Consider the following 115,343-nt stretch of genomic DNA (forward strand, 5'->3'; position numbering starts at 1 on the left):
GCGCTCTCATCGGCAGCTAAGAATTCTTGGACAGACGCGTCAGCTATAGCTTTTATATTCATGTGTTTGGATATACCCGTGCACTGTTCTCGGCAAATCCGTGCGCGTGATCATGGTCAAGTCTGGATGCGGAAGGCGACGGGACGCGTTGGTTGGCGCCGGGCCGGCCAGGGAGCACCGTTGTAGTAAAGCGGCTATTTCGACCCTCGAGAACGACGAGGACATGATCGTCGTCGGGGAGGCCGACGACGGCGCCGCGGCCACCGACCTGGCCGTGCGGACCGCGCCCGACGTGATCCTGATGGACATCCGGATGCCCGAGGTCGACGGTCTGGAAGCCACCCGCCGTATCCGCGCGGCCCTTCCGGACGGGCCCCGCATCCTCGTCCTCACCACCTTCGATCTTGATGAGTACGTCTATGCCGCGCTCCGCGCCGGGGCCGGTGGTTTCCTGCTCAAGGACACCCTGGCCGCCGACCTGTTGTCGGGGATCCGGGCGGTGGCCCGGGGCGACGCGATCGTCGCGCCGTCGGTCACCCGGCGGCTGATCGAACGCCACATCGGCGCCGCCGGTGACCCGCTGCCGCGCACCGAGGCCGAGCTGCGTGTGCTCACCGAGCGGGAGCGCGAGGTGCTCGAGCTGATCGCCTGGGGGTTGTCCAACGCGGAGATCGCCGGCCGGCTGTTCCTCACCGAGGGGACGGTCAAGGGTCACGTCAGTCGCGTCCTGGCCAAGCTCGGGCTGCGCGACCGCGTACAGGCGGTGATCTTCTCTTATGAATGTGGCCTGGTCAGAGCAGGTGCCTAAGCCGGGCCGCCGAGCTGGTCGATCGCGCGCAGCGCGTCGATCACGCTCGCGATGTGCTCGCGCATCGCTTCCTCGGCCACCTTGGGGTCGCGGTCGCGGATCGCCGCGATGATCCGCTCGTGCTGGGGCAGCGACGTCTGCGGCCGGCCCGGAAGCAGCGACAGCACGAACTGGTGGCGCACCAGCTGGCCGCGCAGCGTGCCGACGATGCGGTCGGCCGTGCGGTGGCCGGCGATCTGCCGGATCAGCGCGTGCAGCCGGGAGTTGAGATCGCTGTAACGACGGTATTCGCCCGCCTCGACCGCGCGCCGCATCAGCAGGCCGATCTCGTCGAGCTCGGAGGCCTGGTCGGGCTCGACCCGGTCGGCCGCCCGCGCCGCGATCAGGCCCTCGACCACCATGCGCACCTCGGTGATCTCGACCGCCTCGTCGAGCGACACCTTGCGGACCTGGGCGCCGCGGTTGCGCTGCACCTCGACCAGGCCCTCGGCGGACAGGTCGGTCAGCGCGGCCCGCACGTTGAACCGGCTCGCCGCGAACCGGGTCATCAGCTGTGCCTCGACCAGGCGTTCGCCGGGCAGGAACTCACCCCGCAGGATCGCCTCGCGGAGCGCGTCGCTCACGTGCCGGCGATCCCCGTCGCGCTCAGCCACCATCGGTATTCGTCGTCCCTGCGCTCGGCGTCGCGCCCAGGATACTCAACCGTGTCTCGGCAGTGGCACGCCACCGTGTCATGACACCGTGTCTTGGCGGTGGCACGCCACCGTGTCATAGCAGCGGTGCGGCACCGTGTCTTGGCAGCGGCACGACGAGGGGTGTTCCGGTGGCCGGGTCGGGCACCACCAGAGCGGAGAGGCCGAACACGTCGGCGAGCAGTTCGACGGTGAAGACCTCGGCCGGTGGCCCCTGCGCGACGATCTTCCCGTCCCGCATCGCGACGACGTGATCGGCGTAGCGGGCGGCCAGGTTGAGGTCGTGCAGCACCATCACGATCGTGCGGCCGCGTTCGAGGTGCAGCTTCCGCACCAGGTCGAGCACGTCGATCTGGTGGGCCAGGTCGAGGTAGGTGGTCGGCTCGTCGAGCAGCAGCACCTCGGTGCCCTGGGCGAGCGCCATCGAGATCCAGGCGCGCTGCCGCTGACCGCCGGAGAGCGCCTCGACCGGCCGGTCGGCGAGGTCGCGCATGTCGGTCCACTCGAGGGCCTCGGTGACGATCCGCTGGTCGGCCGGCGACCACTGCCGGAACCAGGTCTGATGCGGGTGCCGGCCACGCATCACCAGGTCGGCGACGGTGAGGCCGTCCGGCGCGACCGGCGACTGCGGCAGCATCCCGATGATCCGGGCAACCTCCCGGGTCGGCATCCGGTCGATCCGCGAGCCGTCGAGCAGCACCTCACCGGCGCGCGGTTTGAGCAGCCGGCCGAGCGCCCGCAGCAGAGTCGACTTGCCGCAGCCGTTGGGCCCGACGACGGCGGTCACCACGCCGTGCGGAATGTCCAGGTCGAGCCCGTCGACGACGATGTTCTCGCCATAGCCGAGCTGCAGCCCACGCGCCTGCAGCCGGCTGGCGGGCTCGCCTCGCTCCGCAGCGGCGGTCTCGGCCGTTTCGGCGGCGGAGCCTCGCGCGCTGGCGGCGTGGGCCTGCGTGCCGGCGGCTTGCGCGGTTGGGGCGGCTGCTGCGACGTCGGCCGGCTCGGCCGGGAAGGGTGGCTGCGTGCGGGTCATGTGGTTCTCCGGTTGGTGCGGACCAGGAGCCAGAGCAGGTAGGGGGCGCCGACGATCGCGGTGACCAGGCCGACCGGCAGCTCGCGGGCGGGCAGGGCGACGCGGGCGACCAGGTCGGCGCCGGAGACGAGCAGGGCGCCGAGCACGGCCGAGACGATCAGCGGCGGCCGGGAGCCGCCGCACAGGCGGAGAGCGATCTGCGGGACGACGAACGCGACGAACTCGATCGGGCCGGCGGCGGAGACCGCCGCGGCCGCGAGGGCGACTGCGACCAGCACGACGGCGGCTTGCGCCAATTGCAGCCGTACGCCGAGAGCCCGCGCCACGTCGTCGTCGAACTGCAGCGCCTGCAGGGTGAACGCGGTGGCCACTGCCAGGGGCAGCAGCACCGCGAGGGCGATCGACAGTGGCCGGACCTGTTCCCACCCGGCGCCGGCGACCGAGCCGTTGAGCCAGATGGTGGCCCGGGTCGCGTCGAGGATCTCGGCCCGCACCAGGAACCAGGAGACCCCGCCGGAGACGATCTCGCCGACCCCGATGCCGATCAGGACGAGCCGGTAACCGTCCACCCCGCGCCGCCAGGCGAGCAGGTAGACGATCGTGGCGGTGACCAGGCCACCGGCGAGGGCGGCGAGCGGCACCCCGATGACCGAGGTGCCGCCGAGCACGATGACTGCGACCGCGCCGAGCGACGCGCCGTTGGTCACGCCGAGCACGTCGGGGCTGGCGAGGGGGTTGCGGGCGAAGGTCTGGGTGAGCGCGCCGGAGACCGCGAGGGCCGCCCCGACGAGCAGGGCGGTGAGGATCCGGGGCAGGCGCAGGTCGAGCACGATGAGTTTCTGTGCCGCGGTGCCGCCGCCGAGCAGCGTGTCGACGACGTCGCCGGGCGCGATGGTGAAGCTGCCGTGGCTGATGCTGAACACGACGATCGCGGCCGTCGCGGCCAGCCCGGCGAGCCCGACCGCGATGGATCGCACCGAGACGGTCCCGCCGACCGGCCCGGCCGAGACCGGCCGGCGACCCGGGGGCCGGACAAGGGTCGCGGTCACAGCTTCACCACCCCGGCGCGGCGGCGGACCAGGATGATGAAGAACGGGGCGCCGACCGCGGCCAGGACGATGCCGGTCTGCAGCTCCGCCGGGCGCAGCACGAGGCGGCCGATGACGTCGGCGACCAGCAGCGTCGCCGCGCCGGCCAGGGCCGAGCAGGGGATCAGCCAGCGGTGGTCGGGGCCGGTCAGGGCGCGGGCCGCGTGCGGGACGATCAGGCCGAGGAAGGCGATCGGGCCGCAGGCCGCGGTGGCGGCGCCGGCCAGCAGCACGACGGCGGTCACACCGAGCGTGCGGGCGAGCGCCACCCGCTGGCCGAGCGCGCGGGCCACGTCCTCGCCGAGGCCGAGGGCGTTGAGGGCGGGGGCGTTGGCCAGGGCCAGGAGCAGGCCGGCCGCGATGAACGGGGCGACCTGGACGGCCACGTCGGTGCCGCGGCCGGAGAGCGAGCCGACCACCCAGAAGCGGAAGACGTTGAGGCTGGAGTCGTCGGAGATCAGCATCGACTGGGTGAACGAGCTGAGCAGGGCGCTGATCGCCATCCCGGCCAGGGCGAGGGTGACCGGCGTGGGCCCGCCCCGGCCGCCGGCCGCGATGCCGAAGACGGCGAGACTGGCGAGCAGGGCGCCGGCGAACGCGAACCAGATGTAGCCGGTCAGCGCGGTCACCCCGAACTGGATGCCGATCACCACCGCGAACGAGGCGCCGGCCGAGATGCCGAGCAGTCCGGGGTCGGCGAGCGGGTTGCGGGTGTGCCCCTGCATGAGGGCGCCGGCCGCACCGAGCGCGAGTCCGACCAGGACGCCGAGGATGGTCCGGGGGAGACGAAGATCTCGGACGATCGCGGTCGCCGGCGAGGCCGGGTCGGGCGCGACGACGGCGTGCCAAATTTCGGCCGGGCTCAATGTCTGAGCGCCCAGCGCGAGACTCAGCACGACGGCCAGGAGAACCGCCACCACCAGGGCAATCAAGGCCGACAACCGGCTACGGGTGACCGGTGCGCGCCGGGCGAACCCCGTACTGGCCACCATCTTTTTCCTTCCGTTTCATTGCCCGAATCCTATGGAAGGTTAGCCTTACCAAAACACGGACCCCGCCTTGCCTTCGAATCACGGCGTCGCTTAGCTTAGCCTAACCTAACTTTGCGATCGTGAGGTCCTATATGTTGTTTCCCTCGTCCGCCACCCGCCGTGTCCTGGCGGCCGGACTCGCCCTCACCGCCGGGCTCGCTGCCCTCAGCGGCTGTGGCGGCGACGCCGACGACACCGCGTCGCCGGGCGCCTCGACGGCGGCCGCGGCCAGCTTCCCGGTCACCCTGACGCACAAGCTCGGCACCGCCGAGGTCAAGGCCGCCCCGCAGCGGATCGTGGCGCTCTCCGACGCCGACCTCGACGCCCTGCTGGTGCTCGGCGTGCAGCCGGTCGGCGTGGCCGAGTCCTCCGGCGACGGTGGCGTCACCGACTGGGCCAAGCCGCTGCTGACCAGCAAGCCGACCGTGCTCACCGCGGGCGACACCGGGTTCGACGTGGAGAAGATCGCGGCGCTCGCGCCCGACCTGATCCTGGCCGGCGGCGATTACTACATCGACGACGAGTACGCCAAGTTGTCGAAGCTCGCGCCGACCACGGCGTACGAGACGACTGGCGCCTTTGAAGATCCTTGGCAGTCGACGCTGAAGCAGGTCGCCAAGGCGGTCGGCCAGGACGCCAAGGCCACCCAGGTCACCGCGGACATCGAGGCCAAGGTCGCGAAGGCCAAGGCCGACAACCCGGCGCTGGTCGGCAAGGAGTTCACGCTCAGCCAGATGTGGGAGGCCGGCTCGATCGGCGTGCTGCGCTCCGACAAGGACGCCGGCGTGAAGATGCTCAACGACTTCGGCATGAAGCTGGCGCCGCCCGTGGCAGCGCTCAAGGGCGACGAGTTCGCCGTGCAGCTGAGCCTGGAGAAGGTCGGCGTGCTCGACTCCAACGTCACGCTGATCTACTACGCCGAGCCGTCGCTGCAGCCCACGCTCGAGGGAAACGCGCTGTTCAAGGGGCTCGCCTCGGTCAAGCGCGGCTCGTACAAGGCGTTGAGCGCGACGCAGTTCTCGGCGCTGCGCACCCCGACGCCGCTGTCGGTGCAGTACCTCATCGACAACGTGATCCCGGACATCTCCACCGCGGCCAAGGCAGCCGTCTGAGTGTCCACGCGTGAGGTGACGGCGGGTCTCGCCGCGGCGGTGGTCGCGGCGGGGCCTCCGCCTGTGCCCGTCCTTTCGCCGCCGTGGTCGCTGCGGGTGGCGTCCGGGGCCGATGCGCCGCTGATCAGCGAGTGGATGAACGAGCCGCATGTCGCGCTGTTCTGGGAGCAGGCGTGGCCGCCGTCGCGCTGGTCCGCCGTTCTGGAAGAACAGCTGGCGGGGGACTTCTCACGGCCGTGCGTCGTCTCTTTCGAGCGAAAGCCGATGGCGTACGTCGAGATCTACCGCACGCCTCGAGACGTGGTCGGCCGTCAATACCGGGCCGACCCGTACGACCTGGGGATCCACCTGGCGATCGGGGAGCTGGGCCGGACCGGTCAAGGACTCGGCCGTCGGCTGGTGCGCGCGGTCGCTGATGGGCTGGCGGTCGCGGATCCGCGCGTACGCAAGGTGTTTGCCGATCCGGATGAGCGGCACCAGATCGCCCGCCGCATGTTCTGCGGCGCCGGTTTTCAGTTCCTCGGCATACGCGATCTTGGTCACAAGCACGCTGCCCTGCTCTTTTACGAAATTTCCCCCGGCGGGTGAGAAGACGTCTTTACTCACGCGAAATCGTAAGGTAAGCCTTACCTAACACGAGCGACCTAAGGAATGCCGACACATGACCGCACCCCTGAGCCTCGAACGTCTCCGCAGTGACGTCGCCGAGGTGCTGGCCGAGGAGCCGGGCAGCTTCGCCGACGACGACAACCTGATCGATCTCGGACTCGACTCGATCCGGCTGATGAGCCTCGCCACCCGGTGGCGGGAGGCCGGCTTCGAGGCCGGTTACCTCGACCTGGCCCAGGACCCGACGGTCGCCGCCTGGTTCCACCTGCTGGAGGGGAAGCGTTGAGCGCCAACATCGAGAATGTCGACGTCGTCGTGGTCGGCGGCGGCCCGGGTGGGTCCACCGCGGCCACCCTGCTCGCCAAGCGCGGGCACCGGGTCGTGCTGCTGGAGAAGGAGACCTTCCCGCGGTACCAGATCGGTGAGTCGCTGCTGCCGTCCACGGTGCACGGCATCGGGCGGATGCTCGGCGTCACTGCGCAGCTCGAGGAAGCGTCGTTCATGGTGAAGCGGGGCGGCAGCTTCCGCTGGGGCACCAACCCGGTCCCGTGGAACTTCCTCTTCGCGGTCGCTCCGGAGCTCTCCGGCCCGACCTCGTACGCCTACCAGGTCGAGCGGATGAAGTTCGACGAGATCCTGTTGCGCAACGCCGCGGCCTGCGGGGTAGATGTTCGCGAGAACAGTTCTGTCACTGAGGTCATCGGCGATGACGAACGGGTGCGGGGCGTGCGCTACACCTCCGCCGATGGCGTTCTCCATGAGATCCAGGCGACCTTCGTGGTCGACGCGTCCGGCAACCGCAGCCGCATCCACCAGGGTGTCGGCGGTTCGCGGATCTACTCGGACTTCTTCCAGAACATCGCGCTGTTCGGCTACTTCGAGGGCGGCAAGCGGCTGCCGGCGCCGGACTCCGGCAACATCCTCTGCGCCGCCTTCGACGAGGGCTGGATGTGGTACATCCCGCTGTCCGACACGCTGACCAGCGTCGGCGCCGTCATCTCCCGGGAGCACGCGGCCAAGCTGCAGGGCGACCAGGAGCAGGCGCTGCTCGGCTTCGTCGACCGGTGCGAGATCGTCAAGGGCTTCCTGTCCGACGCGACCCGGGTCACCGAGGGCACCTACGGCGAGATCCGCACCCGCAAGGACTACTCGTACACCAACTCGACGTTCCACCGGCCCGGCATGGTGCTGGTCGGCGACGCCGCCTGCTTCATCGACCCGGTCTTCTCCACCGGCGTGCACCTCGCGACGTACGCCGGTCTGCTCGCCGCCCGGTCGATCAACAGCGTGCTCGACGGCTCCCTCCCCGAGGACCGCGTGTTCGAGGAGTTCGAGGGGCGTTACCGCCGGGAGTACCGGGTCTTCTACGAGTTCCTCTCCGCGTTCTACGACATGCAGAGCAACGAGGAGTCGTACTTCTGGAAGGCCCGCAAGGTCACCAACTTCAACGCCACCGACCTGGAGGCGTTCGTCAGCCTCGTCGGCGGCGTGCACTCCGGCGAGCAGGCGTTCACCAACGCCGACCAGCTGGTCGGCGAGTTCCGGGAGTCGTCCGGCGCGCTCGCCGACGCGGTCGAGCGCACCGGCAGCATGCAGACCGAATCCGGCGAGCGGATGCACCACCTGTTCGGCACGCCGGTGGTGCGGGAGGTCATGCAGGAGATGAACAACATCCAGGTGCGCGGGGTGCAGGGCGCGTCCGCTCGGGAGCTGCCGCTCCTCGAGGGCGGCCTGGTTCCCGCCGGTGACGGCCTGTCCTGGGTCGCGGCAGAGGAGGCGAAATGACCAACCCGTTCGAGGACGAGGAGGGCCGGTACTTCGTGCTGGTCAACGACGAGGGACAGCACTCGCTGTGGCCGGCCTTCGCCGACGTGCCGGCGGGCTGGACGGTGGCGTTCGGTGAGGACGGCCGGGCCGCCTGCCTCGACTACGTCGAGAAGAGCTGGACCGACATGCGGCCCAAGTCGCTGATCGCCCAGATGGACGCTTCCGCCGGCTGATCGCCGACCCTCGTGCTCCACCGCCGCGCCGATGTGACGCGGCGGTGGACCACCCTGCACAAAACGGAGTACGACAGTGCCGCTTGAACTCACCGCAGCCCAGGCCGGGGTCTGGTTCGCCCAGCAACTCGACCCGGGACCGGCGTTCAGCACGGCCGCCTGCGTCGACATCGACGGCGAGATCGACCCGGCGGTTTTCGAGCGGGCACTGCGCCACACCCTCGGCGACGCCGAGGCCCTGCGAGCCCGATTCCGCGGTACGGCGGACGCTCCCTCGCAGGAAATCGTGGCCGCTCCGGCGTGGTCGCTGCAGGTCCTGTCGCTCGACGACGACGCGGCCGCCAGCTTCATCGCCGCTGACCTGGCCTCGCCGATCTCCCTCGCGGACGGTCCCGTCTTCGCCGAGGCGCTGATCCGGCGTAGGCCGGGGCAGTGGACCTGGTATCAGCGGTGCCACCACATCGTCATGGACGCCTACACGTCGGCGCTGGTCGCCTCGCGTCTCGCCGTCGTCTACAGCGCCATGGTGTCGGGCGCTGCGGTGCCGCCGAGCCCGTTCGGCCGGCTCGCCGACGTGGTCGCCGAGGACGCCGTCTACCGCGCCTCGGGCAAGCACGCGGGCGACCGGGCGTTCTGGAAGTCGCATCTGTCCGATGTAGAAGTGCCGGACATCAGTTCTGGACCCAGCCGGCCGAGTTCTAGTTTTCTGCGCCGCCGGGTCGCCCTGCCGGCCTCGGTGGGGGAGGGTCTCGCCGCGGTCGGCAAGGCGGCCCGGGCCACCCGGGTCGAGGCGGTGCTGGCCGCGGTCGGGCTCTACGTGCACCGGCTCACCGGCGCTACCGAAGCCGTGCTCGGGCTGCCGATGATGGGCCGGCTCGGCTCGGTGGCCGCTCGGGTGCCGGTTACCGCGGTCAACGTGCTTCCGTTGCGGATCCGGGTCACTCCGGGGGACACCGTGGCGGAGCTGATCGGCCGGGTCGCCTCCGAGGTCAAGGCGATCCGGCCGCATCAGCGCTATCGCGGCGAGGACATCCGGCGCGATCTCGGGCTGGTCGGCGGCTCGCGGCGGCTGGTCGGGCCGTGGGTGAACATCAAGCCGTTCGGCACCACCCTCGACTTCGGCGGTCATCGGGGCACGCCGCGCTACGTGTCGCCGGGGCCGGTGGACGACCTCTCGATCACCCTCGACGACCGCGGCGGGGACGTCCTCGAATTGGCCATCGACGCCAATCCGGCCCGCTACACCTCCGCCGACCTCGATGGGCACACGGCCCGGCTGGCTGCGCTGCTGGCCGCGTTCGCCTCGACCGACGCGTCGACGCCGACCGGCCGTCTCGGGCTGGTGGACGCGCCCGCCGCCGACGACACCGTGCGGGAACTGCCGGCCGCCGGGGTGATCGACCTGTGGCGGGCGCAGGTACGGCGTACACCATCGGCAGTTGCCTTGATCGAACCGGACGGCGCGGCGCTCAGCTATGCCGACCTCCATGGCCGCGTCGAAGCGCTGGCCGCGGTGCTCGCCGCGCGCGGCGCCGCACCCGGCCGGATCGTCGCATGCTGCCTGCCCCGAACCGCCGACCTGTTGATCACGCTCCTCGCCATCCAGCGAACCGGGGCGGCTTACCTGCCGCTCGACCCGGACTTCCCGCCGGACCGCCTGTCCTGGATGCTCACCGACAGCGCCCCCGCCCTGCTGGTCACGGCCGCGGGCGTCCGCCCCACCGACGATCTTGGCCGCGATCCCGCTTCCGCGCCGTATGGCGGCGCTTCGGTGCCTCCAGTCGCCGGCCCTGTTGAGGTGCCGACGCTTTGGCTCGAGTTGCCGCTTCCGGACGCTGCGCCGCTCGGCGACATCGACTATGTGGCGGACGACGCGGCCTATGTGCTTTACACCTCGGGGTCGACCGGACGGCCCAAGGGCGTCGTGATCACCCGGGAGAACCTGGTCAACTTCCTGCTCGCGATGCGGGACGAGGTGCCGCTGGGCGGGGACGACCGGCTGCTCGCGGTGACCACGGTCAGTTTCGACATCTCCGGGCTGGAGCTCTACCTGCCGCTGCTGTGCGGGGCGGCCGTCGTCCTCGCGCCCAAGGAGGCTGTGCAGGACCCAGCGGTACTCGCGCCGCTGGTGCGGCGCACCGGGGCGACCGTCGTGCAGGCCACACCGACATTGTGGCGGGCGCTGGTCGACGTGCCGGGCGGAGCGCAGGCCCTCGCCGGGCTACGGGTGCTGGCTGGCGGCGAGGCGTTGCCGCCGGAGCTCGCGGCCGCGCTGCGCACGCATGCGGCCGAGGTGACCAACCTCTACGGGCCGACCGAGACCACGATCTGGTCCACGGCATATCGGTTGCTCTGCGATGCGGTAACTGTGGGCCATCCGATCTGGAACACTCGCGCCTACGTTCTAGACGTCGCCCTGCGGCCGGTCCCCGACGGTTTCGCGGGCGAGCTATATCTCGGCGGCGCCGGTGTGGCCCGCGGCTACCTCGGCCGTCCCGAACTCACCGCGTCGCGGTTCGTGGCCGACCCGTGGGCACCGGGGCAGCGCATGTACCGCACCGGCGACCTCGCCCGGCGCCTGCCGGACGGCACGTTCGACGTCCTCGGCCGGGTCGACCAGCAGGTGAAGCTGCGCGGTTTCCGAATCGAGCTCGGCGAGATCGAGACGGTCCTCGAGTCGGACCCGGCGGTGGTCCGGGCCGTAGCCGTCATCCGCGAGGACCGCCCCGGCGACCGGCGCCTGGTCGCCTACGTCGTGGGCGCCGCCCCCACAGCGCGTGGCGGCGCGGTCCCGACGGCGGCGGTCCCGACGGCGGCCGTCCCGACGGCGGCGGTCCCGACGGCGGCGGTCCCGACGGTGGCGGTCCCCACGGCGCGTGGCGGCGCGGTCGCCATGGTGCCTGGCGGCGCTGTCCCTGACCTGGCCGCGCTGCGTCGCCGGGCCGCCGAGGCGCTGCCCGACTACATGGTCCCGTCGGCGATCGTCGTGCTTGACGCATTGCCCGCGACGCCGAACGGCAAGCTGGATCGCAATGCGCTGCCCGCGCCGGACTACGCCGCCGTCGCGCCGGAGACCGCCCGCATCCCGCAGGAGGAGTTGCTGGCCGGCGTCTTCGCCGACGTGCTCGGGGTGCCGGCGGTGGGGGTGCGGGACGACTTCTTCGCGCTCGGCGGGCACTCGCTGCTCGCCGCCCGGGTCGCGGCCCGGGTTCGCGCTCTCCTCGGCGCCGACCTCGCCCTCCGCGACGTCTTCGACGCGCCGACCGTGGCCGGCCTCGCCGCCCGCCTGGAGTCCGCCGCCCGCCTGGAGTCCGCCGCCGGCCTGACGGGGCGGCCGCCGCTGATCGCCGGCGCCCCGGCCGGCACGATGTCGGCCGCCCAGCGCCGGATGTGGTTCCTGTCGGAGCTGGACGGCCCTAACCCGACCTACAACCTGCCGCTCGCGCTCGACGTTGACGGCGACCTCGACCTGGAAGTTCTAGAAGAGGCCCTGAACGATCTGGTACGCCGCCACGAACCGTTGCGGACCGTCTTCGCCTCGCGTGATGGATCGCCGTTCCCGATAGTTCTAGAACCCCAGGTCCGGCTGGTCACCTCCGCGGGCGACGTCGACGAAACGGTCCGCGAACCGTTCGACATCACCACCGAGCCGCCGCTGCGCGTGCACTGGTTCCCGGCCAACCACGTCCTGCTGCTGGTCGTGCACCACATCGCCGGCGACGAGTGGTCGCTGACCCCGATGCTCGACGACCTGGCCACCGCGTACGCGGCCCGGCTGGCCGGCGACGAACCCGGCTGGCCGCCGCTGCCGGTGCGCTACCCCGACTACGCGGCCTGGCAGGACGCGCTGCCGATCGAGCCGCACCTGGAGTTCTGGCGGGAAAATCTGGCCGGCGCGCCCGACGTCCCGCGCCTGCCCACCGACCGCCCGCGCCCGGCCCAAGCCGCCGCGGCCGGCGGGATGATCCACTTCCCGATCGATCCCGCGCTCGAGGCCGAGCTGCGCCGGCTCGCCCGCGAGCACGGCGTGACCCTGTTCATGACCGTGCAGGCCGCGGTGGCCGCCCTGCTCGGCCGCCTCGGCGCGGGCGACGACATCCCGCTCGGCACCCCGGTGGCCGGCCGGCCCGACGACGCCCTCGAACGCCTCGTCGGCTTCTTCGTCAACACCGTCGTCCTGCGCACCGACATCTCCGGCGACCCCAGCTTCGCCGAGCTCCTGCAGCGGGTGCGCGCCGCCGACCTGGCCGCCCTCGCCCACCAGGACCTGCCGTTCGAACGCCTCGTCGAGGACCTCAACCCGCGGCGATCCCTCGCCCACCACCCGCTGTTCTCGGTCATGGTGTCCTACCAGGCCGCGCTGCCCGCGATCGCCGGTTTCCCCGGCGCCCAGGTGACACCGCGCCTGGTCGCGACCGGCACCGCGAAGTTCGACCTCACGTTCGACGTGGCCGAGCGGCCGGCCGGCCTGGACGGCAGCATCGAATACCGCGCCGACCTGTTCGACGAGGCGACGATCTCGGCCATGGCGGACCGCCTGCTGCGCCTGTTGCGCGCCGTCGTGGCAAACCCCGACCACGCGATCTCCGCGGCCGATCTGCTGAGCGATGCCGAGCGGACCGCGTCCGGTTCCGCCTGGCAGGGAGTACGCGGCGAGGTCGCACCCCGTACATTAGGGCAGCTCTTTGCCTCGCGGGTAGCCGCAGCGCCGTCGTCCGTCGCCGTCGAGGACGACGACCGGCTCATGACATACGCCGAGCTGGACAAGCGCGCCAACCAGCTGGCGCACCGCCTGATCGCCGCCGGGGCCGCCCCCGAGCGCGTGGTGGCGGTCCTGCTGCCCCGCTCGGCCGACCTGCTGGTGGCCCTGCTGGCCGTGGCGAAGTCGGGCGCCGCCTACCTTCCGCTGGACCCTTACCACCCGGCCGACCGCCACCGCCTGCAGATCGCCGACGCCGCCGCGGCCCTGCTGGTGACCTCGGCACCGTCGGAGTTGGACATCCCGCAGGTCCTGGTTACCGAACTCGCCGAGGACACCTCTGATCCAGGTGTCGTGGTACTTCCAGAACACCCCGCCTACGTCATCTACACCTCCGGCTCGACCGGCCGCCCGAAGGGCGTCGTGGTTCCGCACACCGGCCTGGCCGGTCTGGTCGCCGCGGTGCGAGCCGTCTTCGGCGCCGGCCCGGACTCGCGGGTCGCGCAGTTCGTCTCGACCGGCGTGGACGTGGCCTTCAGCGAACTGGCCGCCTCCATCCTCTCCGGCGGAACCCTCGTCATCGTGCCCGAGGACGCGCGGCTGGGCGCCGGCCTGGGCGACTTCGTGGCCGCTCGCCGGCTCACCCACGTCGACCTGCCGCCGGCGCTGCTGGCCGCGCTACCGACCTCGGCCATCCCGGCCGGCGTGACCATCACGATCGGCGGCGAGGCGATGGCCGCCGACGAGGTGCGCCGCTGGCAGGCAGACCACCGCCTGATCAACGCCTACGGCCCGACCGAGACAACCGTGACCGCGACTTCCTGGGTGGCACCGGCCGACTTCGACACGGTCCTGATCGGCCGCCCCGACCTGAACCGCACCGCCCACGTCCTGGACGCTCACCTGCGCCCCGTCCCGCCGGGTGTGCCGGGAGAGCTGTACCTGGGCGGCGCCGGCCTGGCCCGCGGCTACCTCGGCCGCCCGTCCCTGACCGCGTCCCGTTTCGTGGCCGACCCGTTCGGCGCCCCCAGCGCACGGCTGTACCGCACCGGCGACCTGGTGCGCCGCACCGCCGCCGGCGACCTGGAGTTCCTCGGCCGCACCGACGACCAGATCCAGATCCGCGGCTTCCGCGTGGAGCCCGGCGAGGTGGAAGCGGTCCTGGCCGCCCACCCGGCGATCGCCCAGGCCGCGGTCGTCGCCAAGGCCGGCCGCCTGATCGCTTACGCCGTCCCGCTCGGAGCCGGCACCGCACAGAAGATCGGTGGCGGCACCGACATCGGGGAGCCGCGTGGCGCATTCGGCGTCGATGAGTTGCGCGACTATCTGGCCGGCCGGCTGCCGGCGGCGCTGGTGCCGTCCGCGGTGATGCTGCTCGACGCGCTGCCGCTGACCGCGAGCGGCAAGGTGGACAAGGGCGCGCTGCCCGAGCCGGCCGTCACCGCGACCGGGGAAAGCCCGGCCACCACCGACGAGCGGGTGCTCGCCGGACTCTTCGCCACACTGCTCGGCCTGGACGAGGAGGCGGTGGGACGCGACGACGGCTTCTTCGCCCTCGGCGGCGACAGCATCCTCTCGATCCAGCTCGTGTCCCGGGCTCGGGCGGCCGGCCTGCACATCGCTCCGCGCCAGGTCTTCGAACACCAGACCGTCGCCGAACTGGCCCGGGTCGCGACCCCGGTCGCCGAGGCCGCAAGCCTTACCGAGTCGGGTGTCGGCACCGTGCCGGAAACCCCGATCATCGCCTGGCTGCGCGGCCTCGACGCGCCGATCAACCGCTACTCGCAGGCCTTGCTGCTGCGCACGCCAGCCGGCGCAACGGCTGCCGACATCCGGACCGTGGTACGCACCGCCTTGGCGCCGCACGATCTGTTGCGTGCCCGGCTGGTGGCGGGCAGCGGCGAAAGGACGCCGGCGAATCTCCATCCAGGACCGGGCGTCGCGGTCGACTCTGGGCTCGCCGACGGTGGCCCGAGTTTCGTCACGCCTCAGCGCCCGACTCCGGCCGAATCCGGCCCGTTGGCCCAAGTGGGAGCACCGGTCCACGTCGGCGCAACGAGCGAAGTCGCCGACGGCCGATGGACGCTGGTGGTCCCGGCGGGCGAGCTTGTGCTGGACCTGCGGGTGGTCGCCGTCGGTGTGCAGAATCTCGCCGACCTGGTCGCGTCCGAGCGGGAATCCGCCGCGGACCGGCTCGACCCGGCCGCGGGCGTGATGGTGCAGACGGTCTGGTTCGACCGGGGCGCCCTGCCGGGACGGCTGCTGCTCGTCGCCCATCACCTTGTCGTGGACGGGGTTTCGTGGCGCATCCTCGCCGAGGACATCGCCACTGCCGCCAACGGCGAGAAGCCGGCGCCGGGTGGCACCTCGTTTCGTGGATGGGCGCTCGGCCTGCACGCGGCGCTGCCTGCACGCGAGGCCGAACGTCGCCTCTGGACGCAGATCGTGGGCGACCCCGGCGGTGTAACTGGTGAGCCCTCGCGGAGTGCCGCCGGGTCTCCGGTCGAGCCTTCCCGGCTTGTCGCCGAGTCTCCGGTCGAGCCTTCCCGGCTTGCCGCCGGGTCTCCGGTCGAGCCTTCGCGGAGTGCCGCCGGCTCAACGGTCGATGCTTCGCCGGGTGCCGACGGATCGAATGAGCTCACGGGAGGCTCTGCCGGGACGTGGCCCAAGCCCACGCGCGGCGCGGCCGGGACCCGGCTCGACCCGGCCCGGGACACCGCTGCCACGCTGCGGCGGGTGACGGTCACGGTGGATTCCGCGGTGACCGGGCCGCTGCTCACCAGCGTGCCCGAGACGTTCCGGGCCGGGGTGCAGGACGTGCTGCTCGCGGGGCTCGCGCTGGCGCTCGCGCGGCGGCACGGCAGTCACGCGGAGCCGCTGATCGGGCTCGAAGGGCACGGCCGCGAGGAACAGGTCGTGCCGGGGGCCGACCTGGTGCGTACCGTCGGATGGTTCACCAGCGAATTTCCGATTCGGCTGCCGGCCGCGTCCGGAGGCGCGGCCGCCGTCGTCCGCGGCGTCAAGGAGCGGCTGCGGCAGGTGCCGGATGGCGGTGTCGGCTACGGGCTGCTGCACCAGTTCGGTGATCTGCGCGGCGCGCGGCCGGAGGTGCTGTTCAATTACCTCGGCCGGTTCGGCGGGACGGCCACGGCGGCGGACTGGGCGATCGCGGACGAGCTGCCGGCCGCGCACGCCACCGCCGACCCGCGGATGCCGGTGAGCCACCGGCTGGCCGTCAATGCGTCCACGATGGACGGACCGGATGGGCCGGTACTGCGGGCGGAGTTCAGCTATCCGGCCGAGGCGATCGGGGACGCCGAGGTGCGCCGGATCGCCGACGACTGGCTGGCCGCCCTGATCGCACTGCTGGCCGCGGCGAACGAGCCGGGCGCCGGCGCGCTCACCCCCTCGGACGTGCCACTCTCCGGTCTCGGCCGCGACGATCTGGCCGCGCTCACCGCGCGCCGGCCGGACCTCGCCGACGTGCTGCCGCTGTCACCCCTGCAGGAGGGTCTGTTCTACCTGGCCGGCCGGGACGAGAACACCGACGTCTACACCGTGCAGCAGGTCTTCACGCTGACCGGTCATGTCGACGCCGCCCGGCTACGCGCGGCCGCGAACGCGCTCCTCGACCGCTACCCGAACCTGCGCGGCGGTTTCGTGCGCACCGACTCCGGCGCCGCCGTGCAGGTGATCCCGGCGTCGGCGGACATCCCGTTCGACGAGGTAACCGTCTCTCCCGAGGACCTCGGCGCGCTGATCGAGGCCGAGCGCCACCGCCGCTTCGACCTCGACGCGCCACCGCTGCTGCGATTCGTCCTGGCCCGGGTCCGCCCCGGCGACCACCGCCTGGTGCTGACCCAGCATCACCTGCTCATGGACGGCTGGTCCGGCCCACTGGCAATTCAAGATCTATTTGCCGCGTACGCCGGTGCCGAGAACCCGGCCCCGCGCCCCTTCACCGACTACCTGGCGTGGCTGGCCGCCCAGGACGACGCGGTGTCCGAGGCCGCGTGGCGGGCCGCACTGTCCGGAGTGGACGAGCCGACCCTGGTCGCGTCGGACGCGCCCGCCGTCGCCGCCCTGCCACAGGTCGCCGAGATCGTACTGTCCCCAGCCGACACCGACCGCCTGACCACCGCCGCCCGTGGCCACGGCCTCACCCTCAACACCGTCGTGCAGGGCGCCTGGGCACTGCTCGTATCCGCCCTGACCGGCCGCGACGACGTCGTGTTCGGCGCCACCGTATCCGGCCGCCCGGCCGGCCTGGCCGGCGTCGAGGACATGGTCGGCCTGTTCATCAACACCGTCCCGGTCCGGGTGCGGCTGCACCCCGCCGAGACCTGGGTCGACCTGCTGCGCCGCATCCAGACCGAACAGGCGGCCCTGCTCGACCACCAGCACCTGGGCCTGGCCGCGATCCAGCGCCTGACCGGCGTCGGCGACCTGTTCGACACGCTGACCGTCTTCGAGAGCTACCCGGCCACCGCGGGCCTCCCGCCGATCGAGGGCCTGGAGATCAGCGGCGGCATCCCGGTCGACGCCACCCACTACCCACTGAGCCTGGTGGTGGTCCCGCACGCCTCCCTGCGACTGCGCCTGGAACACCGCCCCGACCTGTACGACCTCCAGGCCGCCACCGAACTCCTCACCCAGTTCCGCGACCTCCTGAGCGAGTTCGTGGCCGCCCCCGACGCGCTGATGTCGAAGGTCCGTCCCGCCGGCCAACTCGTTCCCGACGAGTCGGCCATGGACGTGCCGCCCGGCACGCTCCTGGACGCCTTCGACGACACCGTCCGCCGAATGCCCGACGCCGTCGCGTTGCGCTTAGGCGAGGACTCCTTGACCTACGCCGAGCTGGCCGCCCGCGTGGACCGCCTGGCGCGCGCCCTGCTGACCGCCGGCGCAGGCCCGGAGCGCGTGGTCGCGGTCCTGCTGCCGCGCACCACCGACGCGATGGTGGCGTGGCTGGCCGCCCTGCGCGCAGGCAGCATCTACCTGCCGATAGACACCGACTACCCAGCCGACCGCATCGCCTACCTCCTCGACGACGCCCGCCCCGCGGTCGTCCTCACCCCAGACCTGCTCCGCAGCCTGGAGACCCATCCCACCACTTCCGCCTCCTTGTCTGCCGCTTCCGCTTCCGCGGACGCGCCTGCTGCCTCCGCGTCCGTTGCCGGGCCGGGACTGGCGGCCGCGCCTGCCCCTGCTCCTGACCTGCCGGCGGTCCTGCCCGCTTCGGGGGCGTACCTGATCTACACCTCGGGTTCGACGGGGCGGCCGAAGGGTGTCGTGGTCGAGCACGGCAGTTTGCTGAATCTCTTTCAGCACCACCGGGAGCGGATCGTCGTGCCGCTTACGGGGGAGCGGCGGATTCGGGCCGCGCTGTCGGCGGCCCTGGTTTTCGACACCTCCTGGGAAGGGATGCTCTGGCTGGTCGCCGGGCATGAGCTGTATCTGCTCGACGACGAGACGCGGCGGGACCCGGAGCTGTTCGTCCGCTACGTCGGCCGGCACGAGATCGACTTCCTCGACGTCACTCCGTCGCTGGCCGGGCCGCTTGTCGACGCCGGGCTGCTCGACGGCGCGCATCGGCCGGCGGTGGTTGCCCTCGGGGGTGAGGCCGCGGATCCGCGGATCTGGCAGTCTTTGCGGGACGCCGACGGGGTCACCGGGATCAACCTCTACGGTCCGACCGAGTGCACGGTGGACACGTTGATGGCGTGGGTGGGGGACAGTACTTCTCCATCTGTGGGGCGGCCGATCGGGAACACCCGGGCCTACGTTCTAGATGGCTGGCTGCGGCCAGTTAAGAATGGTGTCGCGGGCGAGCTATATCTTTCCGGCGCACAGTTGGGACGCGGCTATCTCGGGCGTCCAGCACTCACCGCCGGGCGTTTCGTAGCGGATCCGTTCCGTGTTGGGGAGCGGATGTATCGCACCGGCGACGTTGCCCGGTGGACCGCGGACGGGACGCTTGAGTTCGTCGGGCGTGCCGATGACCAGGTGAAGATTCGTGGGTTCCGGGTCGAGCCGGGTGAGGTTGCTGCGCTGCTGGCGGAACACCCGGATGTGCGTCAGGTTGCGGTGGTGGCCCGCGAGGGGCGGCTCATCGCGTACGTCATCGGAGAAACTGACCTGCGTGAGTGGGCCGCTCAGCGGCTTCCCGACCACCTCGTCCCGGCGGTTTTCGTCGGTCTCGACGCGTTTCCGATGACGGTTGCCGGGAAGCTGGACCGGCGTGCGCTGCCGGCGCCGGATTTCGCCGGCAGCGCCGGGGGAACGGCGCCGCGGACCGCGACCGAGGAAATTCTGTGCGGGCTCTTCGGCGAGGTGCTCGGGCTGCCCGACGTGGGTGCGGGTGACGACTTCTTCGTGCTGGGCGGGCATTCGCTGACCGCTACCGCCCTGGCCGCGCGGGTTCGGGCGGTGTTCGGGGCCACGCTGCCGATCCGGGTCGTGTTCGATTCGCCGACGCCGGCGGCGCTCGGTGGCTACCTCGATCGGGCGGGCGACAGCTCGGAAACGCCGGAACTGGTCGTGGCCGTGCGGCCCGATCCGCTGCCGGTGGCGCCCGCGCAGCACCGGCTGTGGCTGCATCATGAGCTCAACGGGCCGGGGCCGACCTACAACGTGGCGTTCGCGCTGCGGCTGGACGGGGCGCTCGACGAGGCGGCGCTCGAAGCGGCGCTCGACGACGTGGTGCAGCGGCACGAGAGTCTGCGCACCGTCTTCCCGACCGTCGGCGGCCGGCCGGTGCAGCGCATCCTCGACCGGCCGGCGATCGCCTGGCACCGCGGTGAATACGACGACGAGGCGCTCGCTTCGGCGGCCCGCTACGGCTTCGACATCGGGGCCGAGCTGCTGCTGCGGCCGCACCTGTTCGCCGACGGGCCGGACCGGCACGTGCTGCTGCTTCTGCTGCACCACCTCGTCACCGACGAGTGGTCGGAGGGGCGGCTCATCGCGGACCTCGGCGTCGCCTATGCGGCGCGGACCGAGGGTTCTGCTCCGGACTGGGCACCGCTTGCCGTGCAGTACGCCGACTATGCGATCTGGCAGCGGGAAGTTCTGGAAGGCGTACAAGAGGAGCAGTTGAACTTCTGGCGTGCCGCTCTGCAAGGCATTCCGGCCGAGCTTGCGTTGCCCGCCGACCGGAGCCGGCCGGCGACGCCGTCGCACCGTGGCGGCATCGTGCCGTTCGCGATCGGCGCGGCCACCCACCAGCGGGTGCGGGAGCTGGCGCGGCGGACCGGCAGCACCGCGTTCATGGTGGTGCAGGCGGGGCTGTCGGCGTTGCTCGGGCGACTCGGGGGCGGCACCGACATTCCGCTCGGCAGCCCGGTCGCCGGGCGGGGCGATCAGCGTCTCGACGCGCTCGCCGGGTTCTTCGTCAACACGCTCGTGCTGCGCGCCGACCTGAGCGGGGATCCCTCGTTCGGCGAGCTCGTCGGCCGGGTGCGGCGAACCGACCTGGCCGCGTTCGGCCACGCCGACGTGCCGTTCGACCGGGTCGTCGAGGCGGTCAACCCGGAGCGGGCGTTCGGGCGGAACCCGCTGTTCCAGGTGATGGTGGCGTTCCAGCACGTGCCGGCCGCGACGCCGGGGCTGCCCGGCCTGGACACCTCGCCGGTGCCGATCGACACCGGGGTCGCGCAGTTCGACCTGGGCGTCGTCGTCACCGAGCAGGAGGGCGTCGACGGGATGCGCGGCGTCATCGAGTACAGCGCCGACCGGTTCGACCTCCCGACGGTGGTGGCTCTCGCCGACCGTTTCGTCCGGCTGGTCGAGTCGGCCGTCGCCGTCCCGGACCGCCGGCTGTCCGAGCTGGAGATCCTGTCCGTTGCCGAACGGCGGGCGTTCGACTCCGACTGGCAGGGACGGCAGTTCTGCAACGAGCCACGCACACTTCCAGAACTCTTCGCCGCGCATGCCACATCGGACGCGGTCGCGATCCAGGACGGACCGAACCGGCTGAGCTTCGCGGAGCTGGACAGGCGGACCAACCAGCTCGCCCGGCGGCTCATCCGCGCCGGCGTCGGCCCGGACCGCCTCGTCCTGGTGCTGCTGCCCCGCTCCGCCGATCTGTTCGCCGCCGAACTGGCGGTCAGCAAGGCCGGTGGCGCCTACCTGCCGGTCGACCCGTCCTACCCGGCCGAGCGGGTCGCCACCCTGGCCGCCGACGCCCTCCCGGTCCTGATCGTCGCCCACCCCGGCGCGGCCAACCTGCCACCCGGAGTTCCGGTCATTTCGCCGGCCGATCTGCAAGGCGAGGACGACAGTTCCATCACCGACGGCGATCGGCTCGCGCCCCTGCGCCCCGACCACGCTGCCTATGTCATCTACACCTCCGGATCCACCGGCAAGCCCAAGGGCGTCGTCGTGCCGCACGCCGGCCTCGCCGACCTGGCCGGCACGTTCGCCGAGACCTGGTGGGTCGGGCCGGGCGACCGGATCGCGCAGTTCGCCTCGCCCAGCTTCGATGTCACCGTCGCCGAGTTCGCGGTGAGCGTGCTGCGCGGCGCCACCATGGTGATCGCGCCCGAGGAGCAGCGGCTCGGCGACGCGTTCGCCGCGTTCGTGCGCGACGAGGCGATCACCCACTTCGCGCTGCCGCCGGCCGCGCTCAGCGCCCTGCCGGCCGGCGTCATCCCGGCCGGCGTGACCGTGGTCGTCGGCGCCGACCGCTGCCCACCCGAGCTGGTCGAGCGCTGGACCGCCACCAACCGGATGCTCAACGCCTACGGGCCGACCGAGGCGACGGTCAACTCGACGTTCTGGGAGTGCGTCAGCGGCGGCCCCGTGCTCATCGGCAAACCTGATCAGAACAAGACGGCGTACGTGCTGGATGGGTCCTTGAATCTGGTTCCGCCGGGCGTTCCCGGCGAGCTGTATCTCGCCGGGGCCGGGCTGGCCCGCGGTTATCTGGGCCAGTCGGCGCTGACCGCCGCGCGCTTCGTGGCCGATCCGTTCCAGGCCGGCCGGCGCATGTACCGGACCGGCGACCTGGTCCGCTGGACCCGCGACGGGGAGCTCGAATTCCTCGGCCGCGCCGACGACCAGGTGAAGATCCGCGGTTTCCGGATCGAGCCGGGCGAGGTCGCCGCCGCTCTGTGCGAACACCCGGCCGTGACGCATGCCTACGTGCTGGCGCGCGAGGGCCGCCTCATCGGCTACGCCGAGGGCGCCGCCGACCCGGCCGAGGTGCGCGCCTGGGTCGCCCAGGGGCTGCCCGACTACCTGGTGCCGGCTGCGATCGTGATGCTTGACGCGCTGCCTCGTACGGCCGGTGGCAAGGTCGACCGCAACGCCCTGCCCGAGCCGGTGGTCGAGCGCGATGTAGAACGGCCCGGCACCGTTCTGCAAGAGCTGCTCGCCACCCTGTTCGCCGAGGTGCTCGGCCTCGACGAGGTCGGCGTCGACGAGGGATTCTTCGCCCTCGGCGGCGACAGCATCGTCGCCCTTCAGCTGGTGTCCCGGGCCCGCGCGGCCGGTCTCGATCTCGGCGCCCGCCAGGTGTTCGAGCATCAGACCGTGGCCGCCCTTGCGCAGGTCGCGCTGCCGGCCGGCGGTGTGGTCCGCGAACCGGCCGGCGCCGGGATCGGTGAGGTGCCGCTGACCCCGATCCAGGGGTGGCTGCGCGACCAGAATGCCCCGATCGACACGTTCGCCCAGTCCCTGCTGTTGCGCGTCCCGGCTGCGCTCACCGCGGAGCGCCTCGCCGGACTGCTGCAGGCGGTGCTGGACCGGCACGACGCGTTGCGCGCCCGCTGGACGCCGGCCGGTCTGGTCGTCCCGCCGCCGGGCGCGGTCGCCGCGGCCTCGCTCATCACGGCCGGCGCGGACCTGCACGCCGATCACCTCGCGGCCGTGCGGCGGCTCGCGCCCGCCGAGGGCCGGATGCTGCAGGCGGTGCTGTTCGGTGACGGGCGGCTGTTGCTGGTCGGCCATCACCTCGCGGTCGACGGCGTGTCCTGGCGGATCATCGCCGGTGACCTGGCCGCCGCCTGGCAGGGCCGGGAGCTGCCTCCGGTCGGCACGTCGCTGCGCACCTGGGCGCGGGGCCTAGCCGCGACGGCCGCGGACCGGTCCGCCGAGCTGCCGTTCTGGCAGTCGGTCCTGAACGTCGCGGACGCCGCCTCGGATTCCGGTCCCGTTGGCCATGGCACGGCCGTAGCGGACGCCGTCTCGGACTTTGGGCCGGTCGGCCATGGCGTGGCCATCTCGGCTGCCGCCTCGGATTCCGGGACCGTCGGCCACGGCGCGGCCGTGCCGGGCGCCGCTTCCGGCTTCGGGCCTGCGGGTCATGGCGCGGCTGGCCTGGGCGCTCGGCCGGTCCACCATGACACGGTCGCGGACCAGCGGGAGTACACCCTCCGGCTCACGGCCGAGGAGACCCAGCCGCTGCTTACCGCGGTGCCCGAGGCGTTTCATTCCGGCGTACAGGATGTGCTTCTTGCTGGTCTTGCCCTTGCGGTCCGGGCCTGGCGGCCGGCCGCGGCCGAGGGTGGGCTGCTGCTTCGGCTGGAGGGGCATGGGCGCGAGGAACATCTTGTGCCCGGCAGCGACCTGACTCGCACCGTCGGCTGGTTCACCACCGAATTCCCGGTGCGGATCGACCCCGGTGGCGACGATCCGGCGGCGGCGCTCAAGCGGGTCAAGGAGCAGTTGCGGGCGGTGCCGGATGCGGGCGCCGGGTATGGCCTTTTGCGCTACCTCAACCCGGTGGCCGCGCCTGTCCTGGCTGCCGCGCCGCAGCCGGAGATCCTCTTCAACTACCTGGGCCGGCTGGCTTCCGCCTCGGCCTCGGACGACGGAGACGGGGACTGGGTCGCCGCGGCCGGGAACGACACGCTCGGCGACGGGCTCGACCCGGACTTCCCGGTCGCCCATGCCCTGGAGATCAACGCGGCCACCGCAGATCTGCCCACCGGGCCGGAGCTGGACATCCGGCTCTCCTATGTGGACGGCGTGCTCACCGCCGCCGACGTGGCTGCGCTCGCGGGCCGCTGGGCCGAGGCCCTCGGCCGGCTGCGTGACGCGGCCTCCGGCGGGGGCGGCCACACCCCATCCGACCTTCTGGTGACCCTCAGCCAGGACGAGATCGACGAGTTCGAAGACGAATGGAGACTCTTGTGACCACGCCGGGCGGACTGCAGGACATCCTGCCCCTGTCGCCGCTGCAGGAGGGTCTCTACTTCCTGTCCGCGTACTCCGGCGACGGCCCGGACGTCTACGTGGTGCAGCAGATCCTCACCCTGGACGGTGACCTCGACGCGGACCGGCTGCGCGCCGCCGCCCAGTCGCTGCTGGACCGGCATGCCAACCTGCGGGCCGCGTTCCGGCCGCGTAAGGCGGGGCAGCCGGTGCAGCTCATCCCGGCGTCGGTGCCGGTCGACTGGACCTCTGTCGACCTGACCGACCGGCCGCAGAATGCCGACGCGGTCGCCGAGGAGGCCGGCCGCAAGCCGTTCGACCTGGCCCGGCCGCCGCTGCTGCGCTGGACCCTGATCCGGCTCGGCGCCACCCGGCACCGTCTGGTGCTGACCAGCCACCACATCCTTCTGGACGGCTGGTCGGCGCCGCTGCTCGTCCGGGATCTGCTGTTGGCCTACGCGGGCCGGCCCGCTCCGAAAGTGCGGCCCTACAAGGACTATCTCGCCTGGGTGGCGCGACAGGATCGGGACGCGAGCGAGAACGCCTGGCGGACCGCGCTGTGGGGGATCGAAGAGCCGACCCTTCTAGCAGACAACGACCAGGCTTCTGCAACTCCGGAAACCATTGAGCACAGCTTTGATGCGGCAGTTCTAGCTGAGGCGGCCCGTGCGAAGGGGATCACCCTCAACACCGTTGTGCAAGGCTGCTGGGCGCTTGTGCTCGGCGAGCTGACCGGCCGCGACGACATCGTCTTCGGCAGCACCGTCTCCGGCCGGCCCGCGACCCTGCCGGGCGCCGAGGACATGGTCGGCCTTTTCATCAACACCGTGCCGGTACGGGTTCGGCCGCGGCCCGCCGACACCTGGGCCGGCTACCTCACCCGGTTGCAGGCCGAACAGGCCGCGCTCCTTGACCACCAGCACGTCGGCCTGGCCACCGTCCAGCGGCTCGGCGGCATCGGCCCGCTCTTCGACACGCTGCTCGTCTTCGAGAGCTACCCCCTCGACGCCGACGGACTGCGCGCCCTCGAGGACGCGGCCGGCCTGCGCCTGGCCGAGGTCACCGGCCGCGACGCCACCCACTACCCACTCACGCTCACCGTCGTGCCCGGCGAAAAGCTGGCGCTGGGCGCCGAGTACCGCGCCGACGTCATCTCCCGCACCCGCGCGGAGAGCATCCTGAACCGCCTCGAGAAGCTGCTCGAAGCGTTCGCCACCAACCCGGACGGCCGTCTCGCGGCACTCCCGCCGGCCGGCTCCCTGCGGGACCCCGGCACGTCGGTAACGGTTCCTGGCGGCACCATCCTCGAGGAATTCGACGCAACCGTGCGGCGCATCCCGCAGGTGGTCGCGGTGCGCTTCAATGCCAAATTCCTGACGTACGCCGAACTGGCCGCCCGCGTCGACCGGCTCGCACGGGTCCTGCGCGCCCACGGCGCCGGCCCGGAGAAGGTGGTAGCGGTCCTGCTGCCCCGGACCGAGGACGCCATCGTGGCGTGGCTGGCCGCCCTGCGTTCCGGCGGCATCTACCTGCCCATCGACCCCGATTACCCGGCCGACCGCATCGACTACCTGCTGGCCGACGCCGCCCCCACCGTCATCGTGACCCCCGAGCTGCTGGCCGCAGCCGATCCGGTCGAGGCCGCACCAGTCCGAGCGGGCGCCGCTGTTTCGGGGGCTGACCTGTCCGACTCACCGGCCGATCCGATTCGGGTCGTTCTCGGCGAGGGAACCGGCGAGGTGGCCGGGCTGGTCGATCCGGAGCCTGCGCACGGCGCCTACTTGATCTACACGTCCGGGTCTACGGGGCGGCCCAAGGGCGTCGTTGTCGAGCATGGCAGTTTGATGAACCTCTTCCATCACCACCGGGAGCGGCTCGTCGTGCCGACCGCGGCTGGGCGGCGGGTCAAGGTGGCGCTGTCTGCGGCGCTGGTCTTCGACACTTCCTGGGAAGGGATGCTCTGGCTCGTCGCCGGGCATGAGTTGCATCTGCTCGACGACGAGACCCGGCGGGACGCCGATCTGTTCGTCGCGTATGTGGCTGCGCACGGGATCGACGCGCTCGACGTGGCGCCCTCGCTCGGGCAGGAGCTCGTCCACGCTGGGCTGCTCGACAGCGCACCCGCCTTGGTCATGCTGGGCGGGGAGGCGGCCGGGCCGGCGCTGTGGACCGCCCTGCGGGACGCTGCCGGGGTCACCGGGGTGAACCTCTACGGTCCGACCGAGTGCACGGTGGACACTTTGATGGCGTGGGTGGGGGACAGCAGTTCTCCATCTGTGGGGCGGCCGATCGGGAACACGCGGGCCTATGTTCTGGATGGTTGGCTGCGGCCGGTTCAGAACGGTGTCGCGGGCGAGCTGTATCTTTCCGGCGCACAGTTGGGGCGCGGTTATCTCGGGCGTGCGGCCCTTACGGCGGGGCGTTTTGTAGCGGATCCGTTCCGTGTTGGGGAGCGGATGTATCGCACCGGCGACGTGGTGCGGTGGGCTGAGGACGATTCGCTTGAGTTCGTCGGGCGTGCTGACGACCAGGTGAAGATTCGTGGGTTCCGGGTCGAGCCGGGTGAGGTTGCTGCGCTGTTGGCGGAGCATCCGGATGTGCGTCAGGTGGCGGTGGTGGCCCGCGAGGGGCGGCTGGTCGCGTACGTGATCGGCGAAGCTGACGACCTGCGTGAGTGGGCCGCTCAGCGGCTTCCCGACCACCTTGTCCCGGCGGCCGTCGTCGCCCTCGACCGGCTGCCGGTGACGGTGGCCGGGAAGATCGACCGGCGGGCTCTTCCGGCGCCCGACTTCGGAGTCCTGGCCGGTGACGCCGCGCCACGCACCCCGATGGAGGAGACGCTGGCGGGGCTGTTCGCCGAGGTCCTGGGCCTGCCGGCGGTCGGTGTCGACGACGGTTTCTTCACGCTCGGCGGCGACAGCATCGTGTCGTTGCAGCTGGTGGCCCGAGCCCGCGCGGCCGGACTGCGGATCACGCCGCGGCAGATCTTCGAACTGCGCACGGTGGCCGCGCTCGCCGCCGTCGCTGTGCCTGCCACCGAGACCCGGGTCGCGCCGGCCGGGGCGGCGTTCGGCGAGGTGCCGCTCACCCCGGCTCTGACCTGGCTGCGCGATGCCGGACCGGCGTCCGCCTACAGCCAGAGCATGGTGTTGCGCGCGCCGGCCGGCCTGACGCTCGACCAGTTGCACACCTTGGTGCAGGCCCTGCTCGATCGACACGACCTGCTGCGCGCCCGCTGGACCGGCACAAGCCTCACCGTGTCGCCGCCGGGTTCGCTGGCAGCCAAAGACGTCGTGTTCCAGGCGGCTTCCCCGGCCCAAGATCCCGCCGACTCCCTTGAAATCGGGGCCTCGAACGCGGCGCAGGCCGCGATTTCCAGGATCCCGGATTCAAGTCGTGCGGATGAGCCCCCGGTTTCCGGGGTGTCGGGCGCGGCGCGGGCGGAGGCCGCGGTTTCGGGGATTTTGGGCTCGGATCCCGCGGTTCAGGCGCCGATTTCCGGGAGCTCGGGGGCGGGGGCTGCGCGGCAGTCAGGTCCGGGCGCCGACGTTCGGCTGCGGGCGGCGGACGGGATGCCGATCCGTGTCGTCTGGTACGACACGGGTGAGGTTGTCTTTGTCGTGCACCACAGCGTCGTGGACGGGGTGTCGTGGCGGATCCTGTTGTCGGACCTTGCTGCGGCCTGGGGCGACGTGGTTGCTGGGCGGGCGCCGGCGCTGCCGGCGGTCGGCACTTCGTTCCGGGAGTGGGCCACGGGTCTGGTGTCCGCGGCGTCGGACACCTCGCAGGCTCCCTATTGGACCGAGCTGCTCGGTGAGGCGGCTGCACCGCCGCTCGGTGCCCGGTATGTGGATCCGGGCCGGGACACGGTGGCTACCGCTCGGACGGTGACCCTCACGCTCGGCGCGGCGCGGACCGCTCCGCTGATCGGTGAGGTTCCGGCTGCCTTCCACGCGGCGGTGCCGGATGTTCTGCTCACCGGGCTGGCGCTGGCCGTCACCGCGCGGACCGGCCAGGACAGTCTCCTCATCGAGCTGGAAGGGCACGGGCGGGAGGAATCGCTCGTGCCGGGGGTCGACCTCTCGCGGACCGTCGGCTGGTTCACCACCGAATATCCGGTGCGGCTCACGCCTGGCGGCGGAGCGCCGGGTGCCGGATCGCCTGACCGCGGCGTGCCAAGTGCCGTTTCGCCGGGTGACGGCGTGCCGGGCGGTGGCGTGCTGGGTGGCGGGCTGCCGGGTGACGGTGGAGCGGCCGGTGGCGAGGGGGTGGCGGCTGCGCTCAAGCGGATCAAGGAGCAGCTGCGGGGGGTGCCGGAGAACGGTGCTCGCTTTGGGCTGTTGCGTCACCTCAACCCGGAGACGTCCGCGTTGCTCGGCGCGCTGCCCACGCCGGAGATTGTCCTCAACTACCTTGGCCGGTTCGATTCGGGCGAGGAGAGCGGCGAGGACTGGGCCTCGGTCGGTGGGCTTGGTGGTGATGCTGATCGGGACATGCCGCTCAGCCGGGCGTTGGAGATCAACGCCTCGGTGCTGGATGGCTCGCTCTCCGTTTCGCTGACCTATCCGGAGGGGGTGCTCAACGGGGCCGAGGTTGAGGCGCTCGCTGCGGACTGGTTCGCCGCGCTTGACCGGCTGGTCGGCGTCGTGGGCGGGCATACGCCGTCGGACCTGCTGCTTCCCGGTGTGGCGCAGGGTGAGATCGACTCGCTGGAGAGCCGGCCCGGTGGGCTCGATGACGTGTGGCCGCTGGCGCCGCTGCAGGAAGGGCTGGTCTTCCTGGCTGCGCTTGCTGACGACGTCGACCCGTACGTCGTGCAGCAAGTTCTTGATCTTGAAGGTCCGTTGGATCCGGGCCGGCTGCGCGCTGCCGGTCAAGCTCTGCTCGACCGGCATCCGGCCCTACGCGTCAGTTTTCCGGCGGGGCCGGGTGGTGTGCTGCGGCAGGTCGTCTCGGCGCACGTGGAGGTGCCCTGGTCGGAGACCGGCGGTGACTTCGAGGCGATCGCTGCCGCCGATCGGCACACGCCGTTCGACCTGACTGCGGCGCCGCTGCTGCGGCTCACGCTGGTGCGGGTCGGACCCGAGCGGCACCGGCTGATCCTCACCAACCATCACATCCTGCTCGACGGCTGGTCGACGCCGCTGGCTGTACGGGAGATGTTCGACCTCTACAACTCGCGCCCGATGCCGGCGCCTCGGCCGTACACCGATTACCTGCGCTGGCTTCAGCGCGCCGACCGGGACGCCGCGGTGCGCTCCTGGCGGGAGAACCTGGCCGGTCTGGACCAGCCGACGCTCGTCGCGCCGAACGCCGGGGCCGTCCTCGACGCGCGGCCCGGCAAGCTGGAGAGCGAGCTGCCGCGCGAGGTCAGCGAGCGGCTCACCGCGCTGGCCCGGCAGCGGCAGGTCACCCTCAACACCGTCGTCCAGGCCGCCTGGGCGGTGCTGTTGTCGCACCTCACCGGCCGTACCGACGTCGTCTTCGGCACCACCGTCAGTGGCCGCCCGGCGCAGGTCTCCGGGGTCGCGGACATGATCGGGTTCTTCATCAACACCGTGCCGGTACGGGTGTCGCTCGACCCGGCGCAGAGTTGGACAGCGCTACTCGAGAAATTGCACAACGGTCAGGCCGCACTTCTGGAACACCAGCACCTGCCGTTGTCAGACGTGCAGCGGATCGCCGGGATCGGCGAGCTGTTCGACACGCTAACCATCTTCGAGAGCTACCCGATCGACACCGACGCGCTGCACTCGGCGACCGGGGCGGCCGGCCTGCGGATGACCGACGTGACCGGCGACGACGCCCCGCACTACCCGCTGACCCTGGCGGTGGCGCCGGGGGAGCGGCTGCGGCTCGGGCTCGCCTACCGCACCGACGTGTTCGCCCCGGACGTGGCGGGCGAGGTCCTGGACCGCTTCGGTGCGCTGCTCGCCGAGCTGGCGGCCGCACCGGACCGGCCGATCGGCCGTGCGCTGCCCGCGCCCGCCGCCCCGGCTGACACCTTCCGCGCGGTGGCCGAGACGACATTGCCGCAGCTCTTCGCGGCCGCCGCACGCCGTACGCCGGATGCTGTCGCCCTGGTTTTCGAGGGTGTCGAGCTGACCTACGCCGAGCTGGACGACCGGGTCGCCCGGCTGGCCGGCTCGCTGCGGGAGCGCGGCGTCGGTCCCGGCAGCGTCGTGGCCGTCGCCATCCCGCGCTCGATCGACCTGGTCGTTGCCCTGCACGCGGTGCAGCGGGCCGGCGCCGCCTACCTGCCGATCGACCCGTCGCACCCCCGCGAGCGCAACGACTACCTGCTCGCCGACTCCGGCGCGGCCGTGCTGCTCACGTCGGCCGCCACCGACGCCGAGCCGGTCGCGCCGGTCGACATCCCGGCCGACGCCGCGGCCTACGTGATCTACACGTCCGGCTCGACCGGCCGCCCCAAGGGCGCTGTCGTCTCGCACCGCTCGATCGTCAACCGGCTGCTCTGGATGCAGCACGAATACGTTCTGGAACTCGGCGAGCGGGTGTTGCAGAAGACTCCGGCCGGATTCGACGTTTCGGTGTGGGAGTTCTTCTGGCCGCTCATCACCGGCGCGACGCTCGTGGTGGCCCGGCCCGACGGGCACCGCGATCCGGGCTACCTGGCTTCGGTAATCGTTGCCGAGCGGGTCGGGACGGTCCACTTCGTACCGTCCATGCTCCGTGCCTTCCTTGCCGATCCGGCGGCGGCCACCAGCGGCGCCACTCTGCGGAGGGTCATCTGCAGCGGCGAGGCCCTGCCGGGCGACCTCGCCCAGCGTTTCGGCACGGTGCTGCCGGGCGTCGAGCTGCACAATTTGTACGGGCCGACCGAGGCGGCCGTGGATGTCACCTACCACCCGGTGTCCGTCGGCGACGTGACTTCGGTACCGATCGGCCGGCCGGTCTGGAACACCCAGACGTACGTTCTGGATCCCTGGTTGCGCCCGATTCCGGCCGGCTTCGTCGGCGAGCTCTACCTGGGCGGCGTACAGCTGGCTCGGGGTTATCTGAACCGCCCCGCCCTGACCGCCACCCGCTTCGTCGCGGATCCGTTCGGCGCTCCCGGCGCCCGGCTCTACCGCACCGGCGACCTGGCGCGCCTGCGCCCGGACGGCGTCCTCGAATATGCCGGCCGCACCGACGACCAGGTGAAGATCCGCGGCCAGCGGATCGAGCCGGGCGAGATCGAGGCCGCGCTGCTCGCCGTCCCCGGCGTCGACGCCGCCGCGGTGGTCGCCCGCGCCGACGGCCCCGCCGTCCGCCTCGTCGCCTACGTGGTCGGCGCCGGGTATGCCGACCTGGCCACCGCGCTGGCCGCCACGCTGCCCGAACACCTGGTGCCCGCGGCATTCGTCCAGTTGGACTTGTTGCCGCTGAGCCCCAACGGAAAGCTTGACCGCCGACGGCTACCGGCTCCGGACTTCGCTGCCCGGGCCGGCGCTGACGACCCCCGCACGCCGGTCGAGGAGTTCTTCGCCCGCGCGGTTGCCGACGTCCTGGGCCTTCCCCGGGCCGGCGTGCGGGACAGCTTCTTCGCCCTCGGCGGCGACAGCATCCTGGCCCTGCAACTGACCGCCCGAGCCCGGGCCGCGGGCTGGCAACTGACCGCGCGTGACGTGTTCGCCCACCCGACGGTGGAGGGCCTGGCGGTCGCCGCCGCCCGCCCCGCGGTCGTTGCCGAGGACACCACCGAGGCCTGGGGCGACATCCCGGCGACGCCGATCATGCGCGACCTGGCCGTGGCCGACCCGAACCTGACCCAGTCGATGCTGTTGACCGCCCCGGCCGGCCTGACGGAGGCCGGCCTGGCCGACCGTCTGCAGTACCTCCTGGACCGGCACGACGTGCTGCGCGCCCGCTGGACCGGCGACGGCCTGCACGTGCCGGCGCCCGGTTCGGTCCGCGCGACCGACCTGATCGGCGCGGCGCTGGACCCGGCCGCGGGCCGCATGCTGCGCGCCGAACTGCGTGGCGCCCAGCTTCTCCTGGAGATCCACCACCTGGCCGTGGACGCTGTTTCCTGGCCGATCCTGCTGAGCGACCTCGCGGCCGGCGGCGGCGACATCAGTGCGCAGCGCGGCACCTCGTTCCGGGCCTGGGCGGTGGCCCTGCCGCGCGCTGCGCGTGAGCGGGCCGGTGAGCTTGAGCATTGGGAAGAAGTGCTCGGCGGGCCGGCCGGATATCTCGGCGACGTCGCTCTCGACCGGGAAACCGACACCCTCGGCACGCTCGACCACGTCACGGTCAGGCTGGAGGAAGCCCGGACCGCACCGTTGATCGGCGAGATCCCGGCCGCCTATCGGGCGAACGCTCAGGACGTGCTGCTCTCCGCGCTGGCCGCCGCGGTCGGCGGCGACGACCTGGTCGTCGAGCTGGAGGGCCACGGCCGCGAGGAACAGTTGCGACCCGGCGCCGACCTGTCCCGCACCGTCGGCTGGTTTACCACCGTCCACCCCGTGCGTCTCGCCACCGGCCGGGAGACAGATCCGTCCACCCTGCTCAAGCAGGTCAAGGAGACGCTCCGCGCCGTCCCGGACAACGGCATCGGCTACGGCCTTCTGCGTCACCTGAACCCGGATACCGCCGGGCGGCTCGCCGCGTTCGCCCCGCCGCCGGTGCTCTTCAACTACCTCGGACGCATCGGATCGGCAAGCGACGACGAACTGGCGCCCGAGGTGTGGACCCCGGCTCGCGGCGAAGGGCTTCGCGGGGACGCCGGAGACTCCACTCCCGCGAAGCATGTGCTGAACCTCGAGGCGACCGTTCTAGAAGGCGAACTGGTGCTTTCCGCCTCGTACCCGCGAAGGGTTCTAGAAGAAAGCGCCGTGCGGGATCTTCTCGGGCGATGGACCGATGCTCTCGCCGCCCTGGCGGCGGAGCCAGGGGCCGGTGGGCTCACTCCGTCGGACGTGCTCGCTGCGGTGGGGCAGGACGACCTCGATGAGCTGGGCGGACGCTACCCGGGCTTCGTCGACGTGCTTCCGCTGACTCCGCTGCAGGAAGGGCTCTTCTACCTGCATGCGCTGGACGGGACCGATGTCTACACCGTTCAGCAGCAGCTCGAGCTCGAAGGTGAGGTCGATCCGGGCCGGCTGCGGGCGGCCGCCGCCACGCTGCTGCGGCGGCACCCCAACCTGCGGGCGGCCTTCACCACGACCGCCGGTGGGACTCCGGTGCAGGTTGTTCCGGGCGAGGTCGAGGTCGACTGGGGCTACCGCGAGGTGTCCAAGGACGACGCCGACCGGCTCGCTGACGAGGAACGTGCCCGGCCCTTCGACCTGGAACGGCCGCCCCTGCTGCGATTCCTGCTGCTCCGGCTGGCCGGCGCGCATTACCGGCTCGTGCTCACCCAGCACCATCTGCTCGTCGACGGATGGTCCGGGCCGTTGGTCGCCCGGGAGCTTTTCACCGCGTACGCCGGGAAAGCACCCACGCCGAGCCTCGCCTACCGTGACTATCTCGCCTGGCTGGGCGACGCCGACGCCGATGCGGCACGCGAGGCCTGGCAGCAGGCGCTGGACGGGCTCGCCGAGCCGACCCTGGTCGCGCCGGGCGGGAAGCCGGGGCTGCCGGCCGAGGTGACCGGGCAGCTTCCGCCGGCCGCCGCCGAACTGGCGCGCCGTCTCGGCGTCACGCCGAACACGCTGGTCCGGGCGCTGTGGGCGGTGCTGCTCGGGCGGCTCACCGGGCGCGACGACGTGGTGTTCGGCGCCACCGTCGCCGGGCGGCCGGCCGAGCTGGCCGGGGTCGAGGAGACGATCGGGCTGTTCATCAACACACTGCCGGTGCGGGTGCGGCTGCTGCCGGGGGAGAGCTGGCGGGCGTTCCTCGCCCGGGTGCAGGACGAGCAGGCCGCGCTGCTGGCTCATCAGCATCTCGGGCTGGCCGCGATCCAGCAGATGGCCGGGCTGGGGGAGCTGTTCGACACGCTCGTCGTCTTCGAGAGCTATCCGGTCGATGCGGATCGACTCGACGACAGCCAGCGGGCCGCCGGGGTCAAGCTGGCCGGGGTCGAGAGTCGGGACGCCACGCACTACCCGCTGACGCTGGTCGCGGCCGAGGACGATGGGTTGCACCTCGCTCTGGAGTACCAGCCGTCCCGGTTCGACAACGCCACGGCCAGACTTCTGCTGGACCGGTTGATCGCGCTTGCCAACGAAGTGGCGAGCGATCCAGAACGCTCGGTCGAGAGTTCTGATGCGCTCACCGCCGAGGAGAAGCGGCGGATGCTCGTCGACTGGAACGCCGGTGACCTTGCGGTCACCCCGGCGACCCTGCCGGGTCTGGTGCGAAGCTGGGCTCAGCGCACCCCGGACGCGACGGCTCTGGTGGTGGGCAAGACCCGATGGACGTACGCCGAACTGGTCGCCGATGCCGAAACCCTGGCCGCCACCGTCGTCGCGACGGGCGGCGGGCCCGGCCGGATCGTGGCCCTGTTGCTGCCGCGCGGCGCTCACATCGTCCCGGCGATCCTGGCGGCGATGATGTCCGGCGCCGCCTACTTGCCGATCGACCCGGAGTATCCGCCGGCCCGCATCGCCGCGATGATCGACGACGCCAAGCCGGTCGTCACGCTGGCCGTCTCGTCGACGACCGGCCTGCTGCCCCCGGACGCGCCGCGCCTCGTGCTCGACCGGCTGGCGGCGGGAGGCGATCGGCCGGCGCCGGCCGATCGGGAAGAGGCTGCCGGGTTGGCCGCAGCCGGCGGAGAGGCTGCCGGGTTGGCCGCAGCCGGCGGAGAGGCTGCCGGGTTGGCCGCAGCCGGCGGAGAGGCTGCCGGGTTGACGCCGGCGCGCGGAGACGCCGTCGGGCTGACGGCGGCGGGCGGGGAAGCCGTCGGGCTGCCCGCGATCACGCCGGACTATCCGGCCTACGTGATCTACACGTCCGGGTCGACCGGTAAGCCCAAGGGCGTTCTCGTGCCGCACCGCACCGTGGTCAACCTGTTCGCCAGCCATCACGACCGCATCCTCGGGCCGGCTGCGACGCGGCTCGGCCGGCCGTTGCGGGTCGCGCACAACTGGTCGTTCGCGTTCGACGCGTCCTGGCAGCCGCTCCTGGCGCTGCTCGGCGGCGACGAGCTGCACCTGGTCACCGACGAACCCCGCCGCGACCCCGGCCTGCTGGCCGCCCTGCTGCGGGACAACGGCATCGACATGATCGAGGTCGCACCGTCGCACCTGGACCAACTGGTCGCGTCCGGCTTCGACGCCGCCGGTCTCGCGGTGCTGGGTGTCGGCGGCGAGGCGGTCCCCGACCAGCTCTGGACCGCCATGGCCGAACTCCCGCACACCGAGTCCTACAACTTCTACGGGCCGACCGAGTGCACGGTCGACGCGGTGGTGCAGCGGGTCAAGGAGGTGCCGCGGGCCATCATCGGCCGGCCGGTGGCCAACACCAGCCTCTACGTCCTGGACCGCCGGCTGCGCCCGGTTCCGCCCGGCGTGGCCGGAGAGCTCTACATCGGTGGCGCCGGAGTTGCACTCGGCTACCTCAACCGTCCAGAACTCTCCGCGCAGCGTTTTATAGCGGACCCGTGGGCGCGGGGTCAGCGGATGTACCGCACCGGCGACGTCGTCCGCTGGACCGCCGAGGGCCGCATCGACTACCTGGGCCGCGCCGACGACCAGGTGAAGATCCGCGGCCACCGGGTCGAGCTGGGCGAGGTGGCCGCGGTCCTCAGCGAGCACCCGGAGGTCGGGCCGGCCGTGGTCATCGCAGACAACGGGCGGCTCGTCGCCTACGCGGTAACCGGGCTCGACCCCACCGCGCTGCGGAACTGGGCCGCGGAACGACTCCCGGCCTATCTGGTGCCGGCCGCCGTCGTCCCGCTGGACGCGCTGCCGCTGACGGTCAACGGCAAGCTCGACCGGGCCGCCCTGCCGAAGCCGTCCTTCACCACCACCGGCCGCAAACCGGCGGGCGCCGCCGAGGAACGCCTGGCCGCCCTCTTCGCCGAGGTGCTCGGCCTGACCGAGGAAGGCGCCGAGATCGGGGCCGAGGACAGCTTCTTCGACCTGGGCGGCGACAGCATCGCCGCGATGCGGCTGACCAGCCGCGCCCGCGCCACCGGCATCGACCTGCGCCTCCGCGACCTGGTCACACTGCGCACCATCGCCGCCCTCGCGGAAGCCGGCACCGAACGGCCCGTGGCCGTACCGAACAAGGAGGGTGCAGCATGACCCGCGGCGAACTGCTTCGCTGGTCGGTCCGGGATTCGCGGGCCGGGCTGGCCGCCTCCTGGATCGGTGGCCTCGGCTACCAGGCCGGCCTCATCGCGCTGCCCTGGTGCCTGGGCCGCGCCCTCGACCAGGGCATCACCGGCGGCAACCGCAGCGACCTCATCCGCTGGGCCGTCGCCACCCTCGCCGTCTCGGTTGCGCTGACCGCGGCCGAATGGGCGATGCGCTGGTGGGCCACGCTCGCCGGCGTCCGCACCGGCAACGCGCTGCTCATGCGCCTGGCCGGCCGGGTGCTCGGCTGGGACGCCGCCACCGCGAACCGGTTCACCGCCGGCGACCTGGTCGTCCGCGGCACCCGCGACGTCGAGCAGATCACCATCTGGCTGTCCACCGTGCCGTCGCTGGCCAGCGGCGTCATCGGCCTGATCGCGGTGCTGATCGTGGTGGCCACCCTGGACCCGCTGCTCGCGCTGATCGGGCTGGCCACGCTGCCGCTGCTCATCCTGGTCAACCTCTGGTACCCGCGCCGCTACGACCGGGCCAATGAGGCATTGTCGGCCGCGCACGGCGCCCGCGCCGACGCGGTCGAGGACCTTCTCTCGGCCAGTACGGCGGTGCGCGGGCTCGGCGGCGAGACGGTGCTGGTCGAGCGGCATCATGAGGCATCCCGCACCGTACGCGATCGGACTCTTGCCCTGGCCCGGGTTGCGGCCGGCTGGTCGGCGCATGCGCCGTTCGTCCCATGGCTGGCCACCGCGGCCGGGGTGGCAGTGGGCGGCCTCGCCGTGCTGGACGGCCGGTTCTCGGTCGGTGGCCTGGTGGCGTTCGCGAGCTGGATGGCGCTGCTCGGCCGCCAGGTGATGATGCTGACGCTGCGCTTCAACCAGCTCGGCGACGCGTGGACCGCGGCCGGCCGGATCGGCGTGGTCCTCGACGCGGCACCCACGCTGGCCGACCCGGCGGAACCGCTGCCCATCGCCGGCGGCCCGCTGCGGACGAACGCGGTAACCGTGCACCCGCCCGGCCGGGAACCGCTGACCCTCCCGGACGTCACGGTCGAGCCGGGCGAGTTCGTGGCGATCACCGGCGCGGTCGGCACCGGCAAGTCCACCCTGCTGCGCCTGTTCGCGCGCTTGGCCGACCCCGCGACGGGCCAGGTCACGCTGGGCGCAAACGACCTTCACAAGCATGCGATCGATGACGTACGGGCGGAGATCACGCTCGTCGGCCAGCGTCCCCTGCTGCTGTCCGGGACGATCGCCGAGAACCTGCGCCTGGGCCGGGACGGCGTCACCGACGAGCAGATGCGTGACGCCTGCCGCCGGGCCGCGATCCTGGGTCACATCGAGTCGCTGCCCGACGGGTTCGGCACCGAGCTCGGCGAACGCGGCTCCACCGTCTCCGGCGGCCAGGCGCAACGCCTCGCGCTCGCCCGCGGCCTGCTCCGGGGCAGCCGGATCCTGCTGCTCGACGACGTGACGTCGGCCGTGGACGCGGCCACCGAGCAGCACCTCCTGGACGGCCTGCGGGAGTCCGGCACCACGATCGTCTTCGCCACCTCACGCCCGGCCGTGGCCGCGCGCGCCGACCGGGTCGTCGACCTCGGCGTACACGATGGAGAGCTGGTCCATGGCTGACGTACGCCTTCTTGCCGAAGAGCCCGACCAGCGGCACGTGCTCCGGCGCGCCTGGCCCCACCTGCGCCGGCACCGGGCCGCGATGGCCGCCGCCGTGACCGTCAATCTCCTGGCGACCCTGGCGCTGACCCTGGTCCCGGTGGTGATCGGCCGGGCGGTCGACGAGCTGATCGACGGCGACCGCCACGGCCTGCTGGTCGCCGCCGCGGTCGTCTTCGCCCTGGTGATCGCCCGCACGCTGCTGCTGCGCTGGTCGGAGCTGCTGCTCATCCGCACCGGCGAGAAGGTCGTGCACGACCTGCGCGACCTGGTCGTGGAGCGCCTGGGCCGCACCCCGCTGCGGTTCCTGGAGGCCCATCGCGGCGGCGACCTGCTGCAGCGCGCCACGGTAGAGATCAGTGAGCTGGCCGCGTTCGTCCGCGGCCAGTTGCCCGACCTGATCTCGCTGGCCGGCTATGTCGTGTTCGCCACGGTCGTGCTGATCACCTCGTCGTGGCAGCTGTTCACCCTGCTGCTGGTCGTGTTCGCACCGCCGATGTGGCTGCTGACCCGGATCGTCCGCCGCACCGCCGAACGCTCCTACCCGGCCGAGGCCGCCGCCCGGTCGACGCTGACCGCCACCTTCGCGGAGAGCCTGCTGGCCCGCGAGCAGTTGCAGATCGACGGCGCCACCAGTACTTGGCTGGCGCGCCTGCGCGGCGACACCGGCGACTACTACCGCAAGGCCCGCACCGCCCAGCGCGCCGCCACCTGGATCGACGGCACCTGGATCGTCCAGGGCATAACCAGCGCGGCCCTGCTGATATCCGGCGGCATCATGGCCGCGAACGGCTCCATCTCGGTCGGCGTGGTCGTCACGTTCATGCTCTCCAGCCGCGACCTGTTCAGCTCAGTCGACGACCTCACCCTGGTGGTCGGCGACCTCTTGGAAACGCGCGTCGGCCTGGCCCGCCTGCTCGACCTGCTGGACGCGACCAGGCCGGCTCCATCGCAACGATCGGCCACCGAGGTGACGCCCGCCCGGGGCCTCACCGCCGAGGCCGTCACCTACAGCTACCGGGCCGGGGAGCAGGTGCTGCACGGCATCAGCGTGCACTTCGGGCCGGGTGAGCACGCCGGCATCGTCGGCGAGACCGGGTCCGGGAAGACGACCCTCGCGAAGCTGTTGTGCGGGCTCTATCGGCCCGACTCCGGGGCCGTCCGGCTAGGGGGCGCGGACCTGTCCGCCCTGGACGCCGTCGAGCTGCGCCGGCGGCTCGTGCTCATTCCGCAGCAGGTCCACATGATCGCCGGCAGCCTCGCCGACAACCTCGCTCTCGCCCCGGGCAAGAAGAGCCGGGCCGACTTCGCCGCCGCCGCCGAGGCCCTCGGCCTGACCGCGTGGGTCGGTTCGCTGCCGGACGGCTTCGACACCGATCTCGGCCGGCGCGGAGAGCGTTTCTCGGCCGGTGAGCGGCAGCTCGTCGGGCTCGTCCGGGCCGCGCTGACCGACCCCGAGGTGCTGATCCTCGACGAGGCCACCGCCGACCTCGACCCGGACACCGCCCGGCGCATCGAGGAGGCCCTGACCCGGCTCCGCCACGGCCGCACCGTGCTGGTCATCGCCCACCGCCCGACCACCATCGACCGCCTGCCCCGCATCGTCCGCCTGCACGACGGCCACGTCGCGGCAGAGCACGCGGCAGAGCACGACGGCCGCGTCCCGAAAGAGGAGGAGTCATGCCCCTGATCGACGTCGGCGGTGTCCGGCTCAACTACGAGGACCGCGGGGCGGGGCCTGGCGTTCTGCTGCTGGCCGGCACCGGGGCCCGCGGCCGCACCTGGCATCTGCACCAGGTGCCGGCGCTGGTCGCGAGCGGTTTCCGGGTGGTCACGTTCGACACCCGGGGCTTGCCGCCGTCCGACACGCCGCCGCTGGTGACGATGTCTGACCTGGTCGCCGACGCGGCCGGGCTGATCGAGCGGCTCGGCCTCGGACCGTGCCGGATCGCCGGCTCGTCGATGGGCGCACGGGTCGCCGCCGAGTTGTGCCTCCGCCGGCCGGAGCTGGTCGATCGGGCCGTGCTGATGGCCACGTTCGGCCGACCCAGCGCCTTCCTCGATGCCATCTCCAAAGGGGAGCGGGCGCTGCAGGAAGCCGGCACCAAGGTCCCGGAGGAGTACCGGGCGGCGGTGCGGGCCGCGCTCAACCTGTCGCCGCGCACGCTGTCCGACGATCGCGCTGCACAGGACTGGCTGGACATCTTCCAGATCCCGCTGCCGGGAGATTTAGATGGTTCGGCGAGCCGGCTGGAAGCCGACGAAAACGTCAACCGCTTCCCGGCGTACGCCGAAATCGGTGTGCCCTGCCTTGTCGTCGGCTTCGCCGATGACCTGATCGCCTCGGCAAAAGGGTGCCGTGAGGTGGCGGCGTCGATTCCGGGCGCTCGCTACGCGGAGATCCCGGACGCCGGTCACTACGGCTACCTGGAGCAGCCGGCCCAGGTCAACGCGGAACTCGTCCAGTTCCTGACAGAGGAGAAATCATGATCACCGCGCGCGAGGCCGAACTCGTCTGGCACGACCTCACCCCGAGGCTGCTCGAAGTGCGCCGGGTGGAGCGGCTCACCCCGCGGATGGTTCGCGTGACCTTCGGCGGTGAGCAGCTCGACGGATTCTGCTACGGCGCGCCCGACGACCATGTGAAGGTCTTCTTCCCGGAAGGTGGTGCGGAGCTGCCGGTCATGCCGACGCTGGGGGAGGAGGGGCTGGAACCCCCGCCGCCGGGCGCGCCGCTGCCGATCTTCCGCGACTACACGGTCCGATACGTCCGGCCGGCCGAACGTGAGCTCGACATCGACTTCGCCCTGCACGGTCACGGCCCGGGCGGGTCCTGGGCGGCCCAGGCGACGGTGGGCCAGAAGCTCGGCATCCTCGGCCCGCGCGGCTCCACCGTGGTGCCGCTGACCTTCGACTGGTACCTGCTCGGCGCCGACGAGACCGCCCTGCCGGCCCTCGCCGCGTGGCTGGAGCAGTTGCCCGCGGACGCCCGCGTGATCGCGTTCGCCGAGGTCGCCGACGAGCAGGAGGAGCAGCCGCTGGCCCGGGAGATCCGCTGGCTGCACCGCAGCCGGGGCGAATCGCTGACGACAGCGATCCTGGAAACCGCGCCACCGGAGGGCGACGGCTACGTCTGGGTGGCGGGCGAGGCCACCGGCCTCAAACCGATCCGCCGGTACGTCCGGGGCACCGGCCACAACCGCAACTGGGCGGAGATCGACGGCTACTGGAAGCGCGGCGTGGTGAACCTGGATCACCACGAGGACGACAATGAGTAGCCCACTGCCGGGTCTGGACGCGCACGTCCTGCTGGTCTTCCTGCTGCAGGTCGCGCTGCTGCTCGGGCTGGCGCTCACCCTCGGCCGCCTGGCGGTGCGGATCGGGCTGCCCGCCCTGGTCGGCGAGCTGCTCACCGGCGTCCTCATCGGACCGTCGCTGCTCGGCGAGTTCGCCCCCGGCCTGCTGAAGTTCGTGCTGCCCGCCGACGCCGGCCAGCTGCACCTGATCGACGCGGTCGGCCAGATCGGCGTGCTGCTGCTGGTCGGGGTGACCGGCATCCAGCTCGACACGACGATGCTGCGCAGCCGCGGCTCGGCCGGGGTGAAGGTCAGTCTTTCCGGCCTGCTTCTGCCGCTGGCTCTCGGCATCGGCGCCGGTTTTCTGGTGCCGGCCGCGCTGCTCACCGACGGCACCGATCGTGGGGTGTTCGCCCTGTTCCTGGGCGTCGCCATGTGCGTGACGGCGATCCCGGTGATCGCCAAGATCCTCGCCGACATGAACCTGCTGCACCGCGACATCGGCCAGCTCACCCTGGCCGCCGGCACGGTGGACGACGCGGTCGGCTGGTTCCTGCTGTCGGTGGTCTCGGCGGCCGCGACCACCGGCGTACGCGCCGGATCGGTCTCTCTGTCCTTGATCTATCTGGTGGGTTTCCTGCTCGTCGCGTTCCTGATCGGCCGGCCGGTCGTGGACCGGTTGATGCGGCGAGCACCAAGCGGCCCCCGGGTGACGATCACGGTCGTCGTGATCATCCTGGGCGCGTCGGTCACCCAGGCGCTGAAGATGGAGGCCATGTTCGGCGCCTTCATCGCCGGCATCCTCATCGGCCGGGTCCGCCGGCACGACGACCAGCTGTGGAAGGACCTGACCCCGCTGCGCACCGTGGTGCTCAGCGTGTTCGCGCCGATCTTCCTGGCCACCGCCGGCCTGCGGATGGACCTGACCGCGCTCGCCGATCCCAAGGTGCTGCTGGCCGCGATTGCGCTGCTGGTGGTGGCGATCGCCGGCAAGTTCGCCGGGGCCTATCTCGGCGCCCGGATGGCCCGGCTCGGCCATTGGGAGGGCATCGCGCTCGGCGCCGGCATGAATGCCCGCGGAGTTGTAGAAGTCGTTGTCGTCACGACCGGTTTGCGCCTCGGGGTGTTGTCGATCGCGACCTACACAGTTGTCGTTCTGATCGCGGTCGTGACCTCGGTGATGGGCCCGCCGATCCTGCGCTGGGCGATGTCCAGGGTGGAACAGACCCCGGCCGAATCGGAGCGCGAGTTGGTGCTTGCCGGCGGCCCTAGTTAGGTTAGGCTCGCCTTACAAATGAAGGAGGACCATTGACCGGGATTGCGCTCGTCACCGGCGCCGGCCAAGGCATCGGCCGCGCCGTGGCGGTCGGTTTCGCCGCCGAGGGCTACCGGGTGGCCGCCGTCGACCGCGACGCCAAGGGGGTCGAGCGGCTCGCCGCCGAGCACGACGACATCACGGCCTATGTGGCCGATGTCGCGGACTCCGCGGCGGTCGAGGCCACCGTCGCCGCCGTCGAACGCGATCTCGGCCCGATCGAGGTGCTGGCCAACGTGGCCGGCATTCTCCGCACCGGAAACATCGTCGATCTGTCCGATCAGGACTGGCAGGACACGTTCGCGGTCAACGCCGGCGGCGTGTTTCACGCCAGCCGGTCGGTCGCCCAGCGGATGACCGCCCGCCACCGCGGCGTCATCGTCACGGTCTCGTCCAACGCCGCCGGCATCCCGCGCGGCGGCATGGCCGCGTACGCCGCGAGCAAGGCCGCCGCCACCCTGTTCACCAAGAGCCTCGGCCTGGAGCTGGCGCCCTACGGCATCCGCTGCAACGTGGTCGCCCCCGGCTCCACCGACACCCCGATGCAGCGGCAGCTGTGGGCCGGCGACGGGCCGGCCGGAGTCATCGCCGGCGACCCGCACGCCTTCCGCACCGGCATCCCGCTGGGCCGCATCGCCGAGCCGGAGGACATCGCCGACGCCGTCCTCTTCCTGGCCTCGGATCGGGCCCGGCACATCACCATGCACGACCTGTACGTCGACGGCGGCGCCACGCTCCGCGCCTGAGCACGTCCGAGCAAGGGAGAACCACCCGTGACCACCGTCTCCGCCACCAGCACCGGTGCCGAGCTGATCGCCGGTTACCGGCCGGGCGAGTCGTCGCTGTTCGCGTCACCACGCGGCACGCTTCTCGCCGAAGGCACGTACTTCGCCGTCCCGCCGTCGTCCCGCCCCGACGCCCAGGCCGACCTGGCCCGCCGGGTCGAGGCCGTGCTCGGTGTCGCCGAGGCGGCCGGCCACGAGGTCCGCGCCGTCGTCGGCGCGGTCCCGTTCGCCCCCGGCGCCCACGCCCGCCTGGTCGTCCCGATGCGGCTGAGCCGGGGCAGCGCGCCGGCTGCTTTCGTGAATCGGGCAATCCCGGTCGGCATCCGCTCGGTTCGTCCGGTGCCCACACCGGACGGTTACCGCGATGCCGTGGCCCGCGCCGTCAAGCAGATCCAGGACGGCCGCTACACCAAGGTGGTGCTGTCGCGCTCGCTGCGCGTCGAGGCGAACGGCTTCGACCCGGCCCCGGCGGTGCGCGCGCTGGCCGGCCGCGACCCGGGCGGCTACACCTTCGCCGTCGACCTCGGCGCCGGCCGCACCCTCTTCGGCGCCAGCCCCGAGCTGCTGGTCTCCCGGCACGGCCGCACCGTCACCGCCAACCCCCTCGCCGGTTCGGCCGCCCGCAGCGCCGACCCGGCGCAGGACGCCCGCCGCGCCGCCGCCCTGCTCGCCTCGGAGAAGGACCGGCACGAGCACGCCGTGGTCAGCGAGCAGGTGGCTGACGTGCTGCGGGAGTACTGCAAGGACCTGATCGTCCCGGAGGAGCCGTCGGTCGTCGGCACCGCCCGGATGTGGCACCTGTCCACGCTGATCACCGGTGAGATCGCCGACGAGTCGGTGTCCGCGCTGGAGCTGGCCACCGCCCTGCACCCGACCCCGGCGGTCTGCGGCACCCCGACCGAGGCGGCCCGCGCCGCGATCGCCGAGCTGGAACCCTTCGACCGGGAGTTCTACACCGGCATGGTCGGCTGGGTGGACGCGAACGGCGACGGCGAGTGGGCCGTCACCATCCGTTGTGCAACGGCCGACTCCGAAGGTCTGGAACTCTTCGCCGGGGCAGGTGTGGTCGCCGACTCGGATCCGGCGGCCGAACTGGCCGAGACCACCGCCAAGCTCGGCACCCTGCTCACCGCGCTGGGCCTGGACGGCGACGATGTGGCCTGACGACTTCGCCGCCCGCTACCGCGAACGCGGCTACTGGACCGGCCAGACCCTGTTCTCGCTCGTTTCCTCGAATCAAGATCGGGTCGCCGTCGTCGACGGCGACCGCGAGGTCACCTATGAACAGCTCCGGGACCGCGCCCTGCGCCTGGCGGCGGGCTTCCACCACCTGGGCGTACGCCGTGGCGACCGGGTCGTGGTGCAACTGCCGAACGTCGCCGAGTACTTCGAGGTGATCTTCGCGCTGTTCCGGCTCGGCGCTCTCCCGGTCTTCGCCCTGCCCGCCCACCGCGCCGCCGAGATCGGCTACTTCTGCGAGCACACCGAGGCCGTCGCCTTCGTCACGACCGACGTGCACGAGGGCTTCGACCACCGCACGCTGGCTTCCGCGGCGGGAAAGGCGACGACGATCGTCGCGGGCGACCCGGGCCCGCATGTCGCACTTTCTTCGCTGTACCGAGACCCGGCCGGGCTCGAAGACGGCCCGGAGTCGCACGAGGTCGCGTTCCTTCAGCTCTCCGGCGGCAGCACCGGCCTGCCCAAGCTGATCCCGCGCACCCACGACGACTACCTCTACAGCGTGCGCGCCAGCGCCGACATCTGCGGCCTGACCGCCGACAGCGTCTATCTGGCCGTCCTGCCGGTGGCGCACAACTTCACGATGTCCTCGCCCGGCGTCCTCGGCGCCATGCACGCCGGCGCCCGCATCGTGCTGGCCCGCCGCCCCGACCCGGCCACCGTGCTGCCACTCATCGCGGTCGAACGCGTGACCATCACCGCCGTCGTCCCGCCCCTGGCCCACCTGTGGCTGGACGCGGTTGCCGGGATGACCCCGAAGCCCGACCTCTCCAGCCTGCGGGTGCTCCAGGTCGGCGGCGCCAAACTGGCCGACACGGTCGCCGAACGGGTCGAGCCCGTTCTCGGCTGCCGGCTCCAGCAGGTCTTCGGCATGGCCGAGGGGCTGGTCAACTACACCCGGCTCGACGACCCCGACGAGATCGTGCTGCACACCCAGGGCCGGCCCATCTCACCCGACGACGAGGTCAGAATCGTCGACGACGCGGACCAGCCGGTCGCGGCCGGCGCCGTGGGGCATCTGCTGACCCGTGGCCCGTACACGATCCGCGGTTATTGGCGGGCCGACGAGCACAACCGGGAAGCGTTCACCGCCGACGGTTTCTACCGCACCGGCGACCTGGTGCGCAGCGACGAAAACGGCTACCTCGTGGTCGAGGGCCGGGCCAAGGACCAGATCAACCGCGGCGGCGAGAAGATCGCCGCCGAGGAGGTGGAGAACCACCTGCTCACCCACCCGGCCGTGCACGACGCCGCGGTGGTCGCCGTCCCCGACCCCTACCTCGGCGAACGCACCTGCGCGTTCGTGGTCGCCCGGTCCGGGGAGCCGGCGCCCACCCTGCCGGCGCTGCGCGCCTATCTGCGGGAACGCGGCCTCGCCGCCTACAAGATCCCCGACAGGGTGCGGATGCTCGACGCGTTCCCGATCACCGGAGTCGGCAAGGTCAGCCGCCGGGAGCTTCGTGCGGCCCTGCGCGACAAAGCCACCGAGAAAGGCTGATCCGATGCTGCCACGCATCACGGCGTACTCCATCCCCACCGGTTTCGGCCTCGCCCAGGCCAAGGTCGGCTGGCGTCCCGACCCGAGCCGCGCCGCCCTGCTCGTGCACGACATGCAGAACTACTTCCTGGCCCCGTTCGGCACCGCCGACCAGGCGCTGATGGCCCGGGTCGTGGACAACATCGCCGCGCTGCGCAAGCACGCCCACAACGCCGGGATGCCGGTGATCTTCTCGGCTCAACCCGGCGGCCAGTCGCTGACCGAACGCGGCCTGCTGCAGGACTTCTGGGGCGACGGCCCGCCGCCGGACGAGCACGCCCTCGCCATCCACGACGCGCTGACTCCCGGCGACGGCGACGTGCGGATCACCAAGCGCCGCTACAGCGCGTTCGTCGGCACTTCGCTCCCGGAACTCCTGGAAGGCCGGGACCAGCTGATCATCACCGGCGTCTACGCGCACATCGGCGTGCTCGCCACCGCCCTCGACGCGTTCATGCGCGACATCCAGCCGTTCGTGGTCGCCGACGCGGTCGCCGACTTCAGCCCGGCCCACCACCGCGACGCGCTACGACACGTGGCCGAACGCTGCGGCGCGGTCGCCACCACCGCCGAGATCGCCGATTCCCTGTGAAAGGCAAATTCATGCAGGACAACGAGGTGTACGACGTGGTCGGCATCGGATTCGGCCCGTCCAACCTGGCCCTCGCCATCGCCGTCGAGGAACACAACGCCCGCTGCGCGTCCGATGCGGATCAGATTCGCGCGGTGTTCCTGGAGAAGCAGGACGACTTCGGCTGGCACCGCGGCATGCTGTTCGAGGACGCGACGATGCAGGTGTCCTTCCTCAAGGACCTGGTGACGATGCGGAACCCGGCCAGCGACTACAGCTTCGTGTCGTACCTGCATGCCCACGACCGCCTGGCCGACTTCATCAACTACAAGAGCGTGTACCCGCTGCGCGTCGAGTACCACGACTACATGGCGTGGGCGGCCGGCCGGATGAAAGACTACGTCCGTTACGGCCACACCGTCACCGGCGTGACCCCGGCCGCCGGCGGCACCCTGCTCGACGTGACCGCCGAGGGCCGCACCTTCCGGGCCCGCAACATCTCGGTCGCGGTCGGCCTCGAATCCAGCCTCCCGCCGGACATCCAGCCCGCCGAGCGGGTCTGGCACAACCTCGACATCCTGCACCGGGCGGCGACGTTCGACGTCCCCGAGCCGCAGCGTTTCATCGTCGTCGGCGCCGGCCAGAGCGCCGCCGAGTCGGTGTCGTTCCTGCACGAGCGTTACCCGACCGCCGAGGTCTGCTCGGTCTTCTTCCGCTACGGCTACAGCCCCGCCGACGACAGCAATTTCGCCAACGGCATCTTCGACCCGGACGTGGTGGACCTCTACTTCGACGCCCCCGAGGACGTGAAGCGGATGCTGTTCGACTACCACCGCAACACCAACTACTCGGTCGTCGACGGCGAACTGATCACCGACCTCTACCGCCGCGCCTACCGCGAGAAGGTCCTCGGCCGCCCCCGCCTGCGCATGCTGAACGCCTCCCGGGTGACGGATCTGGCGGCCCGCCCCGACGGCGTCAGCGTCGTCGTCGAGCACCTGCCCTCCGGCGAGCGCCAGCACCTGGACGCCGACGCCATCGTCTACGCCACCGGTTACCGCCCGGTCGACGTGACCCGCATGCTCGGCACGGCCGGCTCCCTGTGCCACCGCGACGACGAAAACCTCCTGCGTGTACGCCGCGACTACCGGGTCGTCACCGACGACAGCCTGCGCGCCGGAATCTACCTGCAGGGCGGCACGGAGCACGCGCACGGAATAACGTCCACACTGCTCTCCGCGGTGGCCGTCCGCTCGGGCGAGATCGTCACCTCGATCGCGGCCGGCGAGCGCGCTCCGGTGCCGGACCCGCTTTCCCGGCCACTGGCGATGATCGGTGACCGGTGACCCGCCGCCGACGTCGGTAATTGCCTCCTCGTCGGGGGACCGTGGCGATAGCGTACGGATACCGGCCCCCCGCCCTGACTACGGTGCGCCAGCCACTGGAGGAGATGGGTCGCCGGGCCGCCCGGACCGTCCTGACCCTGGCCCGCCGCCGGTCACCGGACTCCCGGCGAGTGGAACTGAGCACCGAGCTGATGGTGCGCGCCAGCACCGCCCCGGTGCCTTCCCGCTCCGGTCACCTGCGCACCTGATAGCGAAGGTGAAGCACCCGGTTGCCCTGGATCACCACGTCCGGATCCGCCAGCAGGTGCTGCGCGTCGACCGACCCGAAGTAGCGTTTGCCCGACCCGAACACGACGGGTACGACGTCCATCCGAACCTCGTCGACCAGGCCCGCGGCAAGCACCTGGCCACCGACCTCGCCGGCAGCGACCTCGACCAGGCGGTCACCCGCAAGCTCCTGCGCCTTGGCCACGGCTGCCTCGACACCGTCGACGAAGTGGAACGGCGCCTCGGGGTCCCAGCCCTCGGGCGCCGGCCGGTGCGTCACGACGACCACGTGGTCGATCCCGGACGGAGGCTTCCCGTCCCAGCCGTCCGTCATGTCGAAGACGTGGCGGCCGACGACCGTCACCCCGATCTGGTCCCAGTACGGCCGGATGTAGCCGTAGGACGTCTGCGACACCTTCACGTAGCCGCTCTCGTCCAACGGGACGTCACCGCCGGTCAGCCAGTCGAACAGCGGTCCGGGCTGGTCATTCTCGTCCGCGACGAAGCCGTCCACCGACACCGAGCTGTACATGACGACCTTGCCCACGGGGCTCTCCTCTGCTGGGGGATGCCCCAAATTAGCGTGTCGTGAGCCGGCGCTCTTGTAAGAAATCAATCGGCCGGCAGCGGCCAGCCGTCCATCACGTGGCCGGGATGTTCGCGCCGGAACCGCCGCCGGACCTCGATGTACCGGGTCGGCGTGAGCCCGGTGAACGCCCGGAAATCGTGGCCGAAGTGGGCCTGGTCGAAGTAGCCGGCGCTACCGGCGAGGTCGCCCCAGTCGATCGGTCCGGCGGGGTCGATCGAGAACACCGTGGCGGTGAAGCGGTGGGTGCGGGCCAGCCGCTTCGGCGTGACCCCGACGAGCTCCTTGAACCGCTGTGCCAGATGAGTGCTGCTGACACCGGCTGCGACCGTCAGGTCGCCGATCGCCACCGCCCCGCCGGCTGCCGCGATGACGCTGCTCGCACGGCGGACCAGCCCCAACCCAGCGGTCTCGGACAGCCGCCGGCTCAGCTCCTCCTCGAGCAGCGTCAGCATCGCGCCCGGTCCGCCCGCCAGGGCCAGCCGGTCCCGCAGCTCAGCCACGGCAGGCCGGCCCCACACCTGCTCCACCGTCACCGGCCGGTCACACAGCTCGGCCGCGGGCATCGGCAGGAACGGCGCCAGCCCCCACGGCTTGAAGTGCACGCCGACGGACCGGGTCCGCGGCGGGTAGCTGAACTCCCACGCCCGCGTGGCCATCGTGACCACGCAGCCGTCGGCATACTCAGCCGTCTCGATGCCGGCACCGCCGCGGATCCGGAACGGCGCCCCCAGGTTGACGATGAGCAGCGCCGTCGGCGCCGGCGGCAGCGTCAGCCGGTCATACGGCGGCGCACCCTCGAGGTAGTAGAGGTCGTCGATCAGCCCGTCCAGCGGCGGCCGCGGCACTCTGGACACGTACTCCACACCCACAGCATCGCCCACGCCCCGCCACTGTCGCGCGCCGGGACGGGCGTAAGAAAGCCGGGCCCAGCTCAGCGATCGGAGGGACCGGACGATAGGACGATCGTGCCGGAACAGCTTCTTCTGCTCGGCAACCTGGTCATCATGGTCGCCTACGCCGCGATCATGGTGGCCATAGTCGTGCCCGTGAGCCGAGCGGGACAACTGCGCAGCAATAAACTGGCCGTCGCGACGGCGATGATCTTCTTCAGCTGCGCCGTCGGGCACGGGCTGCACGCGCTGACGATCTACCGGAGCATCGTCGACCACGGTGGCGCCCACCTGGGGCACGCCATGAGCGAGGCCTGGCCCCCCGCTGTCTGGGACCTGTTCACCGCCGCCGTCGGCATCTACTACTGGACCCTGCGCCGTGGCTACGGGGTACTGCTGGGGCGGGGCGCCATCTACGTGTCGCCCGGGGAGCAGCGCCGGATCGACGAGGCCGATGCCCGCGAGCGGGCGGCCCGCGACGTTGCCGAGAGCCACCTGGTGACGCTGACCGCCGTGGTCGAGCACACCGACGCCGCGATCATCGGGATCGGCCTGGACGGCATCGTGACCGCGTGGAACACCGGGGCCGAGCAGATGTTCGGCTGGACGGCCGCGGAGATGATCGGGCAGTCGATCGGGCTGCTCACCGACGAGTCCGGCTCTGTTCAGCAGGACGTGGTCCAGCGGCGGGTGCACGCGGGCGAGCAGCACCTGGCCTACGAGGCGCGCCGGCTGCGTAAGGATGGTTCGCCGATCGAATTGTCGATCAGTCTGGCTGCGATCCGGGACGCGTCCGGGGCGGTCACCGGGACCTCGGTGGTGGCCCGGGACATCAGCGCCGCCAAGGAGGCCGCCGACCGGCAGCGCGCGCTCGAGGAGCGCACCCACCAGCAGCAGCGGATGGAGAGTCTGGGCAAGCTGGCCGGTGGCATCGCGCACGACTTCAACAACATTCTCGCGATCATCGTGAACTACACCGAGTTCGCGGCCGAGGCGGCGGAGGGCAACGAGCCGGTGCGGGCCGACCTGGAGCATGTGCGCACGGCCGCGGACCGGGCGATGAACCTGACCCGGCAGCTGCTCACGTTCACCCGGGGCGACACGATCCAGCCGCAGGACGTCGACCTGCGGGATGCCATCACCGAGGTGCGGGCGATGCTGGACCGCACGATCGGGGAGGACATCGCCCTGTTCGCGCGGCCGCCGGCGGAGCCGCTGATCGTGCACGGCGATCCGGGTCAGCTCCAGCAGGTGCTGTTGAACCTGGCGATCAACGCGCGGGACGCGATGCCGGACGGCGGCACGCTGGTGATCGAGGCCGGGCCGGCCGAGCTGGACGGGCAGGAGATCAACATGCAGCCGGCGGTGGCCGCCGGGTCGTACGCGCGGTTGCAGGTCAGCGACACCGGCGAGGGGATGTCGGCCGAGGTGGCGACGCACATCTTCGAGCCGTTCTACACCACCAAACCCCGCGGCAAGGGTACGGGTCTGGGCCTGGCCACCGTCTACGGGATCGTCGCCGAGGCGGGCGGCAGCATCAACATGTTCTCCGAGCCGGGGGTCGGCACCACGTTCCGGATCTATCTGCCGCTGGCCACCGAGTCGGCCGGTCCGTCGACCACCGGCACCCGGCTGATGGCGCCGCCGAAGGGGCATGGCCAGCGGGTCCTGGTGGTGGAGGACGAGGCGCCGCTGGCCCGGGTCGTGCACCGGATCCTGACCGGAAACGGCTATCGGGTCCTGGCCGCCGCGACCGGCGCCGAGGGTTATCAGATCTTTCTGGCCCGGGGCTGCGACGCGCTGCTCACCGACGTGATCATGCCGGAGATGTCGGGGCCGCGGCTGGCCGAGCTGGTGCACGCGCAGCAGCCGGGGCTGCCGGTCGTCTACATGTCGGGCTACAGCAACGGGCTGCTCGGCAGCGCGCGGGTGCTCGACCCGGACATCCCGTTCCTGGAAAAGCCGTTCACGTCGAACGATCTTTTGCACAAGCTCGCCGAGGCTCTCAGTCGCGCACCATCTGATCTTCCGCGGACAGGTGCTCCACGGTGACGCCGGTCTCGGTGAACGTGCGGGTCACGACGCCGGAGGTGTAGACCCAGAGGATCCGCAGTGGCTCGTCGCCGACGTTGCGGAACAGGTGGGGGATCGGCGACGGGATATACGTGGTGTCATGGCGCTCGAGCCGCGTCACCACCCCGTCGACCAGCACCTCGGCGCGGCCGTCGAGGATCGTCACGTGCTCGTCGCAGTTGTGCGAGTGCATCGGGGCGCCGGTGCCGGGCGGGTAGACGCTGATCCCGCTGGTGATCCGGTTCTCGCCGGCCGCCGAGGTGGTGGTGATCAGCGGGGTGGTGGCGACCGCGCCGCCACGGTCGAGCACCTTGACGTCTGCGGACTTGATGATCACGGTCATGGGTTCGAGGCTATGCCCGCGCGACCGGTGATCAGCGATACGAGAAGTGCAGCCTTACGTTGCAGTCGACGACCTGTGAAGGCCTACCACCCCGTTGTTACGGTCCTGCGAAACACACATTCCGAGTGTGCGGGATCACAAGGCAGGGGTTGGTCGTCGATGAGACTTCCCGTCATCAAGCCGGACGCGATGACCGAACGGCAGCAGGAGATCAGCGCGCGAATCGCCGGGCGGCGGGGTGCCGTTCGGGGTCCTTTCCAGGTCTGGATCCAGAGCCCCGAATTGTGCGAGAAGGTCGAGGCGCTCGGCGCGTTCTGCCGTTTCGAGTCGAGCCTGCCGCTGCGGTTGCGCGAGTTGTCCCTGCTGATCGCCGCCCGGCACGCCGACGCGCAGTACTCGTGGAACGCGCACGTCGCCAAGGCGATCGAGGAGGGGATCCCGGTCGCCGCGATCGAGGCGATCGCCGAGCGCCGCGAGCCGTCGTTCGACAACCCGGCGGACGACGCTTTCTATCAGTTCTGCCAGGAATTGCTGGCCGACAATTTCGTGAGCGACGAGACTTTCGAGCGGGCCCGCCAGTATTTCGGGCCGCAGGGATTGGTCGACACGGTCGGCGCGCTCGGCAATTTCACCATGCTCGGCATGCTGCTCAACGCTTTCCAGGTGGATCTGCAGGCCGGCGCGGAGCCGCCGTTCCCGGACATCCGCGGCTACGAGCGGGTCAGCGATGGCCACTGAGGACCCCGTCGTCCGGGTCCGCGGCGTCTCGAAGAGCTTCGGCGGGGCGGTCGCGCTGCGCGAGGTCTCCCTCGACCTGTACCCCGGCGAGGTCCACGCGCTGATGGGGATGAACGGGGCCGGCAAGTCGACGCTGGTGCGCATCCTCTCCGGCGCGCAGAACGCGGACGGCGGCGTGCTGGAGATCGGCGGGAGCACCGCCGGGCAGCTCACCGCGCGCAAGGCCCGCCGGCTCGGCATCGCCACCGTCCCGCAGCGCCGCGAGCTGGTCATGACGCTCACCGTGGCCGAGAACATCATGCTCGGCGACCTCCCCACCCGTACGTCATTGGTGCGCTGGAATTCGGTCCGGCAGTTGGCCCGGCAGGCGTTGCGGGACCTCGGCATCAGCGTCGACGTGGACGCGCTCGCCGGCGACCTGACCGTGGCCGAGCAGACCATGGTCGAGGTGGCCCGCGAGGTGCGCCGGGGCGGCCGGGTGCTGATCCTCGACGAGCCGACCGCGTGCCTCGGCGCCGAGGCGGCCGCGCAGATCCACGCCCTGGTGCGGCGGCTGTGCGACACCGGCGTCGCGGTCGTGTTCATCTCGCACCACATCGCCGAGGTGCTGGCGCTGGCCGACCGGGTGACCGTGCTGCGCGACGGCCGGGTGGTCTGGGGCGGCCTGGCCAAGGAGACCGACGAGGCCGGCCTGGTGCACAGCATGGTCGGCCGGGACGTGGTCTCCACCCGGCCGGCCCGCAGGATCGGCAAGAAAGACAACGGCCTGCAGGTGTACGGCGTAAGCGACGGCCGCTTCATCGAGGACTTTTCGGTGGAGGTGCGGCGAGGCGAGGTCGTGGCCGTGCTCGGGCCGGCCGGCGACGCCCAGTCCCGGCTGTTCGACCTGCTCTCCGGCCGCCGCCGCCCGCAGCGGGGCCGGCTCGAGGTCGACGGCAAGAACGTCCCGTTCGGCAAGGTCGGCCGGTCGTTGCGCAGCGGGCTGCGCTGTGTCACCGGCGACCGCCGCCGGCTCGGCCTGATCCCCGAGCTGACCGTGGATGAGAACCTCCTGCTCGCGCAGGACCGGCTCGATCGCCGCCGGCTGCACCGCCGCGCCGGGCTGGCCCGCCGGGCCGCCCCGCTGCGCGACGACTACCGGGTCGTCACCCTCACCCCGAACCCGCCGGTCGGGCTGCTCTCCGGCGGCAACCAGCAGAAGGTCCTGCTGGCCAAGTGGCTCGGCACCGCGCCGGTCGCCTGCCTGCTGGAAGACCCGACCAACGGCGTCGACATCGCCGCCATGGCCGACATCCACACCCTCGTCGACGCGCTCGCCGCGGCCGGCGTCGCGGTGCTGCTCGCCTCCAGCGACGCCGACGAGGTGATGCGGCTGGCCGACCGGGTCGTCGTGGTCCGCGACGGCCGCCCGATCGCCGAGTACGCCATCGACGGCATCAGCCGCGACGAGCTCGTCGCCGTCGCCCTGGGAGGAACGATCTCGTGACCACCACTCTGCCGGCGCCGGCGGCGACCCGCCGCCGCCTCGTTCCCCGCGGCTTCACCCACGCCGGCCTGCTGCTCGTGCTCGTCGCGATCATCGTGTTCGCGAGCCTGCGCACCGACTCCTTCCTGTCCACCAACAACCTCCTCAACGTGCTGCGCCAGGTCAGCGTCGTCGCGGTCATCGCCGCCGGGCTGACCCTGCTGATGACCGCCGGCGGCATGGACTTCTCGATGGGCGGCAACGTCGCGGTCACCACCGCCGTCGCCGCGCAGCTGATCGCGCACGGCAACGCGCTGTGGCTGACGGTCGTCCTGTCGATCCTGCTCGCCGTCGTGATCGGCCTGGTCAACGGGGCGGTCGTCACGTTCACCGGGGTCGCGCCGTTCGTCGCCACGCTGGCCACCGCCACCCTGCTCGACGGCGTCGCCCTGCTGGTCATCAACGGTCTGAGCGTCTCGATCGACGACCAACTGACCTGGCTCGGCAACGGCAAGACGGCCGGGCTGCCCCACCTGCTGCTGGTCGCGATCGCGGTCCTGATCGTCACCGCGTTCGTCATGCGTTACACCACGTTCGGCCGGGACGCCTTCGCGATCGGCGGCAACGAGGACGTGGCCCGGCTCTCCGGGATCAACGTCAACCGCGACAAGCTTCTGTTGTACGGGCTGGCCGGCGCGCTGTCCGGGCTGGCCGGCCTGATGCTGCTCGCCCGGCTCGGCGCCAGCAGCCCGGGCACCGGTGGGCTGCAGTTGCAGCTGACCGCGGTCGCCGCGGTGGTCATCGGCGGCACCTCCCTCGCGGGTGGGCGGGGCACCGTCTTCGGCACGGTTCTCGGCGTGCTCCTGCTCGGCGTCGTCGCCAACGTGCTCAACCTGTTGCAGATCTCCAGCTATTACCAGCAGATCTCGGTCGGCGCCGTGCTGCTGATCGCGGCGATCGCGAACCTCCTGCAACGCCGCCGTCACTGAATTCCTCCTTCATTTGAAAGGCAATGACGCCATGCCCAAGAAGGCTCTCCGTGCCGTTTCCGCATTATTGTTCGCGGCCGTTTCGATAAGCGCCTGTGGTGACGATTCCGCAGCCGGAAGCTCCGATAAAACCGTCACACTCGGCTTCGTCAACGGCGCCAATACCGAATTCCACACCTGTCTGCAGAAGGCGATCGAGGCCGAGGCGAGCACTGAGGGCGCGAAGGTCGTCGCGGCCAACTCGAAGCAGGACCCGGCGACCGAGCTGTCGAACATCGAGGACATGATCTCGCGCAACGTCAGCGCGCTGATCGTGCAGACGGTGAACGTGGACGCGCTCAAGAACGACATCCAGAAGGCCAAGAGCGCGAACATCCCGATCTTCCTGACCTCGGTGATCACCGACGACACGTCCGGCATTCTCGGCGCGGTGGTGGTCGACCTGAACGGGGTCGGCAAGCTGGACGCCGGCTGGGTGGCCAAGGACGCCGATTCCGCCGACGTCGAGGCCGGGGTCATCGCCGGAGCGCCGGGCGCCGCCTCGGACCTGCTCGTCAAGGGCTTCACCAGCGCTCTGCCGGCCAACGTCAAGGTGGTCGCCAACCAGCCCGGCATGTTCAACCGGGCCAAGGCCCAGGACGTCGCGGACAACATGATCCAGGCCCACCCCAACCTGAAGTACGCCTTCGTCGCGAACGAGGACATGGCGTTCGGCGCCCTGCAGGCGTTCCAGGCGGCCGGCAAGGACGTCAAGATCGTGACGGTCAACGGGACCGACGACGGGCTGGCCGCGGTGAAGGACGGCAGGTTCGCCGCGACCGTGGCGAACTCGGCCACCACCACCGGGCAACTGGCCGTCAAGAACACGATCACGCTGCTCAACAAAGGCCAGGCCGACAAGATCGCGAACACCCCGATCAGCCTGATCACCAAGGACAATCTCAGCGAGGCGCCGAAGTATTGCCTGTCGTAACCCCTTGTCAGCGAGATTGTTGACAATTAGGTTTCCGACGCGGGTCCGCGCGGCTACGAAAGCCGCGCGGCCTGACGGCAGGAGGTTCCATGGACCGCATCCTCGTCATGCGCAGCTTCGTCACGGTGGCGAAGGTCGGCAGCTTCTCCGGGGCGGCCAAACAGCTGGGCACATCCGGTTCACTCATCTCCCGGCACGTCGCCGACCTGGAGAAACAGCTGGGCGTACGCCTGGTCAACCGCACCGCACGCTCGGTCAGCCTGACCGAACCGGGCCTGCGCTACAGCGAGTTCGCCAACCGGATCCTCGACGAGATCGACGCCGAGGACGACAAGATCGCCCAGCTGCACGACCGGCCCGAGGGCCCGCTGTCGATCATCTGCCCGAAATGGATCGGCAGCCTCGACCTCGGCGATGCTATCGCCGCCTTCTCGGTGGCCCATCCGAAGATCGCCGTGCGGTTCGAGCTGGGCGGGATGTCCGACCGCACGTACGACTTCCTCGACTCCGGCTTCGACATCGCGTTCCACACCCGCGACCTGCGCGACTCCAGCGTCCGGTTGAAGAAGATCGCGTCGCTGCCGTTCGTTCTGGTCGCCTCCGAGACCTACATCAAGGAGCGGGGGTTGCTGACCAACCCCAACGACCTGAACAACCACGACTGCCTGGTGCACTCGAACGACCCGGTCTGGCGGATCGGGCACGGCCACGAGAGCACCCTGCACAAGATCCGGAACGTGGCGTTCAGCTCGAACTCGTACATCGCGTTGCAGAAGGCCTGCGTGCACGGGCGCGGCATCGCCCTGCTGCCGAGCCGGCCCGCCTACGACGAGCTGACCAGCGGCACCCTCAAGGTGCTGCTGCCCGAGCTGCAGGTGCCGGCCCGCTCGTTGTACGCGATCTACGGCCCGGCCCAGCAGGCGCCGCGCAAGGTCGAGGTCTTTCTCAGCTTCCTCACCGAATGGTTCACCGCGAATCCCATTCCGGCATTCGAGTAGCGCAATCAAGGCTTGCGTCATCGGAATGCCGATGGCGCGCCTGCCGCCCATAGGATCGGTATCAGCGCTTTCATGGAATTCGTGGAGGCGGGAAGGTGGCGTCGCCAAATGGGAATTCAACGGATCGAATCCGTCGTCTACACGGTCGACGACCTCGGCACGTGCGTGCGCTTCTTCGCCGATTTCGGGCTCGACCTGGTGTCGCTGTCCTCGCTCAGCGCGGTATTCGAGACGAAGATCGGCCAGACGCTGCACCTGCGCACCGACCCGGGCGGGCTGCCGGCCGCGGTGGAGAGCGGCAACACGCTGCGCGAGGTGGTGTGGGGCGCCGCCGACGAGGACGAGCTGGCGGAATTCGTGCGTGCGGCCGGCGCCGACCGGGAGGTCACCCGGGACGCCGAGGGCGTGTTCCACACCGTCGACGAGACCGGCTTCGGCGTCGGGCTCACGGTGGCGGGCCGGTCGAAGCACGAGCCGGCCGACCCGCGCCGGGCCAACGTGACCGGTTTCGTCAACCGGGTCAACGAGGCGCTCGGCAGCGTCGGGCAGGTGCGGCCGCTGCGCATGTGCCACGTCGCGCTGAACATCCCCAAACCCGGGCGGGAGGAGGCGGTCGCGTTCTACGTCGACCGGCTCGGGTTCATCCCGACCGACGTGGTCAAGCCGATGGGCACGTTCATGCGCGTGCCCGGCGACGCCGACCAGCACAACTTCCTGCTCTGCCATCGGCCCGACAAGGCCGGCGTCAACCACGTCTCGTTCGAGGTCCCCGGCTTCGACGACGTGATCGAGGGCGGCAACCACATGATCGAGCGGGGCTGGCAGGAGGCGCGGCGGCTCGGCCGGCACACGGTCGGCTCCAACGTCTTCCGCTTCGTGCACGCCCCCTGCGGCGGCCGGGTCGAGCTGGCCGCCGACATGGACCGCGTCGACGACACGTACGGCACCAGGGTGCACGACGAGACCCCGCCCCACCACATCTGGACCCTGCGCACCAACCGGGAGCAGTCATGACTTCCTATACCGACCTCGGGCTGTTCATCGACGGGGAGTGGAGCGGGGGCGGGTCGACCGTTCCGGTCCTCAACCCGGCCACCGAGGAGATTCTTGGTCACCTGCCGCTCGCCACCACCGCCGATCTGGACCGGGCGGTCGCGGCCGCGGTTGCCGGGTTCGCGGTGTGGCGGGCCGTCCCGATCTCCGATCGCGTGGCCATCCTGCACAAAGCCGCCGACCTGCTGACCGCGCGTGCCTCCCACGTGGGGCGGATCATGACGCTGGAGCAGGGCAAACCGTTCAAGGAGGCGCGGGGTGAGGTGCTGCGGGTCGCGGGCACGCTGCGCTGGGACGCCGACGATGCGCGCCGCGCCTACGGCCGGATCATTCCCTCGGCCGACGACACCGTGCTGTCGGTGCGGCATGAGCCGATCGGGCCGGTGGCCGCGTTCACGCCGTGGAACTTCCCGGCCGGCGGGCCGATGCGCAAGATCGCGGCGGCGCTGTCGGCCGGTTGCTCGATCGTCATCAAGGCGTCCGAGGAGACTCCCGGCACCGCCTGCGAGCTGGTCCGCTGCTTCGTCGAGGCGGGCGTGCCCCGCGGCGTACTCAATCTGGTCTTCGGGGAGCCGGCCGAGGTCTCCCGGCACCTGATCGCCAAGCCGGAGATCCGCCTGGTCGCCTTTACCGGGTCGATCCCGGTCGGCAAGCTGCTGGCCGCCCAGGCCGGCAGCGAGATGAAGCCCTGTCTGATGGAGCTGGGCGGGCACGCGCCGGTGATCGTGTGCGCCGACGCCGAGCCGGTGGTGGCGGCGCGCAAGGCCGCGTTCGCCAAGTTCGTCAACGCCGGGCAGGTGTGCACGTCGCCCAGCCGATTCCTGGTCCACGAGGACGTCTACGACGAGTTCGTCACCGAGTTCACCGCGGCGGCCGGCCGGGTCGTCGTCGGTGACGGCATCGAGGACGGCGTGACCATGGGGCCGATGGCCAATCCGCGCCGGCTCAAGGCGATGGAGGAGCTGGTCGCCGACGCGGTCAGTCGGGGCGCCACCCTTCTCCGGGGCGGGGAGCGGCTCGACCGGGCCGGGTTCTTCTTCGCGCCGACCGTGCTCACCGACGTGCCGGCCGACGCTCTCGTGATGACCGAGGAGCCGTTCGGGCCGATCGCCCCGATCGTGCCGTTCCGCGATCTCGACGCGGCCCTGGAGATCGCGAACTCGCTGCCCTACGGGCTGGCCGCCTACGGCTTCACCCGGTCGTCGGCCACCGCCGAGAAACTGATCCGCGGCTTCGAGGCGGGCATTCTCTCGATCAACCACTGCGGTGGCTCGGTGAGCGAGGCGCCGTCCGGCGGGGTGAAGCAATCGGGGTACGGCAAGGAAGGCGGTCCCGAGGGTCTCGAGGGCTACCTCGTCACCAAGCGCGTCTCGCACCTGCTGGCGGGCTGAGGTGCGCTATTGCCGGATTCTTGTCGACGGCCGGTCGGTCTTCGGTCTCGTCGAGGACGACGTGATCCGCCTGCTCGACGGATCTCCGTTGGCGGGTGGGCGGCCCGACGGCCGAGTCGTTCCGGCCGGCGTCGCCGTGTGGTTGCCGCCGATCGTGCCGCCGGTTTTCTATGCGGTCGGACTCAATTACCGCAGCCACATCTCCCACGCTCTGGCTCACGGTTACGCCGCCGCGCAACTGCCGGAGCGGCCCGAGGTGGGCTATCGCGCGAACAACGCGCTCGTCGGGCACCTGTCGCCGATCGTCCGGCCCGCTGAGATCGAGAACCGCTTCGAGGCCGAACCTGAGGTGGTGGCAGTGGTGGGCCGTACGCTCAAAAAGGCCTCGCGGGCCGAAGCGCAGGAAAGCGTCTTCGGCTGGACCATCGGCAATGATGTTTCCGCTCGTGATTGGCAGAATGCCGATCGCACGTTCTGGCGCAGCAAGAACAGCGACACGTTCAAGCCGATGGGCCCGTGGATCGAGACCTCGGTGGATCCGATGGCGCAGACCACCACGGTGCGGGTCGACGGCTCGGTCCGCGCGAAGTTCGCCACCGGCGCCATGGTCTTCGACCCGTTCGACTTCATCGTCGAGACCACGAAATACATCACCATGCACCCCGGCGACGTGCTGTGGATGGGGGCCGACGCCACCGTCCAGCTGGAACCGGGAAACGTCGTCGACATCGAGATCAGCGGTATCGGCGTGCTCAGCAATCCCGTCCTTTCCGGAAAGGCGCCCTGATGAGTAACAAACCTCGCTACATCCACCACGTGAACTTTCCGACGACCGATCCCGAGCGCACCAAGGAGTGGTACACGAAGGTGTTCGGGCTCAAGGCGATCCAGCCGAAGAGCAACACCAAGGTCGTGCTGATGACCCGCGGCAACTTCGATCTGCACTTCACCCCGGTCGAGGAGATGGACCGGATGGCGCCCTATCACTTCGCCATCGAGGTGGACGACTGGGACGGATTCCTCGCCCATCTCGCCGAGCTCGGGATCCGGCACACCCGGCCGGTCGAGCGGCCGGAGAACAAATCGAAGTTCTGCTACATCCACGACCCCGACCACACCATGATCGAGCTCGTCTATCACGGCAACCGTCCGGCTTAAGGAGGCGACATGGGCATCGCCACATCGGATGGGGTTTCCATCTACTACGAACGGCACGGCGCCGGGCCGGCCATCCTGTTCGTGCACGGCTCCGGCGGGCACCACGCCGCCTGGTGGCAGCAGGTCGCCGCGCTGCGCGGCACATTCACCGTCGTCACCGTCGATCTGCGCGGCTTCGGGAACTCGGATTCGTCCATGCCGGAGTTCGACGGGCAGGACTTCCCGGGCGACATCCTCGCGGTGCTCGACCAGGAGGACCTCACCGACGTGCTGCTGGTCGGGCAGTCGATCGGCGCGGTCGCGGCGCTGCGCGCCGGCCTCGCCCGCCCCTCCCGCGTCTCCGGGGTCGCGCTCGCGCACTCGCTCGGCGGGATCGCCGACCCGGCGCTCTCGTCACTCGTCGCGGCCGACCGAGCCGAAGCCGTGAAACTTCCCGTTCTGGACCGCCTGTTGTCGGCCTCCTTTCAGCGCGCGGAGCCGGCCTTGACGTTCCTGTTCCAGCAGATGGGCACGTTCAACGTCGCCAAGATGGCGGACCTGCGCAACCTCTCCACCGGCGGGCCGTCCATCGACGAGGTCGCCGGCTCCGGCCTGAAGATCACCTTCCTGGCCGGCGAGAACGACGCGGTGCTCAGCGCGGCGACCGTCCGGCGGGCGCACGAGCTGGTCAAGGGCTCGGCGCTGGAACTGATCCCGGACGCGCCGCACTCCATGTACTGGGAGGCGCCGGCGTTGTTCAACGCCGCCGTGACCCGCATCCGCGAGGCGATCATCCCCCTCACCCGAAATGCGGAGGTCGACTGATGCCCAAGCTCACCCTGGCCGATGCCGACGAGATCGTCGAGGCCTGCCAGAAAGCCGGCACCGGCCTCGGCAAGGCGCTCAGCATCGCGGTCGTCGACGCCGGCGGATTCCTGCTGTGCGTCAAACGCTCCGACGGGGCGCGGCCGCTCACCCCGAACATCGCGATCGCCAAGGCCTACAGCTCGGCGGTGATGGAACGGCCGACCCGGATGCTCAAGGCGTGGGCGGAGAGCAACCCCGGCTTCTTCGCGTCGCTGTCGACGATGGGCGCGCAGCCGATCGTGGCCACCGAGGGCGGCGTGACGATCAAACGGGACGGCGAGGTCATCGGCGGCCTCGGCATCTCCGGCGGCACCGGCGAGGAGGACCAGCAGGTCTGCGACGAGGTTCTCGGTGCGCTCGGCTACGAACTGCAGTTCCAGGCGTGGGGAGGGCCCCGCAATGGCTGACACCCACAAATTCCGGATCGATCATCATGGCAGCCTGGTGCGGCCGGCCGAGCTGATCGCCGCCCGGCAACGCCGCGCCGCCGGCGAGATCTCGGCGGACGAGTTGCGGTCCGCCGAGGACCAGGCAATTGCCGAGGCCGTACGCATGCAGCGCAAGCTCAGCCTGAGCGCGGTCACCGACGGCGAGTTCCGGCGCTCGTCACTCGGCTCGGCCGTTTTCGACGCGATGAGCGGCTTCCGGCGCGCCGACGGTGGCGGCTGGGTTGCGGTCGACGAGCTGAAGCCGCACGCGTCTCTCGTCGCTGACGATGCGGCGGCCGTGGCGGCGCAGACCGTGATTCCCGCCAAGGCGACTCTGCCGTCGCCGGCTTTCCTGGCGGCTCAGTGCTTCGACCCCGCGGCCGGATCGCCGTTCGGCAGCGCGCGGGAACTCGGTGAGGCGCTCGCCTTTCTGGTTCGCGACGAGATCGAGGCGATCCTGGCGCGTGGGGTCCGATACATCCAGCTGGACAACCACCTCTACGCGGCGGCGCTGAACGGCGGGTCGTTCCCCGGGCTGTCGCTGGCGGACGCGATCGCGATCGACTCGCTCGCCATCCCAGCCGCCAAGCCCGACGATGTGCGAATCGGCCTGTGCCCGGCGGTCCGCACCCCCGACTCGGTCGCCGCGGCCGTAGCGTCGCAGCTGTTCGCGTCGGTCCCGGTAGATCGGTGGCTGCTGCCGTACTACAACGGTGCCGCCGCCGAAGTAGAACTCTTGCGGGCCGTGCCTAGCTCGAAGGACGTCTGCCTGGGGATCGTCGACCCGACAGTGGTAGAACTCGAAGACATCGACGCCATCATGGACCGGATGGACGTCGCGTTCGGGATCCGCGACCTGGAAGACATCGCGGTCAGCCCGGCGGCCGGTTTCGCACCGACGGCCGACGGCCCATCGATCGGCATCGAGGAGCAGAAACGGAAGCTGATCCACGTCGAGACGATCGCCCGCATGTGCTGGGGCAACGAACTGTAGCCTCACCTCACAGCGTCTCGGCGAACAGGACGGTGCGGTCGGTCAGGCGCGGGCGCACCGTTCCCAGAATGTATTCCGCGAAGTGTTCCGAGGCGGTGTGCGCGTCGAATGCGGCGCGGTCGGTGTACTGCTCGTAGAGAATGAACGCCGGCGGCTCGGCGCCTTCCTCGGCGTGCACCTCGTAGGCCAGGTTGCCGGGCTCCGCACGGGTGTGCTCCCGCATCGTGAGCAGGGCGTCCCGGATGAGCGCGGCCTCCTGCGCCGAGCACCGGTAGTGGGCGATCACCGCGTACGGCATGAGATCCTCCAAGGGTCTTTTCGCCCTGGAATTCCATCAGATTTCGGCCGCCGGGTTCAGTGCGCGCGATGCAAGCAATGCATGCCGCCGACCGCATTGTTGACCACCATTCGCGTTCCTAGAATTCGGCGTAATGCGATCCGAGGAGTGGTGATGTTCGTGCGAACCATGGAGACACTGGCCGGCGGCGAGTGGACCGGGTCCGGGACGTGGGTGGACGTTTTCGACCCGGTGGACGTGCGGCAGCCGGTGGTCCGGGTTCCGGCGCTCACCGCGGCCCAGGTCACCGGGATCTACGCCGCCGCCGCGGCCGGTTTCGCCACGTGGCGGCGCACGCCGGCGCTGGCCCGGGCAAAGATCCTGGCCCGCGCCGCGTCGCTGCTGCGGGTGCGGTCGGCCGAGATCGCCCTCGGCGTGGTCACCGAGAACGGCAAGACCCTCGGCGAGGCGCGTGTCGAGGTGGAGAAGGCCGCCGATTTCTTCGACTACTACGCGGGGCAGGCCCGGGAGGCGTACGGGTCGCTGGTCCACGACGTCCGCCCGGACACCCGCACCTCGTTCCAGCGCGAGCCGATCGGCGTGGTCCTGGCCATCACACCGTGGAACGACCCGCTGATCACCCCGGCCCGCAAGCTGGCGCCGGCGCTGGCCGCGGGCAACGCCGTAGTTCTCAAGCCCGCCTCCGAGACGCCGACCTCGGCGCTCTACCTGGCGCACGCGCTGCACGACGCCGGGCTGCCGGCCGGTGTGCTCAGCGTGGTCACCGGGCGCACCGCGGAGATCTCCGACGCGTTGCTCGACGATCCGCGGATCGCGGCGCTCACCTTCACCGGCAGCAACGAGGTGGGGGAGGGGCTGCGGGCCCGGGTCGCGCCGCGCAACGTCCGTTTCCAGGCCGAGCTGGGCGGGAAGAATGCTTCCGTGGTGCTCGCCGGAGCCGACCTGGCCGCCGCCGCGACCGCCGTGGTGGCCGCGGCGTTCGGGCAGGCGGGGCAGCGCTGCACGGCCACCAGCCGGGTGCTGGTCGACCGGTCCGTGCACGATGCGTTCCTCGACCTGCTGCGCTCGCGTGTCTCCGCGTTGCGGCTCGGGCCGGGGCAGGATGCCGCCACCAACGTCGGACCGCTGGTCAGCCGCAACCAGCAGGACGGCGTGCTCCAGCACATCGTGGCCGCTGTCAAACAGGGCGCGCAGGTCGAGCTCGGCGGCGACGTCCCGGCCGGCGAGCTCGCCAACGGCTGTTACGTCAACCCGACCATCCTGGCCGGTGTCACCGGCGAGATGGACATCTGGCGCGACGAGGTGTTCGGGCCGGTCCTCGCGGTCCGCGCCTGCGACGGCCTCGACGAGGCGATCGCGCTGGTCAACGACTCCGACTACGGCTTGGCGGCGGCGGTGTTCACCGACAGTCTCGAGGCCGCCTACCGGTTCGCCGACGAGGTCGACTGCGGGCAGATCGCGGTCAACACCACGACCTCGGGCTGGGACGTGCACCACCCGTTCGGTGGCTTCCGGAACTCCGGGTCGGCCTTCAAGGAGCAGGGGACCGAGGCGCTGCACTTCTACACCCGGGTCAAATCCGTCGCCGTCCACTTCGGGCGGTGAGCGAGCGTGGCGGACCGGACCATCGGGATCGTCGGCGCCGGCATCGTCGGGCTGGCGATCGGTAGAGAACTCATCCGGCGGCGTTCTGGAACTCGCGTGGTCGTGATGGAGAAGGAGGACCGGGTCGCGGTCCATCAGACTGGCCACAATTCCGGAGTCGTCCACGCCGGGATCTACTACCAACCCGGAAGCCTCAAAGCACTTATGTGTACGCGTGGCGGCGCGATGCTCCGGGAGTACTGCAACGATCGCAAGCTGCCGTACGACGAGTGCGGCAAGCTGGTCGTCGCGGTCACGCCGGACGACGTGACCCGGCTCGACGCCCTCGCCGCCCGGGCCGGGATCAACCTGGTGCCGGGGCTGCGACGGGTCGGGGCGGACGAGATCCGTGACCTCGAGCCGCACGCGACCGGCCTGGCCGCGCTCTATTCGCCGAAGACCGCGATCACCGACTACGTCCGGATCGCCGAATCCTTTGCCGGCGACATCACGGCGGCCGGGGGAGAGGTGCGATTCAATTTCCCGGTCACCGGCGTCGCGCGCTCGCTCGGCGGGCTCACTGTCACGTCGCCGGCCGGCATCGTCCCGGTCGACGAGCTGATCGTCTGCGCCGGCATTCAGAGCGACCTGGTCGCCCGGTTCGCCGGGGATGCCGCCGAGCCACGGATCATTCCGTTCCGCGGCGAATACATGCGAGTCGTGCCGGCGAAAACACACCTGATTCGCGGGCTCATTTATCCCGTACCCGATCCGCGTTATCCGTTTTTGGGGGTTCATTTCACCCGGCGGGTCGACGGATCGGTCGAGGTGGGCCCGAACGCGGTCCTGGCCACCGCCCGCGAGGGTTATCGGCTGCGCGATTTCTCGCCGCGCGACGTCGCCGGGATCGCCGGCTGGCCGGGGTCGTGGCGGATGGCTGGGCGGCATTGGCGCACCGGGATCCGCGAGTTGTACGGCTCGTTCTCGAAGAATGCTTACATGCGGGCGGCCCGCCGCTATGTGCCGGAGATCGGGCCGGCCGACGTCGTGCGGGCCGGCGCCGGCGTACGTGCTCAAGCTCTTGATCGTGACGGCAGCCTGGTCGACGACTTCCGCATCCACCGGCTCGGGGCGGTCACCGCCGTACGCAATGCGCCGTCGCCGGCCGCCACGTCGAGCATGGCCATTGCCGAACACGTCGTGAACGTTCTCGACGGCCGCTGACCGTCATTTCGTGCAAGAACCGCTTGCACGCCACGGACTCCGCACGAGCCGTTCTCCCATTTAGCGTCGAAATACGCCCCGGCCGAAAGGCCGGCACAGGAAGGAAGAAGCCCATGTTCGTCGTCGACTCCCAGGTGCACATCTGGAAGGAGGAGACCCCGGATCGCCCGTGGGTCCCCGGCGCCCGCGAGCGGATCCGCCTCAACGGCCACCGCGAGGACCCGTTCAGCTACGAGGAATGCCTCCAGCTGATGGACGACGCCGGCGTCAACCGGGCGCTGATCCTTCCCCCGTCGTGGGAGGGCAACCGGATCGATTACGCCCTGGAGGCCTGCGAGGCCTATCCGGAACGCTTCGGAATCATGGCGCGCATTCCGCAGAACAAACCGGCCGAGGGTACGGCGATGCTCAAGGACTTCGCGCAGAACCCGTACATCAAAGGCACCCGGCTGACCTTCCACCGCCCGCAGGACCGCAACTGGATGATCGACGGCACCAACGACTGGTACTGGCCGATCGCCGAGGAGCTGAACATCCCGACGATGGTGCACGCCCCGGTGTGGAAGGCCGAACTCGGCCAGATCGCCGGCCGTCACCCCGGCCTGAAGATCATCATCGACCACATGGGGATCATGGCCCGGTGCGTCGACGACGCCATCGGTTACTGGGTGCAGGAGACGGCCGACCTGCACAACTACCCGAACATCTACGTGAAGGTGTCGGCGCTGCCGGGCTACTCGACCGCGCCGTTCCCCAATCTGAACATCGAGAAGTACGTGCGTGAGATGGTCGACAAGATGGGCCCGGAGCGCTGCTTCTGGGGCACCGACATCACCCGGCTGCTCGGGCACGGCCTGAGCTACGTCGAAACCATCGAGCAGTTCACCAAGCACTTCGACTTCACCCCCGAGGAACTCGAATGGATCATGGGCCGGGGCATCTGCGAGTGCCTGGACTGGCCGATCAGCGAGCCGGCGAAGTGACTGGCGGCGGCGCCGGGGCCGAGGCGCGGACCGACGGTGGCGACGCCGTCATCGAGGCCTTCGCGGCGGCCGGCGCCGACTACGTCTTCTCCTCGCCGGGCTCGGAGTGGGCGCCGGTGTGGGAATCGATCGCTCGCCGCCACCGCGACGGGCTGCCGTGCCCGTCGTATCTGGATCTGACGCACGAGACGGTCGCGGTCGGGATGGCCACCGGCTACGGCCTGGTCACCCGGCGCGGCCAGGGCGTGCTGCTGCACGCCGGTCCCGGCCTGCTGCAGGGGTCGGTCGCCATCCACGGGGCGCTGCTGGCGGGGGTGCCGATGGTGGTGGCCTCCTCCGAGTCGACCACCTACGGGGACGGGCCGGGTCCCGACCCGGGCGGCCAGTGGTACCGCAACCTGTCCGTGGTGGGCGGCCCGCACACGATGGCGGCGCCGTTCACGAAGTGGGCGACGCAGGCCGGCAGCGTGCACACGCTGCCCACGATGGTGACCCGGGCTCTCGAACTCGCATCGCGCGCGCCGGCCGGGCCGGTCTACCTGAACATTCCGCTCGAAGTTCTGCTCGAGCCCTGGGACTCTTCTACAACGGTCAAGCCGGTGGTGGCCAAGGGAACGACCGTAAGCTCTCCATCGGATATCTCGGCAGTTCTAGATCTCATCCGCGAAGCTGCCAATCCGGTCATCGTCACCGAGACGGCCGGGCGCGAAGAGGACGGGATGGCGGCGCTCGTCGCGTTCGCCGAGGCGTTCCGGATCCCGGTCGTCGAGCCCAACTCGGCGGTCTGCGCCAACTTCCCGCGCGACCACGAGCTGCACGCCGGCGGCGACCTGGAGCCGTGGGTCGACGCCGCCGACCTGATCATCCTGGTCAACTGCCGGGCGCCGTTCTACCCGCCGTCGCGTAGGCCCGCCCGCGCCCGGATCGTGGTCGTCGACGACGTGCCGCAGCGGCCGCACACCGTCTACCAGGTGTTGCGGGCCGACGCGTACCTCGAAGGCGGTGTCGCGGCGACGCTGCGCGAGCTGGCCGCGCAGGCCGGTCCGGCACCCACCCGGCCCGGGGTTGCCGACCATCACGCGATCGAGACCGCGGCGGTCCGCGCCGCCGAGGAGAAGGCCGCGGAGCTCGACCCGGTGCAGGTCGTGGCCGCGCTGCGCGGGCTGGCCGACGATGCGATCTATGTCGACGAGACCATCACGCACAGCCGCCTCGTCCAGCGACATCTGCAACTCACCCGCCCGGACTCCTACTTCTACGTGCAGGGCGGCCTGGGCCAGGGTCTCGCCGTGGCGCTCGGCGTGAAGCTCGCCGTTGCCGATCGCCCGGTCGTGCTGACCATCGGCGACGGCGCATTCCTCTACAACCCGGTGATCCCGTCGCTGCAGGCCGCCAAGGACAACAACCTGCCGCTGCTGATCGTGGTGTTCAACAACCACGAGTACCGCTCGATGAAGATGAACCACCTGCGCTTCTACCCGCGGGGCGCGGCGGTCGAGACCGGCGAGTTCCTGGGCAACGACCTGTCCACCCAGCCGCCCCTGTCCGCGTTCGCCGAGCCGTTCGGCATGCACGGCGAGACGGTCACCCAGGCGTCCGAGCTGGCGCCGGCGCTGGACCGGGCCCTGAAGTCCGTCCGCAACGGCACCACCGCGATCGTCGACGTCCACGTCTCACGCTGACCCCCTCTGGAGAGACCCCGATGCCAGTCGTGATCCCGGCCGCCGACCTGCGCGGTTTCCTCACCGAACTGTTCACCTCGGCCGTGCCCGACCCCGCGCACGCCCGCACGATCACCGACGTGCTGATGTGGGCCAGCCTGCGCGGCGTCGACTCGCACGGCGTGGCCCGGGTGCCGCGCTACCTGGAACTGCTCGACTCCGGCGAGGCCAACCCGGCGCCGTCGATGACCTTCGCCGGCAGCGCCGCCGGCGTGACCGTGCTGGACGCCGACCGCGCGCCCGGCCCGGTCGCCCTGACCGCGGCCGCCGCCGAGGCGATCAGCCGGGCCCGCACCGGCGGCATCGGCGCGGTCGGCGTGCGCCGGACCGTCCACACCGGCGCGATCGGCTACTACACCTCGCAGATCGCCGACGCCGGCCTGATCGGCATCGCGTTCGTGGCCGGCATGCCGAACATGAGCTACCCGGGCGTGACCGGCGCCGCGGTCGCCACCAGCCCGCTCGCCATCTCGGTGCCGGCCGCCGCCGGCCGCCCGCCGGTGCTGCTGGACATGGCCACCGCCGGCATCGCGCTCGGCAAGATCGCCCAATACCGCAACGCCGGCCAGCAACTGCCCGAGGGCGTGGCCGCGACCGCCGACGGCACCCCCACGACGGACCCGGCGCTGGCCAAGATGCCGTTGCCGCTCGGCGGGGCCAAGGGCGCCGGCATGTCACTGGTCTTCGAGCTGCTGACCAGCGTCCTGGTCGGCGCCCCGATCGTCTCGTCGTTCCACGCGGGCGGCCCGCACGGCCGCGCCCACCGGCAGAACGCCCTGCTCATCGCCCTGGACCCGGCCGCGTTCGGCGACCCGGCCGAGTTCGTCGCGGCGGTCACCGCCACCCTCGACACCGTGCACGCGCTGCCCCGGGCGAACGATTCCACCGAGATCCGTTACCCGGGCGAGCACAGTGCCGCGGTGGCCGAGACCCGCGCGGCGACCGGCGTCCCGGTCGGCCCGAAGGTCTGGGCCGAGCTGGAGGTGGCCGCCGACAAACTAGGCGTCACCGTCCCGAAGCCGGAGTGAACGAGATAAAAATGGGGATTCAGAGCTACGTCTCCGACCGTTATCAGGCCAATATATTGACGGCGCGCGAAACAATCAGAACGACGATGATCAGAGATGACGCGGCCTGCAGCATCATCAGGTATTTAGCATATCGGGCGAGCGGGATTGTATCCCCCGGGCCAAATCCGGCCGCATTCGTGAAGGACAAATAGAGATAGTCGCCGAAGCGCGACTCCCAATCGCTTGGACTTAGGTCCGGCTCGCTCATCTGCTGGAAAAGAATGCCAGGGTAGGGGTTGATTCCATGCGCCCGCGCGGCTGGTCCACCCCTGTCCACCTGCCAGTAGGTCAGGGCGAAGAACAGAATGTTGGTAACCCAGATCGCAGCGCCACTGAGCAGTAGATGGTGGCCGTCGGCCTTCGCCGGTGTCGTCCAGATCTGATGCAGCACCCTGCCGATCGACAATGCGATCACCGTGGCGCTGACGGCGAGCAGTGACAGTTCCAGGCTGCGCAGCCAACGTGACAGATCTGCCCGACCTGGGTTCGCGAGGACGACAGTCAGCAACAAGGCCATCTCTGCGGCCGGCAGCAGCCAACGTGGACCGATGGCCATCTCCGGCGAAGCCCAGGTGATTGCCGCAATAACGGCGCTCGCTGCAGTGGCCGACCAACGGCGCTCACCTAGAGTCCGGCGGCGCCAGGCGGGTGTGTAATGGCCGCTCTCAGGATTAGTCATCGCACTGTCCTCGTCCGCGTGGGCACATTGCTCTCGGATGTGCACCGCCAGGCCGCCAACCGCATCGGGACCTTCGTCTGCCTCCGAGCGTGCGCGCCACTCGCAGGTTCAGTCAACGCCGACGGTGATCGTGGCGGTTGCGAGGCGTACCTGATGTTCGTTGTCACCGCGTTCCCGACGTTCGTGACCGGAAGCGGCACGCCGTCCAGGCGGACCTGCGGGGGCCGCATAGGTCGAGGTCGCGATAGCCGAGCACGACCAGCCTGCTGCCGGCGCCGTGGGACGAGGCACACTGCGGTCACCGGCAGGCCGGCGCATCCGCAGCTACCGGAAATATCGACCGGGAGGCCCTGCGCCGCGCCCACGAGCTCGCCCGCATGCCGGAGGCGCAGCCCCTGGTCGCGGCGGCCGAGGAACTGGCCCGCGTCACCCGCACCCGGCTCGGCGCGGAACCGTCCGGACCACATCGGCCGGACGAGGTCATCCCCGGCCTCACCGCATCCGCCGACCACGCAAACCCAAAGCCGGAACCATGGGTCCCGGTGTCAGCCGGCCCGCTCGGCATCAGGCGATGAACCGGGTGGGGCAACGGCGGACGACCAGGAAGAGGGTGTGACGGGCGTGTGACTATCTCCCTCGTAGGCTTGGCCCGAGCCCGGGGGAGACGGATGAGAGTCCTGGTGGTGGAGGATCATGCTCGGCTGGCCGCCTCGGTGGCGCGGGTGCTGCGGCGCGAAGGCATGGCGGTCGACGTCGCCCCGGACGGGACAGCGGCGCTGGAACGCACCGCGGAGACCGACTACGACGTCGTCGTGCTCGACCGGGACCTGCCCGGCGTGCACGGCGACGACGTGTGCCGCCGGCTGATGCGGGAGCCGGTCCGCACCCGGGTGCTCATGCTGACCGCCGCCGGCGCCATCGCCGACCGGGTGCAGGGGCTCACCATCGGCGCCGACGACTATCTGCCGAAGCCGTTCGCCTATCCGGAGCTGGTGGCCCGCATCCGGGCACTCGGCCGCCGCAGCCAGCCGGCCGTGCCGCCGGTTCTGGTGCACGGCGACCTCGCGCTCGACCCGGCCAGACGGGTCGCCAGCCGGGCCGGCGCCACCCTGCCGCTCAACCCCAAGGAGCTGGGCGTCCTGGAGTGCCTGCTCGCCGCGCGGGGCCGGGTCGTCTCCGCCGAGGAGCTGCTGGAACGCGTCTGGGACTCGGCCACCGACCCGTTCACCACCACCGTGAAGGCCACGATGAACCGACTTCGCGCCAAACTCGGCGAGCCACCCGTCATCGAGACGGTGCCCCGCACCGGCTACCGGATCTGAGCGGGGTTGCGCATGACGGTCCGGCTGCGGCTCACCCTTCTGTACGGGGTCCTCTTCCTGTTTTCCGGCGCGCTTCTGCTGACCATCACCTACCTCCTGATGCTGCAGAAGGGGTCGAGCATCTCGATGTCCACGCACAGCCCGATTACCGCGGGCGGCCAGACCGTCAACACCGTCGTGGTGCAGACGCTGCCGGGCTCGGTGGTGAACGCGCTGCCGGGTGGCGCCCTCACCGAGGCCGAGGGGCGCCTCCGGGACGTGGTCGAGGCGCAGGCCTCAGCGCGGCAGTCGGCGATCATGCGGCAGCTGATCACCCAGTCGGGCATCGCGCTGGCCATCATGGCGGTCGTCGCGGCCGGGCTCGGCCGGCTGGTGGCCGGTCGGGTGCTGCGGCCGCTGCAGACCATGACGAGCAGCATCCGGCAGATCTCGGCGCGCAACGTGCACGAGCGGCTGGCCGCCACCGGGCCGCGCGACGAGCTGCGGAACCTCGCCGAGACGATCGACGGGTTGCTCGGCCGGCTCGAGTCGGCCCTCGAGTCGCACAAGCGGTTCGTCGCCAACGCCGCGCACGAGCTGCGGACGCCGCTGACCCTGGAACACGCCCTGCTCGAGGAGGCGGTGATCGACCCGGACGCTACGGCGGAGACGTTCCGGGCGCGGTTCGGGGAGCTGATGGTCCTGAGCGAGCAGCAGGCCCGGCTGCTGGAATCGCTGCTGGTGCTGGCGACCAGCGAGCGCGGCCTGGATCGCCGGGAGAGCGTCGATCTGTCCGCGCTGACCGGCGACGTGCTGCGGGCCACGCGGCCGGGCGGCCCGGAGGTGGTGGCCGATCTCGGCCCGGCCCCGGTCACCGGCGACCCGGCGCTGGTCGAAAGCCTGGTGGCCAACCTGGTGGACAACGCGATGAGCTACAACGTCCCGGGCGGCCGCGTCGAGGTGGCCACCGGCACCCGGGACGAGCGCACGTTTCTCGCGGTGACCAACACCGGGCCGCCGGTCCCGCCGGAGATGGTGGACCGTCTGCTCCACCCGTTCCAGCGGCTCGACCGGACGGCCGCGGACGACGGTCATCACGGCCTCGGACTGTCCATCGTGCAGGCCATCGTCACCGCCCACGCGGCCGAGTTGACCGTCCGTGCCCGGCCGGCCGGCGGCCTCGAGCTGACGGTGTTGTTCGCCGCCGAAAAGGCGGTTCTTGTGCCCGTCGTGTGACCGCTCGAAGCGTAGAACAATACGTATGCCGACCAATCGAAAAGTACTGTTCGGAATCGCGATCCTGCTCGGTTTCCTGACTGCCGGATGCGGTGCCGGATCCGATGATTCGTCGTCCGGCGGCGACACTTTCCAGCAGAATCTGGCCTACGCGAAATGCCTGCGGGCGAACGGGTTGCCGACGTTCCCCGACCCGGAGCAGGTGGGCGGCGGAACAAAGGTCGGCGGCGGGGAGCTGCTGGACACTCCGGCCGGGAAGAAGGCCGCCGAGGCCTGCCGGGACAAGCAGCCGCAGGACGACGGGGACGCCGCCGGCGGTGACGGCCTCGATCAGTCGAAGGTCTCGGCCTGGATGAAATGCATGCGCGCCGCGCTCGCCAAGTTCCCGGGCGGGCAGGTGACCGGAAGCACCATTACGATAAATCTCGCCGGCACCGGGATCAAAGGCGACTCCACCGAATTCGAGACCGCCCGAAAATCGTGTGAGTCCGATTTTCCCGGGGGCTCGCTGAAAGTCGTGGACCAGTGAGACGGCGGGCACTTATCCTGTTTCCCGCGCTGGCGGTCGGCTCGGCCGCGGTGGCCGCGGGCACCGGCCTGCTGGGCGGCGGAGGCGCGAGCCCCGCGGGCGCCGCTCGCACCGGGCCGCCGGCCACCGCGACGGTGGGGCGGAGGACCATGACCCGTTCCCAGACGGTCGACGGGACGCTGGGCTACGGCGATTCCGCCCCGGTGGCGGCCGGCGCCCCGGGCATGGTCACGTGGCTGCCGGCCGAGGCCGATGTCATCGCCCGCGGTGACACGGTCTACCGCGTCGACCAGAAGCGGATCCCGCTCCTCTACGGTTCCATCCCGCTCTACCGCACACTGTCGGCCGGCCGCGCGGGCGACGACGTGCGGCAGCTCGAGCGGAACCTCGCCGCGCTCGGGTACCGCGGGTTCACGGCCGACGGGAAGTACACCGCGGCCACGGCGGGCGCGGTGCGCGAGTGGCAGCGCGACCTCGGCCGGGACCGGACCGGCGTGGTGCAGCCGGGCGACGCCGTGGTGTCATCGGGGGCACGCCGCGTTGCCACGCTCACCGCCACGCCCGGGACCGCCGCGTCCGGGGTCCTGATGCAGTGGACCGGCACCACCCCGATCGTGGGGGTCGACCTGGACACCGACTACGCCGATCTGGTCAAGGTCGGCGCGGTGGCGACGGTGCGGCTGCCGGACGAGACCACGGTTCCGGCGCGGGTCACCCGGATCGGCACGCCGGCCGCGAAGGAGAAGGGCGGGGGCGCGACCCTGCCGGTGCGGCTGGCCGTGACCGACCCGGCGAAGCTGGGCAGTTACCGGGTCTCCCGGGTCGACGTGGACCTCACCGCCGAGACCCGCACGAATGTGCTCGCGGTGCCGGTGGATGCCCTCGTGGCCCGTCCCGGTGGCGGCTACGCGGTCGTGGTGGGCGGCGACTACGTGCCGGTCACCACCGGACTGTTCGCCGGTGGCTACGTCGAGGTGACCGGGGTCGCCGAGGGCGCATCGGTGGGGGTGCCCCAATGACGGGTCCGGTGACCGCCCCGATCGTCGACCTCCACCAGGTCGCCAAGCGGTACGGCGCGCTGACCGCGCTGCGCGACGCCGACCTGCGGATCGAGCGGGGCGAACTGCTCGCCGTCGTCGGCCCGTCCGGCTCCGGCAAGTCCACCCTGCTCAACATCATGGGCACCCTCGACCGGCCGACGTCGGGCACCCTGCGCGTCGACGGGTTCGACATCGGCGAGCTCAGCGATCGGGAACTCTCCGCGCTGCGCGCCGCCGCCATCGGCTTCGTCTTCCAGCAGTTCCACCTCGCCCGCGGCGTGCCCGCCCTCGACATCGTCGCCGACGGCCTGCTCTACCAGGGAAAGCGGCTCTCGCACCGGCGGCAGGCGGCCGAACGGGCGCTGCGCCGGGTCGGCCTCGGAGATCGGATGCGGCACCGGCCGCACGAGCTGTCCGGCGGCGAGCAGCAGCGGGTGGCGATCGCCCGGGCGGTGCTCGGCGACCCGCCGCTGCTGATGGCCGACGAGCCGACCGGCAACCTCGACTCACACGCCGGCGGCGTCGTCATGGAACTGCTGCACGAGCTGCACGCCGGCGGCACAACGGTCGTGATCATCACCCACGACCGGGACATCGCGGCCACGTTGCCGCGCGAGGTCCGGTTGCGGGACGGCCGCATCGAGCACGACGGGGCGACCCGATGAACGCGACCCCGCGGCAGCCGGCCCGGATGGCGGCGGCCGACGTCGTCCGGGTCGGCGGGTACGGCCTGCGATCGCGGCCGCTGCGGGTGGTCCTGTCGGCGCTGGGCATCGCCATCGGCATCGCGGCGATGGTCGGCGTCATGGGCATCTCGGCGTCGTCGCGGCACGAGCTCGCGTTCGGCACGAACCTGTTGACCGTGGCGCCCGGCCACCTGCCCGGCGGCGACGGCGCGCATCTGCCGGACACCGCCCTCGGCATGATCGGTGCGATGCCGGGTGTCGAGCGGGTCTCCGCGGTCGGCCGGACCGAGGCCCGGGTCTACCGCAACGACCACCTCCCGGTCGAGCAGGCCGGGGGCATCACGGTGTACGCGGCCCGGGTGGACCTGCCGATGGTCACCGGCCTGGAGACGGTCGCGGGCGGCTGGCTCAACGAGGCCCAGGCGCGCTATCCGGCCGTCGTGCTCGGATCGACGGCGGCGAACCAGCTGGCCGTCTTCCGGACCGGGGCCGGCACCCTCGTCTGGCTCGGCGGCCGGTGGTTCACGGTGGTCGGCATCCTCGCCCCCGACGATCTGCTCTCCGACCTGGACTACGGCGCGTTCGTCGGGTGGCCGGTGGCCGAGGCGGAACTGGGCTTCGACGGTTATCCGACCACGATCTACACCCGGGCCGCGGAGAGCGCCGTCACCGCCGTACAACCGCTGCTCGGAGCCACCGCCAACCCGGAGGATCCCGGCCTGGTCGAGGTCTCGCGCCCGTCGCAGGTGCTGGCGGCGAAACAGGCCACCGAGCGAACGTTCAGCGCCCTGCTGGTCGGCCTGGGCGCGGTGGCGCTGCTGGTCGGCGGGATCGGGGTGGCCAACACGATGGTCATCTCGGTGCTGGAACGCCGGGCGGAGATCGGCCTGCGCCGCTCGCTCGGCGCCACCCGTGGCCAGATCCGTACCCAATTTCTGTCCGAGGCTCTGCTGCTGTCGCTGCTCGGCGGCGTGGGCGGGGTGGTGCTCGGCATCGGCGTCACCGCCGCCTTCGCGACCTGTCAGGCGTGGACGACCGTGGTCCCGGTCTGGGCGATGGCCGGCGGGGTGGGCGCCACCCTGGTCATCGGCGGCGTGGCCGGCTTCTACCCGGCGATGCGGGCCGCCCGGATGTCACCCACCGAGGCCCTCGGGAGCGCGTAGCAGCGGGCCCCTGAACTCGCGGGACGTTCAGGGACCTGCGCGCTGCGGCGTTCCCACTCATCCCCGGCCGGGTGACCGCTCGTCGTGAAGGGACGGTGTTAAGAGCGTTCCCAGTCACCTCGCAGCTGAGGCGCAGCGAGCGGCCAGCGGGCTGATAGAAGATGCCGGCATGGTGTCCGAGCGGGTCCGTGCCTTGATCCCGCAGCAGCCCCACCTGAGCCGCGTCTCGTTGCGCACCAAGCTGGTCGCCTCGGTGCTGGTCCTGGTCTTCGCCGCGCTCTCCCTGATCAGCCTGATCAGCACCTACGTCCTGCACAGCTACCTGATCTCGCGGCTGGACGACCAGCTCCGCGCGTTCGCCGACACCTCGGTGGAGACCGCCGCCAGCAACAATCGCGCGCTCACCCACTACTGGGTGGTCGTGCCACCGGACTACCTGGCCGCGGTGACCTCGGTCTCCGGCGTGGGTGACGTCTACGCCGGTGGCAAACTGACCACCACCGACCTGCCGGCGATCCTGTCCGGCCTCGACGAGATCAACGCCCACGCGGACACGCCCTACACGGCGCGCTCGGCCAACGGCGCGTACGTGTGGCGAATGCTGGTGGTCCGGCTCAGCAACGACTCGGTGCTGCACGTCGGGCAGCGGATGGCCGGCATCGACGACGCCATCGCGCGCCTGATCCGCGCCGACGTGCTGGTCGGTGTCGGCGCGCTGATCGCGCTGGCGTCGCTCGGCGCGGCCCTGGTGCGGCGGAGCCTGATGCCTCTGCTGCAGATCGAGCGCACCGCCGCCGCGATCGGCGCCGGCGACCTCACCCAGCGCGTGCCCGACCCCGAGGACCACGACGGCGCGGATCCCACCACCGAGCTGGGCCGGTTGTCGCACGCGCTGAACGCCATGCTGGCTCAGATCGAGGCGGCCTTCACCGCGCGGGCGCAGTCCGAGCACGCGGCCCGGGACGCAGCCGAGGCCGCCCAGCTCTCCGAGGCGCGGGCGCTCGCCTCGGCGACGCAGGCGCTGTCCTCCGAGGCCCGGGCAGTGGCTTCGGAGGCAAAGATGCGGCAGTTCGTGGCGGACGCATCGCACGAGCTGCGCACCCCGCTGACCACCATCCGCGGCTTCGCCGAGCTCTGCCGCCAGGGCGCGGTCACCGACCCCGGCAGCATGGCCCGGCTGGTGCGCCGGATCGAGGACGAGGCCGCCCGGATGGGCCTGCTCGTTACGGACCTGCTGTTGCTGGCCCGGCTCGACCAGGAACGGCCGCTGACACTCGGCCCGGTCGAGTTGCCGGTGCTGGCACTGGAGGCAGTGCAGGCGGCCGAAGCCATGGCGCCCGGCCGAGAGATCAACCTCGAGGTCAAGGACAAACCTCAACAGCTGGTGGCGTACGGCGATGATGCTCGTCTCCGTCAGGTGATCGGCAACCTGATGACCAACGCGCTCGTGCACACCCCGCCGGACGCCGCCGTCACGCTGCGGTTGTCCGCCGAGCCCGGCAACCGGCTGACGGTGGAGATCTCCGACACCGGCCAGGGCCTGTCCGAGGAGCAGAAGACCCTCGTCTTCGAACGGTTCTACCGCGCCGACGAGGCACGCACCCGGCACACCGACCGGGCGGCAACCGGCACCGGACTCGGCCTGTCGATCGTCGCGGCGATCGTCCGAGCACACCAGGGCACCGTCGAGGTGATCAGCGAACAAGGCCGCGGAGCCACCTTCCGGGTCACCCTGCCGGGGTACTCAGCACCCGAATGACGCCCCCGCGGGTTGCGGTCCTGGCGCACAATCCGGGCATGCTCTGGAGGCGACAGGCGGAGTGCCCGGTGCGGCCGGTCGAGCAGGCCTGGATCGAGCGATCAATGGACTGGCTGGTCTCCCAGTTCGGCACGACCAGGCTGAGCGCGGAGGTGGTCCTGCCCACCGACGATTACTTCCCCGGCACCTACCGGGGCACCCGGGACGACGTCCGGGCGGTCCTGACCCGGCTCTGCTCCCACATGGAAATCGACATCGCGCGGATCGACCTGGAACACGACGAGGCCGACGACAACCCCGAACTGTCCGCACACGTCCCGATCACCACGGCCGGGACGGGCGCGGCCGGCCATCACCGCCTGCGCGACGGCCGCTCGGTGATCGGCATCCGCGACGATCAGGCCGCCCGCCCGATGGCCTTGGTGGCGACCCTCGCACACGAGCTGGGCCACGTCCTGCTGCTGGCCGACGGCCGCATCTCCGCCCGGCAACCGGACCACGAGCCCCTGACCGACCTGCTGACCATCTTCTTCGGCCTGGGCATCTTCACCGCCAACGCCGCCTTCGACTACTCACGAGAAGCCCGAGGCGCCTACGCCTACACCCAGACCAGCCGCCTCGGCTACCTGACCGAACCGATGTACGGCTACGGCCTGGCCCGCTACGCCCAACTCCGCGGCGAGCCGAACCCGCAGTGGGCCCGCCACCTCGACACCAACCCACGCACCTTCCTCAAACGCGGCCTCCGCTACCTGGCGACCTGACCGCCCACGGCGATCAGGTCATCCGGCCCCGGTCAGCCGTCTGTCCGGTTGCGCTGGGCGGCCGCGGTCTCTCCGCGTTGCCGCCCGGCGGCCTGGTCGGCGTCGTTGAGGGCTTTGCCCGGCCGGTGGTCCACGATCGAGCCGGAGTCCTGCCTGGCTTCCTTCTGGGCGCGGAACTCAGCAAGGCGCTGCTGCATCTCCGGCGACGGCTTGAGTTCCCGGGCCGGCCCCTCGAGCCCCTGCGGCGCCGGCTTCTCGGGACGGTTCGGATTGTCCGACATGTCAATCTCCTCAGTGACCGATCAGATCCAGCCGAGCCGCGGCCAGACACTGCCTTTCGACCGGAGGGTGGGTGGACTGCTCTGAGTGAACCAACCGATGCGTCGCTTTGAGAAGACACTTACGTCCTGCGGGCGCCTTTTGTAGTCGATCGGGGACGTCTCCGGTGGCAAGATGCCGGCGTGGGGATCCTGGGCTCGATGGTGAATGCGGCAGGGCTGATCGAGGCTGCGCGCGCGACGCTTCCGCCCGCAGTGGCAGACGCGTGGATCGGGCTGCTGCGGCCCGCCATCCGGTTGCGGCGGGCAGAGGCAGGCGAGCAGACCGTCGGGCAGCTGGGAGGATCGCCGGCGTTGCCGGACGGCATGCCCTGGCCGCGGTCGCAGGCGGGGCGATCGCTGGGCTTCGTCGCGGGCATCGATCTGAGCCGGCTGCCGATCAGCAGCCTGGACGTGCCGTTGCCGGCGGACGGCACATTGCTGCTGTTCTACCGCGACCCGTCGGAGGATCCGTACGAGGTGTTCCTGATCAGTGACCCGGTGCCGGTAGAGCAACCACCGACGGGCCTCGTCGTGTTCGTCCCGGAGGGGACCGTGACGACGGTGCGGACTGAGCCCGGCGCGGCCATCTACCCCGAAGTTCCACTCACGGGGGAATTGATCGCGACGGGGCCGGACTGGGAGCATCCTGCATTGCGGTCGGCCGTCGCGCAGCTGTCCGATGCTGATCGGGATTTCATGGCCGACGCGTCCAACAGCGACGATTTCCGCGACGAGGTCGGCGACCGGACCGAACCTCCACGCCATTACCTCGGCGGATACGCCGATCCCGTGCAGGGGTCCGTCGAGGTCGAAGCCGCGCAGCAGCACCTCGGCTCCAGGCTGCCCTACTCCGATCCGGCTTTGTGTGACCAGGCACGCCGGTGGACTTCGCTGGTGCAGATCGACTCCGACGACGATGCCGGGATGATGTGGGGCGACTGCGGCAGCCTGTACTGGATGATGCGGCCCGACGACATCGCTGCCGCCCGCTTCGAAGCCGCCGCCTTCACCTTCCAGTGCTCCTGAACGGCCGGCGAATCGAGTCGAACGGCGGGCGGTATGCCGCGGGTGGGAGAGCAGGATCGCTCGACTAGCCTGCGGTGGTGGGAGCAACCGAACTGGACGAGCTGATCGTGGCCGACGGCGCGGCGCTGCGCGCGTGGCTGCTGGACAACCACACCGCCTCCCCGGGCGTGTGGCTCGTTCTGACCAGGAAGGGCGGCTCTGTCACCACGCTGACCTGGCAGCAGGCGGTCGACGAAGGACTGTGCTTCGGCTGGATCGACGGGCAGGCCCGCACACGCGACGAAGGAAGTTCCTGGAGGCGGTTCACCCCACGCCGCTCCCGCAGCATCTGGTCCCAACGCAACGTCGCCAACGTGGCCCGGCTGGAGGCGGCCGGCCTGATGCTGCCCGCCGGTCGCGCCGCGGTGGACGCCGCAAAGGCCGACGGGCGGTGGACGGCTGCCTATGCGCCGTCGTCGGAAGCGGAGGTGCCGGCCGACCTGCTGGTCGCGATCGCAGCCGACCCGGCGGCGCAGGCAATGTTCGACGTTCTCACCAAAAGCAACCGCTTCGCCCTCATCGGCCGGGTCAATGCCGTCAAGCGGGCCGAGACACGCACCCGGAAGATCGCCGAGTTCGTGGCGCTGCTGGCCCGGCACGAGACGATCCACCCACAGCGAGCCAGGCCGGGCGGACCCGCCGACGTCCTGACGGGGCTGTCTGACGAGAGCGCCAGGCCGGCTGGCGACCAGAACCTCGGGACGGGCCGGTAGTCGTAGGCTCAGCTCGTGGCACGGCTGAGTGCGGAGGCCGCCGATCTCGCGCTCACGCTGACCGTCCGTAAGGTGATCGCAACTCGTAACGTCGCGCCATGAAGCGACGCCGGGGCCGGCGACCGAGCGACGTGGTGCCGGGCGTCGGCGTGGTCCTTTGTCGGCCCAGACACCACGGAAGAGGCTCAGGCACGATTGAGTACGGCGACTCACGCGGCAGCCGATGGCCATTTCATAGGTTGACGCCTATGACTTCGACTGTTGAGCTCGAGCGCCTGATCCAGCCGTCCGACCTGCGCGGTCACCATGGACGGCATATCCGCGCCGGACGATCCGGCTCCCACCGAGGGTGGTCCCGCGTCCTGTCCGATGCGATCGCCGCCGCGACATCGAGAGGGCGGGCGAGCACACCAGGATGTGCAACCGACATGACCCCGGCGGCCCGCGCGGCTGACATAGGGGCGTAGCCGTCGTCCGCTTTCTCGTTCGCTCGCTTGACCTGGCGCTTTTACTGCTTTAGCCCGGCGTCTCCTGGCCAAGGTCGCCGGCGGGCCAATTGCTGACCTCCGGGCCAAGATCGAGCAACTGCGCCGCCCGCAGTCACCCGGAGACCGTTGCATTCCTTGGTCCAGGCCCGTTTGACCACTGCCTCACCGCTGAGGTTCAAACCTTGCCAAGGCCATTCCCGGCTGTTGCCGTCAATCGGGCTCCAGCCCGCTTTCGCGGACCAACTCGTCATCCGGCGGTAGGCCCGAAAGCGGAGGATCAGAATCACCGCGACGCCGACGATTGCGACGCCGATCAGCCCGGCCAGCGCGGGAACGGGATACCAGTCGCCCACAATGCGCGCAGCGACCCCAGCAACCGCGAGAAGCAGCCAGGGAACAGCACCTCGAAGTCGATGTCCGGTACGCATCGTCGGCCAGCGTAGACAAGAGCTTCCACAGGTCACTTCGGTGCCTGGAAGCCGCCGATCCTCTGCTCGAGCAGTTCGGCCAGCCGCAGCGGGGTGCGATCCTCGAACATCGGACCGATGAGCTGCACTCCGACCGGCAGGCCCTCGGGGGTCCGGCCCGCGGGTATGGCGGTGGCGGGCAGGCCGGGCATGGTGGCCAGGCCGGCCCAGACGAGCTGGTCGAAGTACGGGTACTCGACGCCGTCGATGTCGATCCGCCGTTCCATCGGATTGGGCCTGTGGTCGTGCGGGAACGCAGGCGTCGGCGTGATCGGGCAGACCACGGCGTCGAACTCGGCGAACAGCTGGCGCCAGCCGTGGCGGTGGACCTCGCGGCGGTTGTTCGCCACGATCCAGTCGCGGTGGCTGAACACCATGGCGCGTAGACGTACGGCGTCGAGGTTTTGTTCGTCCGCGCTCAGCCCGGCGGCGCGGGTCGTCAGCTGCTCGTGCGACTCGATGGGAAAGCGCGCAACGGAGCCCGAAATCAGTAACTGCATGTAGAGCGTCGCGGCTTCGGTCAGATCGGGCAGCAGCGGACTGTGCCGTGCGACCCGGGCGCCGCCGTCGATGAGCGCGGCGGTCACCCGGTTGACGCCCGCCCGTACGGCGGACCCGGTCCCGATGAGCGGATGCTCGTCGAGGACCAGGACCCGGAAATCGCCGAGCCGCTCGTGACGGGCGGGCGGCAGCGCCAGACGGTGCGCCACGCCGAACGTGAGCGGGTCCGGCCCGGCCATGACGTCGAGCAGGAGGGCGAGGTCGCGGGCGGTGCGCGCCATCGGGCCGACGACGGCGAGGTCGAGGTCGGTCGGCAGGGCCGGCTCGGACGGCGGGACCATGCCGCGGTGGGGCGCCAGCCCGAGCGTCGGCTTGTGCGCGTAGACGCCGCAGAAATGGGCGGGGGTGCGCAGCGAGCCGGCGATGTCGGAGCCGATGGACAACGCGCCGAACCCGGACGCCAGGGCCGCCGCCGACCCGCCGGAGGACCCGCCCGCCGTGCGACCGTGATCCCACGGGTTGGTGGTGGTGCCGTAGATCTCGTTGAAGCTCTGGATATCTTGCAGCCCCAACGGCACATTGGTCTTGCCGAGCACCACTGCGCCCGCGGCCTTCAGTCGCGACACCTGCAACGCGTCCTCCGCCGGCATGAAGCTCCGGTGCGGCGGCATACCCCAGGTGGTGGGCAGACCGGCGATGTCGTACGACTCCTTGACCGTCACCGGAACGCCGAGCAGCGGCCGGTCCTCACCACCCGCGCGTGCTCGGTCGGCATTTTGTGCGGCGGCCCGCGCACGGTCGAAGTCCGGCACGCAGATCGCGTTGATCGTCTTGTCGTCCCGCTCGATACGAGCGATCGCCTCGCCGGTCAATTCCACCGACGTAACCGCACCGTCGCGCAACGCGGCAATCAAATCTTCGGCCGACTGGAAGCTCCATTTCATGAATGCGAAGCTATCGGCCCGCCATTGAGGACACGAAATCCCGGATCACGCAACAGCAAGGCCCGAATGAGTCGTTTCCCAAGCGGTCTTCGCCTCCTCCACCAGTAGAAACACGAGGGCATAGATACGGTGGTCTATGGGATTGCGGCGACGCTCCCGGTTCGGATGCGCGTCCGGGTGGGGTCCGCCGGCGTTGTTCAGGGGGAGAGCGGCCGATCAGCCGATCGGTTCGCGCGATCTTGGAAGAGGCACATCCCCCATGAACAAGAGCGCATCAACCACGATCAAGGGCGGCAGGGCGAAGCGGTACGCCCTGGCCACCGCCATTGCGGCCGTCGTCGCCGGTGGCGGTGTCGCCGCAGTTGGCGTCGCCAACGCGGACACCACGCCCACGCCGTCGAACCCCTACATCGTCGGCCCGCCCGGCATCTCGCTGGAGGGCGGCAAGACCACGACGGTCCAGGTCGCCGGACGGACCTTCTCGGGAACGGCGGTGCCGTCGAACGCCACCGCCGCGCTCGTCAAGATCACCAGCGTCAACCCGGCCTCGTCGGGCAGCCTGACCGTCTACACGGCCGGCACCCGGCCGACCGGCGGCGCGACCGTCAGCTACCGGCGGGGCCAGAACGTGAGCGGCACGGCGAACGTCGCGCTGGACAGCCGGGGACGGCTCAGCGTCTCCAGCTCGGCACGGACGCGGTTCACCCTGCAGCTGCAGTCGTACACCACGCCGACCACCACCACACCGACCACCACCACGCCGGCACCGACGTGCACCGCGACGATCTCGACGATCGAGCCCAGCACCAAGACGCTGACGCAGGTCGGCGGCAGCATCCGCGCCGGAGCCACCGACTTCGGCAGCGTGAACCTGCCGGCGGGCACCTACGACGCCCGCGTCATCGGTGGCTTCACCGGCTTCAACAACAACGACACCTGGCTGCCGTCCGGCGTGTTCCTGACCGGCACGATGACCGTCGTCAAGGGCGCCACGATCAACGCTGACTTCACGAACAACGTCACCGCCGGTGGCGTGATGATCCCCAAGTCGGACAGCACCACCTTGACCCAGGACCCGACGCTGGCGATCTCCACGTTCCTGGTCCTGGACGCGCCCACCGAGGTGCACATCAAGCTGTTCGCGTACGCGTCCAACAGCGGGACCGCCGGATCGGGTCAGGTCAAGGCCAACGTGCAGAGCGCGCAGTTCCGCAAGGTCTGCTGACCGGACCGTGCGCTGAGGTGTGCTTCACCCGCCGGCCCGGGTGAAGCACACATCACGAGACGACCGTCAGCTCACGTTCGGCTGCAGATTGCCGCTGACGGTGGTGCGGGTGATCAGCGGCCGGTCCCCGAGGGCGAGCAGCTCGTTGGCGAGTGCCATGACGTCCCGCGGCTCCTGCTGGCCGTCCATCTCGATGCCGGCCGCGGCGAGCCCGCGCGGCACGGCAGCGGTCCGCAGGAGCGTCCGCCACTCGTCGAGGCCGATCGCAAGGTACTCCAGGCCGGTGAGCCGGGCGATCTGCATGGGGTCGGCCAGTGTGCCGGCCCGCGCCTGGACCGTACGCAACCGGGGCAGGCCGGCGACCGCGGCGAGGCTCAGCGGATCGCCGTCCCAACGGCCGATGACCAGCACCTCCAGGTCCGGGTGGGCGGCCGCCTCGACGCTGGTGAACGCGTTGTCGTTGATGCGTGCGACAGCCGGGTGCTCATGCGGCCGGGGCGTGCGCCGGTCCTGGCCGCCGTGCTCGATCAGGTCGGTGAGTGAGTCGGCGACCAGGTCGGCGCCGATGGTCCGCCCGCCGTCCAGCACAATGATCTGACCGAGGTGACCGGCGGGCCCGGGGGTGAGGTCGACGGCGAACCGGGCAGAGCCCCCGTCGCTGGCGAACACGATCCAGCCCGGCGATCCGGGCAGGCCCTGAACCGCGGCGTCCGGCGGGGTCCAGGCTGCGGCATCGGCCGCGTAGTACCAGGGCGACCAGTGCCGGCGGGCATCGGCAATGCTCAGCTCGCCGATCGGCAGCAGCTCGTGATCTCCGAGTCGGTCGCGCCGATCGAGCCGGGCAGCCGCTCCCGCAGCAGGCGTTCCAACCGGGCCGGATCCGCCGACGGCGCCGGCGCCGCGTTCGGCGTCGGCTCAGGCAACCGGCGCCACGGTTCCGGCACCACGCCCTCGCGCAACACCATCGACACCGGGTAGGGCGACATCACATCTTCCACGGCCGGCCCGTAGTCGAACAGGTCGAGCACAGCGTCGGCCGCCGGCGAAACCCGCAGGCCGTACGCCATCCGGCTCACCCCGGCCTCGTCCAGCGCGGCTGACACCAGCCGCTCCGCCTCCCACCCACAGCCTTGGTCGTTCTACGACTGGACCTGCAGCTCTGCCGTTTCCAGCCAGCTCCGATACCAATCAGTGAAGCTGAGCCGGCCTCCATCCGGCCGGAGCAGCGGCCGGAAACCCCCGCTTCCGGCCGTGTCGTCGGCCCACATCTGCCCACGGGCCGGACCGCTGACGACGATCGCTTCCCGGTAAGCGGATCCGAGATGACAGAGATAGAGCAGCCCGATCGCATGGTCAGCGACGAACACCGTGGCATCGTGCTGTTCCCAGTAGGCGTCCTCGGCCTCGTTGAAGGCCGCCTCCGAGCCGAAGGTGTCCGGTTCGGGCGGTTCGGGCAGGCCGTCAGCGGGATTGAAGGCGTCCGTGTGCGCGAAGGGCTGGGCCAGCGTCTCGCCATCCGTCAGATCGGCACCTTCACCGTCCCAACGCCACCAGCCGCCGGCTCGCTGGAGCGGGAAGAGACCGTACGCCGGGCCGGCGCCACCGCGGCTCACCTGCAACAGAAAAGCCCGGTACTCGCCCGGAAGCTCAGCCCGCAGTTGCGCCTCCGCCTCGGCCAGCTCATCTGTCGTCAGCGGCGCCTGCAGCTCCCACCGATGGTGGTTCGCACCAAAGACCTGGTCGGCGTGGGCGTGTGCGGACAGTCGCCGGACTCGTTCGCCGATGGCTGACCAGTCGGAGTTGATCACGGCGCCAGGATAATCGGGTCACGCGGCAAACGGGCCTCGGACCGTGACGCCCCCGTCGACGACGATGCTCTGCCCGGTGACGTAGGACGAGAGCGGCGAGGCCGGATAGACAGCGGCCGCAGCGGCATCGTCGGGAAGGCCGAGCCGGCGCATCGGAATCTCGGGCACGTCGTCGGCGGGCTGACCGACGTTGGCTACCGCCGTTGCGATGGCACCGCAGGCCACGACGTTCATCCGGATCCCGTCGCCGGCGTACTCGGCGGCGACCGTCCTGGCCAGACTGACGAGGCCGGCCTTGGCGGCGCCGGCCAGGAAGGCACGGATCGCCGCGCGGGCGGCGCGGGCCACGTAGCCGAGGTTCATTTCGTACGCGAGATCCCAGTCCTGGTCACTGATCTCGTGCAGCCGCACCGCCGGCACGAACGCCACCTGCCCGCCGACGACGGTCACGAGAGTGTCGAGCCGGTGGAACTCGGCGACGGTGGCGGCGACGAAGTCGTCCACAGCCGTCCGAGACCGCACGTCGCCGGCGAGTGGAATTGCGCGGGCACCCGATCCGATCAACTCCTCGACGGCATCTCGCGCCCGGCCCGGATCGATGTCCGCGACCGCGACAGCGGCACCAGCCGAGGCGAACGCACGCGAGATCGCTCGGCGGTGTCGCGCTTGGGGTGGAATACCGGTGGCGGCGGCGCGAAGAATGTTGCTGTGACCGATGATCGCAGCCTGCCCGCGGAGCAGCGCCTATATGACGCGGTGGCCCGGTGGAACCCGGACACCGGGAATGGCATGCCGGACCTGATCGACGCCGCCTGTCAGGCGCTCGTCGAGGACCTGGACTCGCCGGCGCTGCGGGAGCTGGCCGGCGCCTCGCCGCGGGATCGGTCGGCGGATGTCGGTGCGCTTGCCGATGGGGCGCTGGACGAGCTGGGGATTCCCCGCCCGGGGACGGTGCCGCCCGGCTACGTGGTGGCGGCAGGTGGTGGAGTCGCCCGCCGGGCCGTGATCGACACGCTGCGGCTGGCGGTGGCGCCCGCACCGGCCGAGGCCGGCGGCGGGTTCCAGGTGGAGGTCTACGTCAACGGGACGGAGATGACCTCCGCGGGCGCGGGTCTCGGGATGGACCCGTACGACCTGATCGTCGCGACCGATCGGCTTCGGGCCACGCCGCAGCCGCACACCGTGCCGATCGCCCGATGCAGATGCGGCGTGTACGGCTGCGGATCGACCGACGTGGTCATCGTCAGCGACGGGGACCTGGTGCACTGGGACTGGTTGATCGAGGTCCCGATGGCACGTGGGGTCTCCTTCGCCGCCGACCGGTACTCCGCGGAGGTCGAGCGGGTCGGCGCCGATCATTCGTGGGAGACGGCTGAGCGGACCGCCGGGCGGCTCGTGAGGACGCATCTTGACCGAGAGGCCCTGCAGTCGCACGGTCTCGCGGTGTCCTGGGTGGCCAACGACTATCGCGATCCGCGCGTGTTCCGGGTAGCCCTCAAACTGCACGACGACTACCAGATCTTCGTCGATACCCCCTGGCGGGACCGCAGCCCCGAAGAACTGGCCGACGAAGTGCGCGACGTCCTCGGGCGCCACCCCGCCGAATGGCGAGCGAGCTGGCACGCCATCAAACCGTCCCTCCCCGGCCCGCCGCCGATCGCCCCGCGGTCATGGAAGCGCGAGCAGTTCAGGTGACGATCGGGGCCGGCGCCTCCGCGTAGCGGGTGCTGAGACGGCGGTACGGGCGGCTGCGCAGTGCCGCGCCCGTAGCGATCAGGCCGATCACGCCGGTCAGCACGAAGACCAGGGCCAGCCCGCGCTCGGCGCCGGTGCCGAACCAGCCGCCGATCCTTCGGGCGCCCACGCCGTCGGTCATGAACGGGATGAAGAACTGCGCGACCGGCGAGATCAGGAAGGCGGTCAGCGGCGACGCGGCCTGTTCGACACTCTGGGCGAAACCGAAGACCCGGCCCTGGCGTTCGTACGGGACGACCTTCTGCATGATGGTCTGTTCGGCGGCCTCCGCGTACGGCGAAAGGGTCATGTGGACGAACAGGCCGGCGCCGAGCAGCCACACCGACGAGCGGAGCGGGAACAGCACGGTCACCGCCCAGAGCACCAGGTTGATCGCCAGCAGCACGCGGACCGGGTTGGCGCCCAGCCCGGTCCGGGCGATCATCAGGCCGCGATCAAAGCCGGCAGACCAGGCACCGAGCGTACGAGGGTGATCGTGCCCCGCAGGTCGACCCGGCGCTTCTCGGTGGTGTCCCTGGCCGGTTCGGGCAGCGACACGAAACCCAGGTGCAGCACGTCGATGGCGGTCTTCGCGGCCGCCCGTCTCCCGCTGATCGCCTCACGGCCCCACCACCTCGCCCGCCCCACCGGAACCAGCCGGCGCCGGATCTTCCTTCCAAGCAACCACGCGCCCATCGCCGCCCGTGCGAAAACGCCCGAAGCGGCCCGGCCGGGGCCGGGCCGCTCGCGGGGTTCGAGGTGGTGCCGCGGCCGGCTCAGGCGCGGCGGAGGCGGACCGTGACCGTCGTGCGGGTGTAGGCGACGGTGGCCTTCAGGCCGGTGGGGGCCACCACCGTGCCGAACCGGCCGGAGACCCGGGCGGCGCGCAGCACCGTCAGGTCCCGGCCGGCGTCGCCGTGGACATCGAGGACGCTGTGCGCGCCGAGGACCGCCTCGCCGCGGACCTCGATCAGCGGGCCACGGCAGTGCGACGGGACGGTCGCGGCCAGGGTGGCCTGCTGACGGTAGTCGCCGCCGAGGCGCAGCGCCTCCGTCGCCCGCAGCGTGCCGCCGGCCACCAGCACGTCGCCGCGGCCCAGCGCCGAGGACGACGCGGCGACCAGGGTGCCGGCGGCGACGAGAGTGCCGCCGGTGTAGGAGTTCGCGCCGGTCAGCGTCAGCGTGCCGGTGCCGTTCTTGGTCAGCGCGCCCCGGCCGCCGATGTCGTTGCGCCACGTGCCGGCGGCGGCGAGACCGCCCGCCGCCGCGTCCAGCGCGACCGTGACGTCGTGGTCGAAGGCGCCGTAACCGTCGGCGGCGGCGAACAGGTTGAGGCGGCCCCAGTTCTCCGGGCCGTCCAGCAGCGGCCAGCCGGCGCCCAGCGCGGTCGTGCGCAGCACCTCGCGGCGCTGGGCGGCGGTCAGGTAGGGCTGGCGGGTCTCGAGCAGCACCTCGGCGCCGGCCGGGACGGTCATCGCGGCGGCGGAGCGGCCGCGCGGCAGGCCGTACGTCAGCTTCGGGGTGACGATGCGCTCGTTGGCGGCCCGGTTCGCGTACGCGTCGGTGGGGTCGGCCCGGTGCGCGTCGGCGAGACTGCTCCCGAAGTAGGCCAGGGCCTGCGCGCGGGCGGCGGCCTTCAGGGTGGCGTTGGCCGGGTCGTTGAGGATCGCGGCGGCGAGCGCGGTGGCCAGGATGCGGCCGCCGATCACGTCCACGGGGGAGTGCATGCCGGCCACGATCCGGGTCTCGGCCAGGTCGAAGGCGGCCGTCACGAGCTCCTGGAAGCGCTCCGGCACGGCGTACGCGAAAGCAAGCGCGGCCAGGTGGAAAGCGTTGGTGTGGCCGCTGGGGAAGCCGCCGTCGTCGGACGGCGTGCTGCTGCGCTGGCGCAGCAGCTGAGGCACCACGATGACCGGCGAGTTATAGATCGGGAAGCCGAACTCATCCAGAACTCCGGTGTCGACGACCTGGCTTTCCGCATCGAGTCGCCACGGCCGCGGGTATTGGTAGGCGGCCTTGCCGGGGTTGCCCGAGGAGTACGAGCCGCGGACGGTGTTGACGAGCGTGACCACCTGGCCGAGCGCGGAGGTGGGGGAGCCGGCGCCGAGAGCGGAGCCGGCCGGCGCGCCGGCCGGGACGGCGTCGTCGATCTTCGCGGGCGGAGTGCCGATGGGCGCCGAGGTGATGCCGGTGACGGCGAGGGCGCCGGTGCGATACGAAGCGGCGAGCGGGCCGAGGCCGGCGATCGCGGCGTAACTCTGGTGCTGACGGTCCTGGATGAACGCGCGGGCCGCGTCGGCGGCGCTGCGGTGCGTGGTGATCCGCACGCAGTAGCGCAGGTTGGCGCGCAGGGTGGCCTCGTCGAGCACGGTGCCGGTGTTCCAGGCGGCGCCGGTCTGCCAGAGCCGCTGCATGCCGGCGAGGATCCGCACCGCCGCGTTGGTGTCGGCGGTCAGGTTGCCGGCGACGTTGGTGCGGTAGTCGTCGACGAATGCCGGGGCCGTTGCGGCGAACGCGGGACGGCTGACCCCGAGGACGGCGCCGGCTACGGCGGCGCTGAGCAGGGCACGGCGGCTGAGAATTATTTCCACGTGCAGGAATGCTTGGCAGGCCCGGCGACGCGCAGGCGACTCCCGGTAGGTCGGCCGGTGAATCTTGAAGTAACGCGACCTTTTTTCACCTATGAGGATAAGCGGGGGCCTTCCCATCGACGGACGTCAAACCCTACTGTCCGGTACATGTCGCGTATCCAGGCAGTTCTTGCCGCCGCTGTGATCGGCGCCGGAACGCTCGTCGCCGTCTCCGCCGAACCCGCGCTCGCCGCGGGCGGCACCTTCACCGCCCTGTCCTACAACGTCGCCGGGCTCCCCGAGGGCCTGTCCAGCGCGCCCACCCCGCGCGACACGGCGACCACCGCGATCGGGCAGCGGCTCGCCCCGTACGACGTGATCCACGTCCAGGAGGACTTCAATTACCACGCTGCCCTCTACGCCGCGGACGCTCACGCCTACCGCACGCCGACCAGCGGCGGCGCCGGGATCGGCAGCGGGCTGAACTCGCTGTCGAACTACGCCTACGACGTCGACGACTTCGAGCGCGTGCACTGGAACTCCTGCCAGCTCGACTCCGGCGACTGCCTGACGCCCAAGGGCTTCTCCTTCATGCGCCAGCGGCTGGCCGAGGGGGTCTACGTCGACCTCTACAACATCCACACGAACGCCGGCACCAACGCCGGCGACCTGTCGTCGCGGGCCGACAACCTCAACCAGCTGAGCGCGTTCATCGCCTCGCACTCGGCCGGCAACGCGGTGCTGGTCATGGGTGACTCGAACACCCGCTACACCCGGTCCGGCGACACGATCGCCGCGTTCGCGGCGGCGAACGGTCTGACCGACGCCTGGGTGAAGATCGAACGCGGCGGGGTCGCGCCGGCCATCGGCACCGACGCGCTGGTCTGCGACGAGAACGCGATCACCGACACCTGCGAGGTGGTCGACAAGGTTCTCTACCGCGGCAGCCGGCTCGTCACCCTCAACGCCACCGACTACCACAACGAGCACGCCGGCTTCCTGGAGAGCGGCACCGGCCTGATGCTCAGCGACCACGACCCGATCAGCGTGAAGTTCTCCTGGTCGACCAGCGCGGCCTACCAGATGAGCGAGCAGTTCGGCGGCCCGCACGGCGACTACTACAACGACATCGACAAGGTGCTGGCCGCCGGGAAAGCGAGCGTAATCAGTCTGCGGGCCGGCAGCCGGGTCGACCAGATCGGCCTCACCCTCACCAGCGGCACCGTGCTCGCGCACGGCGGCACCGGCGGCACGGCGACGTCGCTCACCCTCGGCAGCAGCGAGTACGTCACCGCGGTGAAGCTCTGCTCGGGCAAGTACAACGACACCACGCGGATCTTCTACGCCCAGTTCACCACCAGCGCCGGCAACACGCTGGCCGGCGGCGCGACCACCGCCGACTGCGTGACCCGCACCGCGCCCAGCGGCTGGCAGGTGGCCGGCTTCCAGGGACGTTCCGGCGGCGAGGTCGACAAGGTCGGTGTCATTTACACGAAGCGGTAGCTCACATTCGCGGGGTTCCCGCCGAACGGACGGATGTGAGCGTCGGCTACCTGGATCGGCCGGCCGAGAGCGGGGCGCGTCTGCGGTCGGTGTTCGACTCCTCGCCGATCGGCATGGCCGTGTGTGCCCCGGACGGGTCCTGGCTGCGGGTCAACCCCGTGGTCACGGCCCTGCTGGGCTACTCCGAGCCGGAACTCGTGAAGCTCGGCCTGGCGGCCATGACCCATCCCGATGACCGTCATATCGAGCAGGAACACCGCACCGAACTCCTCGACGGCCAGGTCAGCAGCTACCAGGCGCAGCTGCGGCTGCTGGCCGAGGACGGGCGCGCGGTGCCCTGCCTGCTGGCCGCGACGCTGCTGCGGGACGACAACGGCGTACCGGAGCAGATTTTTGTTCAGATCGTCGACCGCACCGCCGCCGTGGCCACCCGGGAAGCGCTGCTGCGCAGCGAGGCGCAGTTCCGGGCGGCCTTCGACGCCAGCCCGCTCGGCGCCGTGATGGCGGGCGCCGACGGCGTCATCCACCGGGTCAACCCGTCCTTCGAACAGCTGCTCGGGCGGCCCGCGGCCGATCTCATCGGCCATCACTTCATCGAGTTCACCCACCCCGAGGACCGCACGGAGAACGAGCGGGAAAACCAGCGGGTGGGCGCGGCGCCGGGCACGGTGGCGGCTTTCGACAAGCGTTATGTACGGCCGGACGGCGGCGTCATCTGGGCCCGGGTCAGCCTGACCAGCATCCCGGGCGCGGACGGTGCCGTCGACCTGCTGTTGCAGTGCGAGGACGTCACCGCGCGCAAACTCGCCGAGCAGACGGCCGCGGTCGAGGCCCAGCGGCTGCGGACCACGATCGCCGTGCAGCGGGAGGTGACCGCGTCCGCGGCCGACCGCCCCTCGGTGCTGCGGCTGATGGTCGACCGCGCCCTGCAGGTGCTGCCGACCGGGGATTCGGCCGTGGTGCTGCTCATCGAGCCGGACGGCGCGACGCTGCGGGCGGCGGCCGGCACCGGCGCGCTCTCCGCCCACCTCATCCCGAGCCTGCCGCTGGCCGGTTCGCTGGCCGAGCCGGCCATCGCCACCGGCGTGACCGTGCGCACCGGCGACGCGTCCGCCGACTCGCGCGGCAACCAGCGGTTCAGCGCCGCCACCGGAACCCGTTCGCTGATGCTCGCGCCGCTGCGCACCCCGCACGGCTCGCTCGGCGTGCTGGCCGTGGCCGCCCAGCACACCGACGCGTTCGACGACGCCGACGAGCAGCAGCTCACCCTGCTCGCCGACGCGCTCGCCGGGGCGCTGCGGCACGCCGACGACGCCGCGCACAAGCAGGACCTGCTGGCCCGTGCGACCGCGGCGGTGCAGGAGCTGGAGACGGAACGCACCGCGGTGCTGGCCGCGCTGGACCGGCTGGCCCGCAGCGAGCACCGGTTCGCCGAGGTCTTCGAGCACAGCCCGGTCCCCAAGATCGTGATCGGCCTGCGCGGCCGGGACCGCGGCCGCATCCAGCTCGCCAACCCGGCCTTCCTGCGCCTGCTCGGCTACTCCATCGAGCAGCTCGGCGCGGTGCAGCTGCCGGTGCTGGCCCTGACCGCCGCGGACACCGAGGGCGAGCGGGACGGCCGTCCGCCACCGGCCCGCGAGGCCGAGCTGCGCCGCGCCGACGGCAGCCTGGTCATCGTGGCCGTGCACCTGATCGCCATGCCCGACGACCAGGGGCCGCAGTCCGCCGTCGTGCAGCTGCTCGACGTCACCGCCGAACGCAAGGCCCGGGCCGACCTGGCCCGCAGCGAGGAGCAGTTCCGCACCGCCTTCGACGGCTGCCCGATCGGCCTGCTCATCGCCGACGAGCACGGCCAGTTCCAGCAGGTCAACCCGGCCGCGGCCGCGCTCGCCGGCCTGCCGCGGGAACAGATGGTGAACCTGACCCACCGGGACGTCACCGATCCCGCCGACCTGGACGAGGCCACCCTGGGCCGGCTCGCGCTGCTGCGCGGCGCCCACGACGTCTGTTACGACGGCCGGTTGCGCCGGCCCGACGGCACGATCGTCTGGACCCGGGTCACGCTGTCGCTGATCCCCGGGCCGGCGGGCCGGCGGTGGCGGCTCGTGCAGCTGCAGGACATCTCGGCCGAGCGGGCCGCCGCCGCGAACAGCGAGCGGGAGGTGCAGCGGCTGCGCGCCACCCTGGCGGTGCAGCGCGAGGTCACCGCCGCGGCCGGCGAGCGGGACGCCGCGCTGCGGGTGGTCGCCGAGCGGGCCGTGCAGGCGTTCGACGCGGCCGACGGCTCCGCGGTCGAGCTGGTCGACGGTGATGATCTGTACTACCAGGCCACCGCGGGCTCACTGACCGCCGCGGCCGGCGTCCGGGTGCGGATCCAGGGCTCGCTCAGCGGCCGGGTGCTGGTCACCGACGCGCCCGCGCACTGCGCCGACACCACCGACGACCCGCGCGTCGACCGGGCCGCCTGCGAGCGCCTCGGGATCGGGTCCATGCTGATCGCGCCGCTGCACGCCGACAACCGGGTGATCGGCTGCCTGAAGATCTCCGCCACCCGCGCGCACGTCTTCGACGACACCGACGAGCAGCAGCTCGCGCTTCTCGCCGACAGCCTCAGCTCGGCGCTGCGGCATGCCGACGACGCCGAGCGCAACGCCGAGCTGCTGGCCGAGCGGACCCGCGCGCTCGCGGCGCTGGCGGCCAGCGAGACCCGGTTCCGGCTGGCGTTCGACAACTCGCCGCTCGGTCTCACCCTGATCGGCATGGCCGACCCCGACCGCGGGCGATATCTGCAGGTCAACCCGGCGATGAGCGCGATCACCGGCTACCGGGCCGACGAGCTCACCGAGATGACCTACAAGGATCTGCTGCACCCCTCCGATGTGCCCGCCGACGAGGTGGTGAGCGACGCGATCACCGCCGGGCTCGCCCCCTACCGGTCCGAGATGCGCTACCGGCACAAGGACGGCCACGTCGTGTGGGTGGCCACGGCCGGCGCGCCGGTGCTCGACGAGCACGGCCGGCCGCTCTACGTGGTCAGCCAGGTCGAGGACATCACCGCCAAGCGGGCCGCCGACGCCGAGCTGCGCCGGCAGGCCCGGCTGCTCGAGCTCATCCCGGCCGCGGTGATCGTGCGCGACCCGGACGGCACCATCCGCTGGTGGAACGCGGGCGCCGAGAGCCTCTACGGCTGGCCGCTCAGCGTCGCGCAGGGCCGCCGGACGCACCGGTTGCTCGCCACCGGCTTCCCGACCAGCCGCGGCGCCGCCGAGGTGGAGGAGGGCCTCGACCGGGACGGTCACTGGGCCGGCCCGCTGGAGCACCTCACCGCCGACGGGCGGACCGTCGCCGTGCTCAGCCGGCAGGTGCTGCACCGGCCCAGCGCCGGCGCCGATCCGCAGGTCCTGGAGATCAACACGGACGTGACCGCCGCCCGCGCCGCCGAGATCGCCCTGGCCGAGAGCGAGCAGCGGTTCCGTGCCCAGTTCGCCAACTCGGCCGCCGGCCAGGTCATTCGCAGCCTCGACGGCAGCCCGTCCCAGGTCAATCCGGCGTACGCGGCGATGCTGGGCTACCCGCCGGAGGTTCTCGTCGCGCTGCCGGACTCGGAGCTGGCGCACCCGGACGACTTCGCCGCGATCCGCAACGCGATCGCCGGCCTGTTCGCGGGCGCCGCGACCTCCTACACCCATGAGGGCCGCCTGCGGCATGCCGCCGGCCACTGGGTCGACGCGTCCGCCACCATCTCCCTAGTCCGCGACGACGCCGGCCGGCCCAAGAACATCATCGGCGTGGTCACCGACATCTCGGCGCGGCGGGCTGCGGAGCGGGCCCGCGACGCCGCCGCCGCCGCGCTGAGCGAGCGCAATTCCGAGCTGGAGGCGGCCAACCAGCTCAAACTCGACATCATCGGGATGCTCGGTCATGAGATCGGCAACCCGCTCCAGTCGATCCGCGGCTACGCCGAGCTGCTCTGCGACAACCCGCCCGCGCTGGACGAGGCTCGCCGGGAACGGGCGATCGACGCGATCTCCCGGCAGGCCGGCCGGCTCGACGAGATCGTCCGCGAGGTGCTCGCCATGGTCAGCATCGACGCCGGCACGATCAGCGCGATCCGGCAGGAGCTGTCGCTGCGCGCCGAGGTGGAGAAGGTCCTGGCCGCGACCGACCTGGAACACATCACGATCGCCGGCGCCGACGCCCGGGTGCTCTGCCACCCCGGCCACCTGCAGCAGATCCTGGTCAACCTGCTCTCCAACGCGGCCAAGTACGGCGGTGGCGTCACCGCGATGCGCTTGGTCGGCGACGGGCACGGCCACGCGAGCGTGCAGGTCGAGGACAGCGGGCCGGGTGTGCCCGAGGAGTTCCGGCCGCACCTGTTCGAGCGGCTGACCCGCGCCGACCGGGACGCCGCCAGCAGCGTGAAGGGCACCGGTCTCGGCCTCTACATCGTGCAGGGGCTGGCCCAGGCCAACCACGGCGGCATCCACCACGAGCCGAACCCGGCCGGCGGCTCCCGCTTCGTGGTGACGCTGGAGACGGTCGCGTTCGGGGCCGGTACTGACTGATCACGGATAGAAGACTTCCGGCGGCGTGCACGGCGGAGCTAGCGTCGATCGGGGCGGTGTCGTCCCGCTGCGCTCCGGGGAGACGCCGCCATGACTGAGAGCTATTTCCCGCCGGCCCCGACCGCCGGCTTGCGTGAGTTCCGGGTGTTCGGTGCGTCCATGCCCATCCGGCTCGAGATCCCGGCGATCGGGGTGAGCGCCGGCGTGGTGCCGATCGGGGTGTGCGCCGACGGTTCCCTCGACCTCCTGCCGGCCATGGGCGACACCCCCGCCGCGTGGTACAGGGAGTCACCGACCCCCGGCGAGATGGGGTCGGCGCTGATCGCCGGGCCGGCCATCGCGGCCGACGGCGCCCCCGCGGTCTTCTACCGGCTGCGGCTGCTGCGCCCCGGCGACCGGGTCGCGGTGCGCCGCGCCGACCACCGGGTAGCCCGGTTCGCGGTCTCCGGCGTCGGCGTCTACCCGACCGAGGCGCTCCCCGCCGACCAGGCCTACGGCCCGCCCGACCAGCCCACTCTGACCCTGATCACGGTCGGTGGGGCGCAGGACCGGAGCCTCGTGGTCTCGGCTCGGTTGCTGCCGGAGGAGTGACTCAGGGCCGCCACCACGGCGGCCGATCCTGCTGACGTGAAACTGGTGCACCGGGTCCCGCCGCGGGTTTTCGGGCTGCTGCTGATCGTGGTGGCGGCCGTCTTCGCGGCCCAGCAGCTGTCCGTCATCCTCACCGACTGGATCGTGCCCGGGATGGACTACCTGCCGCTGCGCAACGCCGCCACCGACCTGATGCACGGGGCCTCGGTCTTCACCGACCCGCTCTTCGTCTACCCGCCCACCGCGGCGGTCCTGCTGCTGCCGCTCGCCTTCGGCTCGGCGTCCGCCGCGTTCGCCGGATGGGTGCTCGCCGGTGTCGCGGCGCTGCTGCTGGCCGCGCTGCTGGTGGCCCGGGCCGCGCCGCGCCCGCACCGGCTCACCGTGTTCGGCGTGGCCGCCCTCGGCCTGCTCGGCGGCATCATCGGGTCCCGCTCGCTGTTCCTCGGCAACCTCAGCGAGCTGCTGGTGCCGGCGGCGGTCGCGATCCTCCTCGCTTTCCACCGCGGCCGCTGGACGCTCGGCTGCGCCCTGCTCGCCGCGACCCTGCTGATGAAGCCGCTGCTCGTCCCGCTGCTGCTGGTGCCACTGCTGCACCGGCAGATCCGGGCGCTGCTGGTGACCATGCTGCCCGCCGGGGCGCTGCTGCTGCTCGCCATCGCGCTGGTGCCCGGCGGCCGGGAGTTCCCGCACGTGCTGCGCTACGTCGCCGGCGGCACCAACCTGCACGGCGCCAACGCCGTCAACAACCTGTCGCTGCGCGGCTGGGCCGAGGGCCAGCAGGTCCCGCACCTGGTCGGCGTCGTGGCCGCGGCCGCGGTGGTGGCCGCCCTGCTGTGGCGGGTCGGGTGGGCCGGCGGCCACCGGCTGTCGCCGATCTGGCTCGGCAACGTGCTGCTGCTGGGCACGTTCCTGGCCGGTGGCATCTCCGAGGTCCACTTCCTGCTCATCGCGGACGCCGGGATCCTGCTCTTCATCGTCGTGCACCGCCTGCCGTCCCGGATCTGGCTGCGCTTCCTGCCCGGCCTGGTGCTGCTGGCGCTGCCGCCCAGCTACATGGACGTGCTGCTCGGCGTGCGCAACGACGGCCAGACCTGGCTCGTCGGCGCGGAACTGCTGCTGTTCGTGGCGCTGCTGGCCACCCCGGTCGGGGGAGTCCGGCCGGCGGTCCGCCTGCGGCGTGCGGTGGCGGTCCCCGCGTGACGGTTCTGATCCGCTTCCGGTGGGTCGTCGCCGCGGTCCTGGGCGCCCTCGCCGGCGTCGTCACCCGCACCACCCCGCCGGACGCCGCCGACTTCGCGCGCTTCGCCGGCCTGCTTCTGCACGGCCGGTTCGCCGAGGTCTACGCCGACCCGTGGAACCAGGCCGGCCCGGCCCAGCTGCTGATCTGCCGGCTGCTCATGGCGGGCGCGCAGGCCGACGGCACCCCGGCGCTCGGAGTCGCCGCCCTGGTCGGCGCGGCCCTCGTCGCCGGCGCGATGTGGCTGTGCCGCGATCACCTCCATCGCGAGGTGCTCGCCGGTGGGCTCGCGCTGATCTGGGTCGCGTCCCCGCTGCCCTGGAACGGGCATCCGGCGGAGCTCGCGGTTCCGCTGCTCTGGGCGTACGCCATCAAGCTCTCCCGTCTTTCCTCCCGGAGAGGTGATCTCGCCGCCGCGGCCGTCCTCGCGCTCGGCGTGGCGATCGCCCCCTGGGCGATCCTCGGGGTTCCGTGCCTGCTCGCCGGCGCGCCGCTGTGGCGGGCCGTGCGGACCGGGATCGTTGCCGTCGCGCTCGGCGTCGCCGGCTATCTGCCGTTCGTGCTGACCGGCCATTTCGCGATGTTCCGGCTGCACTGGGGGATCAGCGCCGGGACGCTTCCGTCGCTGCTCGGCGTGACCGACGTGACCTGGGCGACGCGCCTCGTGCAGGGCGCGATGGTGGCCGGTGGAGTCGCGCTGATCGCCCGCCACTGCCGGCCCGATCCGCGGGCGGTCGCGATCGTCCCGCTCGCCGCCGGGCTGCTGCGGGTGGCCACCGATCCGGTCTACTACACGTACTACTGGTTCCCGGTCGCGGTGGCGTCGGTGCTGCTCATCGCGGTCGACCGGCGGCGGCCGCTGATCGCCGTCGCGCTCGGCTACCTGGTGCTGCTGGCCGAGTCGGGGAACTGGATCGTGTGGGGGTCGCTCGGCGCACTGGGGCTGCTGCTTGTCTCGGCCGGAAAAAGTCGGGCAAGCGGGGCAACCTTTCCGGCGGTGGTGGCCACCAGGTAAGCATGTCGATCATCCCGTCCCCCCACTCGCACCGGCGCCTCCCCTCGCGGCGCCGGCGCGGTCTTCTCGCCGGCGGTGTCGCCGTGGTGGCCGCCCTCGCCGGCGTCGGCCTGTTCGGTGGCCAGCCCTGGGCCGCCGCGGCCACGAACATCACCTACGACACCGGCAGCGGCATGACGTTCGTGGTCAACTCCACGAACGGCAACATCACGTCGCTCAAGCACAACGGCACCGAGCTCACCCAGTCCGGCCAGGCCGCCGGGCAGTTCGAGTCGGGCTGGTCGTCGGCCGCGGTCACCAGCAAGACGTTCAGCAACGGCTCGCTTCTGGTCACCGCCGCGAACAGCGACATCGGCGTGACGATGTACTACTTCGCCCGCAAGAACGACAACACGATCTACATCGCCACCGACATCGCCAAGGCGCTGAACCCCGGGGAAGCCCGCTTCATCACCCGGCTCAGCTCGTCGCTGCTGAATACGTCGCCGGTCGCGGCTCGCACGGCTTCTACCACTGCGACCGTTGAAGGTTCAGATGTCTTCAGCTTCGCGAACGGTCAGACCGCGTCGAAGTTCTACAGCTCTCAGCGGCTCATCGTGCAGCAGCCGTTCGGAGCCTCCGGGAACGGCCATGGAGCGTTCATCATCCCCGGCAGCAACGAGATGACCTCGGGCGGACCGTTCTTCCGGGACATCGAGGTGAACGACACCGGTGGCGCGGTCAACATCACCCACTACATGTTCAGTGGGCACTACGACACCGAGGGCCTGCGGCTCGGGCTGCACGGGCCGTACGCTCTCGCCCTCACCGACGGGGCGCTGCCGGCCGGGCGCAGTCTGGACTTCCTCTCCGCGTACATCCCGGGGCTGCTGGCCAACACCGCGCGTGGCGGCGTCAGCGGAACCGCCGGCGGGTCGTGGAACGGCCTGACCGGGACCGTCGCCCTGGCCGGCCCGAACGGCCAGTACTGGGGGCAGAGCAAGGCCGGCCAGTTCCTGATCGGTCACGTCCGGCCCGGCACCTACACCGCGACGCTGTACGCCGGTGAGCTCGCGGTCGGCGCCACCAAGTCCGTTACCGTCACCGCCGGAGCGACCAGCACCCTCGCCCTGACCGGCGACGTGCCGGCCGCCGGCACACTGCTGCAGCTCGGCAAGTTCGACGGCACCCCGGCCGGCTTCAAGAACGCCGACAAGATCGAGACGATGCACCCGTCCGACTCCCGGATGTCGGCCTGGACCGGCGCGGTGACCTCGGCTGCCACGCTGCCGATGGCCTCCTTTAAATCCGTCAATTCGCCGGTCGCGATCATCCTGCCGCTGACCTCGGTTCCGGCCGGCGGTGTCAAGGTCCGGATCGCCACCACCGGAGCGTTCGCCGGTGGCCGGCCGGCCCTCGCGGTCGGCAGCTTCACCTCGCCGGCCTCGGCCTCGCCGGCGCCGACCAACCTCAACTCGCGCGGGGTCACCCGTGGCACCTGGCGGGGCGTGAACGTGACCTACACGTTCACGGTTCCGGCGAGCGCGCTCAAGACCGGCAACAACACCCTGTCGGTGTCGACGCTGAGCGGTTCGAGCGGGGACACGTTCCTCAGCCCGAACTTCATCTTCGACGCACTGGCGGTGGACCCGGCGTGATCTCCCGCGGCCGGCGCCCGCTTCGCGGACGCTGACCACACCCACCTGCGGGATCGCACGTCGCCGGTGGCCCGGGCGCCGGGACACGCCCGGGCCACCGGACTGTCCTACATTTCTCTTTGCGCAATCTTGCCCTATGGGCATGTATTGATGGATGCTTGGCGCACACACATCCGGAGGGGACGTGGACAGCGCCGGCCATCTTTTTGAGGTGGGCCGCTTCGTGCGGCAGAGCAAGCAGCAGTGGCAGCACCACCGACCGGGCGTGCCGGCCGGACTGCTCGCCGGCCTCGCCGTGATCGAGTCGGTGTTGCCGGACGGATGCCACGCCACGGAGCCGGCCGAACGCTCCGGGCTCGACCCGTCCACGGTCAGCCGGGCCATCGCCGGCCTGGTCGAGCACGGTCTGGTCGCCGGGCGCGCCGACTCCGGCGGCCGGCGGGCCACCGCGCTGCAGGTCACCGAGGCGCTGGCCGATGCCCGGGACTGGTTCGCCACCTTCCGGCGACAGGCCCTCGTCGGCTGGCAGCCGTCCGAGGTCACGGCGTTCGCCGGCAGCCTCGAACGCTTCCTCTCGGATGCCCGATCCCGCCACCGAGACTGGGAGGCCGCGCGATGAGCGCACCCACCACATCACCACCCGCGCCCGCCGCCGAGGACATGACTCACCGGCAGATCCTCGAGGCGCTCAGCGGCCTGCTGCTGGTCCTGTTCGTCGCCATGCTCAGCGCGACCGTGGTCTCCACCGCCCTGCCGAAGATCATCGGCGCCCTCAACGGCAGCCAGACGCAGTACACCTGGGTGGTCACCGCAACGCTGCTCAGTGCCACCGCGACCACCCCGATCTGGGGCAAGCTCGCCGACCTGTTCAGCAAGAAAGCCCTCGTCCAGATCGCGATCGTCATCTTCGTGGCCGGCTCGGTCGTGGCCGGCTTCAGCCAGAGCGCCGGCCAGCTCATCGCGGCCCGCGCCTTCCAGGGCATCGGCGTCGGTGGCCTGCAGGCACTGGTCCAGGTGGTGATCGCGGCGATGATCCCGCCGCGCGAGCGTGGCCGATACAACGGTTACCTCGGCGGCGTGATGGCCCTCGCCACGGTCGGCGGTCCGCTGCTCGGCGGCCTGATCGTCGACACGTCCTGGCTCGGCTGGCGGTGGTGCTTCTTCGTCGGCATCCCGTTCGCCGTGGTCGCCCTGATCCTGCTGCAGGCCACCCTGCACGTGCACACTTCACGGCGGGAATCGGTCAAGATCGATTACGCCGGCGCCGTGCTGATCGCCGCCGGAGTCAGCACCCTGCTCATCTGGGTGTCCTTCGTCGACAGCACCTTCCCCTGGCTCTCCTGGCAGACCTTCGCCATGGTCGGCGGCGCCGTCGTGCTCCTGGCCCTGGCCGTCTGGGTCGAATCCCGGGCCGCCGAGCCGGTCGTGCCGCTGGACATCGTCCGCGAACGCACCACGGCACTGTCCATCGTCGCCAGCCTCGCGGTCGGCATGGCCATGTTCGGCGGCGCAGTCTTCCTCGGCCAGTACTTCCAGATCGGCCGCGGCTACAGCCCGACCGAGGCCGGCCTGCTGACCATTCCCCTCATGGCGGGCGTCCTGATCTCCTCGATCATCACCGGCCGCATGATCACCAAAACTGGCCGGATCAAGCCGTACATCATCAGTGGCCTGGTTGTTCTTCTCGCCGGTTTCCTGATGCTCGGCACCATCGACCACCAGACCTCCCTGGTGTTCGTCGGCGCCGGCATGCTGCTGGTCGGCCTCGGCGTCGGCGCCAGCATGCAAAATCTCGTCCTCGCCGTCCAGAACACGGTGCCGCTGCGCAACATCGGGGCCGCGAGCGCAACGGTGGCGTTCTTCCGCTCGATGGGCGGCGCGATCGGCGTGTCGGTGCTGGGCGCGGTGCTGGCCAGGCGGGTAACTACCCAGATCACCCACGACCTGGCAGCGGCCGGCATCCCGACCTCCGGCGGCGGCGAATCCAGCAGCCTGAACCTCAACGGCCTGCCGCCCGCCATCACCCACATCATCCGCGCCGCCTACGGCGACGCCACCGGCCACATCTTCCTGATCAGCGCGGCCATCGCGGTGGTCGGATTGGTCGCGGCAGCGTTCCTGAAGCCGGCCCCATTGCGTACGAGCCTGGACCTCCCCGCCCCGGACGCACCCGCCCCCACCCCGTCAAGCCCTGCATCGCCCCCACCCGCGGCATAGCCCCCGGCGTCGCGCGTAAGTCGGCGGGTGCCGCGCTCGTCCTTCCGAGCCGGCGCCCGCCGACAGCGTTTCGGCCCCCGTCTCCGCAGCCGGCGATCTTTCGCGACCTGGCACAGCCCGGTTTCCTTGAACTTGGCGTCTCGGACCGTGGTTGTGGCACCGGTATCCAGGATTTTGGGCCGTCCGCGCGCGGCGAGACCCCAACATTCTGGAGCTGGGCGTGACCACGCCTCCGACACGATCCGGACCGGCGCTGACGTGCCGCGCTCGCCACACTCGCGCCTGGCCTGGCTGAGCCCGGCGCCGGTGCCGCCGGTCAGGGCGGTGGTGCGCTGCGGGCAGGGTTGGTGATGCGGGCAGGGCGGTGGTGCGGGCAGGGCGGTGGTGCGGGCAGGGCGGTGGTGCGCTGCGGGCGAGGTTGGTGGTGCGCGGCGGGTGGTGGTGCGGGCAGGGCGGTGGTGCGCTGCGGGCGAGGTTGGTGGGTGCGCGGCGGGCATAACTGTGCGGCACCGCTGGTGGAGCGGCGTTGCGCGGTGCAGCACCCCGGGTGGCGCGGTGCTGCAACCGCGAGTGGTGACCGCTGTCGGCCGGTGGGTCAGCGCTGGTAGGTCACGGTGCGGCCGGCGTCGTGGAAGCCGACGGCGTGGTAGAGGCGGCGGGGGACCGGGTAGGCGTCGTCGCCGCGCGGGCAGACCACGGCCAGTGTCGCGCCGGCCGCGCGCATCGCGTGCAGGCAGGCCAGGCTGACCGCCGCGCCCAGACCTCGCCGGCCGTGCTCCGGGTCGACGCCGACCGGCTCGAGCAGGGCCACGTGGTTGACGTCGTCGATCCAGCCCAGCGCCGACCCGACGAGGCTGCCGTCCGGGGCCTCGACGACCAGGTCGAGATCGGAACGATAGGGCCAGTGGCCGATGATCTCGCCGTACCGGGCGGTGGTCATGCCGGACCCGCCCTCGCCCAGATCCACCGGCGGTACCTGCATCTCGCCGAGCCGTTTGAGCTGCCACGCGGCCCGGTGCACGGCAGCGCGCGCGGCCAGCTCGCCCGGCCGGACGGAGCGCACCTGGTAGCCCGCCGTGATCTGCGGCGCCGGCAGCGTGTCGTCGAGCTCGCGCAGGCAGTGCCGGAAGAACGTCGTCGTCTGCGCCGGCCGATATCCGGCCGCCGTCAACCCGTCGATGGCGGCCGCGTCGGTCTCCATGACGGTGACCGACTTCTCGTCGTCGCCCGCCATCTCGTCGAACCACGCCAGCACCGCGCCGACCAGCTCCGGCGGCGCCGCCATCTCGAGGCCGTTGCCCGCCGAGAACCACGCCCACGCGGCTTCGTCCCACAGCGCGATGGTGCGGTCCGGCATGGACGGCCGCTGCCAGGCCAGGTCACCGATGTGCCAGTGGCTGTCCGGGTTCCAGGCGCGCTGGACGATGCGCTGCATGGCGGCCAGGTCCGCCGGGCCGGAGTAGTCGCGCGGTTTCATCGGGCCACCACCGTCTTTCCGACCCGCTCGCCCCGATGGTCCTGGCTGATGCGCACCTGGTGGGCGCGCCCCAAGGTGTCGACCACGTCGGGATCGGTGAGCACCGGCACCACGGTCGCGGCCGGGATGGAACGGTTCGTCGTCATGGCACACGATTGAACCAGCTCACCGGCCGGCCGGCTGGCCCTGCGCGTGAGCTTCACCGGTCTGCCGGATCGCCGGGGATGATCAGGCCGGTCTCATAGGCGACCACCACGGCCTGCGCGCGGCTGCTCAGGCGCAGCTTGAACATGGTGTGTTTCAGATGGGTCTTCACGGTGGCTTCGCTGACCACGAGGCGGGCGGCGATCTGGTTGTTGGTCAAGCCGTTGCCGACGAGGCGGAGCACCTCGGCCTCGCGGACGGTCAGCTCGTCGAGGCGGCGGCTGCCACCGGCCGAAGCGCGGTGTGCGCGGGCGTGCGTCTCGATCAGCCGGTGGGTGATGCTCGGCGCGAGCAGGATGTCGCCGGCGGCGATCGTGCGGATCGCGCCGATGATGCGTTCCGGCGGGGTGTCCTTGAGCAGGAATCCCGAGGCGCCCTCGCCGAGCGCGCCGTACACGTACTCGTCGAGGTCGAAGGTGGTCAGCACGATCACTTTCGGCCGGGGCCCGGCGGCGGCCAGGATCTCGCGGGTGGCGGCGATGCCGTCGAGCACCGGCATGCGGATGTCCATCAGCACCACATCGGGGCTCGTGGCGGCGGCCAGCGTGACTGCTTCCGCCCCGTCGGCGGCCTCACCGGCGACCGCGAAGCCGTCGGCGGCCCGGAACAGCGCGACCAGCCCGGCCCGGATCAGCGGCTGATCGTCGGCGACCAGGACGCGAACAGGCTCCTCGTGGGCGGTCATTGCTCCTCCAGGGGGAGGCGTAGCGAGACGGCGAAGCCGCCCGATGCGCGCGGGCCGGCCGTGAGAACGCCACCGTAGAGCTCGGCCCGCTCGCGCATGCCGCGGATGCCGTGCGACTCGGTGTAGGCGCGCACGGGTGGGCCGTCGTCGGTCACCCGGATGGTCAGGGTGTGCGGGCCGTAGTCGAGCGCCACCTGGGCGCCGGCCGGCCCGGCGTGCTTGAGGACGTTGGTCAGCGACTCCTGCACCATGCGGTAGGCGCACAGGTCGGGCCCGGGTGGGAGCGGGCGGGCGGGACCGCTCACGACCACCGTGACGGCCGGCCCGGCGGCGCGGGTGCGGACGATCATCTCGTCCAGCATGGCCAGGCCGGGCTGGGGGCGCAGGTCGGGCTCGTCGTCACGGTCCACGCGCAGCACGTCGAGCAGGCGGCGCAGCTCCAGCATCGCCTCCCGGCTGGTGTCGGCCACCGTGCCGATGGCCTTGCGGGCGGTGGCCTGGTCGGCATCCAGCACATATTCCGCCAGGCCGGCCTGCAACGAGATCACCGACATGTGGTGGGCGAGGATGTCGTGCAGCTCGCGGGCGATGCGGACCCGTTCGTCGGCCACCGCCCGCGCCGCCCGGGCCGCGACCAGCTCGGTGCGCCGGGCCCAGCGGCGGGTGCTCTCGCCGAGCAGCCACGCGCCCGCGATGATCAGCGCGGCCTGGGCGATCTGCGACCAGACCAGCTCGTCGCGCATCGTCAGGTAGACCAGCGCGAGCAGAGCCACCGTGGAGACGAACATCAGGGCCGCCATCCGCCGGGACCGCAGCGTCGCCACCGAGAACATGGCCACCAGCAGGCCGACCCCGCCGCTGGGCAGATCGCCGTAACCGAACAGCGAGGCTGCCGCGATCGCGGCGATGATGGTCAGCATCGTCAGCACCGGCCCGAGCTGCCGCAGCGCCACGGGCGCCACCGACAGCACGGCCAGCAGCACGGCCCACGGCCACGCGCTTCCGGGCTGCCCCGCGACGGTGGCCACGGTCAGCGCGGTCAGCAGGGTCGCGAGCAGCACATCCGCCAGCACTGGTCGCAGGAAGGTCCGCACCCGACACACGCTATCCAGGCCGGGCGCGGGCGGCATCCGCTCGGCGGGGTATCCCGTCTACCCCTCTGGTGGCAGACGGATTCCCCACAGCGGGCGACGATATTCGTCGATGCGCCGCCTAGCGTCGACCACATGAGACGAGCACTGATCGCGATCACCAGCAGCGCTGTGGTGCTGACCGGCGTCACCGCGGCCGGCACCGACCACACCGCCCCGCAACGGCACGCCATGCAGCGCGACGCCGACCGGATCCTCGCCTACGGCGCCCCGGGCGTCCTCGCCGAGCTCGACACCGCGCGCGGCGCCACCATCCGGGTCCGCAGCGGTTTCGGCGACGTCAGCCGCAAGACCCCGGTGCCGTGGGATGCCCGATTCCGGGTCGGCAGCTTCACCAAGACGTTCGTGTCGGCCACCGTCCTGCAGCTGGTGGGGGAGCAGCGGCTGACCCTCGACGACACCGTCGACCACTGGCTGCCCGGCGTGGTCAGCGGCAACGGCAACGACGGCCGCAAGATCACTGTCCGGCAGCTGTTGCAGCACACCAGCGGCCTCACCGACTATCTCGCCGGCATGCCGTGGCTGTTCACCCAGGAGGGTTTCGAGCAGCACCGGTTCGACTCGCTCACCCCGGAGCAGGCCGTCGCCACCGCGATGACGTTCCCGCCGCAGTTCGCCCCCGGCGCGAAGTGGGACTACTCGAACACCAACTACATGCTGGCCGGGCTGATCATCAAGGCGGTGACCGGCAATGACTGGCGGGCCGAGGTGCGCAATCGCATCATCGCGCCGCTCGGCCTGCGGCACACCTACCTGCCGGCCGACAACCCGGGCGTTCCCGGCCCGCACGCGGTCGGCTACGAGCGGTTCCCCGGCCCGGATGCCACCGAGGACGACCCCGACTACGGCGAGCCGATCGACGCCACCCGGCTGAACCCGACCTGGGGCGGCCCGGCCGGCGAGATCATCAGCACCGCCGCGGACGGCAACCGGTTCCTGATGGCGCTGGTCACGGGCAAGGTCCTGAAGCCCGCGCAGCTCGCCGAGATGCAGCGCACCGTGCCGACCAGCCCGGAGTTCGAGCAGAACTGGCCCGGCGCCCGATACGGCCTCGGCCTGATGTGGATCCCCAACTCGTGCGGCGGTCAGTGGTCGCACGGCGGCGACATCATGGGCTTCCAGACCCGCAACGGCGTCCGCGCCGACGGCCGGCGCAGCATCATCGTCTCGATCAACACCGACTCGCTCAAGCGTGACCCGGGCGTGCCGAAGCCGGCGCATGACGTCACGACGGCCCTGATCGACGACGCCCTGTGTGGCGCTTGACCGCGAGGTCCGTAGTCTTGGCGGATGAGCTGGCCCGACCATGCGATCTGGTGGCACGTCTACCCTCTCGGATTCCTCGGGAACGGGAAGCGGAAGCTGCCCGCGCTGGAGGGCTGGCTCGACCACCTCCTCACCCTCGGCTGCAACGGCCTCATGCTCGGCCCGGTCTTCGCGTCGGAGTCACACGGTTACGACACCACCGACCACTTCCGCGTCGACCCACGGCTGGGCACGGAGGACGACCTGGTCGCACTGATCGACAAGGCCCAATCCCTGGGCGTACGGGTGATGCTCGACGGCGTCTTCAACCACGTCGGCCGTTCGTTCTCGCCATTCGCCGACGTGCTCAGCAACGGCGCCGCCTCGCCCTACGCGGACTGGTTCGTCCGCGAGGGAGACGACTTCCGGGTTTTCGAGGGTCACCGCAACCTGGTCGCGCTCAACCACGCCAGCCCGGCGGTCGCCGACCACGTCGCCGGCGTCATGGAGTACTGGAGCGAGCGGGGCGTCTCGGCGTGGCGGCTGGACGCCGCCTACGCCGTGCCGGTCCCGTTCTGGCGGACGGTCACCGACCGGGTCCGCGCGAAGAACCCCGGTGTCTGGTTCAGCGGCGAGATCATCCACGGCGACTACGCGGCGTACGTGTCGGAGGGCGGCCTCGACTCGGTGACGCAGTACGAGTTGTGGAAGGCGATCTGGAGCTCGCTCAACGACACCAACCCGCACGAGCTGGCGTGGGCGCTGACCCGGCACAACGAGATGCTGGCCGGGTTCGTGCCGCAGACGTTCGTCGGCAACCACGACGTGACCCGCATCGCGAGCCGCCTGACCGAGCCGCGTCACCTGCCGCATGCGCTCGCCGTGCTGTTCACGGTCGGTGGCGTCCCGTCGATCTACGCGGGCGACGAGCGCGGCTGGCACGGCGTCAAGGAGGAGCGGGCGGGCGGCGACGACGCGATCCGCCCGGAGTTCCCGCCCACCCCGGCCGACCTGGACGACTACGGCGTGGAGATCCAGAACCTGCACCAGCAGTTGATCGGCATCCGCCGGCGCAACCCGTGGCTGGTCCGGGCCACGACCGAGGTGCACACCCTGGGTGACGGCGTCCTGGCGTACACACTGGGGGCGGAAGCGGGCCGCCTGGCCGTCGCCCTGAATTTCGGCGACCGCGGCGCCGTCGCGAAGCTGCCGCCGGCAGGGTGGAAGCACGAGGCCGGCGACGTCACCATCGACCCGGCCGGCGTCGCCGACCTCCCGCCGTTCAGCTGGTCGATCGGCACATCTTGACGCGTCCCGAAAGGCAACCAGGCTGCGACCGCTGTTACCTGAGGTGAGGGTGCTCGGCCGCCGAACCTTGCGGCATGAGAATCCGTCGCCTGGTCCTCAGCCTCTTCGCCGCTGCCGCAACCGTCGTGGCCGGAGCGCCCGCGCCCGCGCAGGCCGCGCCGCCGCCGGTGCGGGCCGTGACGTTCAACATCTGCGGGAACGTGTGCCGGCACGGTGAGACGAGCGATACCAGTGCGAACATCGCCTACCGGATCTACAAGCTGGGCGCCTCGGTGGCCATGCTGCAGGAGGTCTGCTACTCGCAGTTCCTGGCGTTGCAGACGCGGCTCGCCCCGTTCGGGTATCGGGCCACGTTCGCGCCGGCGGACACCGGTGGACAGTGCGACAACTACGACACCAAGCACGGGCGGGCGTTCGGTGTGGCGCTGGTGGCTCGTGGGTCGTTCGCGAGCCGGGTGATCTATCGGCTGCCGTCGCCCTACGGCGAGGCGGAGGGGCGCGTGGTGCTGGGCGCCACGGCGGTGCTGCGGAGGCGGACGGTGTTCGTGGTGACCACCCACACCACCACGAGCGGGCCGAACCGGGACGCGCAGCTGAGCGCGCTGCGCCGGTGGCTGACGCCGATCGCGGCGACCAGCCCGGTGATCTTCGGCGGGGACCTGAACTCGATGCCGGAGGACAGTGCGCTCGACGGTTTCTACACGTCGTTCGTCGAGGCGAACCGGGACCGGCAGAAGGTGCTGACCACGTTCATCCCGGTGCCGCGGAAGATCGACTACCTGTTCGCCAGCCCGGGGTTCCTCACCCCGGTGGGAGTGGCCCGCGCGAACACCGGCTACTCCGACCACTGCATGTATCTAGGGGTGTTCCGCTAACGGCATGAACTCCCGGACCGCGTCGCCGCCGGAACGCTTGGCGTCGTACATCGCCTGGTCGGCCCGGTGCAGCGCCTCGCCGAGCTCGGTGGCGGACGACGTGGCCACCCCGATGCTCACGGTGGCCGGGCTTTCCCGGAGCTCGCGCACGGCGGTCAGCATCCGTTCGGCGATGGCCGAGCCGAACGCCGGGTCGGCGTCGACGAGCAGGGCCGCGAATTCGTCGCCGCCGAGCCGGGCGATCAGGTCCTGGTCGCGCAGCACGGCGCCGAGCGCGCGGGCGATCGACCGCAGGGTGGCGTCGCCGAACGGGTGGCCGCTGGTGTCGTTGATCTGTTTGAAGCGGTCGACGTCGATGATCATGACAGTGACGGTGGCGCCCGCCGCGCCGCGCTGGGCCTGGGCGCGGCGGACGGCCCGGTCGAAGGCGCGCCGGTTGGCGATGCCGGTGAGCGGGTCGAGGTCGGCGGCGCGGGTGGCCTGTTCGTGCTGGGCGCGCAGCACCTCGAGCGATTTCAGCGTGGTGGCGGTGTGCAGGGTGTGCTGCCGCTGACGCCAGAGGGCGGACGCGACCGTGTCGCCGTACCGCAGCCCGATGGTGGCGTCGGCGGAGCCACGCGCCTGCAGCAGCACCGCGTGGGTGCGATAGGTGGCTGCGGTGATCAGCCAGCCGGCGTCGGCGGGCAGCGCGTCGACGGCCGCCGACATCACCGCGACGGCCTCGTCGAGCCGGCCGATCCGTTTCAGCGCCACCGCCCGGAAGGGCGCGCTGAAGGCGAGCGCCGCCGGGCTGATGCCCTGCTCCTGGCAGATCTCGAAGTAGCGTTCCATGTCGTGTGAGGCGCCGGCCGGGTCGTACCGGTCGGCGCGGGCGCAGGCGGCCATGAGCAGCGCGTAGTCCCGGTAGGCGCCCGGGTCCTCGGCGGCGGCCCGCCGGGCGAACCCCTCGGCGATGAGCGTGTGTTCCTCGGCCGCCGCGACGTCGCCGATCTGATAGAGCTCCAACGCCCAGTGCAGGTGCATCTCGCCGAGGTTGATCAGCCACATGGCCCGGTTGACGTTCTGCGACAGGTCGGAGGCGCTGATCGCGTAGGCCGCCTCGAACTGCGGCCCGGCCAGCTCGTAGAGCCGCAACTGCTGGTAACCGACCGCGATGCCGACGCGCGCGTTGACGGCCGCGATCGGGTCGGGTTCGTCGGTCAGCTGGGTCTCGGCGGCGATCAGGTCGCGCAGGGCGGCGTCCACGTCGTACTCGGCGCCGTCTTCTTCGCCGAGTCGCATCCGTTCGGAGGCGCGGGTGCTGAGCGCGCACGCGATCCACCCGTTGCTGCCTTCGCGTTCGGCGGCGCGCAGCATCAGCTCGATGGCGGCGAGCGCGGCCCGCAGGTCGCCGCGGACGATGAAGACCACGACCCGCACGAAGTGCATGGCCGCGAGGTCGCCGCCCGGCCCGCGCAGAGTGGACTCGACCTCGGTCAGAACCGCGTCGGCCTCGCCGGCCTGCGCCCTCTCCAGCAGGCGCGCGGCCCGCCGCGAGGCTTCATGCATGGGCGACGCTCCAAACGGATCAGCGTGGCAGCTCGCGTTTCAGCACCTTACCGGTGGCGTTGCGGGGCAGCGACTGCAGGAACACGATGTCTCGCGGCACGCAGAAGCGGGCCCGGTTGCTGCGCACATGATCTCTGATCGCGTCGGCGTCGAGCGAGGCGGTGCCGCGGAGCACGACGTAGGCGGCGAGCCGTTGCCCGTACTCGTCGTCGGGCACCCCGATCACCGCCACCTCGAGCACGTCGGGCAGGTCGGCGAGCAGGCCTTCGACCTCGCCGGGGAAGACGTTCTCGCCGCCGGAGACGATCATGTCGTCCTCGCGCCCGTCGACGAAGACTCGGCCGCCGGCGTCGACGTGCCCGAGGTCGCCGGTGGCCAGCAGCCCGTCGTGCAGCTCCCGCGAGCTACCGTTGGTGTAGCCCTCGAACAGCATCTCGTTGCCGACGAACAGCCGCCCGGTCTCGCCGGCCGGAACGGGTTCTCCGTCACCGGCGAGCACGGCGATCACCGTCCCGTGCGGTGGCCGGCCCGCAGTGTCGGGGGCGGCGCGCAGGTCGGCCGGGGTGGCGATGGACGCCCACGACGCCTCGGTGGAGCCGTACAGGTTGTAGAGAACGTCGCCGTACCGGTCCATGAACCGGGTGGCCATGCCACCGGGCAGAGCAGAGCCGCTGACCGCGGCGATTTCCAGCGCCGGGAGGGAGGCTTCGGGCGGGAGTTCCATCAGGCTCTGCAGCATCACCGGTACGGCGATGAGCGCCGTCGCCCCGCTGTCCCGCATGGCGTCGAGCGTCCCGCCCGGCGAGAACTTGCGCCGCAACACGATGGTGGCGCGCAGGGCGAGCGCGATCTGCATGCCGGCGTAGGCCCAGGTGTGGAACAGCGGCGCCGCGATCATCATGCGGACCCCGGCGCGCAGCGGGATCCGGTCGATGATCGAGCAGAGCGGGCTGAAGCCGCCGGGCGTGGGCCGCTGCGCCCCCTTGGGCATCCCGGTGGTGCCGGAGGTGAGCACGATCGTGCGCCCGGTGCGCGACGGCGGCGACAGGTCCTGGGACGGCACGGCGCTGATCATCGCGTCGAGAGCAGAGGACGGGATCGCGCCCGGAAAATCCCCGAGAACATCAGAAAATTCCGGATCGTGTACGACGACCGACAGGTCCTGTGCGTCGATCACCGCGGCGAGCTGCGTGGCCGACAGGCCCGTATTGATCAGAACCGGGTCGGCACCCACGGTCGTGACCGCGACCAGCGTCTCGACCATGACGGCCGAATTGCGGCACAGCACGCCGACCCGATTGCCCGCCACGACCGGGAGCGCCACGGCGAGCCGCGCGGATCGATCGACCAACTCGGCATAGGTCAGGGAGCGGGTTTCGTCGATGACCGCAACCTGCCCGGGGGAGCGGGCGGCGGCCTGTCGCAACTCGCCGGCCAGCCCGAACCCCCACCGATGCAGCTCCGCGAACTGTTGCGCGACCCGGTGCGGCGCCCCCGGCGTGAGCAGCCCGCGCCGCGCCATGGTCGCGACGATGAAGGGGGTGACCTTCACCGGATCTGCACCCCGGAGATGGCGCGGGAGATCACCAGCCGCTGGATCTCGGAGGTGCCCTCGAAGATCGTGTAGATCTTGGCGTCCCGGAACATCCGCTCGACCGGGTGCTCGCGCAGGTAACCGGCCCCGCCGAGGATCTGCACCGCCTTCTCGGTGACGGCCACCGCGACCTCGCCCGCCTTGAGCTTCGACATCGAGCCCTCGCCGGCGGTGAACGGCCGTTCGTTGCGGCCCATCCAGGCGGCCCGCCACACCAGCAGCCGGGCCGCGTCGATCTCGGTCTTCATGTCGGCGAGGGCGAACGCGATGGCCTGGTTCTCGATGATCGGCCGGCCGAACGCCACCCGGGTCTTCGCGTATTCGAGCGCATATTCATAAGCGCCGCGGGCGATGCCGATCGCCTGCGCGCCGACCGCCGGCCGAGAGAGCTCGAACGTCTTCATCGCGGCCTGGCGCGACGCCCGCTGTCCGGACCGGGCCCGGGCGAGCCGTTCGTCGAGGGCTTCCTTGCCGCCGAGGAGGCAGCTGCCCGGCACCCGCACGTCGTCGAGGAAGACGTCGGCGGTGTGCGAGGCACGCAGCCCGAGTTTCTTCAATTTGCGAGTCCCTACCAGGCCGGCCGTGCCCGGTGGGATGACAAAGGCGGCCTGTCCGCGCGACCCGAGGGTGGGGTCGACGGAGGCGGTGACGACGTGCACGTTGGCGATGCCGCCGTTGGTGGCGTACGCCTTCTGGCCGTTGAGCACCCACTCGTCCGACGCCTCGTGATAGACCGCCCGGGTCTTGATCGCCGCCACGTCCGAACCGGCTTCCGGCTCGGTCGAGCAGAACGCGCCGACCTTCGGGTCGGACACGTCGCCGAAGCACTGCGGCACCCACTCCACGAGTTGTTCCGGCGAGCCCGACCCGTAGATCGCGGCCACCGCGAGGGAGGTTCCGGAAATCGCCATCCCGATGCCGCCGTCGCCCCAGAACAGTTCCTCGTTGGTGATCGGCAGGCTCAGCCCGCTCGGATCGGCCCACGTGTTGACCAGGAACTCGAACCCGTACAGCCCGATCTTGGCGGCTTCCTGGAGGATCGGCCAGGGGGTTTCCTCGCGCTCGTCCCACTCGGCCGCGGCGGGCCGGACGACCCCTTCGGCGAAGCCGTGGACCCATTCCCGCAGTTCGTTTTGTTCCTCGTTGAGGTCGAGCCAGAACTCCATGCGTGCGGACACCCTTCGGGCCGAAACCGGAATTTACCCGCCGGTAACGTTACGGTGGCGTAACCACGCC

87 protein-coding genes (1 of these 87 running past the window's edge) are annotated in these 115,343 nt (G+C 71.2%); 61 read left to right on the forward strand and 26 right to left on the reverse strand.

The window, feature by feature from the left end:
* Positions 1 to 148 precede the first annotated feature (148 nt).
* Positions 149 to 808, forward strand: coding sequence for a response regulator transcription factor (locus tag AB0E90_RS30505; RefSeq protein WP_360413396.1), 660 nt, complete (start codon positions 149 to 151; stop codon positions 806 to 808).
* On the opposite strand, the gene AB0E90_RS30510 is transcribed toward AB0E90_RS30505, so the two are convergent.
* The 4 genes from AB0E90_RS30510 to AB0E90_RS30525 form a co-directional block, all read right to left on the reverse strand.
* Positions 805 to 1,431 carry a GntR family transcriptional regulator gene (locus tag AB0E90_RS30510; RefSeq protein WP_360413399.1) on the reverse strand — a complete coding sequence of 209 codons (627 nt, stop codon included), beginning with the start codon at positions 1,429 to 1,431 and terminating at the stop codon, positions 805 to 807. The two genes, AB0E90_RS30505 and AB0E90_RS30510, sit on opposite strands and share 4 nt — an antisense overlap.
* A gap of 145 nt (positions 1,432 to 1,576) precedes the next feature.
* On the reverse strand, positions 1,577 to 2,533 hold the full coding sequence (locus AB0E90_RS30515; protein WP_360413402.1) for an ABC transporter ATP-binding protein: 957 nt from the start codon (positions 2,531 to 2,533) through the stop codon (positions 1,577 to 1,579).
* Positions 2,530 to 3,582, reverse strand: a complete 1,053-nt coding sequence (locus AB0E90_RS30520; protein WP_360413405.1) for an iron chelate uptake ABC transporter family permease subunit — start codon at positions 3,580 to 3,582, stop codon at positions 2,530 to 2,532. Before AB0E90_RS30520 ends, AB0E90_RS30515 begins: the two co-directional genes overlap by 4 nt.
* Complete coding sequence (locus tag AB0E90_RS30525; protein ID WP_360413408.1) at positions 3,579 to 4,613, reverse strand: iron ABC transporter permease; 1,035 nt, start codon at positions 4,611 to 4,613, stop codon at positions 3,579 to 3,581. The genes AB0E90_RS30520 and AB0E90_RS30525 overlap by 4 nt, the downstream gene beginning before the upstream one ends.
* 119 nt (positions 4,614 to 4,732) lie before the next feature.
* Here AB0E90_RS30525 and AB0E90_RS30530 point away from each other — a divergent pair, with 119 nt between their 5' ends.
* From AB0E90_RS30530 to AB0E90_RS30615, 18 genes are all read left to right on the forward strand, one after another.
* Positions 4,733 to 5,764 carry an ABC transporter substrate-binding protein gene (locus AB0E90_RS30530; RefSeq protein ID WP_360413411.1) on the forward strand — a complete coding sequence of 344 codons (1,032 nt, stop codon included), beginning with the start codon at positions 4,733 to 4,735 and terminating at the stop codon, positions 5,762 to 5,764.
* Positions 5,765 to 5,779: 15 nt separating this feature from the next.
* Entirely contained in the window at positions 5,780 to 6,352 is a 573-nt protein-coding gene (locus AB0E90_RS30535; protein ID WP_360413414.1) for a GNAT family N-acetyltransferase, read from the forward strand.
* A gap of 73 nt (positions 6,353 to 6,425) precedes the next feature.
* Entirely contained in the window at positions 6,426 to 6,659 is a 234-nt protein-coding gene (locus AB0E90_RS30540) for a phosphopantetheine-binding protein (protein WP_360413417.1), read from the forward strand.
* Positions 6,656 to 8,158: a tryptophan 7-halogenase gene (locus AB0E90_RS30545; protein WP_360413420.1), complete on the forward strand. Its 1,503-nt coding sequence runs from the start codon at positions 6,656 to 6,658 to the stop codon at positions 8,156 to 8,158. The genes AB0E90_RS30540 and AB0E90_RS30545 overlap by 4 nt, the downstream gene beginning before the upstream one ends.
* Complete coding sequence (locus tag AB0E90_RS30550; RefSeq protein WP_360413423.1) at positions 8,155 to 8,373, forward strand: MbtH family protein; 219 nt, start codon at positions 8,155 to 8,157, stop codon at positions 8,371 to 8,373. Before AB0E90_RS30545 ends, AB0E90_RS30550 begins: the two co-directional genes overlap by 4 nt.
* A gap of 76 nt (positions 8,374 to 8,449) precedes the next feature.
* Positions 8,450 to 24,211, forward strand: a complete 15,762-nt coding sequence (locus tag AB0E90_RS30555; RefSeq protein ID WP_360413426.1) for an amino acid adenylation domain-containing protein — start codon at positions 8,450 to 8,452, stop codon at positions 24,209 to 24,211.
* Positions 24,196 to 36,423, forward strand: a complete 12,228-nt coding sequence (locus AB0E90_RS30560) for an amino acid adenylation domain-containing protein (protein ID WP_360413429.1) — start codon at positions 24,196 to 24,198, stop codon at positions 36,421 to 36,423. The genes AB0E90_RS30555 and AB0E90_RS30560 overlap by 16 nt, the downstream gene beginning before the upstream one ends.
* The gene (locus AB0E90_RS30565; RefSeq protein WP_360413432.1) at positions 36,420 to 38,060 is read left to right on the forward strand and encodes an ABC transporter ATP-binding protein; all 1,641 of its coding nucleotides are present in this window, start codon (positions 36,420 to 36,422) and stop codon (positions 38,058 to 38,060) included. Before AB0E90_RS30560 ends, AB0E90_RS30565 begins: the two co-directional genes overlap by 4 nt.
* Complete coding sequence (locus tag AB0E90_RS30570; RefSeq protein ID WP_360413435.1) at positions 38,053 to 39,789, forward strand: ABC transporter ATP-binding protein; 1,737 nt, start codon at positions 38,053 to 38,055, stop codon at positions 39,787 to 39,789. The genes AB0E90_RS30565 and AB0E90_RS30570 overlap by 8 nt, the downstream gene beginning before the upstream one ends.
* Positions 39,780 to 40,589: an alpha/beta hydrolase gene (locus AB0E90_RS30575; RefSeq protein ID WP_360413438.1), complete on the forward strand. Its 810-nt coding sequence runs from the start codon at positions 39,780 to 39,782 to the stop codon at positions 40,587 to 40,589. The genes AB0E90_RS30570 and AB0E90_RS30575 overlap by 10 nt, the downstream gene beginning before the upstream one ends.
* Positions 40,586 to 41,377 carry a siderophore-interacting protein gene (locus AB0E90_RS30580; protein ID WP_360413441.1) on the forward strand — a complete coding sequence of 264 codons (792 nt, stop codon included), beginning with the start codon at positions 40,586 to 40,588 and terminating at the stop codon, positions 41,375 to 41,377. Before AB0E90_RS30575 ends, AB0E90_RS30580 begins: the two co-directional genes overlap by 4 nt.
* Complete coding sequence (locus tag AB0E90_RS30585) at positions 41,370 to 42,671, forward strand: cation:proton antiporter (RefSeq protein WP_360413444.1); 1,302 nt, start codon at positions 41,370 to 41,372, stop codon at positions 42,669 to 42,671. The genes AB0E90_RS30580 and AB0E90_RS30585 overlap by 8 nt, the downstream gene beginning before the upstream one ends.
* A 32-nt stretch (positions 42,672 to 42,703) precedes the next feature.
* Positions 42,704 to 43,456, forward strand: a complete 753-nt coding sequence (locus AB0E90_RS30590) for a 2,3-dihydro-2,3-dihydroxybenzoate dehydrogenase (protein WP_360413447.1) — start codon at positions 42,704 to 42,706, stop codon at positions 43,454 to 43,456.
* 27 nt (positions 43,457 to 43,483) lie between these two features.
* Positions 43,484 to 44,659, forward strand: a complete 1,176-nt coding sequence (locus AB0E90_RS30595) for an isochorismate synthase (RefSeq protein ID WP_360413450.1) — start codon at positions 43,484 to 43,486, stop codon at positions 44,657 to 44,659.
* Positions 44,649 to 46,232: a (2,3-dihydroxybenzoyl)adenylate synthase gene (locus tag AB0E90_RS30600; protein ID WP_360413453.1), complete on the forward strand. Its 1,584-nt coding sequence runs from the start codon at positions 44,649 to 44,651 to the stop codon at positions 46,230 to 46,232. The genes AB0E90_RS30595 and AB0E90_RS30600 overlap by 11 nt, the downstream gene beginning before the upstream one ends.
* Positions 46,233 to 46,236: 4 nt before the next feature.
* On the forward strand, positions 46,237 to 46,863 hold the full coding sequence (locus AB0E90_RS30605; protein WP_360413456.1) for an isochorismatase family protein: 627 nt from the start codon (positions 46,237 to 46,239) through the stop codon (positions 46,861 to 46,863).
* An 11-nt stretch (positions 46,864 to 46,874) separates the two neighbouring features.
* Positions 46,875 to 48,188, forward strand: a complete 1,314-nt coding sequence (locus AB0E90_RS30610; protein WP_360413459.1) for a SidA/IucD/PvdA family monooxygenase — start codon at positions 46,875 to 46,877, stop codon at positions 48,186 to 48,188.
* Between the two features lie 41 nt (positions 48,189 to 48,229).
* Positions 48,230 to 48,436, forward strand: coding sequence for a substrate-binding domain-containing protein (locus AB0E90_RS30615; RefSeq protein ID WP_360413462.1), 207 nt, complete (start codon positions 48,230 to 48,232; stop codon positions 48,434 to 48,436).
* Here the strand turns inward: AB0E90_RS30615 and AB0E90_RS30620 are convergent.
* Both AB0E90_RS30620 and AB0E90_RS30625 read right to left on the reverse strand, forming a co-directional pair.
* Entirely contained in the window at positions 48,421 to 49,002 is a 582-nt protein-coding gene (locus tag AB0E90_RS30620) for a dihydrofolate reductase family protein (protein WP_360413465.1), read from the reverse strand. The genes AB0E90_RS30615 and AB0E90_RS30620 overlap by 16 nt on opposite strands.
* Positions 49,003 to 49,067: 65 nt before the next feature.
* A complete protein-coding gene (locus AB0E90_RS30625) occupies positions 49,068 to 49,925 on the reverse strand; it encodes a helix-turn-helix domain-containing protein (protein ID WP_360413468.1) in 858 nt (285 codons plus the stop codon).
* 84 nt (positions 49,926 to 50,009) lie between these two features.
* Here AB0E90_RS30625 and AB0E90_RS30630 point away from each other — a divergent pair, with 84 nt between their 5' ends.
* Entirely contained in the window at positions 50,010 to 51,986 is a 1,977-nt protein-coding gene (locus tag AB0E90_RS30630; RefSeq protein WP_360413471.1) for an ATP-binding protein, read from the forward strand.
* On the opposite strand, the gene AB0E90_RS30635 is transcribed toward AB0E90_RS30630, so the two are convergent.
* On the reverse strand, positions 51,940 to 52,350 hold the full coding sequence (locus AB0E90_RS30635; RefSeq protein ID WP_360413474.1) for a cupin domain-containing protein: 411 nt from the start codon (positions 52,348 to 52,350) through the stop codon (positions 51,940 to 51,942). The genes AB0E90_RS30630 and AB0E90_RS30635 overlap by 47 nt on opposite strands.
* A gap of 159 nt (positions 52,351 to 52,509) precedes the next feature.
* Here AB0E90_RS30635 and AB0E90_RS30640 point away from each other — a divergent pair, with 159 nt between their 5' ends.
* From AB0E90_RS30640 to AB0E90_RS30695, 12 genes are all read left to right on the forward strand, one after another.
* A complete protein-coding gene (locus AB0E90_RS30640; RefSeq protein WP_360413477.1) occupies positions 52,510 to 53,088 on the forward strand; it encodes a carboxymuconolactone decarboxylase family protein in 579 nt (192 codons plus the stop codon).
* On the forward strand, positions 53,078 to 54,574 hold the full coding sequence (locus tag AB0E90_RS30645) for a sugar ABC transporter ATP-binding protein (RefSeq protein WP_360413480.1): 1,497 nt from the start codon (positions 53,078 to 53,080) through the stop codon (positions 54,572 to 54,574). The genes AB0E90_RS30640 and AB0E90_RS30645 overlap by 11 nt, the downstream gene beginning before the upstream one ends.
* Positions 54,571 to 55,542: an ABC transporter permease gene (locus AB0E90_RS30650; RefSeq protein WP_360413483.1), complete on the forward strand. Its 972-nt coding sequence runs from the start codon at positions 54,571 to 54,573 to the stop codon at positions 55,540 to 55,542. The genes AB0E90_RS30645 and AB0E90_RS30650 overlap by 4 nt, the downstream gene beginning before the upstream one ends.
* A gap of 31 nt (positions 55,543 to 55,573) precedes the next feature.
* A complete protein-coding gene (locus AB0E90_RS30655; RefSeq protein ID WP_360413486.1) occupies positions 55,574 to 56,515 on the forward strand; it encodes a sugar ABC transporter substrate-binding protein in 942 nt (313 codons plus the stop codon).
* Between the two features lie 89 nt (positions 56,516 to 56,604).
* Complete coding sequence (locus AB0E90_RS30660; protein ID WP_360413489.1) at positions 56,605 to 57,513, forward strand: LysR family transcriptional regulator; 909 nt, start codon at positions 56,605 to 56,607, stop codon at positions 57,511 to 57,513.
* A gap of 108 nt (positions 57,514 to 57,621) precedes the next feature.
* Positions 57,622 to 58,527 carry a VOC family protein gene (locus AB0E90_RS30665; protein WP_360413492.1) on the forward strand — a complete coding sequence of 302 codons (906 nt, stop codon included), beginning with the start codon at positions 57,622 to 57,624 and terminating at the stop codon, positions 58,525 to 58,527.
* Entirely contained in the window at positions 58,524 to 59,957 is a 1,434-nt protein-coding gene (locus AB0E90_RS30670; RefSeq protein WP_360413495.1) for an NAD-dependent succinate-semialdehyde dehydrogenase, read from the forward strand. Before AB0E90_RS30665 ends, AB0E90_RS30670 begins: the two co-directional genes overlap by 4 nt.
* Before the next feature lies 1 nt (position 59,958).
* Positions 59,959 to 60,744, forward strand: a complete 786-nt coding sequence (locus tag AB0E90_RS30675; RefSeq protein ID WP_360413498.1) for a fumarylacetoacetate hydrolase family protein — start codon at positions 59,959 to 59,961, stop codon at positions 60,742 to 60,744.
* Entirely contained in the window at positions 60,744 to 61,115 is a 372-nt protein-coding gene (locus AB0E90_RS30680) for a VOC family protein (RefSeq protein ID WP_360413501.1), read from the forward strand. Before AB0E90_RS30675 ends, AB0E90_RS30680 begins: the two co-directional genes overlap by 1 nt.
* A 9-nt stretch (positions 61,116 to 61,124) precedes the next feature.
* Positions 61,125 to 61,919 carry an alpha/beta hydrolase gene (locus tag AB0E90_RS30685; protein ID WP_360413504.1) on the forward strand — a complete coding sequence of 265 codons (795 nt, stop codon included), beginning with the start codon at positions 61,125 to 61,127 and terminating at the stop codon, positions 61,917 to 61,919.
* Positions 61,919 to 62,368: a heme-binding protein gene (locus AB0E90_RS30690; protein ID WP_360413507.1), complete on the forward strand. Its 450-nt coding sequence runs from the start codon at positions 61,919 to 61,921 to the stop codon at positions 62,366 to 62,368. The genes AB0E90_RS30685 and AB0E90_RS30690 overlap by 1 nt, the downstream gene beginning before the upstream one ends.
* Positions 62,361 to 63,383 (forward strand): hypothetical protein, encoded by a 1,023-nt coding sequence (locus AB0E90_RS30695; RefSeq protein ID WP_360413510.1) that lies wholly within the window; start codon positions 62,361 to 62,363, stop codon positions 63,381 to 63,383. The genes AB0E90_RS30690 and AB0E90_RS30695 overlap by 8 nt, the downstream gene beginning before the upstream one ends.
* 7 nt (positions 63,384 to 63,390) lie before the next feature.
* On the opposite strand, the gene AB0E90_RS30700 is transcribed toward AB0E90_RS30695, so the two are convergent.
* The gene (locus AB0E90_RS30700; protein ID WP_360413513.1) at positions 63,391 to 63,681 is read right to left on the reverse strand and encodes a putative quinol monooxygenase; all 291 of its coding nucleotides are present in this window, start codon (positions 63,679 to 63,681) and stop codon (positions 63,391 to 63,393) included.
* Between the two features lie 153 nt (positions 63,682 to 63,834).
* On the opposite strand from AB0E90_RS30700, the gene AB0E90_RS30705 reads away from it, so the two are divergent.
* The 5 genes from AB0E90_RS30705 (at position 63,835) to AB0E90_RS30725 (ending at position 70,221) form a co-directional block, all read left to right on the forward strand.
* Positions 63,835 to 65,286, forward strand: coding sequence for an aldehyde dehydrogenase family protein (locus AB0E90_RS30705; protein ID WP_360413516.1), 1,452 nt, complete (start codon positions 63,835 to 63,837; stop codon positions 65,284 to 65,286).
* A 6-nt stretch (positions 65,287 to 65,292) separates the two neighbouring features.
* On the forward strand, positions 65,293 to 66,489 hold the full coding sequence (lhgO, locus tag AB0E90_RS30710; protein WP_360413519.1) for an L-2-hydroxyglutarate oxidase: 1,197 nt from the start codon (positions 65,293 to 65,295) through the stop codon (positions 66,487 to 66,489).
* Positions 66,490 to 66,602: 113 nt separating this feature from the next.
* A complete protein-coding gene (locus AB0E90_RS30715) occupies positions 66,603 to 67,472 on the forward strand; it encodes an amidohydrolase family protein (RefSeq protein ID WP_360413522.1) in 870 nt (289 codons plus the stop codon).
* A complete protein-coding gene (locus AB0E90_RS30720) occupies positions 67,469 to 69,154 on the forward strand; it encodes a thiamine pyrophosphate-dependent enzyme (protein WP_360413525.1) in 1,686 nt (561 codons plus the stop codon). The genes AB0E90_RS30715 and AB0E90_RS30720 overlap by 4 nt, the downstream gene beginning before the upstream one ends.
* A gap of 20 nt (positions 69,155 to 69,174) precedes the next feature.
* On the forward strand, positions 69,175 to 70,221 hold the full coding sequence (locus AB0E90_RS30725) for an Ldh family oxidoreductase (RefSeq protein WP_360413528.1): 1,047 nt from the start codon (positions 69,175 to 69,177) through the stop codon (positions 70,219 to 70,221).
* Positions 70,222 to 70,264: 43 nt separating this feature from the next.
* Here the strand turns inward: AB0E90_RS30725 and AB0E90_RS30730 are convergent, their stop codons facing one another.
* Complete coding sequence (locus AB0E90_RS30730) at positions 70,265 to 70,942, reverse strand: hypothetical protein (RefSeq protein ID WP_360413531.1); 678 nt, start codon at positions 70,940 to 70,942, stop codon at positions 70,265 to 70,267.
* A 377-nt stretch (positions 70,943 to 71,319) separates the two neighbouring features.
* On the opposite strand from AB0E90_RS30730, the gene AB0E90_RS30735 reads away from it, so the two are divergent.
* From AB0E90_RS30735 to AB0E90_RS30775, 9 genes are all read left to right on the forward strand, one after another.
* Complete coding sequence (locus tag AB0E90_RS30735) at positions 71,320 to 71,517, forward strand: hypothetical protein (RefSeq protein WP_360413534.1); 198 nt, start codon at positions 71,320 to 71,322, stop codon at positions 71,515 to 71,517.
* Between the two features lie 93 nt (positions 71,518 to 71,610).
* Positions 71,611 to 72,264, forward strand: a complete 654-nt coding sequence (locus AB0E90_RS30740) for a response regulator transcription factor (RefSeq protein ID WP_360413537.1) — start codon at positions 71,611 to 71,613, stop codon at positions 72,262 to 72,264.
* 12 nt (positions 72,265 to 72,276) lie between these two features.
* Positions 72,277 to 73,479, forward strand: coding sequence for an ATP-binding protein (locus AB0E90_RS30745; RefSeq protein WP_360413540.1), 1,203 nt, complete (start codon positions 72,277 to 72,279; stop codon positions 73,477 to 73,479).
* 25 nt (positions 73,480 to 73,504) lie between these two features.
* Positions 73,505 to 74,008: a hypothetical protein gene (locus AB0E90_RS30750; RefSeq protein ID WP_360413543.1), complete on the forward strand. Its 504-nt coding sequence runs from the start codon at positions 73,505 to 73,507 to the stop codon at positions 74,006 to 74,008.
* Positions 74,005 to 75,027: a peptidoglycan-binding domain-containing protein gene (locus AB0E90_RS30755; RefSeq protein ID WP_360413546.1), complete on the forward strand. Its 1,023-nt coding sequence runs from the start codon at positions 74,005 to 74,007 to the stop codon at positions 75,025 to 75,027. Before AB0E90_RS30750 ends, AB0E90_RS30755 begins: the two co-directional genes overlap by 4 nt.
* 20 nt (positions 75,028 to 75,047) lie before the next feature.
* On the forward strand, positions 75,048 to 75,713 hold the full coding sequence (locus tag AB0E90_RS30760; RefSeq protein WP_360414052.1) for an ABC transporter ATP-binding protein: 666 nt from the start codon (positions 75,048 to 75,050) through the stop codon (positions 75,711 to 75,713).
* The gene (locus AB0E90_RS30765; protein WP_360413549.1) at positions 75,710 to 76,897 is read left to right on the forward strand and encodes an ABC transporter permease; all 1,188 of its coding nucleotides are present in this window, start codon (positions 75,710 to 75,712) and stop codon (positions 76,895 to 76,897) included. The genes AB0E90_RS30760 and AB0E90_RS30765 overlap by 4 nt, the downstream gene beginning before the upstream one ends.
* A gap of 169 nt (positions 76,898 to 77,066) precedes the next feature.
* Complete coding sequence (locus tag AB0E90_RS30770) at positions 77,067 to 78,656, forward strand: HAMP domain-containing sensor histidine kinase (RefSeq protein ID WP_360413552.1); 1,590 nt, start codon at positions 77,067 to 77,069, stop codon at positions 78,654 to 78,656.
* Positions 78,657 to 78,694: 38 nt separating this feature from the next.
* Positions 78,695 to 79,420 carry a hypothetical protein gene (locus AB0E90_RS30775; RefSeq protein WP_360413555.1) on the forward strand — a complete coding sequence of 242 codons (726 nt, stop codon included), beginning with the start codon at positions 78,695 to 78,697 and terminating at the stop codon, positions 79,418 to 79,420.
* 32 nt (positions 79,421 to 79,452) lie between these two features.
* Here the strand turns inward: AB0E90_RS30775 and AB0E90_RS30780 are convergent, their stop codons facing one another.
* Entirely contained in the window at positions 79,453 to 79,701 is a 249-nt protein-coding gene (locus tag AB0E90_RS30780; protein WP_360413558.1) for a hypothetical protein, read from the reverse strand.
* A 180-nt stretch (positions 79,702 to 79,881) separates the two neighbouring features.
* On the opposite strand from AB0E90_RS30780, the gene AB0E90_RS30785 reads away from it, so the two are divergent.
* Entirely contained in the window at positions 79,882 to 80,766 is an 885-nt protein-coding gene (locus AB0E90_RS30785) for a YwqG family protein (RefSeq protein WP_360413561.1), read from the forward strand.
* A 77-nt stretch (positions 80,767 to 80,843) separates the two neighbouring features.
* Entirely contained in the window at positions 80,844 to 81,518 is a 675-nt protein-coding gene (locus AB0E90_RS30790) for a YdeI/OmpD-associated family protein (protein ID WP_360413564.1), read from the forward strand.
* Positions 81,519 to 82,466: 948 nt separating this feature from the next.
* Here AB0E90_RS30790 and AB0E90_RS30795 read toward each other — a convergent pair.
* Positions 82,467 to 83,918, reverse strand: coding sequence for an amidase (locus tag AB0E90_RS30795; protein ID WP_360413567.1), 1,452 nt, complete (start codon positions 83,916 to 83,918; stop codon positions 82,467 to 82,469).
* Positions 83,919 to 84,177: 259 nt separating this feature from the next.
* On the opposite strand from AB0E90_RS30795, the gene AB0E90_RS30800 reads away from it, so the two are divergent.
* A complete protein-coding gene (locus tag AB0E90_RS30800) occupies positions 84,178 to 85,143 on the forward strand; it encodes a hypothetical protein (protein WP_360413570.1) in 966 nt (321 codons plus the stop codon).
* A 66-nt stretch (positions 85,144 to 85,209) separates the two neighbouring features.
* On the opposite strand, the gene AB0E90_RS30805 is transcribed toward AB0E90_RS30800, so the two are convergent.
* The 4 genes from AB0E90_RS30805 to AB0E90_RS30820 are packed head-to-tail and all read right to left on the reverse strand — an operon-like array spanning position 85,210 to position 87,629.
* Entirely contained in the window at positions 85,210 to 85,947 is a 738-nt protein-coding gene (locus AB0E90_RS30805; RefSeq protein ID WP_360414055.1) for an SMI1/KNR4 family protein, read from the reverse strand.
* On the reverse strand, positions 85,926 to 86,246 hold the full coding sequence (locus tag AB0E90_RS30810) for a hypothetical protein (protein ID WP_360413573.1): 321 nt from the start codon (positions 86,244 to 86,246) through the stop codon (positions 85,926 to 85,928). The genes AB0E90_RS30805 and AB0E90_RS30810 overlap by 22 nt, the downstream gene beginning before the upstream one ends.
* 36 nt (positions 86,247 to 86,282) lie before the next feature.
* Complete coding sequence (locus tag AB0E90_RS30815) at positions 86,283 to 86,951, reverse strand: SMI1/KNR4 family protein (protein WP_360413576.1); 669 nt, start codon at positions 86,949 to 86,951, stop codon at positions 86,283 to 86,285.
* A gap of 18 nt (positions 86,952 to 86,969) precedes the next feature.
* Complete coding sequence (locus AB0E90_RS30820; RefSeq protein WP_360414058.1) at positions 86,970 to 87,629, reverse strand: SDR family oxidoreductase; 660 nt, start codon at positions 87,627 to 87,629, stop codon at positions 86,970 to 86,972.
* A gap of 30 nt (positions 87,630 to 87,659) precedes the next feature.
* Between AB0E90_RS30820 and AB0E90_RS30825 the strand changes: the two genes are divergently transcribed.
* Complete coding sequence (locus AB0E90_RS30825) at positions 87,660 to 88,646, forward strand: hypothetical protein (RefSeq protein ID WP_360413579.1); 987 nt, start codon at positions 87,660 to 87,662, stop codon at positions 88,644 to 88,646.
* Here AB0E90_RS30825 and AB0E90_RS30830 read toward each other — a convergent pair.
* From AB0E90_RS30830 to AB0E90_RS30840, 3 genes are all read right to left on the reverse strand, one after another.
* Positions 88,639 to 89,130 (reverse strand): hypothetical protein, encoded by a 492-nt coding sequence (locus AB0E90_RS30830; protein ID WP_360413582.1) that lies wholly within the window; start codon positions 89,128 to 89,130, stop codon positions 88,639 to 88,641. The two genes, AB0E90_RS30825 and AB0E90_RS30830, sit on opposite strands and share 8 nt — an antisense overlap.
* Positions 89,130 to 89,333 carry a hypothetical protein gene (locus tag AB0E90_RS30835; protein ID WP_360413585.1) on the reverse strand — a complete coding sequence of 68 codons (204 nt, stop codon included), beginning with the start codon at positions 89,331 to 89,333 and terminating at the stop codon, positions 89,130 to 89,132. The genes AB0E90_RS30830 and AB0E90_RS30835 overlap by 1 nt, the downstream gene beginning before the upstream one ends.
* A gap of 128 nt (positions 89,334 to 89,461) precedes the next feature.
* Positions 89,462 to 91,276 (reverse strand): phosphatase PAP2 family protein, encoded by a 1,815-nt coding sequence (locus tag AB0E90_RS30840; RefSeq protein WP_360413588.1) that lies wholly within the window; start codon positions 91,274 to 91,276, stop codon positions 89,462 to 89,464.
* Positions 91,277 to 91,423: 147 nt separating this feature from the next.
* On the opposite strand from AB0E90_RS30840, the gene AB0E90_RS30845 reads away from it, so the two are divergent.
* The 8 genes from AB0E90_RS30845 (at position 91,424) to AB0E90_RS30880 (ending at position 104,020) form a co-directional block, all read left to right on the forward strand.
* Positions 91,424 to 92,758 (forward strand): jacalin-like lectin, encoded by a 1,335-nt coding sequence (locus AB0E90_RS30845; protein WP_360413591.1) that lies wholly within the window; start codon positions 91,424 to 91,426, stop codon positions 92,756 to 92,758.
* A gap of 35 nt (positions 92,759 to 92,793) precedes the next feature.
* Complete coding sequence (locus tag AB0E90_RS30850) at positions 92,794 to 97,323, forward strand: PAS domain S-box protein (protein ID WP_360413594.1); 4,530 nt, start codon at positions 92,794 to 92,796, stop codon at positions 97,321 to 97,323.
* A 90-nt stretch (positions 97,324 to 97,413) separates the two neighbouring features.
* Positions 97,414 to 97,914 (forward strand): sortase, encoded by a 501-nt coding sequence (locus tag AB0E90_RS30855; RefSeq protein ID WP_360413597.1) that lies wholly within the window; start codon positions 97,414 to 97,416, stop codon positions 97,912 to 97,914.
* A 36-nt stretch (positions 97,915 to 97,950) separates the two neighbouring features.
* Positions 97,951 to 99,114, forward strand: coding sequence for a glycosyltransferase 87 family protein (locus AB0E90_RS30860; RefSeq protein WP_360413600.1), 1,164 nt, complete (start codon positions 97,951 to 97,953; stop codon positions 99,112 to 99,114).
* Complete coding sequence (locus AB0E90_RS30865) at positions 99,111 to 100,166, forward strand: hypothetical protein (RefSeq protein ID WP_360413603.1); 1,056 nt, start codon at positions 99,111 to 99,113, stop codon at positions 100,164 to 100,166. The genes AB0E90_RS30860 and AB0E90_RS30865 overlap by 4 nt, the downstream gene beginning before the upstream one ends.
* Positions 100,167 to 100,168: 2 nt before the next feature.
* The gene (locus tag AB0E90_RS30870; RefSeq protein ID WP_360413606.1) at positions 100,169 to 101,803 is read left to right on the forward strand and encodes a rhamnogalacturonan lyase B N-terminal domain-containing protein; all 1,635 of its coding nucleotides are present in this window, start codon (positions 100,169 to 100,171) and stop codon (positions 101,801 to 101,803) included.
* 211 nt (positions 101,804 to 102,014) lie between these two features.
* On the forward strand, positions 102,015 to 102,422 hold the full coding sequence (locus tag AB0E90_RS30875) for a MarR family transcriptional regulator (protein ID WP_360413609.1): 408 nt from the start codon (positions 102,015 to 102,017) through the stop codon (positions 102,420 to 102,422).
* Positions 102,419 to 104,020: an MDR family MFS transporter gene (locus AB0E90_RS30880; protein ID WP_360413612.1), complete on the forward strand. Its 1,602-nt coding sequence runs from the start codon at positions 102,419 to 102,421 to the stop codon at positions 104,018 to 104,020. Before AB0E90_RS30875 ends, AB0E90_RS30880 begins: the two co-directional genes overlap by 4 nt.
* A gap of 595 nt (positions 104,021 to 104,615) precedes the next feature.
* On the opposite strand, the gene AB0E90_RS30885 is transcribed toward AB0E90_RS30880, so the two are convergent.
* Genes AB0E90_RS30885 through AB0E90_RS30900 form a run of 4 tightly spaced genes read right to left on the reverse strand, consistent with a single transcriptional unit; the run spans position 104,616 to position 107,480 of the window.
* On the reverse strand, positions 104,616 to 105,497 hold the full coding sequence (locus AB0E90_RS30885) for a GNAT family N-acetyltransferase (protein WP_360413615.1): 882 nt from the start codon (positions 105,495 to 105,497) through the stop codon (positions 104,616 to 104,618).
* Complete coding sequence (locus AB0E90_RS30890) at positions 105,494 to 105,643, reverse strand: hypothetical protein (RefSeq protein WP_360413618.1); 150 nt, start codon at positions 105,641 to 105,643, stop codon at positions 105,494 to 105,496. The genes AB0E90_RS30885 and AB0E90_RS30890 overlap by 4 nt, the downstream gene beginning before the upstream one ends.
* Before the next feature lie 53 nt (positions 105,644 to 105,696).
* A complete protein-coding gene (locus AB0E90_RS30895; RefSeq protein ID WP_360413621.1) occupies positions 105,697 to 106,386 on the reverse strand; it encodes a response regulator transcription factor in 690 nt (229 codons plus the stop codon).
* Positions 106,383 to 107,480 carry a sensor histidine kinase gene (locus tag AB0E90_RS30900; protein WP_360413624.1) on the reverse strand — a complete coding sequence of 366 codons (1,098 nt, stop codon included), beginning with the start codon at positions 107,478 to 107,480 and terminating at the stop codon, positions 106,383 to 106,385. The genes AB0E90_RS30895 and AB0E90_RS30900 overlap by 4 nt, the downstream gene beginning before the upstream one ends.
* Positions 107,481 to 107,612: 132 nt before the next feature.
* Here AB0E90_RS30900 and AB0E90_RS30905 point away from each other — a divergent pair, with 132 nt between their 5' ends.
* The 3 genes from AB0E90_RS30905 (at position 107,613) to AB0E90_RS30915 (ending at position 110,965) form a co-directional block, all read left to right on the forward strand.
* Positions 107,613 to 108,803 carry a serine hydrolase domain-containing protein gene (locus tag AB0E90_RS30905; RefSeq protein WP_360413627.1) on the forward strand — a complete coding sequence of 397 codons (1,191 nt, stop codon included), beginning with the start codon at positions 107,613 to 107,615 and terminating at the stop codon, positions 108,801 to 108,803.
* 24 nt (positions 108,804 to 108,827) lie between these two features.
* The gene (locus AB0E90_RS30910; RefSeq protein WP_360413630.1) at positions 108,828 to 110,090 is read left to right on the forward strand and encodes an alpha-amylase family glycosyl hydrolase; all 1,263 of its coding nucleotides are present in this window, start codon (positions 108,828 to 108,830) and stop codon (positions 110,088 to 110,090) included.
* A 74-nt stretch (positions 110,091 to 110,164) separates the two neighbouring features.
* The gene (locus AB0E90_RS30915; protein WP_360413633.1) at positions 110,165 to 110,965 is read left to right on the forward strand and encodes an endonuclease/exonuclease/phosphatase family protein; all 801 of its coding nucleotides are present in this window, start codon (positions 110,165 to 110,167) and stop codon (positions 110,963 to 110,965) included.
* Here AB0E90_RS30915 and AB0E90_RS30920 read toward each other — a convergent pair.
* The 4 genes in view from AB0E90_RS30920 to AB0E90_RS30935 are tightly spaced (at most 49 nt apart) and all read right to left on the reverse strand, a layout consistent with a single transcriptional unit that may run on beyond the window.
* Positions 110,948 to 112,513: a GGDEF domain-containing protein gene (locus tag AB0E90_RS30920; RefSeq protein WP_360413636.1), complete on the reverse strand. Its 1,566-nt coding sequence runs from the start codon at positions 112,511 to 112,513 to the stop codon at positions 110,948 to 110,950. The genes AB0E90_RS30915 and AB0E90_RS30920 overlap by 18 nt on opposite strands.
* A 19-nt stretch (positions 112,514 to 112,532) precedes the next feature.
* The gene (locus AB0E90_RS30925) at positions 112,533 to 114,035 is read right to left on the reverse strand and encodes an AMP-binding protein (protein ID WP_360414061.1); all 1,503 of its coding nucleotides are present in this window, start codon (positions 114,033 to 114,035) and stop codon (positions 112,533 to 112,535) included.
* Between the two features lie 26 nt (positions 114,036 to 114,061).
* Positions 114,062 to 115,273: an acyl-CoA dehydrogenase family protein gene (locus AB0E90_RS30930; RefSeq protein ID WP_360413639.1), complete on the reverse strand. Its 1,212-nt coding sequence runs from the start codon at positions 115,271 to 115,273 to the stop codon at positions 114,062 to 114,064.
* Positions 115,274 to 115,322: 49 nt separating this feature from the next.
* Positions 115,323 to 115,343, reverse strand: partial view of a MaoC/PaaZ C-terminal domain-containing protein gene (locus AB0E90_RS30935; protein ID WP_360413641.1) — the end only. It continues 804 nt past the right edge of the window; only the last 21 of its 825 coding nucleotides appear in the window; the start codon falls outside the window, past its right edge; its stop codon occupies positions 115,323 to 115,325.

It is taken from the genome of Actinoplanes sp. NPDC026619, assembly GCF_040638295.1.
In the GTDB taxonomy this organism is placed as follows: Bacteria; Actinomycetota; Actinomycetes; order Mycobacteriales; family Micromonosporaceae; genus Actinoplanes.

Bases quoted from the DNA above. Each gene is read 5' to 3' on its own strand.
- AB0E90_RS30515 (WP_360413402.1), bottom strand. From the start codon at position 2,533: ATGACCCGCACGCAGCCACCCTTCCCGGCCGAGCCGGCCGACGTCGCA.
- AB0E90_RS30525 (WP_360413408.1), bottom strand. From the start codon at position 4,613: ATGGTGGCCAGTACGGGGTTCGCCCGGCGCGCACCGGTCACCCGTAGC.
- AB0E90_RS30540 (WP_360413417.1), top strand. From the start codon at position 6,426: ATGACCGCACCCCTGAGCCTCGAACGTCTCCGCAGTGACGTCGCCGAG.
- AB0E90_RS30550 (WP_360413423.1), top strand. From the start codon at position 8,155: ATGACCAACCCGTTCGAGGACGAGGAGGGCCGGTACTTCGTGCTGGTC.
- AB0E90_RS30560 (WP_360413429.1), top strand. From the start codon at position 24,196: ATGGAGACTCTTGTGACCACGCCGGGCGGACTGCAGGACATCCTGCCC.
- AB0E90_RS30565 (WP_360413432.1), top strand. From the start codon at position 36,420: ATGACCCGCGGCGAACTGCTTCGCTGGTCGGTCCGGGATTCGCGGGCC.
- AB0E90_RS30570 (WP_360413435.1), top strand. From the start codon at position 38,053: ATGGCTGACGTACGCCTTCTTGCCGAAGAGCCCGACCAGCGGCACGTG.
- AB0E90_RS30575 (WP_360413438.1), top strand. From the start codon at position 39,780: ATGCCCCTGATCGACGTCGGCGGTGTCCGGCTCAACTACGAGGACCGC.
- AB0E90_RS30580 (WP_360413441.1), top strand. From the start codon at position 40,586: ATGATCACCGCGCGCGAGGCCGAACTCGTCTGGCACGACCTCACCCCG.
- AB0E90_RS30585 (WP_360413444.1), top strand. From the start codon at position 41,370: ATGAGTAGCCCACTGCCGGGTCTGGACGCGCACGTCCTGCTGGTCTTC.
- AB0E90_RS30600 (WP_360413453.1), top strand. From the start codon at position 44,649: ATGTGGCCTGACGACTTCGCCGCCCGCTACCGCGAACGCGGCTACTGG.
- AB0E90_RS30605 (WP_360413456.1), top strand. From the start codon at position 46,237: ATGCTGCCACGCATCACGGCGTACTCCATCCCCACCGGTTTCGGCCTC.
- AB0E90_RS30610 (WP_360413459.1), top strand. From the start codon at position 46,875: ATGCAGGACAACGAGGTGTACGACGTGGTCGGCATCGGATTCGGCCCG.
- AB0E90_RS30635 (WP_360413474.1), bottom strand. From the start codon at position 52,350: ATGACCGTGATCATCAAGTCCGCAGACGTCAAGGTGCTCGACCGTGGC.
- AB0E90_RS30640 (WP_360413477.1), top strand. From the start codon at position 52,510: ATGAGACTTCCCGTCATCAAGCCGGACGCGATGACCGAACGGCAGCAG.
- AB0E90_RS30645 (WP_360413480.1), top strand. From the start codon at position 53,078: ATGGCCACTGAGGACCCCGTCGTCCGGGTCCGCGGCGTCTCGAAGAGC.
- AB0E90_RS30655 (WP_360413486.1), top strand. From the start codon at position 55,574: ATGCCCAAGAAGGCTCTCCGTGCCGTTTCCGCATTATTGTTCGCGGCC.
- AB0E90_RS30660 (WP_360413489.1), top strand. From the start codon at position 56,605: ATGGACCGCATCCTCGTCATGCGCAGCTTCGTCACGGTGGCGAAGGTC.
- AB0E90_RS30665 (WP_360413492.1), top strand. From the start codon at position 57,622: ATGGGAATTCAACGGATCGAATCCGTCGTCTACACGGTCGACGACCTC.
- AB0E90_RS30670 (WP_360413495.1), top strand. From the start codon at position 58,524: ATGACTTCCTATACCGACCTCGGGCTGTTCATCGACGGGGAGTGGAGC.
- AB0E90_RS30680 (WP_360413501.1), top strand. From the start codon at position 60,744: ATGAGTAACAAACCTCGCTACATCCACCACGTGAACTTTCCGACGACC.
- AB0E90_RS30685 (WP_360413504.1), top strand. From the start codon at position 61,125: ATGGGCATCGCCACATCGGATGGGGTTTCCATCTACTACGAACGGCAC.
- AB0E90_RS30690 (WP_360413507.1), top strand. From the start codon at position 61,919: ATGCCCAAGCTCACCCTGGCCGATGCCGACGAGATCGTCGAGGCCTGC.
- AB0E90_RS30695 (WP_360413510.1), top strand. From the start codon at position 62,361: ATGGCTGACACCCACAAATTCCGGATCGATCATCATGGCAGCCTGGTG.
- AB0E90_RS30700 (WP_360413513.1), bottom strand. From the start codon at position 63,681: ATGCCGTACGCGGTGATCGCCCACTACCGGTGCTCGGCGCAGGAGGCC.
- AB0E90_RS30705 (WP_360413516.1), top strand. From the start codon at position 63,835: ATGTTCGTGCGAACCATGGAGACACTGGCCGGCGGCGAGTGGACCGGG.
- AB0E90_RS30715 (WP_360413522.1), top strand. From the start codon at position 66,603: ATGTTCGTCGTCGACTCCCAGGTGCACATCTGGAAGGAGGAGACCCCG.
- AB0E90_RS30725 (WP_360413528.1), top strand. From the start codon at position 69,175: ATGCCAGTCGTGATCCCGGCCGCCGACCTGCGCGGTTTCCTCACCGAA.
- AB0E90_RS30730 (WP_360413531.1), bottom strand. From the start codon at position 70,942: ATGACTAATCCTGAGAGCGGCCATTACACACCCGCCTGGCGCCGCCGG.
- AB0E90_RS30735 (WP_360413534.1), top strand. From the start codon at position 71,320: ATGCCGGAGGCGCAGCCCCTGGTCGCGGCGGCCGAGGAACTGGCCCGC.
- AB0E90_RS30740 (WP_360413537.1), top strand. From the start codon at position 71,611: ATGAGAGTCCTGGTGGTGGAGGATCATGCTCGGCTGGCCGCCTCGGTG.
- AB0E90_RS30745 (WP_360413540.1), top strand. From the start codon at position 72,277: ATGACGGTCCGGCTGCGGCTCACCCTTCTGTACGGGGTCCTCTTCCTG.
- AB0E90_RS30750 (WP_360413543.1), top strand. From the start codon at position 73,505: ATGCCGACCAATCGAAAAGTACTGTTCGGAATCGCGATCCTGCTCGGT.
- AB0E90_RS30765 (WP_360413549.1), top strand. From the start codon at position 75,710: ATGAACGCGACCCCGCGGCAGCCGGCCCGGATGGCGGCGGCCGACGTC.
- AB0E90_RS30770 (WP_360413552.1), top strand. From the start codon at position 77,067: ATGGTGTCCGAGCGGGTCCGTGCCTTGATCCCGCAGCAGCCCCACCTG.
- AB0E90_RS30775 (WP_360413555.1), top strand. From the start codon at position 78,695: ATGCTCTGGAGGCGACAGGCGGAGTGCCCGGTGCGGCCGGTCGAGCAG.
- AB0E90_RS30780 (WP_360413558.1), bottom strand. From the start codon at position 79,701: ATGTCGGACAATCCGAACCGTCCCGAGAAGCCGGCGCCGCAGGGGCTC.
- AB0E90_RS30795 (WP_360413567.1), bottom strand. From the start codon at position 83,918: ATGAAATGGAGCTTCCAGTCGGCCGAAGATTTGATTGCCGCGTTGCGC.
- AB0E90_RS30800 (WP_360413570.1), top strand. From the start codon at position 84,178: ATGAACAAGAGCGCATCAACCACGATCAAGGGCGGCAGGGCGAAGCGG.
- AB0E90_RS30830 (WP_360413582.1), bottom strand. From the start codon at position 89,130: ATGATCGCCCGGACCGGGCTGGGCGCCAACCCGGTCCGCGTGCTGCTG.
- AB0E90_RS30845 (WP_360413591.1), top strand. From the start codon at position 91,424: ATGTCGCGTATCCAGGCAGTTCTTGCCGCCGCTGTGATCGGCGCCGGA.
- AB0E90_RS30855 (WP_360413597.1), top strand. From the start codon at position 97,414: ATGACTGAGAGCTATTTCCCGCCGGCCCCGACCGCCGGCTTGCGTGAG.
- AB0E90_RS30870 (WP_360413606.1), top strand. From the start codon at position 100,169: ATGTCGATCATCCCGTCCCCCCACTCGCACCGGCGCCTCCCCTCGCGG.
- AB0E90_RS30880 (WP_360413612.1), top strand. From the start codon at position 102,419: ATGAGCGCACCCACCACATCACCACCCGCGCCCGCCGCCGAGGACATG.
- AB0E90_RS30885 (WP_360413615.1), bottom strand. From the start codon at position 105,497: ATGAAACCGCGCGACTACTCCGGCCCGGCGGACCTGGCCGCCATGCAG.
- AB0E90_RS30890 (WP_360413618.1), bottom strand. From the start codon at position 105,643: ATGACGACGAACCGTTCCATCCCGGCCGCGACCGTGGTGCCGGTGCTC.
- AB0E90_RS30895 (WP_360413621.1), bottom strand. From the start codon at position 106,386: ATGACCGCCCACGAGGAGCCTGTTCGCGTCCTGGTCGCCGACGATCAG.
- AB0E90_RS30905 (WP_360413627.1), top strand. From the start codon at position 107,613: ATGAGACGAGCACTGATCGCGATCACCAGCAGCGCTGTGGTGCTGACC.
- AB0E90_RS30910 (WP_360413630.1), top strand. From the start codon at position 108,828: ATGAGCTGGCCCGACCATGCGATCTGGTGGCACGTCTACCCTCTCGGA.
- AB0E90_RS30915 (WP_360413633.1), top strand. From the start codon at position 110,165: ATGAGAATCCGTCGCCTGGTCCTCAGCCTCTTCGCCGCTGCCGCAACC.
- AB0E90_RS30920 (WP_360413636.1), bottom strand. From the start codon at position 112,513: ATGCATGAAGCCTCGCGGCGGGCCGCGCGCCTGCTGGAGAGGGCGCAG.
- AB0E90_RS30925 (WP_360414061.1), bottom strand. From the start codon at position 114,035: ATGGCGCGGCGCGGGCTGCTCACGCCGGGGGCGCCGCACCGGGTCGCG.
- AB0E90_RS30930 (WP_360413639.1), bottom strand. From the start codon at position 115,273: ATGGAGTTCTGGCTCGACCTCAACGAGGAACAAAACGAACTGCGGGAA.